Origin of the sequence: Antricoccus suffuscus (assembly GCF_003003235.1) — a bacterium.
GTDB lineage: Bacteria > Actinomycetota > Actinomycetes > Mycobacteriales > Antricoccaceae > Antricoccus > Antricoccus suffuscus.
The window spans coordinates 57,672-146,794 of record NZ_PVUE01000012.1; the positions used below are offsets into that span (position 1 = coordinate 57,672).

At 64.4% G+C, this 89,123-nt stretch carries 87 protein-coding genes (1 of these 87 only partly in view); 55 read left to right on the forward strand and 32 right to left on the reverse strand.

From position 1 onward, the window contains the following. The 8 genes from CLV47_RS14030 to CLV47_RS14065 all read left to right on the forward strand — a co-directional run. On the forward strand, positions 1-800 hold the 3' portion of the coding sequence (locus CLV47_RS14030; protein ID WP_106349678.1) for an ABC transporter permease. It extends 148 nt beyond the left edge of the window; only the last 800 of its 948 coding nucleotides appear in the window; the start codon falls outside the window, past its left edge; its stop codon occupies positions 798-800. Further along, positions 797-1,939, forward strand: coding sequence for an ABC transporter ATP-binding protein (locus CLV47_RS14035; RefSeq protein WP_106349679.1), 1,143 nt, complete (start codon positions 797-799; stop codon positions 1,937-1,939). Before CLV47_RS14030 ends, CLV47_RS14035 begins: the two co-directional genes overlap by 4 nt. Continuing rightward, positions 1,936-3,039, forward strand: a complete 1,104-nt coding sequence (locus CLV47_RS14040; protein WP_272946798.1) for an ABC transporter ATP-binding protein — start codon at positions 1,936-1,938, stop codon at positions 3,037-3,039. Before CLV47_RS14035 ends, CLV47_RS14040 begins: the two co-directional genes overlap by 4 nt. Positions 3,040-3,178: 139 nt before the next feature. Next, positions 3,179-3,595 carry a hypothetical protein gene (locus CLV47_RS14045; protein WP_106349680.1) on the forward strand — a complete coding sequence of 139 codons (417 nt, stop codon included), beginning with the start codon at positions 3,179-3,181 and terminating at the stop codon, positions 3,593-3,595. Positions 3,596-3,612: 17 nt separating this feature from the next. Then, positions 3,613-4,581, forward strand: coding sequence for an LLM class F420-dependent oxidoreductase (locus CLV47_RS14050; RefSeq protein ID WP_106349681.1), 969 nt, complete (start codon positions 3,613-3,615; stop codon positions 4,579-4,581). 231 nt (positions 4,582-4,812) lie between these two features. Then, complete coding sequence (gene fdxA / locus CLV47_RS14055) at positions 4,813-5,139, forward strand: ferredoxin (RefSeq protein ID WP_106349682.1); 327 nt, start codon at positions 4,813-4,815, stop codon at positions 5,137-5,139. Between the two features lie 12 nt (positions 5,140-5,151). Then, positions 5,152-6,246 (forward strand): succinyldiaminopimelate transaminase, encoded by a 1,095-nt coding sequence (dapC, locus tag CLV47_RS14060; protein ID WP_106349683.1) that lies wholly within the window; start codon positions 5,152-5,154, stop codon positions 6,244-6,246. Positions 6,247-6,334: 88 nt separating this feature from the next. Continuing rightward, on the forward strand, positions 6,335-7,195 hold the full coding sequence (locus CLV47_RS14065) for an enoyl-CoA hydratase-related protein (protein ID WP_106349684.1): 861 nt from the start codon (positions 6,335-6,337) through the stop codon (positions 7,193-7,195). A gap of 71 nt (positions 7,196-7,266) precedes the next feature. Here CLV47_RS14065 and dapD read toward each other — a convergent pair whose 3' ends face one another. Then, on the reverse strand, positions 7,267-8,232 hold the full coding sequence (dapD, locus tag CLV47_RS14070; protein WP_106349760.1) for a 2,3,4,5-tetrahydropyridine-2,6-dicarboxylate N-succinyltransferase: 966 nt from the start codon (positions 8,230-8,232) through the stop codon (positions 7,267-7,269). 111 nt (positions 8,233-8,343) lie between these two features. On the opposite strand from dapD, the gene dapE reads away from it, so the two are divergent. After that, entirely contained in the window at positions 8,344-9,459 is a 1,116-nt protein-coding gene (gene dapE / locus CLV47_RS14075; RefSeq protein ID WP_238145448.1) for a succinyl-diaminopimelate desuccinylase, read from the forward strand. 5 nt (positions 9,460-9,464) lie between these two features. Here the strand turns inward: dapE and CLV47_RS14080 are convergent, their stop codons facing one another. Next, positions 9,465-10,160: a TetR/AcrR family transcriptional regulator gene (locus tag CLV47_RS14080; RefSeq protein WP_106349685.1), complete on the reverse strand. Its 696-nt coding sequence runs from the start codon at positions 10,158-10,160 to the stop codon at positions 9,465-9,467. Between the two features lie 136 nt (positions 10,161-10,296). Between CLV47_RS14080 and CLV47_RS14085 the strand changes: the two genes are divergently transcribed. Beyond that, on the forward strand, positions 10,297-11,214 hold the full coding sequence (locus CLV47_RS14085) for an NAD-dependent epimerase/dehydratase family protein (RefSeq protein ID WP_106349686.1): 918 nt from the start codon (positions 10,297-10,299) through the stop codon (positions 11,212-11,214). Here the strand turns inward: CLV47_RS14085 and CLV47_RS14090 are convergent. The 4 genes from CLV47_RS14090 to CLV47_RS14110 all read right to left on the reverse strand — a co-directional run bounded on the left by CLV47_RS14090 (position 11,211) and on the right by CLV47_RS14110 (position 14,265). After that, on the reverse strand, positions 11,211-12,209 hold the full coding sequence (locus CLV47_RS14090) for a pirin family protein (RefSeq protein WP_106349687.1): 999 nt from the start codon (positions 12,207-12,209) through the stop codon (positions 11,211-11,213). The genes CLV47_RS14085 and CLV47_RS14090 overlap by 4 nt on opposite strands. A 39-nt stretch (positions 12,210-12,248) precedes the next feature. Beyond that, complete coding sequence (locus tag CLV47_RS21845; protein ID WP_146135390.1) at positions 12,249-12,926, reverse strand: hypothetical protein; 678 nt, start codon at positions 12,924-12,926, stop codon at positions 12,249-12,251. Positions 12,927-13,012: 86 nt separating this feature from the next. Continuing rightward, a complete protein-coding gene (gene wrbA / locus CLV47_RS14105; protein ID WP_202862587.1) occupies positions 13,013-13,771 on the reverse strand; it encodes an NAD(P)H:quinone oxidoreductase in 759 nt (252 codons plus the stop codon). Between the two features lie 77 nt (positions 13,772-13,848). Then, positions 13,849-14,265: a VOC family protein gene (locus tag CLV47_RS14110; RefSeq protein WP_106349690.1), complete on the reverse strand. Its 417-nt coding sequence runs from the start codon at positions 14,263-14,265 to the stop codon at positions 13,849-13,851. Positions 14,266-14,418: 153 nt separating this feature from the next. On the opposite strand from CLV47_RS14110, the gene CLV47_RS14115 reads away from it, so the two are divergent. Together CLV47_RS14115 and CLV47_RS14120 are read left to right on the forward strand one after the other, a co-directional pair. Beyond that, on the forward strand, positions 14,419-15,195 hold the full coding sequence (locus tag CLV47_RS14115; RefSeq protein ID WP_106349763.1) for an LOG family protein: 777 nt from the start codon (positions 14,419-14,421) through the stop codon (positions 15,193-15,195). After that, positions 15,192-15,749 carry an LOG family protein gene (locus tag CLV47_RS14120; RefSeq protein WP_106349691.1) on the forward strand — a complete coding sequence of 186 codons (558 nt, stop codon included), beginning with the start codon at positions 15,192-15,194 and terminating at the stop codon, positions 15,747-15,749. Before CLV47_RS14115 ends, CLV47_RS14120 begins: the two co-directional genes overlap by 4 nt. 75 nt (positions 15,750-15,824) lie before the next feature. On the opposite strand, the gene folP is transcribed toward CLV47_RS14120, so the two are convergent. Then, entirely contained in the window at positions 15,825-16,685 is an 861-nt protein-coding gene (gene folP / locus CLV47_RS14125) for a dihydropteroate synthase (protein ID WP_106349692.1), read from the reverse strand. A 116-nt stretch (positions 16,686-16,801) separates the two neighbouring features. On the opposite strand from folP, the gene CLV47_RS14130 reads away from it, so the two are divergent. After that, positions 16,802-17,131 carry a DivIVA domain-containing protein gene (locus CLV47_RS14130; RefSeq protein WP_202862589.1) on the forward strand — a complete coding sequence of 110 codons (330 nt, stop codon included), beginning with the start codon at positions 16,802-16,804 and terminating at the stop codon, positions 17,129-17,131. Positions 17,132-17,199: 68 nt separating this feature from the next. Here the strand turns inward: CLV47_RS14130 and CLV47_RS14135 are convergent, their stop codons facing one another. Beyond that, the gene (locus CLV47_RS14135) at positions 17,200-17,985 is read right to left on the reverse strand and encodes an enoyl-CoA hydratase-related protein (RefSeq protein WP_106349693.1); all 786 of its coding nucleotides are present in this window, start codon (positions 17,983-17,985) and stop codon (positions 17,200-17,202) included. Between the two features lie 265 nt (positions 17,986-18,250). On the opposite strand from CLV47_RS14135, the gene CLV47_RS14140 reads away from it, so the two are divergent. Then, positions 18,251-18,418, forward strand: coding sequence for a DUF3117 domain-containing protein (locus CLV47_RS14140; protein WP_106349694.1), 168 nt, complete (start codon positions 18,251-18,253; stop codon positions 18,416-18,418). A gap of 67 nt (positions 18,419-18,485) precedes the next feature. Here CLV47_RS14140 and glgA read toward each other — a convergent pair whose 3' ends face one another. Beyond that, positions 18,486-19,658 (reverse strand): glycogen synthase, encoded by a 1,173-nt coding sequence (glgA, locus tag CLV47_RS14145; RefSeq protein WP_106349695.1) that lies wholly within the window; start codon positions 19,656-19,658, stop codon positions 18,486-18,488. A gap of 45 nt (positions 19,659-19,703) precedes the next feature. Between glgA and glgC the strand changes: the two genes are divergently transcribed. Beyond that, positions 19,704-20,927, forward strand: a complete 1,224-nt coding sequence (gene glgC, locus CLV47_RS14150; RefSeq protein WP_106349765.1) for a glucose-1-phosphate adenylyltransferase — start codon at positions 19,704-19,706, stop codon at positions 20,925-20,927. A 15-nt stretch (positions 20,928-20,942) separates the two neighbouring features. Here glgC and CLV47_RS14155 read toward each other — a convergent pair whose 3' ends face one another. Further along, positions 20,943-21,575 carry an O-methyltransferase gene (locus CLV47_RS14155; RefSeq protein ID WP_106349766.1) on the reverse strand — a complete coding sequence of 211 codons (633 nt, stop codon included), beginning with the start codon at positions 21,573-21,575 and terminating at the stop codon, positions 20,943-20,945. 262 nt (positions 21,576-21,837) lie between these two features. Between CLV47_RS14155 and sigE the strand changes: the two genes are divergently transcribed. The 4 genes from sigE (at position 21,838) to CLV47_RS14175 (ending at position 25,537) form a co-directional block, all read left to right on the forward strand. After that, the gene (sigE, locus tag CLV47_RS14160; protein ID WP_106349767.1) at positions 21,838-22,470 is read left to right on the forward strand and encodes an RNA polymerase sigma factor SigE; all 633 of its coding nucleotides are present in this window, start codon (positions 21,838-21,840) and stop codon (positions 22,468-22,470) included. Continuing rightward, the gene (locus tag CLV47_RS14165; protein WP_106349696.1) at positions 22,467-23,033 is read left to right on the forward strand and encodes a zf-HC2 domain-containing protein; all 567 of its coding nucleotides are present in this window, start codon (positions 22,467-22,469) and stop codon (positions 23,031-23,033) included. The genes sigE and CLV47_RS14165 overlap by 4 nt, the downstream gene beginning before the upstream one ends. Before the next feature lie 739 nt (positions 23,034-23,772). Then, on the forward strand, positions 23,773-25,080 hold the full coding sequence (locus CLV47_RS14170; RefSeq protein ID WP_170111080.1) for a S1C family serine protease: 1,308 nt from the start codon (positions 23,773-23,775) through the stop codon (positions 25,078-25,080). Between the two features lie 73 nt (positions 25,081-25,153). Continuing rightward, positions 25,154-25,537: a twin-arginine translocase TatA/TatE family subunit gene (locus tag CLV47_RS14175; RefSeq protein ID WP_106349698.1), complete on the forward strand. Its 384-nt coding sequence runs from the start codon at positions 25,154-25,156 to the stop codon at positions 25,535-25,537. 41 nt (positions 25,538-25,578) lie between these two features. Here CLV47_RS14175 and CLV47_RS14180 read toward each other — a convergent pair whose 3' ends face one another. From CLV47_RS14180 to CLV47_RS14190, 3 genes are all read right to left on the reverse strand, one after another. Continuing rightward, positions 25,579-26,730 carry an Mrp/NBP35 family ATP-binding protein gene (locus tag CLV47_RS14180; RefSeq protein ID WP_106349699.1) on the reverse strand — a complete coding sequence of 384 codons (1,152 nt, stop codon included), beginning with the start codon at positions 26,728-26,730 and terminating at the stop codon, positions 25,579-25,581. Between the two features lie 120 nt (positions 26,731-26,850). Next, positions 26,851-27,420 (reverse strand): DUF1003 domain-containing protein, encoded by a 570-nt coding sequence (locus CLV47_RS14185; RefSeq protein ID WP_106349700.1) that lies wholly within the window; start codon positions 27,418-27,420, stop codon positions 26,851-26,853. Next, positions 27,413-28,660: a magnesium transporter MgtE N-terminal domain-containing protein gene (locus CLV47_RS14190; protein ID WP_106349701.1), complete on the reverse strand. Its 1,248-nt coding sequence runs from the start codon at positions 28,658-28,660 to the stop codon at positions 27,413-27,415. Before CLV47_RS14190 ends, CLV47_RS14185 begins: the two co-directional genes overlap by 8 nt. Positions 28,661-28,747: 87 nt before the next feature. On the opposite strand from CLV47_RS14190, the gene CLV47_RS14195 reads away from it, so the two are divergent. The 3 genes from CLV47_RS14195 to CLV47_RS14205 all read left to right on the forward strand — a co-directional run bounded on the left by CLV47_RS14195 (position 28,748) and on the right by CLV47_RS14205 (position 33,341). Then, positions 28,748-30,628: a serine/threonine-protein kinase gene (locus CLV47_RS14195; protein ID WP_170111081.1), complete on the forward strand. Its 1,881-nt coding sequence runs from the start codon at positions 28,748-28,750 to the stop codon at positions 30,626-30,628. Between the two features lie 149 nt (positions 30,629-30,777). Beyond that, positions 30,778-32,406, forward strand: a complete 1,629-nt coding sequence (locus CLV47_RS14200) for a flavin-containing monooxygenase (RefSeq protein WP_106349703.1) — start codon at positions 30,778-30,780, stop codon at positions 32,404-32,406. Positions 32,407-32,471: 65 nt separating this feature from the next. Continuing rightward, a complete protein-coding gene (locus tag CLV47_RS14205) occupies positions 32,472-33,341 on the forward strand; it encodes an SDR family oxidoreductase (protein ID WP_106349704.1) in 870 nt (289 codons plus the stop codon). Between the two features lie 51 nt (positions 33,342-33,392). On the opposite strand, the gene CLV47_RS14210 is transcribed toward CLV47_RS14205, so the two are convergent. Further along, the gene (locus CLV47_RS14210) at positions 33,393-33,995 is read right to left on the reverse strand and encodes a TetR/AcrR family transcriptional regulator (RefSeq protein WP_106349705.1); all 603 of its coding nucleotides are present in this window, start codon (positions 33,993-33,995) and stop codon (positions 33,393-33,395) included. Between the two features lie 65 nt (positions 33,996-34,060). Here CLV47_RS14210 and CLV47_RS14215 point away from each other — a divergent pair, with 65 nt between their 5' ends. The 5 genes from CLV47_RS14215 (at position 34,061) to CLV47_RS14235 (ending at position 38,368) form a co-directional block, all read left to right on the forward strand. Continuing rightward, positions 34,061-34,558, forward strand: a complete 498-nt coding sequence (locus tag CLV47_RS14215; protein WP_106349706.1) for a DUF4188 domain-containing protein — start codon at positions 34,061-34,063, stop codon at positions 34,556-34,558. A 78-nt stretch (positions 34,559-34,636) separates the two neighbouring features. Further along, positions 34,637-36,364 carry a class I adenylate-forming enzyme family protein gene (locus CLV47_RS14220; RefSeq protein ID WP_106349707.1) on the forward strand — a complete coding sequence of 576 codons (1,728 nt, stop codon included), beginning with the start codon at positions 34,637-34,639 and terminating at the stop codon, positions 36,362-36,364. Further along, a complete protein-coding gene (locus tag CLV47_RS14225) occupies positions 36,361-37,632 on the forward strand; it encodes an aromatic ring-hydroxylating oxygenase subunit alpha (RefSeq protein ID WP_106349708.1) in 1,272 nt (423 codons plus the stop codon). Before CLV47_RS14220 ends, CLV47_RS14225 begins: the two co-directional genes overlap by 4 nt. Next, positions 37,629-38,126 (forward strand): aromatic-ring-hydroxylating dioxygenase subunit beta, encoded by a 498-nt coding sequence (locus tag CLV47_RS14230; protein WP_106349709.1) that lies wholly within the window; start codon positions 37,629-37,631, stop codon positions 38,124-38,126. Before CLV47_RS14225 ends, CLV47_RS14230 begins: the two co-directional genes overlap by 4 nt. 2 nt (positions 38,127-38,128) lie before the next feature. Then, positions 38,129-38,368, forward strand: a complete 240-nt coding sequence (locus tag CLV47_RS14235; protein WP_106349710.1) for a hypothetical protein — start codon at positions 38,129-38,131, stop codon at positions 38,366-38,368. An 8-nt stretch (positions 38,369-38,376) separates the two neighbouring features. Here the strand turns inward: CLV47_RS14235 and CLV47_RS14240 are convergent, their stop codons facing one another. Continuing rightward, positions 38,377-39,057 carry a TetR/AcrR family transcriptional regulator gene (locus CLV47_RS14240; protein WP_106349711.1) on the reverse strand — a complete coding sequence of 227 codons (681 nt, stop codon included), beginning with the start codon at positions 39,055-39,057 and terminating at the stop codon, positions 38,377-38,379. Positions 39,058-39,178: 121 nt separating this feature from the next. Here CLV47_RS14240 and CLV47_RS14245 point away from each other — a divergent pair, with 121 nt between their 5' ends. Together CLV47_RS14245 and CLV47_RS14250 are read left to right on the forward strand one after the other, a co-directional pair. Then, on the forward strand, positions 39,179-39,964 hold the full coding sequence (locus CLV47_RS14245) for an enoyl-CoA hydratase/isomerase family protein (RefSeq protein ID WP_106349712.1): 786 nt from the start codon (positions 39,179-39,181) through the stop codon (positions 39,962-39,964). Position 39,965: 1 nt separating this feature from the next. After that, positions 39,966-40,703 (forward strand): SDR family NAD(P)-dependent oxidoreductase, encoded by a 738-nt coding sequence (locus CLV47_RS14250; protein WP_106349713.1) that lies wholly within the window; start codon positions 39,966-39,968, stop codon positions 40,701-40,703. 50 nt (positions 40,704-40,753) lie between these two features. Here the strand turns inward: CLV47_RS14250 and CLV47_RS14255 are convergent, their stop codons facing one another. From CLV47_RS14255 to CLV47_RS14265, 3 genes are read right to left on the reverse strand one after another with little or no spacing between them, the layout of a single operon-like run. Further along, the gene (locus CLV47_RS14255) at positions 40,754-41,545 is read right to left on the reverse strand and encodes an FAD:protein FMN transferase (RefSeq protein WP_106349714.1); all 792 of its coding nucleotides are present in this window, start codon (positions 41,543-41,545) and stop codon (positions 40,754-40,756) included. Positions 41,546-41,552: 7 nt separating this feature from the next. Next, on the reverse strand, positions 41,553-42,032 hold the full coding sequence (locus CLV47_RS14260; protein ID WP_106349715.1) for an FMN-binding protein: 480 nt from the start codon (positions 42,030-42,032) through the stop codon (positions 41,553-41,555). Positions 42,033-42,063: 31 nt separating this feature from the next. Beyond that, positions 42,064-43,530: a ferredoxin reductase family protein gene (locus CLV47_RS14265; protein ID WP_202862591.1), complete on the reverse strand. Its 1,467-nt coding sequence runs from the start codon at positions 43,528-43,530 to the stop codon at positions 42,064-42,066. Positions 43,531-43,630: 100 nt separating this feature from the next. Here CLV47_RS14265 and CLV47_RS14270 point away from each other — a divergent pair, with 100 nt between their 5' ends. Further along, positions 43,631-44,326: a response regulator transcription factor gene (locus CLV47_RS14270; protein WP_106349716.1), complete on the forward strand. Its 696-nt coding sequence runs from the start codon at positions 43,631-43,633 to the stop codon at positions 44,324-44,326. After that, entirely contained in the window at positions 44,323-45,336 is a 1,014-nt protein-coding gene (locus tag CLV47_RS14275) for a sensor histidine kinase (protein WP_106349717.1), read from the forward strand. The genes CLV47_RS14270 and CLV47_RS14275 overlap by 4 nt, the downstream gene beginning before the upstream one ends. A gap of 34 nt (positions 45,337-45,370) precedes the next feature. Here the strand turns inward: CLV47_RS14275 and CLV47_RS14280 are convergent, their stop codons facing one another. The 3 genes from CLV47_RS14280 to CLV47_RS14290 all read right to left on the reverse strand — a co-directional run bounded on the left by CLV47_RS14280 (position 45,371) and on the right by CLV47_RS14290 (position 51,209). Further along, entirely contained in the window at positions 45,371-46,789 is a 1,419-nt protein-coding gene (locus tag CLV47_RS14280) for an FAD-binding oxidoreductase (protein ID WP_106349769.1), read from the reverse strand. An 89-nt stretch (positions 46,790-46,878) separates the two neighbouring features. Next, positions 46,879-49,989 carry an ATP-binding protein gene (locus tag CLV47_RS14285; RefSeq protein WP_106349718.1) on the reverse strand — a complete coding sequence of 1,037 codons (3,111 nt, stop codon included), beginning with the start codon at positions 49,987-49,989 and terminating at the stop codon, positions 46,879-46,881. Between the two features lie 35 nt (positions 49,990-50,024). Continuing rightward, positions 50,025-51,209, reverse strand: a complete 1,185-nt coding sequence (locus tag CLV47_RS14290) for an acyl-CoA dehydrogenase family protein (RefSeq protein WP_106349719.1) — start codon at positions 51,207-51,209, stop codon at positions 50,025-50,027. A 123-nt stretch (positions 51,210-51,332) separates the two neighbouring features. Between CLV47_RS14290 and CLV47_RS14295 the strand changes: the two genes are divergently transcribed. Then, positions 51,333-52,646, forward strand: a complete 1,314-nt coding sequence (locus tag CLV47_RS14295) for a phytoene desaturase family protein (RefSeq protein WP_106349720.1) — start codon at positions 51,333-51,335, stop codon at positions 52,644-52,646. Between the two features lie 37 nt (positions 52,647-52,683). Continuing rightward, positions 52,684-54,306, forward strand: coding sequence for a class I adenylate-forming enzyme family protein (locus CLV47_RS14300; RefSeq protein ID WP_202862592.1), 1,623 nt, complete (start codon positions 52,684-52,686; stop codon positions 54,304-54,306). On the opposite strand, the gene CLV47_RS14305 is transcribed toward CLV47_RS14300, so the two are convergent. From CLV47_RS14305 to CLV47_RS14320, 4 genes are all read right to left on the reverse strand, one after another. Beyond that, positions 54,292-54,705 carry a globin domain-containing protein gene (locus CLV47_RS14305; protein ID WP_106349721.1) on the reverse strand — a complete coding sequence of 138 codons (414 nt, stop codon included), beginning with the start codon at positions 54,703-54,705 and terminating at the stop codon, positions 54,292-54,294. The genes CLV47_RS14300 and CLV47_RS14305 overlap by 15 nt on opposite strands. A 116-nt stretch (positions 54,706-54,821) precedes the next feature. After that, positions 54,822-55,727, reverse strand: a complete 906-nt coding sequence (locus tag CLV47_RS14310) for an LLM class flavin-dependent oxidoreductase (RefSeq protein WP_106349722.1) — start codon at positions 55,725-55,727, stop codon at positions 54,822-54,824. Between the two features lie 5 nt (positions 55,728-55,732). Then, positions 55,733-58,378 carry a pyruvate, phosphate dikinase gene (gene ppdK / locus CLV47_RS14315; protein WP_106349723.1) on the reverse strand — a complete coding sequence of 882 codons (2,646 nt, stop codon included), beginning with the start codon at positions 58,376-58,378 and terminating at the stop codon, positions 55,733-55,735. A 303-nt stretch (positions 58,379-58,681) separates the two neighbouring features. Then, the gene (locus CLV47_RS14320; protein WP_106349724.1) at positions 58,682-59,560 is read right to left on the reverse strand and encodes a pyruvate, water dikinase regulatory protein; all 879 of its coding nucleotides are present in this window, start codon (positions 59,558-59,560) and stop codon (positions 58,682-58,684) included. 99 nt (positions 59,561-59,659) lie between these two features. Here CLV47_RS14320 and CLV47_RS14325 point away from each other — a divergent pair, with 99 nt between their 5' ends. Genes CLV47_RS14325 through CLV47_RS14340 form a run of 4 tightly spaced genes read left to right on the forward strand, consistent with a single transcriptional unit; the run spans position 59,660 to position 62,709 of the window. Continuing rightward, on the forward strand, positions 59,660-60,367 hold the full coding sequence (locus CLV47_RS14325) for a M50 family metallopeptidase (RefSeq protein ID WP_106349725.1): 708 nt from the start codon (positions 59,660-59,662) through the stop codon (positions 60,365-60,367). A gap of 43 nt (positions 60,368-60,410) precedes the next feature. Then, a complete protein-coding gene (locus CLV47_RS14330) occupies positions 60,411-61,460 on the forward strand; it encodes a lipoate-protein ligase LplAB (protein WP_106349771.1) in 1,050 nt (349 codons plus the stop codon). Beyond that, the gene (gene trhO / locus CLV47_RS14335) at positions 61,457-62,398 is read left to right on the forward strand and encodes an oxygen-dependent tRNA uridine(34) hydroxylase TrhO (protein WP_202862593.1); all 942 of its coding nucleotides are present in this window, start codon (positions 61,457-61,459) and stop codon (positions 62,396-62,398) included. The genes CLV47_RS14330 and trhO overlap by 4 nt, the downstream gene beginning before the upstream one ends. Then, positions 62,395-62,709 (forward strand): TFIIB-type zinc ribbon-containing protein, encoded by a 315-nt coding sequence (locus CLV47_RS14340; protein ID WP_202862594.1) that lies wholly within the window; start codon positions 62,395-62,397, stop codon positions 62,707-62,709. The genes trhO and CLV47_RS14340 overlap by 4 nt, the downstream gene beginning before the upstream one ends. A gap of 247 nt (positions 62,710-62,956) precedes the next feature. Here the strand turns inward: CLV47_RS14340 and CLV47_RS21850 are convergent, their stop codons facing one another. Continuing rightward, on the reverse strand, positions 62,957-63,178 hold the full coding sequence (locus CLV47_RS21850; protein ID WP_146135391.1) for a hypothetical protein: 222 nt from the start codon (positions 63,176-63,178) through the stop codon (positions 62,957-62,959). Positions 63,179-63,381: 203 nt separating this feature from the next. Between CLV47_RS21850 and CLV47_RS14345 the strand changes: the two genes are divergently transcribed. The 3 genes from CLV47_RS14345 to CLV47_RS14355 are packed head-to-tail and all read left to right on the forward strand — an operon-like array spanning position 63,382 to position 66,979. Further along, positions 63,382-64,197 (forward strand): MBL fold metallo-hydrolase, encoded by an 816-nt coding sequence (locus CLV47_RS14345; RefSeq protein ID WP_202862595.1) that lies wholly within the window; start codon positions 63,382-63,384, stop codon positions 64,195-64,197. A gap of 2 nt (positions 64,198-64,199) precedes the next feature. Next, complete coding sequence (locus CLV47_RS14350; RefSeq protein ID WP_106349727.1) at positions 64,200-64,832, forward strand: DedA family protein; 633 nt, start codon at positions 64,200-64,202, stop codon at positions 64,830-64,832. Continuing rightward, a complete protein-coding gene (locus tag CLV47_RS14355) occupies positions 64,829-66,979 on the forward strand; it encodes a phage holin family protein (RefSeq protein WP_106349728.1) in 2,151 nt (716 codons plus the stop codon). The genes CLV47_RS14350 and CLV47_RS14355 overlap by 4 nt, the downstream gene beginning before the upstream one ends. On the opposite strand, the gene CLV47_RS14360 is transcribed toward CLV47_RS14355, so the two are convergent. Then, on the reverse strand, positions 66,945-67,580 hold the full coding sequence (locus tag CLV47_RS14360; protein WP_337589579.1) for a VC0807 family protein: 636 nt from the start codon (positions 67,578-67,580) through the stop codon (positions 66,945-66,947). The genes CLV47_RS14355 and CLV47_RS14360 overlap by 35 nt on opposite strands. 304 nt (positions 67,581-67,884) lie before the next feature. Between CLV47_RS14360 and dxs the strand changes: the two genes are divergently transcribed. From dxs to hpnH, 8 genes are read left to right on the forward strand one after another with little or no spacing between them, the layout of a single operon-like run. After that, positions 67,885-69,774: a 1-deoxy-D-xylulose-5-phosphate synthase gene (dxs, locus tag CLV47_RS14365; protein WP_106349730.1), complete on the forward strand. Its 1,890-nt coding sequence runs from the start codon at positions 67,885-67,887 to the stop codon at positions 69,772-69,774. Continuing rightward, complete coding sequence (gene hpnC, locus CLV47_RS14370) at positions 69,771-70,610, forward strand: squalene synthase HpnC (RefSeq protein ID WP_106349731.1); 840 nt, start codon at positions 69,771-69,773, stop codon at positions 70,608-70,610. Before dxs ends, hpnC begins: the two co-directional genes overlap by 4 nt. After that, on the forward strand, positions 70,577-71,464 hold the full coding sequence (gene hpnD, locus CLV47_RS14375; RefSeq protein ID WP_202862596.1) for a presqualene diphosphate synthase HpnD: 888 nt from the start codon (positions 70,577-70,579) through the stop codon (positions 71,462-71,464). The genes hpnC and hpnD overlap by 34 nt, the downstream gene beginning before the upstream one ends. Next, entirely contained in the window at positions 71,461-72,840 is a 1,380-nt protein-coding gene (gene hpnE, locus CLV47_RS14380) for a hydroxysqualene dehydroxylase HpnE (protein WP_106349733.1), read from the forward strand. The genes hpnD and hpnE overlap by 4 nt, the downstream gene beginning before the upstream one ends. After that, positions 72,837-73,865 (forward strand): polyprenyl synthetase family protein, encoded by a 1,029-nt coding sequence (locus CLV47_RS14385; protein WP_106349734.1) that lies wholly within the window; start codon positions 72,837-72,839, stop codon positions 73,863-73,865. The genes hpnE and CLV47_RS14385 overlap by 4 nt, the downstream gene beginning before the upstream one ends. A gap of 7 nt (positions 73,866-73,872) precedes the next feature. Continuing rightward, a complete protein-coding gene (gene shc, locus CLV47_RS14390; protein WP_106349735.1) occupies positions 73,873-75,780 on the forward strand; it encodes a squalene--hopene cyclase in 1,908 nt (635 codons plus the stop codon). Next, positions 75,780-77,294, forward strand: coding sequence for a 4-hydroxy-3-methylbut-2-enyl diphosphate reductase (gene ispH / locus CLV47_RS14395; RefSeq protein WP_106349736.1), 1,515 nt, complete (start codon positions 75,780-75,782; stop codon positions 77,292-77,294). The genes shc and ispH overlap by 1 nt, the downstream gene beginning before the upstream one ends. Next, entirely contained in the window at positions 77,291-78,298 is a 1,008-nt protein-coding gene (gene hpnH / locus CLV47_RS14400; protein WP_106349737.1) for an adenosyl-hopene transferase HpnH, read from the forward strand. The genes ispH and hpnH overlap by 4 nt, the downstream gene beginning before the upstream one ends. Here the strand turns inward: hpnH and CLV47_RS14405 are convergent. From CLV47_RS14405 to cysK, 4 genes are read right to left on the reverse strand one after another with little or no spacing between them, the layout of a single operon-like run. Continuing rightward, positions 78,275-79,039: an SDR family NAD(P)-dependent oxidoreductase gene (locus CLV47_RS14405; protein WP_106349738.1), complete on the reverse strand. Its 765-nt coding sequence runs from the start codon at positions 79,037-79,039 to the stop codon at positions 78,275-78,277. The two genes, hpnH and CLV47_RS14405, sit on opposite strands and share 24 nt — an antisense overlap. Next, positions 79,030-79,947 carry a DMT family transporter gene (locus CLV47_RS14410; protein ID WP_106349739.1) on the reverse strand — a complete coding sequence of 306 codons (918 nt, stop codon included), beginning with the start codon at positions 79,945-79,947 and terminating at the stop codon, positions 79,030-79,032. The genes CLV47_RS14405 and CLV47_RS14410 overlap by 10 nt, the downstream gene beginning before the upstream one ends. 2 nt (positions 79,948-79,949) lie before the next feature. After that, on the reverse strand, positions 79,950-82,475 hold the full coding sequence (locus CLV47_RS14415) for a wax ester/triacylglycerol synthase domain-containing protein (protein WP_170111083.1): 2,526 nt from the start codon (positions 82,473-82,475) through the stop codon (positions 79,950-79,952). Positions 82,476-82,519: 44 nt separating this feature from the next. Then, entirely contained in the window at positions 82,520-83,455 is a 936-nt protein-coding gene (gene cysK / locus CLV47_RS14420) for a cysteine synthase A (protein WP_106349741.1), read from the reverse strand. A gap of 253 nt (positions 83,456-83,708) precedes the next feature. Here cysK and CLV47_RS14425 point away from each other — a divergent pair, with 253 nt between their 5' ends. The 7 genes from CLV47_RS14425 to CLV47_RS14455 are packed head-to-tail and all read left to right on the forward strand — an operon-like array spanning position 83,709 to position 88,381. After that, positions 83,709-85,004: a TadA family conjugal transfer-associated ATPase gene (locus tag CLV47_RS14425; protein WP_106349742.1), complete on the forward strand. Its 1,296-nt coding sequence runs from the start codon at positions 83,709-83,711 to the stop codon at positions 85,002-85,004. Then, entirely contained in the window at positions 84,997-85,857 is an 861-nt protein-coding gene (locus CLV47_RS14430; protein ID WP_106349743.1) for a type II secretion system F family protein, read from the forward strand. The genes CLV47_RS14425 and CLV47_RS14430 overlap by 8 nt, the downstream gene beginning before the upstream one ends. After that, positions 85,854-86,792 carry a type II secretion system F family protein gene (locus CLV47_RS14435; protein WP_106349744.1) on the forward strand — a complete coding sequence of 313 codons (939 nt, stop codon included), beginning with the start codon at positions 85,854-85,856 and terminating at the stop codon, positions 86,790-86,792. Before CLV47_RS14430 ends, CLV47_RS14435 begins: the two co-directional genes overlap by 4 nt. A 33-nt stretch (positions 86,793-86,825) precedes the next feature. Then, a complete protein-coding gene (locus tag CLV47_RS14440; RefSeq protein WP_238145449.1) occupies positions 86,826-87,041 on the forward strand; it encodes a hypothetical protein in 216 nt (71 codons plus the stop codon). 31 nt (positions 87,042-87,072) lie between these two features. Then, the gene (locus CLV47_RS14445; protein ID WP_106349745.1) at positions 87,073-87,468 is read left to right on the forward strand and encodes a TadE/TadG family type IV pilus assembly protein; all 396 of its coding nucleotides are present in this window, start codon (positions 87,073-87,075) and stop codon (positions 87,466-87,468) included. Between the two features lie 41 nt (positions 87,469-87,509). Next, positions 87,510-87,959, forward strand: a complete 450-nt coding sequence (locus CLV47_RS14450) for a hypothetical protein (RefSeq protein ID WP_106349775.1) — start codon at positions 87,510-87,512, stop codon at positions 87,957-87,959. Next, on the forward strand, positions 87,956-88,381 hold the full coding sequence (locus CLV47_RS14455; RefSeq protein ID WP_106349746.1) for a pilus assembly protein TadG-related protein: 426 nt from the start codon (positions 87,956-87,958) through the stop codon (positions 88,379-88,381). The genes CLV47_RS14450 and CLV47_RS14455 overlap by 4 nt, the downstream gene beginning before the upstream one ends. On the opposite strand, the gene CLV47_RS14460 is transcribed toward CLV47_RS14455, so the two are convergent. Continuing rightward, positions 88,378-88,746 carry a hypothetical protein gene (locus CLV47_RS14460; protein WP_146135393.1) on the reverse strand — a complete coding sequence of 123 codons (369 nt, stop codon included), beginning with the start codon at positions 88,744-88,746 and terminating at the stop codon, positions 88,378-88,380. The two genes, CLV47_RS14455 and CLV47_RS14460, sit on opposite strands and share 4 nt — an antisense overlap. Positions 88,747-89,123 lie beyond the last annotated feature (377 nt).

Below are 89,123 nucleotides of genomic sequence, written 5' to 3' on the forward strand. Positions count from 1 at the left end.
TTGTTTTCGCACTGCTGGTCCTGATCGCTTATATAGGGCCGATGTTCTATAAGTACAACGAGAGTTATCTTCCGAAGAACTACGACTCGGCCAACTCGGGACCGGGGGTCGACGGACATATCCTCGGTCAGGGAAACCTTGGGCGCGATCTGTTGGCACAGATGATGGGCGGCATCCAGCGTTCGCTCTATATCGCGATCATCGTGATGGTTGTCGCGGGCGCGATCGGCGTCATTTACGGCGCGATCTCCGGCTACTTCGGCGGTCACACCGACAACATCCTGATGCGCGTGCTGGACTTCTTCCTCGTCATTCCTTCCCTGATCGTGCTGATGGTCGTCTCGCAGAACTTCCCAGGACTGCGCGCGTTTTGGGCGATCGGACTGTTCCTTGCTCTGTTCGGCTGGTTCGACCTGGCCCGCCTCGTACGAGGCTCGTTCCTTTCACTCAGGGAGCGGGAGTTCATCGAAGCGGCGCATTCGATCGGCACCAGTAGCCGACGGATCATCTTCAAACACCTCGTGCCCAACGCCGCGGGCACGATCATCGTGTGGCTGACGCTCGCCGGGGCCACCGCGGTCCTCGGAGAAGCCACGCTGTCCTACCTCGGGTACGGCGTGCAGGGCAGCGGCTACTCGCTCGGTCGCCTCGTCTCCGATGGTGTCGAAGCCGCGGACCAACGCCCATGGATGTTCTACTTCCCAGGCATCGCGCTGATCTTGATCGTGTTGTCGATCAACCTTATCGGGGACGGTATCCGGGACGCCGTCGATCCGTCTAACTCGCAGGTGCGCGCATGACGACCAACTCGACAAAAAAGGGCGACCTGCTGCTGTCCGTGAGTGATCTGAACGTCCGTTTCCCCACCGCAGATGGGATAGTGCACGCCGTACGCGGCGTCTCTTATGACCTGCACAGGGGAGAGACCATCGGCATCGTCGGCGAGTCGGGTTCAGGCAAGTCGGTCACCTCGTTGGCGATCATGGGCCTACTCCCGGCGTCGGCCAAGATTGAGGGCTCGGTCAACTTCGACGGCACAGAACTACTCGGCCAGAGCGACAAGATGATGTCCAACATCCGCGGCAAGCGGATCGCAATGGTCTTCCAAGACCCGATGACCTCGCTCGACCCGGTCTACAGTGTCGGCTACCAAATCACCGAGTCGCTGCGGCAGCACGACAAGAAGCTGTCTGCGAAGGCAGCCGATGCGCGTGCCGTCGAGCTACTGGAAGTCGTCGGCATCCCCAACGCGAAGGATCGCGCTTCCGCGTACCCGCACGAGTTTTCCGGTGGCATGCGGCAGCGAGTCGTGATCGCGATCGCGATGGCCAACGAACCGGATGTAATCATTGCCGACGAGCCGACGACCGCGCTCGACGTCACCGTGCAGGCTCAGGTACTTGAGGTGCTCCACACCGCGCAGGCAGAGACCGGAGCGGCCACCGTGCTGATCACTCACGATCTCGGTGTTGTCGCAGGCTTCGCCGACCGGGTCCTCGTCATGTACGCCGGCCGCCCGGTCGAGCTCGGCTCTGCAGAAGACATCTACTACACGCCGCGGATGCCCTACGCCGTCGGCCTTCTGGGTTCCTTGCCGCGGCTGGACAGCAGCACCCGCGAACGGTTGGTGCCGATCCCGGGCAATCCGCCATCCATGGTCAATGCGCCACCCGGATGCCCGTTCGCACCACGCTGCCCGATGCGTATCGAAATTTGCGACGAGGTCGAACCGGAGCTGCTGAAGGTTGACGGAGCGAATCACTTCGCGGCCTGCCATCGCAGCGACGAGGTCGGTCGCGACGGGTTTGAGGCGCGAGATGTATTCGACGTCGACGCGACGGGGGACGCCGAACTACCGGCGGAGTTGGCTGGTGCGACGGAACATGCCGATCACGGCTCGACAGACGCCGAGGCGGCACGGAAGGAAGATGAGTCGTGACGACACCCGACATCACCAACACGCCGGAGAAGGACCCGATCTCCGTCAGCGGCCCAGGAGCGCGCCAGCGATGGAAAGGCTCCAGCCTTGAACCACTTGTCCGGGTGGTCGATCTGGTCAAGCATTTCCCGATCAAGGGCGGGGGATTGATTCGCCGTACGGTCGGCAGCGTGAAGGCGGTCGACGGCGTCAGCCTCGAGCTGTACGCCGGAGAAACCCTTGGCCTTGTGGGGGAGTCAGGTTGCGGCAAGTCGACCACCGGTCGTTCGATTCTTAACCTTCAGACACCGACCAGCGGTCACGTCTATTACGAGGGCAAGGACATTGCTGGGCTCAACCGAAAGAAGATGCGCCCGTACCGTCGCGATCTCCAGATTGTCTTTCAGGACCCGTACGCGTCGCTGAACCCGCGGCTGCCGGTCTTCGACATCGTCGCCGAGCCGCTGATTGTGCATGAGGTGGCCAAGGGCGCCGCGCTGCGGACCACAGTCCGGGAGCTATTGGAGAAGGTCGGGCTCAACCCCGAACACGCCAATCGGTACCCGGCGGAGTTCTCCGGTGGGCAACGGCAACGAGTCGGCATCGCGCGGGCGCTCGCGCTGCAACCGAAAATGCTCATCCTTGACGAGCCGGTCTCGGCGCTGGACGTGTCGATCCAGGCTGGCGTGGTGAATCTGCTGGAAGACCTGCGCGACGAGCTTGGCCTGTCGTTCCTTTTCATCGCGCACGACCTGTCAGTCGTACGGCACACCTCGGATCGGATCGCGGTGATGTACCTCGGCAAGATCATTGAGATTGCCGAAACCGACGAGTTATTCGACAAGCCGAGCCACCCCTATACACAGGCGTTGCTCTCTGCGATCCCGATTCCCGACCCACGCCTCGAGAAAGCGCGTCAACGGATTATTCTCAAGGGCGACATACCCTCGCCGGCGAACCCGCCGAGTGGCTGTCGGTTCAGGACGCGGTGTCAGAAGTTCGCCAACGACCTCACTGACTCGCAGCGCGAAAAGTGCTCGAGCGACATCCCAGAACTCGTCGATCGAGGCACTGGGCATCCGGCCGCCTGCCACTTCGCCGAGGTCACCAAGATCATCTAGTCAGCGTGCTCGCTAGTGTGGACGCGTCAGCGACTAACAGGACGCGCCAACAAAAGGACAACGTGTTTGGGATGGAAGATGTCGACTCGGCCGCTGGACGCGTAGCGCACTCCTTCGCCGCTGCTACGGGCTTCGACTCGTGAAGTCGCTCGAACAGTGGCTCGGTGTCCTAATTTGGTGCGTCGTGACGCTGGCCATCGCCGTCCTCGGGGTGTTCTTCGTGCCGCTCGCGACCAGTGGCGGCGTACACATCCCGATCAGTCTGCTCGTCGTCGTCGTTGCGAACGTGCTGTTGCCGAGCGTCTTCACCAGGGGGCTGGAACTGGCGTGGGCGTGGTTCGTGCCCCCGCTGATCTGGGTGATCGTCGTGATTCCCTCGGCGTCGTTGACCGGTGACGGTGACATCCTGTTGCCCGGTTCGCCGGCGTACAGTTCGACGCTCAATCTGATCTATCTCGGCCTAGGCGTCGTCGCGGCGATCGTGGGTGCTTACGTCGCGCGCATGGATTTCAACCTCATCCGCCAGCTACGCCGTACTGGCGAACGCCAGAAGTAACGACACAGGAGGATCAGATGAACCCTCGTTTTGGAGTATTCGTTCCGCAGGGCTGGCGGATGGATCTGACCGAGATCGCCGATCCGGCCGAGCAGTTTGACGCCATGATCGGCGTCGCGAAGCAGGCTGATCAGGGTGCATTCGACTCGATCTGGGTCTACGACCATTTCCACACCGTTCCCGAGCCGACGCACAACACGGTTTTCGAGGCCTGGACGACGAGCGCGGCACTCGCGCGTGAGACGTCGCGGATTCACATCGGCCAAATGGTCGGCTGCAACGGATACCGTCAGCCGTCGCTGTACGCGAAGACGGCATCGACGGTCGATGCGATGAGCAAAGGGCGTCTGTACGCGGGGCTCGGTGCCGGCTGGTATGAGCAAGAGTGGAAGGCCTACGGCTACGAGTGGACGGATATCCCCACCCGGATGGGGCGGTTCCGTGAAGCGGTGCAGATCGTGCACAAGATGTGGACCGAGGACGAGCCGACGTTCTCCGGGAAGCGTTACAGCATCGACAAGCCGATCAACAAGCCGATGAGCGGCGTTCCGGGACGGAAGATCCCGCTGTGGGTTGGCGGTGGCGGTGAGAAGGTGACACTCAAGTTGGTCGCACAGTATGCCGACGCTTGCAATATCGGCGCCGGCAAGCCGGAAGTCATCACCGAGAAGCTCGGCATCCTGCGGCAGCATTGCGAGACCGTCGGCCGGGACTTCGACGCAATCACCAAGTCGACCTCCATCAACGTGATCCCGGTCGAAAACCCGAGCGACACCTACATCGAGCGGGCCACTGCGCAACGCGGTGGGCAGGTGCAAGTGGACCAGATCCGTACCGGATACGGAATTGGCGAGGCGGCGATCCGGGAGAAGATCGATAAGGCCCTCGCGGCTGGTGTCGATTACATCATCAGCTACGTTCCTGGTGTCGCGTACGACGATCAGCTGATTCCGGCGTTTTCCGAGATCATTTCGTCCTACCTCTAAACCCAGATCCACCCTCTCCGCGTCTGACCATCTCGAAGGGGAATACTAGTGCGCAGCGACCGCCGCTCGCGGGGCCGACAAATTGTCACCCGGCGGGCGGTGTTGCCAGGTAAATTGCAATGCTAAAGCCATAGAATCGTTCAGATTAATATTGCCGAGCGGTCGCCGGGCAGAGCCGGGCACCGTCAGGTACGTCGTACAACAGCGACATTGCGCGTGAGAGGAAGCACCGTGACTTATGTGATCGCCGAGCCTTGTGTCGATCTACTCGACAAGGCGTGCGTCGAGGAATGCCCAGTCGATTGCATCTATGAGGGCGAGCGCATGCTCTACATCCACCCCGACGAATGTGTCGACTGCGGTGCGTGCGAGCCGGTATGCCCGGTCGAGGCCATCTACTACGAAGATGACGTGCCGGATGAGTGGAAAGAGTATTACAACGCGAACGTCGACTTCTTCGTCGAGCTCGGCTCTCCTGGCGGTGCATCAAAGGTCGGCAAGCAACACTTCGATCACCCACTGGTGGCCGCGCTTCCTCCTCAGTCGCACGACGAGTAGAGCGCCGGGCACATGCGCCAGTTCGTACTGCCTGACTTTCCCTGGGACCAGCTAGCACCGTATGGCGACAAGGCCGCCAAGCACCCCGACGGGATCGTCGATCTCTCGATCGGCACGCCCGTTGACGACACGCCTCAGGTCGTCCAAGATGCTCTGACGGCGGGCGCAAATGCCCCCGGCTATCCGCAGACCATCGGTACTCCGGAGTTGCGCGACGCGATCGTTGGCTGGTTGCAACGCGTGCACGGGATTACCGGGCTGACGACCGAGATGGTCCTTCCGGTGATTGGCTCCAAGGAGTTTGTGGGCGGCTTACCGACGCTGCTCGGCCTCGGCCCGGGCGACGCGATCGTAATTCCGGAGTTGGCCTACCCGACGTACGCCGTTTCGGCCGCCTACTGCGGCGCGGAGGTCCTTGCCCGCGACGGTCTCGCGGCGATCGGACCGCAGCGGGTCTCACTGATCTGGATCAACTCACCGTCCAACCCGACCGGCAAGGTTCTGCCGGAGACTCACTTGCGCAAGGTGGTCGACGAGGCACGGTCGCGTGGCGCGATCGTGGCCAGCGACGAGTGCTATCTCGACCTGTCGTACGACGGTCCCAAGCCGCAGTCCGTGCTGCACCCGGACGTGTGCGGTGGGTCGTTCGAAGGGCTGCTTGCCGTGCACTCGCTGTCGAAGCGGTCTAACTTCGCCGGCTACCGCGGCGGCTTCGTCGCCGGCGACCCGGCGCTGATCAAGCGGCTGACCGAGGTGCGCAAGCATCTGGGCTACCTCGTCCCGCGGCCGGTCCAGGACGCGATGGTGGCGGCGTACACCGACGACGCACACGTCGAGGCGCAGCGGCAGCGCTATGCCGCCCGCCGTACGGTCCTCAAAGGCGCACTCGAGTCCGCCGGGTTCACGATCGACGAGTCCGAGGCTGGCCTCTACCTGTGGGCAACTCGCGGGCTCAACTGCTGGGACACCGTGGACCTACTGGCGGATAAGGGAATTCTCGTCGCGCCGGGCGCCTTCTACGGGCCAAAGGGCGCCCAGCACGTGCGGATAGCACTCACCGCGAGCGACGAGGCAATCAATCAGGCCGCTGCCCGGCTCCTCGACTGAGGGTTCGACCTGGTTGTCCGCCGCGGAGCGGACAGAAGTAACGTCGGACACAGTTCGTGCCCACCTACGTCGTACCCCGGAGGAACCCATGCCCGATAACGCCGCATCCACATCCACACGCAAGGTTGACCGCACCATCGACACCGGCAGCGACGACATCCTCGCCGACGTCGGCGGCTCGATCGCCACGATCACACTTAACCGGCCGGACCGGCGCAACGCGCTTTCCGATGCGATGTTCAGCGGGATGAAGACGCTGCTCGCAGACTTCGAGCAGGACGACGACGTCGCGGTCGTCGTACTCACCGGTGCGGGCGGCGCATTCTGCTCCGGCGGCGACGTCAAGGGATTCAACGAACGTGGCGGCGAAGGCGGCGGCACCGGCAAGGTCGATCCGGCGCGCGTCGATAGGCAGCGGACGTCGCAGCGCGACACCGTGGGCAAGATCTACAACTACACGAAGCCAGTCATCGCGGCGCTGCCCGGTGCCGCGGCCGGCGCGGGCCTCGGACTCGCGCTATCGGCCGATGTCCGTATCGGCAGCACTCGCGCCGTCATGGCGACCGCGTTTGGCGGGGTCGGGCTCTCGGGTGACTACGGCACGACGTGGTTCCTGGACAAGCTCGTCGGACCGGCCAAGGCACGCGAGCTGCTGTGGTGGAACGAAAAACTGCGCGCCGACGACTGCCTGAAGCTCGGCTTGCTGAACTGGGTCGTCGAAGAAGACGAGCTTGAGGCCAAAACTTATGAGCTGGCAGCGAAGCTCGCGGACGGGCCCCGGCAGTGCTTCAACAACATGAAGCAAAACCTCATTAAGGCCCAGAACGCCGATCTCTTCGACGCGATGGACCTCGAAGTGCAGCTGCACCTTGAATGCGGGATCACCGATGACCACCGCGAAGCGGTCGCCGCGTTCGTCGAGAAGCGTCCGGCGGTATTCAAGCACTAGCCTTCAGGCGCTAGACAGTACGACGATCCGCGGGCATACGCTCGCGGATCGTCGCGTTTCAGGTCGTCGCGCTAGTTGGCGTGCAGTGCCTCGTTGAGCTCGATGCCGGTGCCCTTGCGGGGGCGGGCCTCGATCGCGCCAGTTTCGCTGTTCTGTAGGAAAAGCAGTCCGTTATTGCCAGACAACTCCGAACCCTTCACGACCGAACCGTCGGAGAGCGTGACCTTTGTACCGGCGGTCACATAGCAGCCGGCCGCCACGACGCAGTCGTCGCCGAGCGAGATCCCGATCCCCGAGTTGGCGCCCAGCAGGCAGCGCTCGCCGACCGAAATCACCTGCGTGCCGCCACCAGACAGGGTGCCCATGATCGAGGCGCTGCCGCCGATGTCGGATTCCGCGCCGACCACGACGCCCGCGCTGACGCGGCCTTCGATCATCGACGGGCCGAGCGTGCCGGCGTTGTAGTTAACGAAGCCTTCGTGCATGACCGTCGTACCCTCGGCCAAATGCGCGCCAAGCCGCACGCGGTCGGCGTCGGCGATGCGCACGCCAGACGGCACGACATAGTCCACCATCCGCGGAAACTTGTCGACGCCGTACACCGTGACCGGTCCACGCCGGCGAAGCTTCGCCCGTACGACGCCAAAGCCGTCGACCGCGCACGGTCCGTAGTTGGTCCATACGACATTGGCCAGTTTGCCGAAGATCCCGTCCAAGTTTGCCTCGTGCGGCGCGATGAGCCGGTGCGAGAGCAGATGCAGCCGCAGGTAGACGTCGTAGGCGTCGGCGGGCGCATCGGCGAGCGATCCGATCTCGGTTTTGACCAGGACCGTGCGGGTTCGGCGATCGGCGTCCGCAGTTACCAACTCGGCTAGATCCGCGAAGTCGGTCGGGAGGTCCTGCGCGGACGGCCTCGTCGTAATCGACTGCGCCGAGGCGACAAGCTCAGGGCTGGAATACCAGACATCGAGTACAACGTCGTCGTTGGTCAGGGTGGCGAGGCCGTAGCCGATCGCCGCGGACGTGGAGTGCGACAACTTGAATGCTCCTTGGTGGGCCACGGCCGACGTGCACGACCTGACCACAGGTTATGGATGGTGTTTCGACACTTATCTTAATCGGCGCGGGCGCCGACTACCCTCAGACGGGTGACTTCATCATCTGCGACAGACGCCCACCCCGCACCTGGTTCAATCCCCGAGCTCGATTTGACGACCGACGTCATTACGCTCACGGAGTCGCTGGTCAACATCCCCTCGGTATCCGGCTCGGAGAAGATACTCGCCGATGCTGTGCAGCAGGCGCTGGCCAAGATCTCGGGGCTCGAGGTGCTGCGTTGCGGCAACGCGGTGCTGGCGCGCACGCAGGCGGGTAAAGACCGCCGGATCGTCTTGGCCGGGCATCTGGACACAGTTCCGATCGCCGACAATCTTCCGGCGGCTCGTGACGGTGACCGCCTCGTCGGCTGTGGCACGACGGACATGAAGGCGGGGGACGCGATCATCCTCAGAATCGCCGCGACGCTTGAGAATCCGGCGTACGACATGACCTTCATCTTCTACGACAACGAGGAGGTGGCCGCGTCGCTCAACGGGCTCGGTCGGGTCGCGCGCGAATACCGGCATTGGCTGTACGGCGACCTCGCGGTCATCATGGAGCCGACGAACGGACTACTCGAGGCCGGATGCCAGGGTACGGCCCGCGCGATTGTCCGGGCCACCGGCAAGCGTGCGCACAGTGCACGGTCCTGGCTCGGGGTCAATGCCATCCACAAGGCATCGGAGATACTCCGCCGACTCGAACAGTACGAACCGCAGACGCACATCGTCGACGGGCTCGAATACCCCGAAGGCCTGAATGCCGTCAAGATCGAGGGCGGCGTCGCCGGAAACGTTATCCCGGACGAGTGTGCCGTCACGGTCAACTTCCGTTACGCGCCAGACCGTAGCGCCGCCGATGCGGAGAAGTTCATGGTCGACTTCTTCGAAGGCTACGACCTAGAGTTCACCGACAACGCGCAGTCCGCAGCGCCGGGCTTGAGCCACGAGATCATGCAGGAGTTCGTCGGGTTTATCGGCGCCGAGGTCGTTGCAAAAGTGGCCTGGACCGACGTCGCGAGGTTTGCCGCGTTCAAGATTCCGGCGATCAACTTCGGTCCGGGCGATCCAGGGCTCGCGCACACCCGAGAGGAATGGGTCTCGATGGACCTCGTGCGCGAAGGCGAACGCAAGCTTCGCGACTTCCTCAGCCAGGCGACGTCGTAGCCGAGCTAACGCGGCGGAGCGCCGAGGCGCCGAGCCATGTCATCTGCCACGAAGTCGTAGTAGGTCTCTGCATCGCCCACGACATTGATGTATTGGCCGAACAGCTCAAATGACACGATGCCGTACATCCGAGTCCAAATCTCGACCACGAGCGCGACATGGCTGGGCGGAATCGACGTACCCGCGTTTCGGGCGAGGTCGGCGAATCCGGGTGCGGCGGTCTTGAGCGCGTGCGTGATCTGCGGCTTGTGCCCGGCGGCGTACAGATCGGCCGCGACCGCGAGCACGATCTCGGCAACCAGGGCAGCAGGTCCAATAGTGTCCTCAGGTGCGCGATAGCCAGGCACAGGCGTGCCGTAGATCAATGCATATCTATTGGGGTATCTCAGGGCCCAGCCGCGAATGGCGCCGATTGTGGCGCGCAGCCGACCGCGGTAGTCATTGCGCGCGATTGCGCCCTCGGCTTCGGTGACGGCCGCGCCCAGTGACCGGTAGGCGTCGATGACCAGCATCGTGATAAGCGCTTCACGACTGGCGCAGTAACGATAGATCGCGGAGGACACGATGCCGAGCTCGCGGGCGATCGCCCGCAGTGACAATGCCTCGACGCCGCCTCCATCGAGTTGTGCGTGCGCCAGTTGCAGAATGCTGTCCTCGGTGCGGGCGCGTGCTAGAGCGCGCGGCGTAGGAGTGGTCGTCATAGGTTCATGATGCCACAGTAGAGAGCGACTGTCGTTTAAGTGAGCAATGCTCTTGTTTTATGGACAGAAATGTCCTACCGTCGACGATAGAGAGCGATGCTCTCGCTTTGCTGGAACGAGCTGAAGGAGACGAGTGATGGCTACGCAACTAGTAATCGGTGCAGGACGGATAGGGTCAATGCTGGCGAAGAAGTTGTCCGCTCGGGGGGACAGCGTCATAGTCGTCACAAGGTCGGGTACCAAGGTCGACGGCGCGACGGCGCGACGGGCGGACGCGGGGTCGGCCGCCGACCTGACACGGGCGGCCGACAAGGCGGCGACGATATTTCTGTGCACCAACCCGAGCTATCCGAGGTGGGCACAGGATTGGCCCCCGGTATTCAGCGCCACGATCGCTGCGGCAGAGCATAGTGGCGCTCGCCTCGTCGTGATGGGCAACCTTTACGCCTACGGCGTACCGGACGGCGCGATGCGCGAGTCGGATCCGCTCAACGGTGACGAAGCCAAGGGCATTGTGCGCAGGAACGGCTGGCGACAGGTGATGGCGGCGCACGATGCCGGCAAGATCCAGGCCGTGGAGGTGCGCGCGAGTGACTACTTCGGGGCGGGTGCCGGAGTCGATGCGCACCTCGGTGTCAACTTCATGGAGAAGCTGCGAGCGTCCAAGACGGCCTACGTGGTGGGTGATCCCGATCTGCCTCACAGCTGGACCTACCTTCCGGACATTGTCGAGACGTTGATTGCGGCCGCTGACTTTGAAGGTGAGTGGGGACGAGCGTGGCACGCACCCAATGCTGAACCGCTCACGCGGACTGAAATTGCGCGCCGCGTCAACGCGGCGGCAGGCAGCCATGGAAAAATTGTGCGGATGCCGCAATGGATGTTGCGCGCCGCGGGCGCTGTGGCGCCGAGAATGCGTGAGATATACGCGTCCAGCTATCAGTTCACGCATCCGTTTGTGGTGGACTCGACCGAAACTGAAAACCTCCTCGGAGTCCGCGCGACTCCATGGGACGAGGCACTAGCGGCGACCTTGGGGCTCGCCGCCGTCTAGTTCGGTGGATTCTTGCGTGGGCGTAGTTGAACCGCCGGCATCGGGGGAGCGTGCAACGCCGCTCCCGGGTAACCGACGACCAGACCGAACTGCTCCGGTTCGCGGCCGCCGCTGATCTCCGCCTCGTACTGTTCACGATAGGCGACGATCTCGTGGTGGGACCGGCCGACGAAGTTCCACCACATCAGGATCTCCTCACCGAACGGCGTACCGCCCAGCAGCATCACCCGAGCCGACTCCTGGCCGCGGTTCGTCAACTGCAGGGTGCTTACGCCGAGCCCGACGTACCCGAGCTGACCCATGTGGAGCGTCGTGTCCTGCAAGAGGACCGGTCCGCGGTCGACCAGCACGCCGTACTCGAACGACGGGTCCGCCTCAAGCGGCACGACGGCCCCCGGCTCCAGCACGAGTTCGGCGCCGAGCAGTGGTGTGTGGGTCCGTACTGGCGAGGTCTCGCCGGCCAGCGTGCCCATAAACACCCGTGCACTCGCGTTGCCGAGCGATGTCGTGGGTGGCGCGTAGTGCTCGAACGTGGCGGGCATATGGCGTGCGTCGTCGGGCAAGGCGACCCATAACTGGACGCCATGCAGGACGCTGGTCGCCGAGGTGGTGACTTCGGAATGCGCGATACCGCTGCCAGCAGTCATGAGATTGAGCTCGCCCGGACGTACTAGTGCTTGTACCCCGGTGGAGTCGCGATGCTCGATCTCGCCGCTGAACAACCAGCTCACTGTCTGCAGCCCGGTGTGGGGGTGCGGGGCGACGTCCATTCCACCCGTTGCGGCGACGTCATCAGGGCCGTAGTGGTCGACGAAACACCAAGCGCCGATGAGTGTTCGCTGTCGTTGCGGGAGGGTACGCCGCACCGTCATGGCGCGGATCCCGCCGAGTGGGACCTCGCGCGCATCGAGAAGCTCTACGGCGCAGCGCGGGTCGGGCTCGGCCGTGTCGGCGGCGGCGATTACTTCATCCGGGTCGACTTCCAAGTTGCTCATGCCTACAGAGTAGGACGCGAGACGCCGAGGAGCGTGCCGCTACTTCTGTCCGCCGTCGGCCCATTTGTAGTGGACGTCGCCGCTGACGTTGTCGTAGGACATCGTGATCGGTGACGTGGTCTGCGGGATGGGGAAGTACAACTTGCCGGAGACGGCGTTGTCGGTCGCTTCAGGGTGGTTGCCGATGGGGCTCCGGACAGGGAGCCATAAGTACGGGGCCTCGGCCGCGTTAGGGTACGGCGACGCCTTGTATTGCTGACCGTCGATCGTGAGCGTCCACTCGCTCGCGAGGATGATGTCGTACCCGGAGTAGGCGACAAAACTAGTCTCGACCGTGTATCCACCGGCTTCTGCGTCGTACTTCGGAGCGTCTGCCACGAGTTGAAGAGTGCCGGGATAACTGTTGGTGTAGAGCAGAATGCGGCTGTATGCCCAGACGACGGACTGGTCGGCCATGCCACTGCCGTACGGGTCTGACGCGCCGTCGGGCAGTTGCGATCGAGTAGCGGCCGTAGGCCCAGAGCCGGCGCTATCGTCCGATGGGCTGGGGGTCTCTCCGGAGGACTTGGCGTCGGGGCTGGCTGAGTCGGTTGACTTCGCGACGGACGTCGACTTCGCGGCTGGCTTGTCAGCCGGCTTGTCGTTGGAGCTGCTGCAGCCGGTTATGACGACTAGTGCGGCCGCGAATATGGCAGCCGCAATCCTTTTCGATGACATGGATAGGTCCCTGAGGCAATTAGTGGTGCCGAAAAATGAGTCTTGATCGTCTGCTGCCACGCACGGCATTGGACGTGCCGGTGAGACTAGCGATTAAGGATCTCGGTTCCGAGACGTAGCGCACGTGCCACTCGGGTCGCTCGGTTACCGGTGACCCATGCACTCTGCAGGGCATCCGCGTCCGGAGGAATTTGTCCATTGTTGGATGTATGAGATGCGCCGTACGGGTTTCCGGTAATGAACTGGCTCGGCTCGGTATAACCAGGCGGTACGACGATGCCGCCGAGGTGGCACACCATCCGGTAGATCGCCTGGATGGTGCCTTCCTGCCCGCCATGGTGAGTTGCCGATGATGTGAAAGCCGCGAACACCTTGTCCTCGATAGCGCCATCACCCCACATCTGACCCCAGGTATCGATGAAAGCCTGCAGTTGCGAGGAAACGTTGCCGAATCGGGTCGGCGTACCGAGCAGGACGACGTCGGCGTACTGAACGTCGTCGGTCGTCGCGATTGGCACGGAGGCGGTTTCCCGAACGTGTGCGTCCCAGAGTGGGTTGGCGCCGATGATGTCGCGCGACACGGTTTCGCGCACTCGTACGACGCGTACGCTGCCGCCCGCGTCCCGCGCGCCTTGCGCGACAGATTGCGCGAGTTGGTGCACGATTCCGGTCGCGCTGTAATAGATCACCGCTACCCGCAACGGGTTGTCGTCGGCGTCGAAACCCTTGGGAGTCACCGTTTTGCGAGGAGGTCGCGTTGGGGTGACGGACGTTGTCAGGTCATCTCGCCGCCCGCGCTCGGCGCCGCCGAGGTAGGTCGTCTGGAAGGAGTCTTCCTCTGTCACCGCACTACTTCCGTCGAGGTGGTCTTGCGCAGCATCTTTTCATGTGTGCGCAAGACGACCTCGAACGGGCAGGTGAGTTAGGCCTTGGCGCCGGCGATGTTGACCAGCCAGCTCACGCCGTACTTGTCGATACACATGCCGAAACTGTCGCCCCACGGCGCCTGCGCCAGCTGCTCGAGCACCGTGCCGTCGGCGGAGATCTTCTCCCAGTAGCCTCGCAGCTCGGCATCGTCCTCACCGCTCAGCGAAACGGACATGGCGCTACCCGGCGTGAATTCCATATGCGCCGGTACGTCGGCGCCCATCAAGGTGAGGCCGTTATCGGTGCTGAGCATGGAGTGCATGATCTGGTCCTTCTCCGCAGGGTCTTCGCTTGCTCCCAAGTCGGCGAAGGTGCTGATGTCAAGCTGCCCGCCAAAGACAGATTGGTAGAACTCCATTGCCTGACGGGCGGTGCCACGGAAATTCAGGTACGGGTTGAGGATGGTGCCCATGTCTATCGCTCCTTGCGTAGCGCGGGATGATCGCTTAATTGTCGGCCCATCTGCGAGGATTCACTAGGGAACAGTGCGACAGGTAGACGGAATCTCAATGAACTTTTCCGCCGCACTCAAAACGGTCGTCCGCGTGCTCAGTACGGTATGGGCATGACATCTGTAGATCCAGATCGCATTCGAGACAATCCACAAGAACGCCAGCGTGGACCGGTCCTGCTGCGAGGTGACCAAGTCTCGCCGGGTACGACGGACCAGCGGTTGCTCGACCAACGCGGCCCGAGCGACTGGGTGCATGCCGATCCATGGCGCGTTTTGCGGATCCAGTCCGAATTCGTTGAGGGATTTGGCTTGCTGTCCGAAGTGCCGACTGCCGTGTCTGTCTTCGGGTCGGCGCGCACGAAGCCAGATGACCCGACGTACAAGGCAACCGAGCGGCTTGGCGCGGCGTTGGCGAAGGCGGGCTATGCAGTCATCACCGGCGGCGGACCCGGTGCGATGGAGGCAGCCAACAAAGGTGCCCAGCAGGCGGGGGGTCTTAGTATCGGACTCGGCATCGAGTTGCCCTTCGAGCAGCAGTTGAACGACTGGGTCGACCTGGGCATCAACTTCCGCTACTTCTTCGTGCGCAAGACGATGTTTGTGAAGTACGCGCAGGCGTTCGTGATCATGCCCGGTGGGTTCGGCACGCTGGACGAGTTGTTTGAGGCCGTCACCCTCGTGCAGACCGGCAAGATCACCCGATTCCCGATCGTGCTGTACGGCACCGAATATTGGGGAGGTCTCGTCGATTGGATTCGCAGCACGCTGATGGCGGAGGGCAAGATTAGTCCTGGCGACGACGAACTGCTCCATTTGACCGATGACATCGACGAGGCCGTGCAGTTGATCGTCGATTCGCAACGCAAGAGCGCCGGCAACGAGGCATGACGGACGAACGATTCGCGGTCTGTGTCTACTGCTCGTCGTCGAAGGGCATCGATCCGGCGATCGTCGACCTTGCGGCTGAGGTGGGTACGGCGCTCGCTCGTGAACGCATGATCGTCGTGAGCGGTGGCGGTGGAGTGTCCTGCATGGGCGCGCTCGTACGAGCGGCCCGCGCGGCAGGCGGCCGCACCGAAGGCATCATCACCGAGTTCCTAGTCGATCTCGAGGTTGCCGATCGAGAGAGCGACGAGCTGGTCGTCACCTCTTCGATGCGCGAGCGCAAGGCCGAGATGGACCGCAGGTCCGATGCGTTTGTCATCTTGCCCGGCGGCCTAGGGACGCTGGAAGAGCTGTTCGAGATTTGGACAACGCGCGGACTGGGTGAGCACAATCGACCGTTGTATGTCGTAGACCCCCAGGGGATTTTCGATCCGCTGTTCGCGGCGTTGCAGGGCTTGTGCGAGCGCGGTCTCATCAAGCCGGAGGCATTCTCGGCGCTTCAGGTAGTGCGCGATGTGCCGACGCTCATCGAACTGCTCCGGTCTGCGCGCGCCTGATTACTGTCGACTCCGCTGCGCTTCGTTCGATCGACGAAAATGGATGACGGGTGCGGAGTCGGACGGACGGTGGGGTTAGAGAGCGCGGCGAGCATTCTTCGGCGGACGATCGCCACGTATGACCGAGACCATGTCGAGCGCTTGTCGCGTCTCTACAACATTATGCGCACGGAAAACCTGAGCGCCCTTCATCGCGGAGTAGACCGTGGCCGCGAGGGTTCCCGGTAACCGGTCATAGAGCCCGACATCGAGGGACTCGCCGACGAAGTCCTTATTGGACAAAGCGACCAGGACCGGCCATCCGGTGGCGACCAGCTCGTCGAGTCGGCGGGTGATTTCCAGTGAGTGGAAGGTGTTCTTGCCGAAGTCGTGGCACGGGTCGATCAGGATGCCGTCACGGCGCACGCCGGCCGCAACCGCTTTGTCGGCCAGTGATGTGCACGTGTTGATCACGTCGGCGACGACATCGTCGTACTGCGGCCGGTCCGGATCGGTGCGCGGGGGCAGCCCGCCGGCGTGCGAGCAGACCAACGCAGCCCCTGTCTCGGCGACGACCGATGCGATCTGCGGATCCGCGCCGCCCCAAGCCTCGTTCACCAGGTCGCAGCCCAGCGCGATCACTTCGCGCGCGACATCCGCCCGGTAGGTGTCGACACTGATGACAATCGCCGGGTGCCGTTCGCGGAGCGCGACCACGACGGGACCGACTCGATCGATCTCCATCTGCACGGTGACCTCCTCGCCTGGCCCGGCCTTGACGCCGCCGATATCGACGATGTCCGCGCCCTCGTCGACCGCACGGGTCGCCTTGTCAATCGCCGCCTGCAGCCCGAAGGTCTCGCCGCCGTCATAGAACGAGTCCGGAGTTCGGTTGACGATGGCCATCACCAACAGGTCGGTGTCGGCGACGGTTCGCGCTCCGAGGCGAAGTCCCATGTAATCAGTCCTTGGCGTACGTCGATGGCTGGTTGCGGCAGGCTCTCCAAACCGCAACCACGATGCTAGCGACGGACGTACGACGTCCGCAGCGGCCCACATGACAGTATTGGAGGGTGGGCGAGTTTCTCTGGGTTTTCTTCGGGCTGATTGTGGTGTCTGGCCTGCTCTACTTCGTCATCACCGTTGTGTTCGGCCCTGGCGAGGAGCGGGTGGACAGTTCGCCAGACTCGTCGCCGGTGGTGCTGCCGCACGGCCGGGTGCTGGCGCCCGAGGACCTCGATAAGGTCCGGTTGCCGGTGGCGTTTCGTGGCTATCGGATGGCCGAGGTCGACGCTTTGCTCGATCGTCTTAGCGAAGAGTTGGCGATCCGGGACGCGCTCGCGCGCTCGCCGCAGCCTCTCGGGCACGACGACTCACCGGAGGACCCGCCGCCAGTTCCATAGATCGGCCACGGCCGGCACTGAGCGAGCGAAGCGAGGCGACGTGTTCGCTGCGCTTTTCGAGTGGAATTCTAGCGGCCGCGGAACGTCGGCTTTTCCTTCTTCACGAACGCGTCTACGGCATTCGCGTGGTCCTCGGTGCCGCCGGCGACTGCCATATTGGCCGCCTCGTTGTCGAGGGCCTCGTCCAGAGCATGCGTCGCGGAGTACTGCACAGCCTGTTTGATCAGTCCGTACGCCGCCGTGGCCCCCGAAGCCAGGCGCGACGCTATGGCCGCCGCGTGGTCGGCGAGGTCAGCATCGGGAACGACTTCGTTGACCATCCCGATCCGCAGCGATTCCTCCGAGCCGACCGGGCTCGCGAGGAGCATCATCTCCAAGGCTTTGGCCTGTCCCACGAGCCGCGGCAAGTGGTACGACGCGCCGCTGTCCACCGATAGCCCGATATTGGCGAACGCGAGCAGAAACTTCGCGCTTTGCGCTGCCACGCGGAAGTCGCAGGCATACGCGAACGACGCGCCGGCGCCGGCCGCCATGCCGTTGACCGCCGCAATCGTCGGTTTCGGCATCTGCGCGAGGGAGCGCACTATCGGGTTGTAATGCTCGGCGACCGTTGCGAGCGGCGGGTTGCCGCTGCCAAGCTTCTCGAGATGTTCTTTAAGGTCCTGGCCAGCGCAGAAGGCGCGACCGCTGCCGGTGAGGACTACGGCTCGCACGGAGTCATCGGCGGCGAGATCGGCAAGGCCGTCACGCAGCGCCGTTTTCATTTCATCGGTGAGCGAGTTGAGCGCGTCCGGACGATTCATCGTCACGGTGGCAACCGGGCTGGCACGATCGATCAGGACTGTTTCGGTCATCGTTGGACTCCAGGTTCGGGCGCAGGTCTGCGGCGTGTGAATGCAGTCACGGTAGCGCGATTGAGTCTAGTAGACATCAGACGTCGGGACCCGGTTCGTCGATGCAGGTCAGCGTGGGGGAGAATTGACCGGGCTCACACTCGGCCGCTCTGAGAATCTACGGGAGTTCGAGCGTGAGGGAATGAAGCGAGCTTTATCCGAGCGCGCATGGACATATTGCAGCGCTGCGCTGAGCGATCAGTCAGCGGCGTGAAGGAGGAGAACAATGGCGGCCATGAAACCGCGGACCGGTGAAGGCCCGCTTGAGGTCACCAAAGAAGGCCGAGGGATAGTCATGCGAGTTCCGCTCGAAGGCGGCGGCAGACTGGTTGTTGAAATGACTCCAGATGAAGCCCAGGCGCTTTCTGATGCTCTCGAGGGTGTTGTCAAGTAGCTCGCTTTTCACTAAACACCGCACGATGTGAAGATCCCGGCCAGTTGGCCGGGATCTTTGCTATCTGTCAGCGCAGTGATTCGTAGAGAGCCTTCGTCTGTACGGCGATTGCGTCCCAACCGAAATCCTCGCGAGCCCGCTCTCGGCCTGCTGTCCCGTACCGCGCACACGTCGACGGATCGGCGACCAGCTCGTTGACGGCGGCCGCTATGTCGGACTCGAAACGGCCGGTATCCGCCGCGTCGTAGTGCACGATCGTGCCGGTCAGACCGTCGACGACGACCTCAGGAATCCCGCCCACGTCACTCGCCACGACCGCGGTCTCGCAGGCCATTGCCTCAAGGTTGACGATCCCGAGAGGTTCATAGACCGACGGGCAGACAAACACTGCCGCGTGCGTGAGGACCTGCGCGACCTTATCGCGGGGGAGCATCTCGCTCACGACGTACACCCCGCTGCGTTCGGCGTGCAGCGTCGCGAGTAGCGCATCAGTTTCTGCCTTCAGCTCTGGCGTGTCAGCGGCGCCCGCGAGTAGCACCAACTGCACCTCGGGCGCGAACTGCCGGGCCGCCGCTAGCAGGTGTGGCACGCCCTTCTGGCGGGTGATGCGCCCGACGAACGTCACGTAAGGCCGAGCCAGGTCCACGCCGATCTCGTCCAGCACGTCGGTGTCGTGGTCGGGTCGGTAGAGCTCGGTGTCGATCCCGTTGTAGATCGTGTGCACTTTGGCCGGGTCGATCTGTGGGTACGCCGCCAGGACGTCTGCGCGCATCCCGTTACTGACCGCGATGATCGCGTCGGCGGCCTCGTACGCCGTTTTTTCCGCCCATGACGACAGTCGGTAGCCGCCGCCGAGCTGTTCGGCTTTCCACGGACGAAGTGGTTCGAGGGAATGCGCTGATACGACGTGCGGTACGCCGTACAACAGCTTGCCCAGATGACCCGCGAAGTTGGCGTACCACGTGTGCGAGTGCAGTACGTCGCAATCGCCGAGCGCGGCGGTCATCGCGACGTCGGCGGCGATCACCTTGAGCGCCGGGTTGGCGTCCGGACCGCCCGGCACCTCCTCGGCGAATGCCTGCGCGCCGGGTCGTTCCGGGCCGGCGCAGAAAACCGACACGTCGAGAATCTTGCTCAGCTCGCGGACCAAGAAGTCGACGTGCACGCCGGCTCCGCCATACACATACGGCGGAAACTCGCGCGTCAACACACCTATTTTCAGCTGTTTCCCTGATCGCATGGTGAAACAGTAGCCGGAACGTGCTGCTCACGTTAATCTCCGGTGGTGGCTGGATCTCCGAAAGTTCTCGCGATTGTCCTTGCTGGGGGCGAAGGTAAGCGCCTGATGCCGCTCACTGTCGACCGGGCGAAGCCCGCCGTGCCGTTCGGTGGGTCGTATCGGCTCATCGATTTTGTGCTGTCCAACCTGGTCAATGCCGGGTTCATGCGGATCTGTGTGTTGACGCAGTACAAGTCTCACTCGCTCGATCTGCATATCTCGATGACGTGGCGGATGTCGGCAATGACCGGCAACTATGTGACTCCGGTGCCGGCTCAGCAACGACGCGGACCGCATTGGTACACCGGTAGTGCGGACGCGATCTACCAGAGCATGAACCTCATCAACGACGAAAAGCCTGACTATATTGCCGTTTTCGGCGCGGACCACGTCTATCGCATGGACCCGTCACAGATGTTGCAGCAGCACATCGAGACCGGCGCGGAGGTCACGGTCGCGGGGATCCGCGTACCGCGTGATCAGGCCTCGGCGTTCGGCGTGATTGATACCGACGAGACCGGCATGATGATCACTCAGTTCTTGGAGAAGCCCGCCGATCCGCCGGGCCTGCCGGACGATCCGGACTCGACGTTCGCCTCGATGGGCAACTACATCTTCACTCGGGACGCCCTCGTGCACACGCTGGAGGAGGACTCCGACAACACCGCCAGCGCGCACGACATGGGTGGCGACATCATCCCGGCCATGGTTGAGCGCAACTCCGCCTACGTCTATGACTTTGCCGACAACGAGGTGCCGGGCGCGACGGCCCGCGACCGCGGTTACTGGCGCGACGTCGGCACCCTCGACTCCATCTATGAAGCCAACATGGACCTGGTGTCGGTGCATCCGATCTTCAACCTTTACAACAGGGACTGGCCGATCTTCACCAACAATGCGCCGCAGATGCCGCCGGCGAAGTTCGTCGAAGCCGGTCGCGCGGAGGAGTCCATCGTGTCGACCGGGTCGATCGTCGCCGGCGGCCAGGTGCGCAACTCGGTACTCGGCCCGAGTTGTCGCATCAACCGGGGCGCGATCGTCGACGGTGCCGTGCTGATGAACAACGTCACGATCGGTGAAGGCGCCGTCGTACGCCGCACCATTCTGGACAAGAACGTCGTAGTACCAGCGGGCGCGCTCATCGGCGTGGACCTGGCAGCCGACCGGGAGAAGTACCACGTCACCGACTCGGGCATCGTCGTCCTGGGCAAGGACATGACCGCGACGTAGCACGTCGCGGACGGTCTACTCGGGCCGATGAATTGCGGCGATCAGGCCCTCGCCTATGGGAAGTACGACGGACAGCAGGTCCTCGCGCTCCCGGATCGCCTTACCCAGATCGCGCAGTGCCACCGACTCCGCATCGCGCGCGGACGGATCGGCGACCCGGTCCTTGTGGAGCGCGTCGTCGTAGACCAGCACGCCGCCCGGCCGCAGCAGCCGTAGACCCTCTTCGAGTAGGTCGATGTAGTCGGTGGCATCAGCGTCGATGAAGACGAGGTCGTAGGCGCCGTCGGTGAGCCGGGGGAGTACGTCGCGTGCGGCTCCGCCGATGACCCGGGTCCGGGAGTGCGGAATGCCGGCCTCGGCGAAGGACTGCTTGGCCGCGCGCTGGTGTTCGATCTCGGTGTCGACCGTCGTGAGTACGCCGTCCGGTCGCATGCCCTCAAGCAGCCATAGACCGGACACGCCGGTCCCGGTGCCGACCTCGACCACGGCTTTTGCGTCGATCGCGGCCGCGAGGAAGCGCAGTGTCGCGCCGGCTCCGTTGGTGATCGGCTCGACGCCGAGTTCCGAGGCCCGCGAGCGCGCTGCGGCGGGTACGGGATTTTCGGCGGCAAAGGACTCGGCGTACGACAGACTGGCGGCATTGGTCATGGCCTTGAGCCTATCGGCACACCGACGCATCGCCGGGTAATGACGCGGGTATCGGCACGATCAATGGGCGCGCCGCGGGTCACACTGCGGACACCGCATTCCTGTGTTGGCGCTGTGCGAGCAGGGCCACTCTGTGACAACCCTGTGAATCGATGCGACGGGGTAGGAACGGAACAACAACTAAGGCAGAATCGTTGTTACCGAACGCAGCATTTGAGATCGTCAGATGAGCGACCGACAAACCTACGGAGCGCCGCACCGCATGAGCTCAGCCCAGTTGAAAAACCAGGCCCACCACACGCCTGCGTCCTTCGACGAGACCGCCGACAGCGCCGACTCCGCGCCAGCTTGGGTACCACCCACGTGGGACGAAGTTGTCCGCGAGCACTCGGCCCGTGTTTACCGCCTTGCCTACCGGCTATCGGGCAACCAGCAGGACGCCGAGGACCTGACTCAGGAGACTTTTATCCGGGTCTTCCGGTCGCTCGCCAACTTCCAGCCTGGCACGTTCGAGGGGTGGATGCATCGCATCACTACCAACCTCTTTCTGGACATGGCTCGCCGCAAGCAGCGCATCCGGTTCGATCACCTCGCTGACGAGGCGGAACGCTTGCCGAGCGCCGAGATCGGCCCGGAGGGTATCTTCGATGCGAGCCACATGGATGCCGACATCCAAGACGCGCTCGACGATCTACCGCCGGACTTCCGGGCAGCCGTCGTACTCTGTGACATAGAAGGTTTGAGTTACGAGGAGATCGCCAGCACCCTGGGGATCAAGCTCGGCACAGTGCGCAGTCGCATCCACCGTGGCCGCGTGCAGTTGCGTGAAGCGTTAGCGCACCGAGCGCCGCGCCGGATGCGCCAAGCGGCCGATGTAGAGGAGGGCGCCGAATGAACCGGGCGGATACGCACCTCTCCACCGAAGCCCTCGCCGCATACGTCGACGGGGAGCTTGCACCGGGCCCGAAGGCCCGTGCAGCCGAGCACATCGCCGGTTGTCTCGAGTGCGGTTTTGCCGTCGGTGTCCAGGCCCAGACCAAAGAGTCACTGAGTTCGTCATCCGGCACGTTCGCCGTGCCGTCTGGATTACTGGCTAAGTTGGGCAAGATCCCGTACGACGTTGAACTACCGCACGATCGGCCCACGGCGTCCGGGATGTCGATGAGCGGTGGCGGCGTCTTCGAATTTTCGGTGGCCGCGCCTGCCGTGGCGCGTGAATCTATGCCGCGCCCAGAACACCCGTCCGAGCCGGCGAAGAGATCCCGGCTCGGTGAGATGCGTCGCGCTCGCCACTTCAACCGTGGTGCGGCGCTTATTGCTTTGGGTGTGGGTCTCACTCTGAGCCCGACGATGCTCGGAGGCAATGGTCACATCGTCTCCACTCACGATGAGCCGCTTCCGAGTTCTGTCGTCGGGATAGTGTCCGGTCAGTCCGGGGCGCCCGCGACCCACGGCTGACAGAATCCAAGCCAACGCAGATCCAAGCCAAGCAGATCCACGCGAAGGCAAATTCCGGCCGAAGGCAACCGCTCGCCCAGCTGCTGCGTCAGAGCGGGCGGGACGGCACGTCCCCTCGACAGTGATGCATGATTGAGGCGCACTCGATCCGGGAGGACACTTTTCTATGTCGAACGACGATCAGTCACAGTCTGATCGCGCCGCAGAGCCCGTCACACCAAGCGATGCCGCCGATGGTTCCACCGACTCCGGTGGTGCGAGCCCTGGACATCTCGGGACGCCGCGGGCCCAGGGTGGGGCAGTGAACTCAGACTCTCGATCGTCGCAGACCGTTTCCGCGCAGAGCCTGCCACCACTCGCGCAAGACTCTTCTTCCCCGCCCCAATCTTCGCAATCTTCACAGCCTTCCCAGTCCCAGGCGTCCCAGTCGCAGTCCTATCCGGCTACTCCGGGCGATCCGCAGCCGCGCTGGCAGTCCGGTCCGCCGCGGCCGTCCTCTCCGCAGCCGCTGCCGGCGCCCGCGCCACCCCAGTCGGCCCCGGGTCCGACGATCGACTTTGGGCGCCCCCAGGGTGTCGCGGGCAGTTTCGTGCAGCGCCCGCCGCAGCGACCGCGCGGCCACCGTCAAGCACCGCCACCACCCGCGGTTGCGCAAGCGTTCGGTCGCCCGCCTTCGGCAAGTGGATCGTTCGCTCCCGGAAACCGTCCAGCCCCGCGTCCATCGGCCCCGGTGCCGCCCGTGCCGCCGGCGTACCGGGCCGCCTTCGGCCGTCCGCAGGATGCCGCCGACTTGCAGCGCCCGCCTGGTGAGAAGCCCTATGGCCTACAGATCCGCGAGTCTCCCTGGTGGAAACCTGATGCGCCACGCGATCCCTGGCGCGACCCGCGGTCCGCTGCCAGCCTCACCGCGCCAACCAGCGAGTCCGCGGAGCCGGTCGACGAGGGCATCCTCGACACGGACAAGAAGCGCCGCCGGCGGATTCGGGTACGCGACCTGCCAATCCGGCTGGGCGTCGTACTCGGCATCTGTGCATTGATTCTCGGGTTGGCCGGAGGCGCCACAGGATTCTTCTTGGCAAAGAAGGCCGCCGAGTCCCCGTTGACCAAGGCCGAGCCGCAGTACCAGAAGGCCGCCGATGCGCCGCCACCGTCGGACATCGCAGGGGTCGCGGACAAGGTGCAGCCATCGGTCGTGTCGATCGACGTCATCGCCGGCAACACCGGTGCGACCGGCTCTGGAGTCGTCATCGAGGCAGATGGCTACATCCTCACCAACAACCACGTCGTTTCGATGGCCGCGACGAGCGATCAAGCCAAGATCAGCGTGCATTTCGTTGACGGCAGTATCAGTCCGGGAAAGATCGTGGGACGTGACCAGAAGTCCGACCTCGCGGTCATCAAGGTCGACAAGCCCGGATTGGTCCCGATCGAAATCGGTAAGTCCGCCAAGTTGCATGTCGGCGACGAGGTCGTCGCATTTGGGTCGCCGCTCGGTTTGGCCGGCACCGTCACCTCGGGCATTGTCTCGGCACTCAACCGGCCGATGCACCTGAGCGGTGAGGGAAGCGACTCTGATGCCTATATCCTCGCCGTACAGACCGACGCCGCGATCAACCACGGCAACTCCGGCGGCGCGCTGGTCGACGCCAACGGCTCGTTGATCGGCATCAACAGCGCGATCGCCAGTTCGGATGCGCAAGGCGGCAGCATCGGTCTCGGGTTCGCAATTCCGGTCGACTACGCAATTCAGGTAGCCGACAGCATCATCAAGACTGGGAAGGTCGAGCACGGCGACCTACAGCTTGCCGCGCAGTCCGTGACTGACGGCAGCCAGAACGGCGCGTTGATCGTTCGGGTCGACGCTGGCGGCGCGGCGGACAAGGCTGGGTTAAAGGCCAAGGACGTCATCGTCCAAGCGGGGGATACCAAGGTCACGGCCGTGGCGGACCTGATGGCCGTTGCCTATCTGCATAAGCCCGGCGATAAGCTGATGCTCAAGGTCATCTCGGGCGGCACCGCAAAAGACGTCGAAGTCACTCTTGGGTAATGACGCGCCGCTGATTTCGGGGGATACTGTTGCCGTGGGATTGTCTGCTGGCGACGGTAAGTAGCGAGGGAACATGTTCAGTTCGGTGGGTTGGGGTGAGATCCTCACGCTTTTGGTCGCTGCGCTGTTCATCTTCGGTCCGGATAAGTTGCCCGGCGCCGCCAAGCAGGCGAAGGACGCGCTTAAAGGCGTGCGCAAGCAGCTCACGGGAGCTCGCAAACAGATCCAGGACGAGTTTGCCGACGTCGCGCCCAACTTCGACCCGACGATGCTCAACCCGAAAGAGTTCATCCGCCGCAACCTGTTCGACGACGATGACGATGAACCGGTTACCAGCAACGTGATGCAAGATGCGACACCGACTCCGGCTCGCGTGCCAGACGCTGCGCACACGCCCACCGCGATTCAGGCCGTGCTCCCCAACAAGCCGGTCCTGTACGACGAAGAGACTACCTAGAGCGGTCGACGTTCGGTGCGTCCCGGCGAGTGGCGGCGCGACTAGAGTTTGCTGACCGGCGTAATCCCGAGCGACATCCCGGCCAGGCCACGTTCGCGCTGACCGAGTTTGGCGGCGATGTCGTGCAAGGCTGCGCCCGCGCCGGACTGCGGGTCGTCGAGTACGAGCGGCTTGCCCGAGTCTCCGCCTTCCCGAAGGCGTACGTCGATCGGCACCTGACCGAGCAACTGCACCCGAGTGCCTGTGGTCTCAGTGAGCGAGTCGGCGACCGCCTGGCCGCCGCCGCTGCCGAACAGCTCGATCGCCTTACCGTTTGCGTCGTACACCGGACCGGACATATTTTCGATGACGCCCGCGATTTGCTGGTGCGTCTGCAGCGCGACGGCGCCGGCGCGCTCGGCCACCTCTCGGGCAGCCATCTGCGGGGTGGTCACGATGAGGAGCTCGGCGCTGGGCAGCAACTGAGCGATCGAGATCGCGACGTCACCGGTGCCCGGCGGCAGGTCGAGTAGCAGCACGTCCAGGTCGCCCCAGTAGACGTCCGCGAGGAACTGCTGCAGCGCCCGGTGAAGCATCGGGCCGCGCCATACGACGGGCGCGTTGCCGGGGGTGAACATGCCGATCGAGATGACGGCCATGCCGTGCGCGCGCGGCGGCATGATCATGCCCTCAACCTGTGTCGGACGGGCCGTGACGCCGAGCATGCGGGGGACCGAGAAGCCGTAGATGTCGGCGTCGACCACACCCACGGACAGGCCTTGGGCCGCCATCGCAGCGGCCAGGTTGACCGTGACGCTGGACTTGCCGACACCACCCTTGCCGGACGCGACGGCGTACACGCGGGTCAGAGAGCCGGGCTGGGCAAACGGAATCACCGGCTCGGCGGAGTCGCCACGCAACTGCTTACGCAGTTCGGTGCGTTGTTCGTCAGACATCACGTCGAAGTCGACCCGCACATCGGTGACGCCCGGGACGGTCGCGACCGCGTTGCTCACGTCACGCACCAGCGTGTCGCGCATCGGACACCCGCTCACGGTCAGCAGCACCGTCACGGCGACCGAACCGGAAGGATCGATATCGACGTTCTTGATCATCCCGATTTCGGTGAGCGGACGTCGGATCTCCGGGTCGTTGACGGTCGCTAGAGCGGCGTTGATCTTGTCAGGGTCGACTGTGGTAGCACCGGATTGCATGAGCGTCCTTGAATTACGACAACGGGAACAACCCATGCTACGTCCGGGCGGATCGCCGTGCTCGCGCGACCGTCGGTGTTGCCCTTGTCTGCTGGGTCTTGCCGACTTGAGGGCCGGCCGCTAACCCTTTGTCTTCTTCGAGTCCTTGCTCGGCTTCCGCTCTCGATCTCGGTCGCCATCAGTCTCGGGCACCGCCAGCCGCGCGAGCTCAGAGCGCACGAAGTCGCGGGTAGCCAGCTCGCCGATCGCCAGTCGCAGGGCCGCGAGCTCACGAGCGAGAAACTCGGTGTCGGCCTTCGAGGCCACCGCCCGTGAGCGGTCCTCCTCGAGGGCTACCCGGTCCCGTGCCTCCTGGCGGTTCTGAGCCAGCAAGATGAGGGGCGCGGCGTACGCCGCCTGGGTCGAAAATGCCAGGTTGAGCAGGATAAACGGATAGACATCAAACTTCGCGCTGCCCACCGCGACGACGTTGTAGAGAATCCACGACACGACGATGACCGTCTGGATGAGCAGGAACCGCCCGGTTCCCATGAACCGCGCGATGGACTCGGAGACCTGACCTATCAGCTCGTTATCGATACCGATTCTGATCCGACGCTTCGCGCCCTTAGGACTGTCAAGCCGGTCGACTCGAGCCTGCCCGCGGGCACGCCCACGCCTCGTCCGCGGCTCGTCGTTACCCTCAGCCATCCTCGTCCTCCCGCCAGTCCTTCGGGAGCAGGTGATCGAGCAGGTCGTCGACGGTCACCGCGCCGAGTAGCCGGCCGATTTCGTCGATAACCGGCGCACCCACCAGGTTGTACGTTGCGAAATAGCGGGTGATCTCCGGCAGCGTCGCGCTCGGGCGCAACGGTTCGAGCGCGGTATCGGTGACGCTGCCGATGAGCTCCGAGGGCGGCTCGCGAAGGAGCCGCTGAATGTGTACGACGCCGAGGAACTTGCCGGTCGGCGTCGCGGACGGCGGCCGGGCGACGTACACCTGGCTGGCCAGTGCCGGACTGAACTCCTCGCGGCGAACGATGGCCAGCGCCTCGGCGATCGTCGTGTCCGGGGGCAAGATCACCGGTTGGCTGGTCATGATTCCGCCCGCGGTGTCGTTGCTGTAGCCGAGGAGCTGTTCGACGGCCTGCGCCTCGTCCGGCTCCATCAGGCTCAGCAGCCGATCTCGATCCACGATCGTCATCTGACCGAGCAGGTCCGCGGCGTCGTCCGGATCCATCTCGCTGAGTACGTCGGCGGCGCGGTCCTCATCGAGGTTGGCGATGATTTCGCGCTGGTCGTCCTCCGGCAGTTCTTCGAGAATGTCCGCGAGTCGGTCGTCATCGAGGGCTTCGGCGATCTCCTGCCGTCGGCGGTCGGGAAGGTCGCGGATCCGGGCCGCGACGTCCGCAGCCTTCTGTTCCTCGAACTCCTCCAGCAGCGCGTGCGCTCCTTGCGGGTCCCGTTGGACAGCGATGCCGGAGATATCGTGCCAGTCGAGCTGGATGATGTGCCCGCGTCGCGGTGCGAGACGGCTGGCGCCGCGTTCGCGTACGGCGACTCGCATCAGCAGCCAGTCGCGTGCCCTGTTTTGTTCCATCGCCACATCGACCAGCAGCGCTTGCTTTCCGCTGGACTTCACCGTGACGGTGCGATCCAGCAGCTGTGCCATCACCAGTAGCTCCTGGGGGCGTTGCTCGAACCGTCGTACGCTGACCGTCCCCGACGACAACACGAGTGCGTGGGTATCAACCGAGGTCATCCGGGAGATGGGTACGAAGGATTGTCGGCCGCGACTGATCTCGACGACCAGACCGACGACGCGAGCCGGGGTAGCGTCCGTGCGCAGCGTGACGACGATGTCCCGGATCTTGCCCACTCGATCGCTGAGCGGCCCATATACCGGTAGCCCGGCGAGCCGGGTCAGATAGACGCGTGAAGTGGAAGTCACGTTGGAAGGTTACCGACCGCAAGATGTGGCGCGCCTTCCATCGGCGTAATTCGGTGTGAATCGTGTCGCCACCCTATGCTGGACCCCATGTCTTCATTGCCCGAGATCGCCGGATTGTCCGACCTTTCGGTGATCGGACAAGGCGGCAGTGGTGTGGTCTACCGGGGGATCCAGGACCAGCTGCGCCGAGTGGTGGCGGTCAAGCTCTTGGCAACTCGGCTCGATGCGACGACCGCCGAACGATTCGCCCGTGAGGGACACGCGCTCGGCATGGTCTCCGGTCACCCCAACATTGTGCCGGTCTACCTCGCCGATACGACGTCTGCGGGCGAGCCCTACCTCGTCATGCAGCTGTGCGAGGGCGGTGCACTGTCGGATCGAGTCGAGTACGGCGGGCCGATGCCGTACGCCGAAGTCCTCGATCTCGGCGTACGGATGTGCGGTGCGCTGCAGACCGCACACGACGCGGGCATCTTGCACCGAGACATCAAGCCGGCGAACGTGCTCTTCGACGGGTACGGCGTACCGCGGCTCGCTGATTTCGGGCAGGCCCAGCACGCGGACGTGCGGTTGACGCGCACGGGTGAGGTCGTCGCGACGCCCGGCTTCGCCGCCCCCGAGGTGCTGCGTGGTGCGCCGGCGACCGCGCGCTCGGACGTCTACTCGCTCGCGACGACACTGCTGGCGGCACTGTTGGGACACGCGCCGTTCACCAAGGACACCGACGAAAACATCGCCGCGACGCTGCTGCGAGTCGTGCAAGACCCACCGCCGGATGCTCGAGTGCTCGGCGTACCGGATCAGGTGGCATGGCTGCTTGAGCACGCCATGGACAAGGAACCGCAGGGTCGCCCGTCCAGCGCCGGGGAGTTCGGTCAGGCACTGCAAGGAGTCCAGATGGCGTTGGGGCTGGCGCAGACGCCGCTGATCATCGCCGCCCGCCCCGCGACCGGCGTCCTACCGCACCGCGACGGAAGGCAGCCGACGCGCGAGTTTCCGTCGAACGGTACGACGCAGGCGCGGCCGGGCCCGCAACAGACCATGGTCGCGCCGCAGTACTCCTCCGCCCCGCGCTCGGGCACGGCACCGCTGCATGCCCCCATCAATCCCGGTCCGCCCGGGATCTCCCCGAAGCCGAGAAGATCAGGTGCGACGAAGTGGATTATCAGCGGCGTCGCGCTACTCGTGGTCCTTGCGCTCGGAGTCTGGCTGACCGTGCTCGTCAACTCGCAGGCCGAGGTCAAGGCCGTCAGCAACCCCGGCGCGATCTTGGTCGGTGGCGCGGATTTCGGACCGGACTGGTCGGCAACCGACGGCGACAGCCTGGTCAGTAGCGTGCTCGGCTCCTTGCCCGAAGGGACGTGGGATAAGGACAACACGCCCAGCCCCAGCTCGCTGATGGACTGCATCGATGTCACATTCGACGGCGTGAAGAGCGCGAAGGCCTCCGCGATGTACGTGAAGAAAGGTCTCGAGCCCCCGGCCAACAAGGATGCGGCCAAAAAGGGTGCACATTATCTGATGGGCCGCTCCGAGGCGCTGCTAACCGACAGCGACAAGTCCGCGTCTGACATCGTCGAAGCATTCTCGAGTCCTGGGTTCGACACCTGCCTGGACGAGGCACGCAACATCGGTGTCACTGTCGCCAACGAGTCCACGATGTACAACGCCACGCCGAAGCTCGACGTGCCGTATACAGCCGAGAATGCAAACGCCGATATCCCGGACGTAGTCACGATGCAGTCGAGGTCCGTCGCGATCGTGCTGTCGCAACGGGCCGGCGACAGCGAAGTGTCGACGGACAACAACGGCGACCCGAAGGCGGCCGGTTACCGCTACGTGACGATTCTGGCGATGAGCGCCGGCAAGTCGCTCGTCATATCGATCTTCCAGGGCGACCAGCAGGACCTGCCCGATGGGCTGCTCGACAACGTCGCCACCGCCTTCATCGGGAAGAGCACGAAGTAGATCCTCTGTGGAGTCACCGGCCCGCGCCCTATTGCCGGTCGAGGTTTTGTGTTACTAACTAACGATATGACTTTGACCGCTATCGGGCGCCAGGATCGCGCGTTGGTGCAGAAGCCCAACTCCGAACCGTGAGCGTATAGGAGACACCGATGACCCAAGCTGCCACCAAAAGCGACACTCGCCAGGACGCCAACCTCGACTACGACGTGGTCATCATCGGGGCTGGATTTGCTGGCATGTACCAGCTCCACACGTTGCGCTCCAAAGGATTTCGCTGCCATGTCTACGAAACCGGCGACGGTGTCGGTGGCACCTGGTACTGGAACCGTTATCCCGGTGCTCGGTGCGATGTCGAGTCCGTTTATTACTCGTACTCCTTCGACAAGGATCTCGAGCAAGAGTGGACCTGGCCGGAACGCTACTCCGCGCAACCGGACATCCTCAAGTACGCCGATCACGTCGCCGATCGTTTTGACTTGCGCAAGGACATCACGTTCGAGACGCGCGTCGACAGTCTCGAGTTCGACCAGGCCGCCAATATCTGGTCGGTCCACACCGACAAGGACGAGATCGTGCAAGCGCGATACGTCGTGGCCGCAATCGGCTGCTTGTCTTCGTCGCAGATCCCGCAGTTCGACGGCATGGACGACTTCCGGGGCAAGATTTACCACACCGGTCGCTGGCCGCATGAGGACGTCGACCTCGACGGCAAGCGGGTGGGTGTAGTCGGTACGGGCTCGTCCGCGATCCAGACCATCACCAAGATCGCGCCGTCCGTGGGCGACTTGACTGTCTTCCAGCGCACGCCCAACTTCTCTATACCGGCGAACAACCGCCCACTTACCGAGGACGAGATAGCCGCGGTCAAGAGCCGCTATCCGCAGATCCGGGAGACCCTTCGTCGTTCGCGCGCCGGGATCGTTCCGAAGGCCACGGGCAAGACCGTCGGCGAGCTCACGCCCGAGGATGCGCGTAAGGCGTTGCAGATGCGATGGGAGGACGGTGGTCTGCAGATCACTGCGGCGTTCGAGGACACCCTCGTCAACCCCGCCGCCAACGACGTTGTCGCCGAGTTTGTCCGCTCGCAGATCCGCGAGATTGTCGACGACCCGCACACCGCCGAGCTGCTCAGCCCCAAGACCTACCCCATCGGGACCAAGCGCTGCTGTGTTGATACCGGTTACTTCGAGTCCTATAACCGCGACAACGTGCACCTTGTGGATCTCAACGCCGGCCCGATCGAACGGTTTACGGCTCAGGGGCTTCGCGCAGGCGGCAAGGACTACGAGTTCGATGTCATCATTCTTGCGACCGGCTTTGATGCGATGACCGGTCCGCTCAACAACATCGACATCCGGGGCGGTGCCGGGTCCTTGAAGGAAAAGTGGGAGCACGGACCACGGACGTATCTGGGAATTATGTCTGAGGGATTCCCCAACCTATTCATGATCACCGGCCCCGGCAGCCCCTCGGTGCTCTCCAACATGATTGTATCGATTGAGCAGCACGTCGACTGGGTCACCGATACGATCGGGCACCTTGACGAAAGCGGAATGTCTCGGATCGAGCCAGTCAAGGAGGCCGAGGACAAGTGGGTCGATAGAGTCAATGAGGCGGCCAGCATGACGCTGATGCCACAGGCCAACTCGTGGTACATGGGAGCTAATATCCCCGGTAAGACGCGCATCTTCATGCCGTTCGTCGGCGGCGTTAATGTCTATCGGGATATCTGCGACAAGGTTGTCGCCGATGGGTACGACGGTTTCGCCCTCGCGTAGCGTCGTTCTTAACGAAGTGTTCGAAATCGTTCAACGAAGTATCGAAAACCAAAGGGAGAAAAAGTATGTCAGGAGTCGAAGACCGCGTTGTTGTAGTGACCGGTTCGGGAGGCGGCCTCGGCCGTGAATACGCGCTCGCGCTTGCGCGCGAAGGCGCGAAGGTCGTCGTCAACGACCTCGGGGGCGCGCGTGACGGGTCCGGTGCCGGGCACAACATGGCCGACTCTGTCGTCGACGAGATCAAGGCGGCCGGCGGCATCGCGGTTGCCAACTATGACAGCGTCGCGACCGAAGAGGGCGGCAAGGCGATCGTCGAGACCGCGGTCTCAGAGTTCGGCGCCATCCACGGTGTCATCAACAACGCCGGCATCCTTCGCGACGTGTCGTTCGGCAAGATGACCTCCGATGAGTGGGACGCCGTACTCAAGGTGCACCTGTACGGCGCATACAACGTCAGCCGCGCCGCATGGCCGCACTTCCGCGAGCAGAAGTATGGCCGTATCGCGATGGCAACCTCGACCAGTGGCATCTATGGCAACTTCGGTCAGGCCAACTACGGCGCGGCCAAGCTCGGCCTCGTCGGTCTGAGCAACGTGTTGGCCATCGAGGGACGCAAGTACAACATCGGCGTCAATGCGCTCGCGCCGATCGCGGCGACCCGCATGACCGAGGACATCATGGACGAAGAGCGACTCAGCGCGCTGGCACCGGCGCTGGTCGCGCCGGTCATGGTGCAGTTGATGAGTGAGGACTGCACGGATACGGCCAACGTGTTCGTCGTCGGCGGCGGCATGGTGCAGCGTGTGGCCTACTTCCAGGCCAACGCGGTCAACTTCGCAGAGCAGCCGTCATTCGGCGATATCGTCGCGAAGTGGGACGAGATCACCAACCTCGAGGGCGCCGTACCGGCCGGTCACCCGATTCGCCAGCAGTAGCACCCGAACCACCGAGTTGGGCCGCACCCGAGGTTGGGTGCGGCCCATTTCTTATCGCGGGGGAGCGAGCCAGCCGCGGTAAATCGCCAGCAGGTGCGGGCGGAGGATCTTCTCCCAGTCCTTGCGGCTCATCTGGTCCGGGCCGAGCTGCGCTAGGCCGACAAGCCCATGCACGCTGGCCCACAACGACATCGTGATCGTTTCCTCGGTGCCGCGCCGCCAGAGCTTCTGCACCTTGCCGCGATGTACGGCGCCGGCCAACGGCTCGATGGTGGCGGCGCATGATTGCTCGGTCTGCGGGTCGAGTTCGAAGCCGCTGAGCAGCCCGCCGAACATGACGGCGTAATGCGTGGGATTGTCCAGCGCCCAGTTCCAGTACGCCGTCCCCAGAGCAAGGATGTCTGCGGCCACATCGGTGCCATCAACCACGGCGCACTGAGCGGCGTAGAAGCTGGCCGATGCGCGTGCGACGACGGCGTTGACGATGCCCGACTTGCCCCCGAACAGCGAGTAGACGGCGTTCGTCGAGGTCCCCTCGGCAGCCGACAGCGCGCGGACCGACAGCGCTTCGACCCCGCCCTCGGTCAGAAGCTGGTCGGCCCGGCTGATCAGCTGGTCGCGGAGGGAGTCATCGTAGATCTTTGGTCTAGCCACTTGACAACTATAACATAACGCTGTTTTATAACAGTGTTACTTAGACTCGTTCAAGGAGCTCGACCATGTCGAAAGTCTATGCCGGCCGCTATACCGCCCAGCCTGATCAAGACGTCACGGTGTTCCTCATCGGGATGCGGATCAACAAAGTTCACCGACCCGACAAGTGGGTCCCGGTCGTCAATGCGATGCCGCGGATGCTCAAGCACCTGGTCACCCATCCCGATGCCGGGCTGCTGGGATTTCACAACTGGTTCGGTCGTACGACGTTGCTGCTGTCCTATTGGCAGAGTTCGCAGCATCTTCGCCGGTTCGCCTCCGACAACGAGGCACCGCACGCGGAGGCGTGGCGTGCCTTCCGGCGCAACGTCGGTGACGACGGGATCGTCGGCATCTGGCACGAGACGTACGACGTGCCTGCGCAGAACCTAGAGGTCGTGTACGGCAACATGCCGCGCTTCGGCTTGGGCAAGGCGACCGCGCAAGTGCCGGTCGGGCGGGGCTCGCACACCGCCAAGCAGCGCATCAACAGGTTGCGTGACACGACGTCGGCGGTCGGCTGACGATCCGGCCCCGTACTTCGAACGGGCTTGCGGTTCGCCGACTCTCCGTTATTCTAATCTGTATTAGATTATGGAGAGATGGGTGGCTCAGTCATGACTAATGCCGGACAAGACATTGAGAGTCGGCGTGCACAACTGCGGGCTCGGTTTGCCGAGTGGACGCCGTACACGTTCGACGGCTGGCTAGATCGATGCGCGCAGGAGTACGCCGACCGACCGCTGGTGATCACCGACGATCGCACGCTGAGCTACGCGCAGACGGCGGAGTGGTCACGACGGCTTGCCGACGGACTGGCCGCGCTTGGTGTCAAGCCAGGCGACCGGGTGGGCATGGTCATGGCCAACTACCTTGAGTTCGTGCCGCTGAAGTTCGCGATCGCGCGGGTCGGTGCCGTCGCCGTCCCGTTCAACTTCCTCTACCGTCGCGATGAGCTTGCCTACGTCCTCGCGCAGTCCGAGTGCCGGGTGCTCATCACCATGACCGGGTTCGGCGACCTGGACTACCTGCAGATGCTCGATGAGATCGCCCCAGGCTGGGACAGTGGCGACCAAAGTGCTCTGACCGAGCTTGCGGCCGTCGTACAGCTGTCGACCGACGGGCGCGAGCGGGACGGCGTCCTCACCGTCGAGCAGCTCGGGTCGAAAGGCGAGCCTGGCGCATCGGACGGCATGAGCAGCCGCCCCGATGACCCTGGCGACATCCTCTACACCTCGGGCTCGACCGGATCGCCCAAGGGCGTCCTGGTCACCCATGACGCGGTGCTGCGTACGTCGTACGCGAGCGCCCTTACCCGTGCCTACGACGACGGCTGGCGGATCCTCTTTTCGCTGCCGTGCTATCACATGTTCGGGTACGTCGAGGGCCTGCTGTCCGCGACATTCGTCGGCGGCGCGATCATCCCACTCACGTCGTTCAGCCCGGTCGGCTACTTCGAGGGCATCGAGCGGCACAAGGCCACCGATATCCTCTGTGTGCCGACGATGACCGTCGCACTGCTCGAGCACCCGGACCGCGGCAACTACGATTTTTCCAGCCTGACCGGGATGCTCTCGGGCGCCGCGCCCGCTCCGGTATGGCTGTGGCAGCAGGTCGAGCAGGCGTTCGGGATCTCCGAAATCGTGACCGGTTACGGGATGACCGAGTGCGGTGGCGCGATGACGCTGACCCTCCCCGAAGACCCGCTGGAGCTCACCGCGACGACCGCGGGACGGCCGAAGTACGGCGGTGTCGCGGGACTTCCGCTGCCCGGGGACGGCGCCCTGGTGGCCTACAAGGCGGTCGATCCGATTACCGGTGACGACATGCCGGCAGGTGAGGTCGGGGAGCTGGTGTCACAGGGGCCGACGACGATGCTCGGCTATTGGAACAAGCCGCAGGAGACCTCGGAGGCGCTGCGTGATGGCTGGTTGCACTCCGGTGACCTCGGCGTCGTACGACCCGACGGCTACCTCGAGGTCACCGGCCGCACCAAGGAGCTCTACAAGAGCGGCGGCGAGCTGGTGATGCCCCGCGAGATCGAGGAGCTGCTCAGCGCGCAGGAAGGAATCAGCCAGGTCTACCTAGTCGGCATTCGTGACGACAGGTGGGGCGAGACCGGCTGCGCGTGCATCGTGCGGTCACCTGGATCGACGATAACCGAGGATCAGATATTCCAGATATGTAAGGAGAATCTGGCACGCTTTAAGGTGCCTAAGAAGGTGATCTTCTTTGAGTCCGACCAGCTGCCGACGACCCCGACCGGCAAGATTCAGAAGTACCTGCTCGTTGAACGGGCCGAAGAGATCGCCCGGACGGTGGCACCGTGACGGCGACAGTCTCGGGTAAGGCATCGAAGTACGACCAACTGATCGAGCCCACGCGGGTCCACGGGTCGCTATATACCGACGACGAGATCTTCCGCGAGGAGCTGGAGAAGATCTGGTACCGGACGTGGGTGTTCGTCGGTCACGAGAGCGAAGTGCCAGAACCTAACGACTACGTTCGCACAGCGATCGGACCTCAAGACCTGGTGCTCAGCCGCGATCGTGAGGGCGTGCTGCATGTGCTGGTCAACCGTTGCGCGCACCGCGGCAACCTGGTGTGCGACGACCAGCGCGGCAACTCCAGCTCGTTTCGCTGCCCGTACCACGGCTGGACATACAAGAACAACGGTGACCTGCTCGGCTACCCGTTCAACCGCGGCTACGGCGGAAAGGGCAACATCGAGGGGGAGCTCGGCCTCGGCGTACTGCCACGGGTCGACAGCTACCAAGGGTTCGTGTTCGCGAGCTTCGCTTCGGAGGGGCCGTCGCTTGTCGAGCATCTCGGCGCCGCGGCGAGGGAGCTCGACCGGCTGGCCGGGCTCTCCCCGGAGGGCAAGGCAGAACTAACAGCCGGGTGGCTCAAGCACCAGACCGGCGCCAACTGGAAGCTGCTGGTCGAAAACGAGACCGACGGTTACCACCCGCAGTTTGTGCACGGCGCGATCTTCGGCGTGACGGGGAGCCCGATCGGCGCGCTCTACAGCGACAAGTCGACGGCGGTCACCCGTGACCTCGGCGGTGGGCACAGCGAGAACGACCTGCGCCCGGAGTTCCGGAAGTTTGGCGAACCGATGCGGTGGTTCGGCACGACCGAGGAGCGTGTCTTCGAATACGCCTCGCGCATGCGCGAGGCGTATGGAGACGAGGACGCCGAGCGCGTCATGATCGAGGGTGCGCCGCACGTGATGATCTTCCCCAACCTATTTATCGCGGAGATCCAGGTGTTCGCGATTCAACCGCTCTCGGCGCACGAGTGCGTGCAGCGCAGCACCGCGGTACAACTGCGCGGAGCTGGCGACATCAACAAGCGGCTCGTATCCCAGTGCATGGGTTCGGTCGGCCCTGCGGGCATGCTGCTCGCCGACGACACCGAGATGTATGAGCGCAATCAATACGGCGTCGGGATGCGCAAGCCCGAATGGCTGGACATCCGTCGTGGCGTGGACCGCGAGCGCGTTGACGAGAACGGCTTCAAGATAGGGACGGCGACCGACGAGACGGGCATGCGTGGGTTCTGGGGCCACTACAAGTCGCTGATGGAGGCGGAATGACAGTCACTCCTATGGACCCGCAGATCGCTGATATACGGCAGATCGAGCAGTTCCTCTACCAGGAGGCGCGGTACGCCGACGAGCACGACTACGACGCGTGGGAGTCGCTCTGGACCGACGACGCGATCTACTGGGTGCCGGCCAACGGCGCCGACAACGATCCGACGACTCAGATGTCAATTCTGTATGACAACCGTGGCAGGATCTCGACCCGGCTCAAACAGCTACGCACAGGCAAACGCTACGCGCAGGCGCCGCCGTCCAACCTGCGCCGGATGATCTCCAACATCGAGGTGCTGGACAGCGCCGCGCAGGAATGCGAGGTGGGCGCGAACTTTATGCTGCTCGAGTCGCGCGAGCGCCGCACCGAGGTCTGGGCCGGCCGTACGACGTACCGGATCAGGCTCATCGACGGTGCGCTGAGGCTGGCATACAAAAAGGTCGTCCTGATCAACAATGAGGTCGCCGTGCCCACTCTCGGATTCCTGATCTAGCGATGGCACCGTATCGGCCGCCCTCGGACCAGTCCCGCGAGATCGGCATCGTGGAGAGCGAGTTCGCGTCGGTGCGAATTAGCATCAACGACGATGGCAATGGTCCGCGGTTGCGCCTAGAGGACTTGCGCGGCGACAAGGTTCGCTATCTGGACGCGCTGGAGTTGGAGACGCTCGTCTGGTTGCGCGATGAGCATCTGAGCGCGTTGCTCGACCCATCCGCGGACCGGTGGCGCGAGTAGCGAGGCCCTCAGCGCTTCGTCGCGGGCCTGCTCCTGCGGCGCCTCTTGGCGATCCCCGAATGCGCCATGGCCTGTGCCGTTTCGATGACGGCCTCGAGTGAGCCGCGCGCCGGGCTCCACCACTCCGTGGCCCAGTTGAGTGCCCCGATAATCAGCAGTCGCGCCAGCTGCGGATCGATATTGTCACGCAGGCTGCCCTCGGAGTGCGCCTCTTCGAACAGGTTGCGCCACGTGGCGGCGTACTTGCGCTCCTCGACGAGTTGTCGGCTGCGCATGTCGGGCGGCAGCTGACTCTGGTTGCGAATGACCGAGTGAGCGAACCCGGTGCCCGACATCAGGCCGGTCAAATGTGCCTCGATCGCGACGTCGATCCGGTCGATCGCCGGCGTACCGTCCGGACACGCGGCCAATCGCTGCTCGACATGATCTCGGAGGCGGATGGTCCCTTCGACCAGGACTTCCTGGATCAGGTCCTCGCGGGAGGCGAAGTGGTAGTAGATGGCCGGCGCTTGCATCTGCGCTTCTGCGGCGATATCGGACAGCCGGGTGCCGGCGTACCCCTTGGTGCTCAGGATGGCCGCGGCGGCCGTGATGAGCCGCTCGCGGGTGCGGTCGGCCTTCGTCGCCCTGCTGTCGGTCGGCTCAGTGTCTGAGCGAGGGCGTCTTTTGGGCGCCGTACTCGATGTCACGTGCTGATGCTCCCGATAGCTCGAAATGACCTGTTCGCCGGGCTGGCGCCCCGCACCGCTGTCATTTTAATATAGATTAGATTTTTCGTTTGATACGTCTGTGATGTGAGGTGCTTAGGCAATGGGACTTGTACTCTTGGACATCGATAACGGGATCGGCCGGCTACGGCTGAACCGTCCGGACCAGTCCAACGGGATGACGGTGCCGTTGCTGCGGGCGTTGTATGACGCGCTGATGGAATGCCATGGCCGCGCGGATTTGCGGGTTTTGATCCTATCGGGCGAGGGCCCCAACTTCTGCGCCGGTGGGGATATCAAGGATTTCGCCAGCAAGGGTGAGGGGCTGCCGGACTATCTGCGGCAGGCGACCTCCTGGCTGCAGATCTCGACCACTGCCTTGATGCGGTTGCAGGCGCCGGTTATCGCGGCTGTGCACGGGTTTGCGGCAGGCGGTGGTGGATTCGGCCTCGCGTGCGCGGCCGATCTTGTGGTGGCGGGGGAGTCCGCGAAGTTCCTTCCCGGCGCGACCCGTGCGGGGATGGCCCCGGATGCGGGAGTGTCGGTAACCCTCAGCAGGCTTGTGGGGCTGCGTCGCGCGATGGAGCTCGTACTTCTCAACCCGATCTTGAGCGCTGCCGAGGCGAAGGAGTTCGGAATCGTCAACCGCGTCGTACCGGACGACGAGCTCATGGATGCCGCCCTCGACCTTGCTCGCGAGCTGGCGGCCGGTGCACCGCGAGCGCTCGCCGAGTCCAAGCGGCTGCTGTGGGACGGCGTGGGCCGCTCGGTCGAGACCGCGTTGCCGGATGAGTCCGCAACGGTGTCCGCGTTGTCGGGTACCGCCGATGCCCGCGAGGGGCTTGCTGCGGTCATTGAGAAGCGCGCACCGAAGTTCACCGGACGCTGATATGGCAAGTCTGCGTGGGCGCACCGCGATCGTGACCGGAGGTGGTCGCGGTATAGGAGCTGCGATCTGCCGACGACTGGCTCGCGATGGCGCGCAGGTCATCGTCGTGGACCGCGACCTCGAGCCCGCCGTCTCGATAGCCGGCGAGGTCGGAGGCGAGGCCCTGCAGCTGGACGTCAGCGAACCGGCGGCCGTCGCGGCGTCACTGTCCGGCCGTGACGTCGACATCCTGGTCAATAACGCCGGCTACGACTCGTTCGCGTGGTTCACCGACGTGACGCCCGCGCAGTGGCGACAGCTACTCGCTGTCAACCTCGAAGGCGTCTTCGCGTGCACGCAAGCGGTTTTGCCGCATATGCAGAGCCAGCGGTTCGGTCGCATCATCAACGTCTCGTCGGAGGCCGGCCGGATCGGCTCCTCGGGCAACGCCGTCTACGCCGCCGCGAAAGGTGGTGTCATCGCGTTCACCAAGTCGATTGCCCGCGAGAATGCCAGGTTTGCCATTACCGCGAACGTCGTATTACCCGGGCCTGTGGACACCCCGCTGCTGGACGAGATCAGGGCGACCGGTGAGCCTGGGGAACGCATGATTGCCGCGATGAGAGCGGGCACCCAGCTCGGCCGGCTCGGCACTCCCGACGAGATTGCCCCGGCGATAGCGTTTCTGGCCTCAGACGACGCGGCATACGTCACGGCCGAAGCTTGGGGCGTTTCAGGCGGGATGGGGATCAGCGGCTAGTCGGTCGCAGGCGCACCGGCTTTCGAAGGCCGCGCCCGATGCCGTGCTGATCACAGATCGAAGGTCTGGTGTGCCAGCTCGGTGACGAGCTTGTCGGACATGCCTCGGGTGGCGACGGCCCGAGAGTCACGGGTAACGGCGAGAATTTCGTACCCCTCGAGCCAGGTGGACATTCGTGAGTTGACCGACCCGGTCACCATGAGGGCGGTGGCCGCGATATCGGCGGTGACCAACGACGGCCCGACGACCGTTACTTGCGCAAATCCGGTCGCCGGCGCGCCAGTGTGCGGGTCGATAATGTGGTTGCCCCGGTGAGCGGAGCCAGAGGTGGCGACCGCGCCGCCCGGGAGCTCGAGTATTGCCAGCAAACCGCTGGGGTCAAGCGGATGCTCGATTCCGATCCGCCACGCGGGCTGGTCACAGGACGCGTGAAGGACGATGTCGCCACCGGCATTGAGGTAGTACCCGACCCCCAACGGCCGCAGAAACTCGGCGGCGCGCGCGGCGGCCCAGCCCTTGACGATTCCCGCAGGATCCACGATCCCGGAATGGCGTACGTCGAATGCGCCGTCGGTGATGACGCGGATCTCTTCGGCGAGGTCGAGTACCCCGTCGACATCGTTACGTTCGTCCGGTTCCAAGGGTTCATCGCGGTTCAGGCGGGAGATTGCGCTGTCGGACTTGTACGTACTGAAGGTGGCATCGGCAGTACGCAGAGATTCCCATACCTGTTCGACCGCCGAATCGAGGCGTTCCCGGTCCGCTGGGCCCCGGACGTGCAAGCTGAAAGGGAGGCCCATGATCATCTCGTTGAACACCGACAGCGGGGCCTCATCGGTCACTGGATGCTCATTTCAGACCGGCGAGATCGAGCGCGGACTGCAAGGAACTGAGATAACCGTCGGTCGTGTGCGTCGCGCCGCTGACACCGTCGATCTTTGTTCCTTGCGCCTTGAGGACTTCGGTCCGCAGTATCGGTAACGCGTTCGAGTTGATCGACTCGGTCCGGCCGCCGGCGGTTGGATAGGTGATGGCCTGGACATCTGTGATCTTGTTGCCGGTCACAACGATCTGCACGACCATCGGCCCGTAGCCGGTCTGCACAAGCTTGCCGTCGACCTTCTTCGACGTGCCGGCAGCCGAACCGCCGCTTGCCTGAGGTGTTGCGGCCCCCGCCCCCGCGCTTTGGCTCGGGCTCGTTGTCTCGACGTGCGCGGTCTGCGATGCGGAGCTTGTCACGGCCGCCGGGCCGAGGGAGCTGGTGCGGTAACTGAACAACAGGAACAACAACGTAAGCGTGGTCCCAATAGCGAAGGCTATTCGTCTCATCGGGGAGTCCCTCCTCTAGTTATATTCGGCATCAGGTAGCGAACCTCTCGCAGTGAATCTGCGCGGGTTTTACACCGGCTTCGGCAAGCGACTTGCGGACTGCGCTCATCCAGTCGTCGTTGCCGCATACGTAGACCGCGCGTTCGTCGATGTCCGGCGCGAGGTCGCGCAGGACCGCGAGCGCCGGCCGCGACGTGCTCGGTAACCAACCACCGGCTCGGCCCCGGCGACCCACGAGCTGTATCAATCGACAGCGGCCGGACCGCGCGAGATCGGCGAAGTCGTCCACAAAAAGCGCGTCTCGATGACTGCGAATCCGATGCGCGACCACCACGGACGGACGCAGGAGCCCGCCAGGTCCTCCGGCTGGCGGCTCGGCGCAGATTGACTGTGCAAGTCCGCGCATCGGCGTGATACCCGCACCGGCCGCGATGAGCAGGACGTCGCGCTTCGTGCGCCGGTCGGCCGTCATGGTGCCGTACGGTCCTTCGAACAGGACCGGCACCCCCGGACGGAGCGACCCGATTGCGTGGCTGCCGTCGCCGGCCTGCTCGACGGTGATCCGCAGACTGTCGGGGTACGGGCGGGCCGAGATGGTGTAGGGATGCGCGCGCGACCACCCGCGGCCGGATAGGAAACGCCATTGACAGAACTGGCCCGCCTGCAAGCCCATGCGATCAAGACCGCGACCGGACATCACTACCGAATAGACCCCGGGCGCCTCGGCAATCACCCCGGAGACTCGTAGCTTGTGCCGGACCGACCGCCACAATGGAAGGACTATCCGAAAGGCGATGATGGCCCCGGCTGCCAGCCCCCAGAGCCCCCACCAGAAAATTGAAACCGTCGTCGACGAGGTGAAGTCCTGACCGGTCCACAGCTGGTGAGGGAGGGCGAGGCCCGCACCCACGTAGGCATACAGATGCAGCAGGTGCCATGACTCGTAACGCATCCGCCGACGTGCCGCCCTCAGCGACGTCGCCACGACCATCACTAGCGCGAGGGTTCCCGCTACCGCCAGCAGAACGCCTGGATAGTTGACGACGAAGTCCCACGATTGAGCCAACACGTTTGTGGCGCTCGACTGCGCGTAGCCGACCGTGACCAGGATGATGTGAGCAATCATCAGGTTGAACGACGAGAAGCCGGCCCAGCGGTGCCAGCGTGTGAGTCTGTCCCGCCCGATTGCGCGCTCCAGCCAGGGGACACGCGCCATCGTGAGCACCTGGATGAGTAGAAGATCCGATGCCAGCAGTCCGGTGACCCGGCCCAACGCGGTCGTCGTGGAACCCGGTAGCGACGTGCTTGGCAGCCCGCTGTTGGTCAGCCACAGGACGACCACGCCGATCAAACTCGCAACGGTCAGAGACCACGCGACGGTGCGGACCCGCCGTTCTCTGCGTACGCGGTCGGCGGGTCGGTACTCGTAGGCGTACGCCGAAATGGGCGGTGTGCGTCGCAGGTCCGAGTGCGCCCGGGTCCCGAGTGTTCCAGTCATCTGTCCTCTGCCATCTCAAATATTGAAATCGCTGGTGTTCTGTTCAAGCCTGCCCGCGCGTTCTTAGAGAATTCTCAAAATCTGAGAGCAAACTGATGAAATGAGTAACTCGACGGCGGCGGAGTCGAACTGGACTCCGTCCGCCCGCCTGCTGCTGGTGGAGGATGACCGCGAACTTGGACCGCTCCTGGTCGAGGTGCTGTCCGAGACCTACCAGGTCGAGCATGCGCGGGACGGGCAGGCCGCCCTGCACCTAGCGCTGACCCGGGACTTCGACGTCATGATCATCGACCGAGGCCTCCCGGCAATCGAAGGACTGGAGCTGGTCGCGCGGATCCGGTCGAAAGGTCTACACACCCCCATCCTGGTCCTGACGGCACGGGGCACCCTGGAGGACAAGGTCGACGGGCTGGATGCCGGCGCCCACGACTACATGGTCAAACCGTTCGAGATCGCCGAGTTGCTCGCCAGACTGAGAGCGCTGAACCGGCGAAACCATGAATACGCCGCAGACGAACTTCGGGTCGGTAGCCGGCGGTTCGCCGTAACTGAGCGACGGGTGGTGACGGGCGACGATGATGAGGTACAGCTGTCTGGTCGAGAAAGTGCGCTGCTGCACGCGCTCGCGCGCCATCCTGGACGAGTGTTTACCCGCACCGAACTGATCGGGCTTGCCTTTGACCAAGACGATCGCGAAGGCATCGTCGATACCTATGTGTACTACTTGCGGCGCAAGCTTGGCCGCGGCGTCATCGATACGGTCCACGGACTGGGCTATCGGCTCGGTGACTCGTGAACGGCGCTAGCGCGACGACCGTGACGGGCGCGGACCGGCCCTTGGTGCGCTCAGTAGCCAGGCGGGTCGCCGTCCAGGTGGCCGTCTCATGCGCCATCGCGGTCATTTTCGTGGCCGCGGTTGTATTTCTCCTGACCGGATTCCATCACCACCGCCCTGGCGAACCCCCAGGGGACGACAACTTTGTTTTTGATGCGGTGTTGATCGCGGGGGCGGTCGGCATCGTCATCGCCGGAATCATTGGGTGGGTTGCCGCGTTGCGGGCCGTGCGGCCACTGTCGGACGCGTTGGCGCTTCAACGGCGCTTCGTGGCGGATGCGAGCCACGAGTTGCGTACCCCGCTGACCATTCTTCACACCCGAGCTCAAGTTCTTGACTACAAGGTTGCAGTCGACGATCCAGCGAAGCCCCTTATTCGGCAATTGCTGAACGACAGTCGGGTGCTTGGCGAGGTTATCGACCAGCTGCTCCTCAGCGCGCAGATCGGTAACGATCCCTCGCGTGCGGAGCCCGTCGATGTCGGTGCGCTTGTCGACGACGTAGTGAGCTCGATGTCCATGCTGGCCGAGCAGTCACGGCTGAGCATGGTCCGACAGGTCGACGCCCGGCCCGTGGTTGCGGGCTCGCCGGTCTCGTTACGGCGGGCCCTGCTGGCCCTTGTCGACAATGCGATCTCACACACCCCGGCGGGCGGCACCATCTGGGTCAGCGTCACGCCGGAACGGGGCAGCCAGGTCCGGCTTAGGGTTGCCGACAACGGGCCGGGCGCCGATCCGCGAGACCTGCCGAGGCTGACCGAACGGTTCGCTCAGGGACGGCCGGTAGGTTCCGAACCTGGGGATACCGATCGGACGGCAAAGCGCAGGTTCGGGCTTGGCCTTTCGCTGGTCAGAGAAATCGCACACTCTCATGGCGGGGTTCTGGAGATCGGTGACCGTCCGGGCGGCGGCTTCGCTGCCTCAATCCTGCTCCCGGGTAGCGGTCGGAAGCTTCAGGCCATTCCGCACTGACATCTCATCTGCCAAATAGCGCATGACAACCCACTCAGCCTGTGCCGGCCGTAAGTGGCGGGATGTTCTGGTTTATATGCAACAGATTTTGTGGGTCGTAGCGACCCTTGATGTCGGTGAGCCGGTCGTAGTTGGCGCCGTACGACGCTTTGACTCGGTCGGCGCCTTCGTCCATCAGGAAGTTGATGTAGCCGCCGCCGGCAGAGGTCGGGTGTAGCGCCTCCCAATAGTCACGTGCCCACTGTGTGATCGGGCCCGCATTCGCGGGGTCAGGATCAACGCCGACGATGACACCCGCCCAACCGCCATCTCGATAGGCAAACGCCGTGGCCTCGCGGTCGACACGAGCGGCAGCCCCGTCGATGGGGTAGAGGTGCATTGTGGAATGGCCGGTCGGAAGCATGGCGCCATACTTGCAGTGCGCCTCGATTGCCTCGTCTGAGATGTCGCGGAAGAAGTCTGAGCGCCAGTACCACTGCAGGCCCGCTGGATATAGTCCGTCGAATGCGCTCTGCAGCGTGTTGAACGGCATCTCGTGGATACCGATTACCAACGGTGAACCGTAGCTCTTGATCGGCTCCAGAACTGTGTCGGCACGATCGTGTGAACCGGTGTAGCACCAGACGATTCCGCAGGCCTTGCGCCCCCAGAACTGCTCGGGGAACGGTGCGGCCGGCGGAATCGTGAGTAGTCCGATCCAGCCACTAAGCTCTTCGGGCAACGACGGTAGCAACTTGCGGTACCAACGCATAACCGAAGCCGTGTCGGCGATGTCGTAGAGCACTGGTCCGCCAATGATTGCCCCGTGATTGCCAATGTCATGGCAGCGGAAGGTAAACGACGTGACGACACCGAAGTTGCCGCCCCCACCACGTAGTGCCCAGAACAGATCCTGATGTGAAGCGTCGCTGGCAGTGACCAAGGATCCGTCCGCGAGTACGACTTCAGCGGCGAGGAGGTTGTCGACAGTCAGGCCGAAACGTCGGGTGAGATAGCCGACGCCGCCACCGAGGGTCAGGCCGCCCACGCCGGTGGAAGCCAGGAAACCCGAGGGAGTCGCCATCCCGAACGGCACGGTGGCGTGGTCCACGTCGCCCCATGTGCATCCGCCGTCGACGCGCACGATGTGATGTGCTGGATCGACCGTGGTACTGCGCATTAATGACAGGTCGATGACTAGCGCGTCGTCCCAGACGCCGAGCCCGCCTGCATTGTGGCCCCCTCCACGAACCGCGAGATCGACTGCGTGTTCGCGTCCGAAACGCATGCACGAGACCACGTCTGCGGTATCACGACAGAAGGCAATCGCCGCTGGATGCTTATCAATCATGGCGTTGTACACCGCGCGCGCCGAGTCGTACTCGACATCGCCGGGGGTGATGACAGGTCCACGCATAACGGATGCGAGATCCGTGAATGGCGCTGACGTGGGCTTAGTGTCGGTAGTGGTCATGACCGTCTCCTTTGTGCGTGGCTTGCGTGACTTGCGCATGCCCACATTAGGAATCGTGCGTTCCCAAAACGTTCGCGAAACGGCGTCGATCACGCAATTGGCGGAACGCTTGATGCCGGTCGCGTGCGCCGCTCGGCGAGGTCCCGTTCGCAGCGTCGGAGCAGAGCGACGCTGCCTTGAAGGCGTGCCATCTGGGCCGCTGTTCGAAGCCGCGCGATCGCGGCGGTCTGATCGTCGTAACGCGAGCGCATTCGCAGGACTTCGGGCAGCCACCACTGATCGGTGCGCGCGTACCCGTCGATGATGGCTGCATCGAGGACGGCGCTGGCGGCGTCCGGGTTGCCGTCGCGCTCATATAAGTCGGCGAGAAGAGAGAGCCAGTACGGCATCCTCGCGAATGACCCTTCCGCTTTGAGACGCGCAATTCCGAGTTGGGTTGTCGTGAAGCCTGAACTGCCCTCCTGCGACCATCCGTTGAGGACGCGACCCCACTCGCGGTAGTAGGCGAAGTCGTACCGCTTGCACAGGTCGCGAAGCTCACTCACCGCAGCACGGAGCTCAGAGATGTTGCCGCTCATCTGATGTGTTATTGCTCCGTAGGCCAGGGCGACCGCGAGACTATATGGATGCTTAATCGAGCGTGCGTCGGCGATCGCTTCACGCGCGCTGGTGATGGCGGCGTCTTGATGGCCGAGCAGCCAGTGCGCGTGAGCCGACCATGCCTTGCCGTGCACGTCCGGCCGAGTGCCGACACTCAGTGACGCGGCGCCGCGGGTGAGTTGAGCGGCGAGCTCAAAATGGACGAGTGCCTCAGCCGGTTTGCCCAGACTCATAATCGATCCGCCGAAGGCAAAGTGCGCCGGACCGCTCAACTCGGACGTGGATTCGACCAAGCCCAGCACCCGCGTCACCGTACGGTGCCCGCCGCTGATGTCTCCCTGAACGAACTGCGATGTCCACAGGCCGATGAGCCCGGTCAACTCCGAGCCCTCGTCATGGAGCCGCTCGGCGAGTTCGATCGTGCGTAAGAGAGTTTGTTGCAGGCTCGCGGAGGCATAGCCGAACCTAGCGTTGAGAGGGGCTGCCATTCCCTCGAGAATCGCCAGCTCTCGCCGGTCTCGCAGGTTGCCTTCGGGCATCGTAAGCACAGCCGATAACGCCGATCGGTGCATCCGAATCGCCTCGGTATGCGCAAACCTGGCCGCTGCGATGCCGGCGGCGCGTGTGAAGTATGACGCCGCCTTCTCTGGGTGGCCGCTCCGCGAATACTGCTCCGCAAGCTGGGCGCAGACCGAGTCAGGTTCATCGGCGTACATCGACTCCAGCGCCTGCGCGACCCGCCGATGCAGAAGCCAGCGTTTCGGAGGACTGACCTGGAGGTAGGCACACTCGCGCAGCAGGTCATGGGAGAAGTCGTACCCGTCGCGCAACTCGTATAGGATTCGTCGCTGCCACAGCTCATCAACGGCCCCCACAACGGTGTCCGCGTCGAGGTCACTCGCTTCGGTGAGCAGTGCCAGTGTGAAGTTCCGGCCGATCGCTGCGGCAAGGCCGGCGACGTCCCGACCAACCGGCGAGACTTGTTCAAGGCGGCCGCGTAGAACGGAGGTGAAGTCGCCAGCGGGGAGCGGCGCGCCGTTGAGATCGGCCGTTGTCCGGGCCGCTTCCACGACGTACAGGGGGAAGCCTCCCGTCATTTGCTGCAGCAGATCAGCGTCGTGCGCCGGTATAGACCTTCCGGATATTGCTGTCGCCAGTTGCGCGGTGTCCGAGGCCTCCAAGGGACCGAGCGAAAGTTCGGTGAGCAGGCCAGCGGCCCGAATACCGGCGATCCACTTGGTGAGCTCGTGCTGACCGTCGAGACCGGAACGGACCGTGGCCGCCACCATGAGCGGCGCGTTGTGGACTAGCCCTAAGCAGAATGTCACGAGTGCCAGTGTCGTCATATCGCACCAATGCAGATTGTCCAGGACCAAAAGGGTCGGGCGTCCGGCGCCGAGCAGTGCGCGCGCCATCCCTTCGAAGAAGCGGTGCCGCTGCCAGGCGTCCACCATGGCGCGCGCCGCGACCGCGGGCTCAACACGATCACCCGTGGACGGCACGAGGCGATCGACCTCGGCTCGCCACACTGGATCCAAGTTGGCAGTCGCCGTTCGGAGGTCCGGGGTCCGCAACCAGTCGGCTACAGGGGCGAGTGCGAGTCGTCCTGACGTTCCGAAGCACTGAGTCGTTGCTACCACGGCGCCTTGGTTACGTGCTTCCCGGCAGAGTTCCGCGACGAGGCGCGTTTTACCAACGCCCGCGTCTCCGCGAACGAGCGCGAGACCGGGACGGCCGGCGGCCGCTGCACGCCACGCCGACTGCAGCACCGTAATTTCGCGATGGCGGCCGACGAGCTGTGCGACTGCCATACCAGAGCGGCCGACAGCCGACGTGATCGGAGCGCGTGTTGTCCTTGGTGGTTGACCACCGGACAGCAGGTCGTGCAGCGTACGACGAGTGGCCTCGTCGGGCTCGACTCCTAGGTCGCGTTCGAGCACGGAGCAACAGCGGTGAAACGTGCTCACGGCCCCGGCGCGATCACCCAGCTCGGCCTGCAGTTGCATCAACGTCCGGTAACCGGTCTCTTCCAACGGGGCCAACGTTATTCGTCTGCGGGCGGCCTTCACTGCTGCGGTCAGGTCCCCTGAGTCGGCCCGGACCTCACACACGAGGTCGCACAAATCAATGCAGCTGCGTTCGAGATCGGCCCTTGCTTCGAGGAGCCAGTCGTCGTACAGGCCCGGCAACATGTCACCGCGATACGCTTCGATGGCAGCGGTCGCGTGGGTCAAAAGCCCCATCGGGTCGGCGGCTTCGGCCGCGCCCAACGCTTGCGCACGCTCGATGATGAACCTACGGATGTCGACGACACACGTCTCAGTGTCGTGCCAGCAGAGGTCAGTTGGCGTGGTTGCAAGCGCGCTGTCGACGCCGAGGACATTTCGAAGCTTGTGAAGCTCCCGCCGTAGGTTGGTTAATGCCTGAGCATTAGACGATTCTGGCCAGAACAAGCCTGCGATGTGCTGACGGCTCTGCGGCGTATCGGCGTGATAGGCGAGAAACGCCAGGAGCGCAATGGTTCGCGACGAACGCGTCCGGGCTGTCCCGGTAACGTCGTCGACGACGGTCTGTTCCCCCAACAGCGATACTTTGAGCATCCTGCACTGGCCTTCCCATCCTCAAGGGTAGACCGCTAGAAGCCGTACGACTTCCCGATGACGTCGAGCATGATTTCGTCGGCGCCGGCGCCGATCCGATAGAGGCGGATGTCGCGAAATACGCGTGAGACGTCGTACTCGTCCATGTACCCGTTGCCGCCGTGGATCTGCATGCACTGGTCGGCAACGTCCCACGCGGTCTGGGTCGCCAGCAACTTGCACATCGAAATCTCGCGGACCGGGTAGTCGCCGCGGGCGTAGCTGCGCGCGGTCTGATAGATCAGTGCGCGGGCCGCCTCGATCTTCGTCGCCATATCGGCGAACTTGTGCCGGATCGCCTGATGCTGACCGAGCGGCCGGCCAAACGTGTGGCGGTCCGTCGCGTACTGAACGGTCCGGTCGAAGGCATACTGCCCATAGGCGAGGCAGCCGGCGGCGCCGATCAGCCGCTCGGCCTGCAGCTCCCACATGATCTGGGTGAATCCCTGTCCGACCTCGCCGAGCACGGCGTCGTCGCCGACGAAGACATTGTCAAAGGACAGCAGGGCGGTGTCCGAGGCGTGCATGCCGACCTTTTTAAGCTTTGCCTGGCGTACGACGCCGGGGGTGTCCATCGGTACTAAGAAGAGGGTGAATCCCTTGTGACCGGCGGAGGGGTCGGTCTTCGTCACAAGCAGGATCATCGAGTTGCGGTGCCCGTTGGTGATGAAGGTCTTGGAGCCATTGATTCGCCACCCGCCGTCTTCACGCACGGCGCGTGTGCGGATCCCGGCGACGTCGGAACCCGCGTCAGGTTCGGTGATGCCGAGGCTGAACACCATGTCGCCGGCGACGCCGGGCCGAACCCAACGCTGCTTCTGCTCCTCGGTGCCGAACTCGAGTATCGGCGGCATCACCATGTCGGTATGCACCGAGAGCCCCATAAGCAGACCACCGCTGCCGCCGCGCGCGACCTCCTCGGCCAGTACCAGGTTGCTGAAGTAGTCGCCGCCTTGCCCACCGTACTGTTCGGGCACGGACAGGCCGAGGAAACCGTTGTCGCCCAGGGACTTCACGATTGAGTTAGGGAAGGTGTCCTGCTCCCATGCGGTCACGTTCGGCGCTATCTCGCGGTCAACGAACGAGCGGATCGAAGCACGCAGCGCGTCATGCTCCGCGTTGAAGATGACATGCGCGCCGGGCGCGGAATGCGTCGCCTGCACGTCGTGGGTCGATGTCACTGTGTCGCCCTCCCGAGGACTGTTAACGGTTCTGGTCAATTTAGTACAACCAGTTTCCAAAGGTTCCAAATTTTTGAATCTGTGTTAAATTTTCCCGAATACCAGAGTACGACGGGAGCGCCCATGCAGTCGTCAGGGGAGTCGTTTGACGCGTTGGTCATCGGGGCCGGCGCGGGTGGCCTGTTTGCCGCTGCTCGCCTCCAGCACCTCGGCTATCGCACGCTAGTTGTCGAGCGGCTAGATAAGGTGGGCGGCCGTGCGTCGACGAACGACATCGACGGTTTCAAGGTCAACAACGGCGCGATCGTCATCGAGACCGGCGGCATCACCGAGGAGACGTTCCGCGAGGTCGGGGCCGACTTCGACGTACGTTCACCGCACCCACCGCTGCTGTATCGCATAGGCGGCAAGGAAGTAGACGTCACAGGTGGCGGTTGGGGACTACTGCTGTCGAAGATGACCCGTAGCGGAGCGAAGCTGCTCAAGGTGCTCGGCGCCGCGCGCAGCGACAGCGGCTTGCCGGAGGATGAGCTCACTACCGCCCAATGGGTCGCGAAGTTTACAAAGAACGAGTCGGTTCATGGAATCTTCCGCAACATGTGCGGGTCGGTCTTTGCCGTGGGATCTGACGAGCTCCCCGCGCGCGTGTTTCTGACCTACTTCACCCGCAAGAGTGCGTTCAAGACGTTCGGATTCTGCCCAGAAGGCACCATCGGCATCTGGAAGTCGCTGGTTCGTGCTATCGAGCGAGACGGCGGCCAAGTGTGGCTGTCCGCAGAGGTCGAGTCGCTGTCGGTTCAGGACGGCAAGGTCATCGGCGCGACGATTCGGCGCGACGGCGAGACCGTGCAGGTTCGCTGTGCTTTTGCAGTCAGCGATGCCGGCCCGGCGGCGACGGTCAGCCTCGTCGGTCCGGACAATCTGCCCGAGGACTACCGAGCAGAAGTGCGCCGTACGGACCGGCCGACGGCAATGATCACCGTCAACTTCGCCAGCGAGCGGCGGCTCATCGAGGCGCCGGGAATGGTCAGCTTCGCCAAGACCGATCGGCTCTGCTATCTGGCGAACTTCACCGACATCTGCCCAGAGATGGCGCCGTACCCGTGGAATCTGTATGTCGGCACGTCGGTCCCCAAGCCATCGGTGGGGCAGTTCGACGAGGAAGCCGAGACGCAGATCCTGATGGAGGAGCTACGACGCGAGGTGCCGGGCTTCGACGAAGCGCGCATTCTGTCCGTTGCGGTGACCAGGGACGGCTGGCCGCCACAACGCGCGGTCGCCGGCTTCGACCTCCCACACACAACACCGATCGACAACTTGTGGAACGTGGGAGACGGGGTCAAGGAATACGCGAACGGCGGCACCACGGCCTGTGCCGAGACCGCGCAGCTCGTGGTTGGCGAGATCCAGCAGCAGTTCGCAGTGCCGGTGCACTAACCCGACTGACCATCCGACCTACCAACGGGGGGCATTGATGACGATGCAGACACTCACCGAGTCCTACTGGCCAGCCGACACGTCGGCTCCGCTTCTTGAGCTCACCGTTGGTGGACTGCTCACCGCGCAGGCTGCCAAAACCCCTGATGCAGTGGCGATCATCGGTACGGCGTACGGCACGAGTGAGGCTCGTAGGCTGACCTACGCCGAGCTGCTTGGCGAAGCTCGTGCGATCGCATCGACGATCCTCGGGTACGCCGCACCGGGGGACTTCGTCGCCATGTGGGCGCCGAACGTCATTGAGTGGCCGATCGTGGAATACGCCGCGGGCCTCGCGGGAGTCACCCTCGTGGCCCTCAACCCGGTCCTGCGTGAGCGCGAGCTGGCTTACGCGCTGGACGACTCCAAGGCGAGACTGCTGATATATGCCGAAACGTCGCGCGCCTACGACATGAAGAGCGTGCTGGAGAGCGCGCGTCCCGATCGCGCCTACCTTGAGCATGTCATCAGCCTGGCCGATCTTGCCGGTCTGCCTGCGGACTCCGAATTGCCCGATCTGAGGTCGATCAGCCCCGACGCGCCCGCCATGTTGCAATACACGTCCGGCACCACTGGTGACCCGAAAGGTGTCCTGCTGCGGCACCGCTCGCTGGTCAACAATGCCAAGATGACCATGGACGTCACCGAGGCCGAACCCGGCGCGATGTGCCTCAACCCGTTGCCGATGTTCCACACCGCCTCCTGCATTATCAGCACTCTTGGGCCGGTGTGCTTGGGCGGCGGCGTCGTACTCGTGGAGCAGTTCATCCCCGACGTCGTTTTGGACCTGATGCGGGACGAGAAAGTGAGTGTCCTGTTCTTCGTCCCGACGGTGCTCGGCGCGCTCATTGAAGCCCAGCGGGCGTCGGACAAGCCCGCTCCGAGGCTGCGCACGATCATGGGTGGCGCGGCCACGGTGCCGAGCGTCATGATTGAGGCGGCCAATGAGCTGTTCGGCGCGACCGTGCACAACCTGTTCGGCCAGACCGAGCTGGCGCCGGTGTTGACCGCGATCCGGCGTACCGACTCGTTGCAGGACCAGCTGACGACCGTCGGACGGCCGATCCCGCAGGTCGAGTGCAAGATCACCGACCCCGCGACGGGGGAGACCATGCCGCTTGGCGACGTGGGCGAGATCTGTGCACGCGGCCCGCAGCAGATGCTCGAGTACTACGGCAAACCAGACGCCACGGCCGCAGCCATCGACGCCGACGGCTGGCTGCATATGGGTGACCTTGGCACTATGGGTGAGCGTGGTTTCGTGACCGTGACGGGGCGGTTGAAAGACATGATCATCCGTGGTGGCGAGAACATCGCACCGGCCGAAGTCGAGTCGATCCTGGTCCGTCACCCGGAGGTGTTGGAGGCCGTCGTGCTCGGCCTGCCGGACGAGAAGTGGGGCGAGACCGTGGCCGCGGTCATCAGGCCGCGCGGCGAACCGCGGGCCGATCTTCGGGCTTCGCTGGAAGCGCACTGTCGTGCCAGCTTGTCGCCGTACAAGGTGCCGTCGACCTGGTACGTCAGCGACGAGCTGCCGATGACGCCGACCGGTAAGGTGCAGAAGTTCCGGCTGCGTGAAGTGATCGACGGCGGCACGCTCGTCGCTCTAGACCGCGACTGACTCCTCGGTGGCACCGGCCATCATCAGCGACGCGACCGCGCCCAGTGCTTCCAACCAGGCCGAGGTCATCGCCGATGTCCACTGAGCGCCGCCGATCTCTTCCATGGCGGCGATCATGCACTCTGCGACGGCGTCGTACATTGGCGCCGTGACGCCGAACGACGCGTGCTTCGCGCCGAGAGCACCTAGCGTGTTACTCAGCCACGCGGAGTCGTCGAGATGATCGAGCACCGCGATGATCGCTTCGCGCAGCATCTTCGCTTGTGGCGCTGTGTCGGTGCTAAACATCGGGCGGACCGATGGGTAGCGCTCGAACAGGATCTCGTAAAAGCGAGTCGTGAGCCCGTCTTCTGCCTCGTCAACCAGCCCGAGGCTGGTCTCTAAAAGTTCTTTATCCATGGGCCAAACTCTGCCGGTCGCGTGTTTCGTTCGAGACTTCCCCAGGTCGCCGGTAGGTAAACTCCTGCGCACCGCGTGACCGCGGCGTCCGTGAGAACCGCGCCAGTCGCGCAGCGTCAGGACGCGGTGACGTGAGGTAAGACGCTCTCACTGAGCGCGACCATCTGGTCGTAGTCGTCGAGGACGGGGCTGAGCACGAGATGCTGTACGCCGAGGCCCAGCAGGTGCGTCAGCGCGTCGATGACCTCGCCCGGTTCGGCGCACAATGCGACCTTCTCGGCGAGGTTCGGATTGCCGTAGTGCGAGCCAAACCAGTCGCGGATGGCCGACCAGGTGGCGTTGGTCTTCGCCCCTACGTGCAGATAAACCCGTTTCGCGATCGGGAAGTCCGGTCGCTCCTCGATGTGCGGGCGCAGCAGGTCCAGCGCCGTCTCGAAGTCTCTGGTCGACATCGACCCGGCCCCGATGAAGCCGTCGCCCAGTCGCGCGGTCCGCTCCAAGGCCGGCGGCGTACGGGCGCCGAACCAGATCGGCGGACCGGGGCGTTGCACCGGCTCGAGCGGGCGCCGCTCCTGGTCGAGGTTCCACGGCCCATCCGACGAGGCGGTCTGCTGCTCGAGAAGTTCGCGCAACAGGACGATCCCGCGCTCGAACTCGGTCACTCGGCGGTTGACCGTGAGGCCGTGCCGGGCAGGCGCGGCACGGTCGTTGCCGATTCCCACACCGGCGATCAGCCGGCCGTCGCTGAGCCGGTCGACCGTCGCGAGTTCACGCGCGAGGTGGATCGGGGATCGCAACGGCGTGATGAGTACGGCGACTCCCAGTGACGCCGAGGAGGTCGACACAGCGGCCACCGACAGCGTCTCGAGCGGGCTGAGCGCGCCGGGCGCCTGCGGGTCGGTGACCCACAGGCTGGTGAATCCGCGGCGTTCAGCCTCGGAGGTGAACCGCACGAGCTGCTGGCCGGCGCCGGGCGTCGTACCTCCCTGCGGGATGTCGATTCCGAAACGACCGGTCAGCATGACCGCTACTTGTCGCCGAGTACGGCGCGGGCTGCGGCGAACCGAGCGATCGGCACGCGGTATGGCGAGCAGGAGACGTAGTCCAGGCCGATGCTCTCGAACAGCGCGATAGAGGCGGGATCGCCGCCGTGCTCGCCGCAGACACCGGTCTTGAGCTCTGGTTTAACGCTGCGTCCCTTCTCGACGCCCATGCGGACCAGCTCGCCGACGCCGTCGACATCGATCGAGGCAAACGGGTTGGCGGGCACGAGCTGCTCGTCGACGTACGCGGCGAGGAACTTGCCTTCGGCGTCGTCGCGGGAGATACCCAGCGAGGTCTGCGTCAGGTCGTTGGTGCCGAAGCTGAAGAAATCGGCGTGCTCGGCAATGTGGTCGGCGCGGACGGCGGCGCGCGGCAGCTCGATCATCGTGCCGACGGTGTAGGGGAGCGACTTGCCGGCCCGGTTGAACTCGTCGGTCATTGTCTCGTCGACGATGTCGCGGGTGCGTTCGAGTTCGGTGGAGAACGCGACGAGCGGAATCATGATCTCGACCTTGGGGTCACCACCCTCCTCGGCGACCTTCAGCGCCGCCCGCGCGATTGCGCGGACCTGCATCTCGGGGATTTCCGGGTAGAGCAGTGCCAGCCGAACCCCGCGGGTGCCGAGCATCGGGTTGGTCTCGGTCAGTTTCTTGACGCGGCTGAGCAGGCCGTCGGCCTTGGCGACCTCTTCCTCGCTCGCGCCGGTGAGCTCCAGCCGCTGGACGGTGAGGGCCTGGTCGAGCAGCGGCGGCAGGAACTCGTGCAGCGGCGGGTCGAGCAGCCGGATCGTGACCGGCAGGCCGCTCATCGCGCGGAAGATCTCCTCGAAATCTGCTTGCTGCATCGGCAGAATCTCGGCGAGTGCAAGCTCGCGGGCGTCTTCGTCGTCGGCCAGGATCATCTTGCGCACGGCGGGCAGCCGGGAGCTGTCCATGAACATGTGCTCGGTGCGGCACAGGCCGATACCTTCGGCGCCGAACTCGCGAGCCTTGCGGGCGTCCTCGCCGGTGTCGGCGTTGGCGCGTACGCCGAGCCGCCGTACCTCGTCGGCCCACTCGACGATCTTCTCGAAGTCCGCGTTGACCTGCGGCGGTACGAGCGGGAGCGCGCCGTCGAAGACCTCGCCGGTGGAACCGTCCAGCGTGATGATGTCGCCTTCTTGTAGGACCTTGTCGCCGATCGTGAGCGACTTCGCATGCGGGTCGAGCCGGATCCCGGACGCGCCGGCGACACAAGGCTTGCCCATGCCGCGCGCGACGACGGCCGCGTGCGAGGTCATACCGCCGTGCGCGGTCAGCACACCCTGCGAAGCGATAACGCCCGCAATGTCATCGGGGGTCGTCTCCCACCGCACGAGTACGACGTCCTCGCCGGCCTTTCCTTTGGCCTCAGCGGTATCGGCGTCGAACACGATCGCGCCAACGGCCGCGCCAGGGGAGGCATTGAGGCCAACCGTGAGCGGCTTGCCCTTCGCGGATGCGTCGATCGCGGGGTGCAGCAGCTGGTCGAGCTGGGCGGGTTCGATCCGCCGCAACGCCTCGGACTTGTCGATCTTGCCCTCGTCGACGAGGTCGGTCGCGACGCGCATTGCGGCGGCCGCGGTGCGCTTGCCGTTTCGGGTCTGGAGGAGATAGAGCTTCTTCTCCTCAATCGTGAACTCGATGTCCTGCATATCGCTGTAGTGATCTTCAAGCCGAGTCATGGTGGCGAGCAGCTCGTGATAAGCGTCCGGCAGGACCGCTTCCATCTCCTCAAGGCGCTTCGGCGTACGGATGCCGGCCACGACGTCCTCACCCTGAGCGTTGACCAGAAACTCGCCGTACAGCTCCTTTTCGCCGGTCGACGGGTTGCGGGTGAAACACACGCCGGTGCCCGAGGTGTCGCCGCGGTTACCGAACACCATCTGCATCACGTTGACCGCGGTGCCGAGGTCGTCGGGGATGTTGTTGGCGCGCCGGTAGACGCCGGCGCGAGGGTTGAGCCACGAACGGAACACCGCGTCAACGCTGCGGCGCAACTGCTCGACGGGGTCGGTCGGCAGCTCCTGACCGATCTGCTCGCTGGAGAGCCGCTTAAACGTCACAACGAGCTCTTTGAGGTCTTCGGTGGTCAGCTCGGTGTCCTGGCTGACGCCGCGCGAGGACTTCATCTGAGTCAGCGCGTCTTCATAGACATGGCCGGGAACCGACTCGACGACCTCGCCGTACATCTGGATGAACCGGCGGTAGGAGTCCCAGGCGAAGCGCGGGTTGCCCGCTTCGGCACCGAGCGCTTCAACGGACTGGTCGCTGATGCCGAGGTTGAGGATCGTGTCCATCATCCCGGGCATCGAGACGACGGCACCGGAGCGCACGGACACCAGGAGCGGTCGATCAGCGGCGCCGAGTTTGCGCCCGGTGCGCTCTTCGAGGCGAGCGAGACCCTCTTGAATCTGCCCCCACAATGCCTCCGGCCAGTTGCCGTCCCGGTTGGTCGTCTCGATGCACGCCTCAGTCGTCACGGTGAAACCATCGGGGACCGGTACGCCGATTCTTAACATCTCGGCGACGTTTGCGCCCTTGCCACCGAGTAACGCCTTCATAGAGGCGTCGCCTTCGGACATGTCGTACACAAACTTGTTGTCGTTCACTGGTGCTCCTTGTGGTGGCCGGTTCAGGTGCAACGGTCAGGCGTCGTCACGGAATGGGTGACGATTAGTCGTGGCGGTACTCAGATTTCTGTGCTGGCTTGCAGCCTACCTATGCCTCTGTTCGCCAATTACGGCTCATACGACGATCCGTGACTTCGTATCGCCGCCGCGGCTTCGATCAAACCGGCCATTCGTACATTTGTGCTGTTTCGCAGCGCGCTCGCCCGGTTTCGAGCTGCACAACGGTACAAATGTTGGCGATCGCAGCGAACCCCGGTGACGGGAAGAGTCGGATGGCGGGGGTTACGGCTTTTGTTCGCCCAGCGCGGCTCGTGCGCGATCGTTCATCAGGTCGATCACCCGGCCGGCGGACTCTTCGAGCGCGAGCGAGGTCGTGTCGACGACCGGACAGCCCAGCCGGCGGTGGATCGTGCCGATCGCCTCGAGCTCGTCGTAGATCCGGTTGAGCTCGGCGTACCCATCGATTCCGCGGGTGGTGCCGAGCGTGCGTACCCGGCGTCCGCGGATTGTGGCGAGCCGCGACGGGTCGATGGTGAGACCGACGATCTTCCAGCGGTCGACTGCGTAGAGCTGGCCCGGTGGTGCGATTCCCGGCACGAGCGGGACGTTCGCGGTGCGGTAGCCGAGATAGCCCAGATACATAGACAGTGGAGTCTTGCCCGTACGGGACGCGCCAACGAGCACGATGTCCGCCTCGGTGAGCCCGTCCGGCATCTGGCCGTCATCGTGCTTGACGGCGAACTCCATGGCGGAGATGCGCTTGAAATAGTCCGCGTCAATCCCGACCGGCCGATTGGGCACCCGCGCCGCCAAGTCCCCACTGGCCTGTTCGAGCGCAATCAGGGCCGGGCCGATCAAGTCGCAAAACGGCACGTCCATCTCATCGCACAGTTCGCCGACCAAGGCACGCAGATCGTTGTCGACGAGTGTCACAAACGCGACGACGCCGTGCCCTTTGCCATTTTTGATGTGCTCCATCGCCATGTGCAGGCCCGCGGTCGTGGTGATGCGCGGGTGGCGGATGATTCGCACCGGATGCGTGGCAAACTGTGCGACCGCCGCGCGGGCGACTCGCGCTCCGGTATCACCGGTCGAGTCCGCGATGACATGGACTTCGATGGGCTCCGCGGGCGGCCCTTCTGGTAGCTCCGGAATCGGCATTCACCAACCTTAGAGCCCGCGGAGCGGCAACCGCACGCGGTACGACGCGGAGCGGGTACCGTGCCAACGTGATCGACGACGAAATGATGGGCCCGCCCCGTGTGGCATGAGATCTGGACGCGGCTACAGCCCGCGGACGTATCTAGAGTCGGTACGACGCCGGTCCTGGTGGCGCTGGGTGTCGCCGTACTCGTCGTGGCGATCACCCCAATCTGGCGGGTGGTGCGGATCGCGGTCACCGTCGTACACGAGCTAGGGCACGCCGCCGTCGGCGTCATCCTGGGGCGCCGGTTCACCGGGTTCGTCCTCCGGCCGGACATGTCCGGCGAAACCGTCACGGTCGGCAAGAGCCACGGGCCCGCGTTGGTGTGTTCAACATGGGCCGGTTACCCGGCGCCGGCGGTCGTCGGTACGGCGCTGGTCTTTGCGGCCGAACGCGGCTGGGCGGCCCCCGTGCTGGGCGCGATCGGTGTGGTCCTCGTCTGCACGCTGGTCATGGTTCGTTCGGTGTATACCGCGGTCGTGATTGTGCTGGCCGCGGTCGCCGCCGGCGCATTGTGGTGGTGGGGTAGCGCCCAGTTGCAGTTGGTGGTGACGTTCGCATTGGGCGTGATACTGCTGTTGGGTGCATGGCGGCACGTCGGTGCCGTGGCCGGTCGGCGTACCCGTGGCGGTACGTCGGACTCCGGTGTTTTGGCCCGCCTGACCCCGCTGCCGGCGCTGGCCTGGATCGGCACGTTCTATCTGGTGGCCGCAGCGGGCACGGCGCTCGTTGGTCTTCAACTGTGGTCTCTACTCGCTCATTGATTGGCGCGGGCGGTACGACGACGCGGGCAGTATTGTGTACGACGTGAGACGAGGCGAATACAAGGTCAGGGGCGGCAAGCTGGTAGCCGCGGAGGTCGATGTAGTCGACGGCGTGATCAGCGGCGTCAACATCAGCGGAGACTTCTTCCTCGAGCCCGACGAAGCCCTCGACAGGATCAACGCCGCACTCGTCGGTACGCCGGAAACAGCCTCCGTCGTGCATATGAGCGAGCTCATCGCGGCCGCCATCGGGACGGCCGACATGATCGGGTTCGGCCCGGAGTCCGTGGCGATCGCCGTACGCCGCGCGCTCGGATTTGCCACCGGCTGGGCGGATCACAACTTCGAGATCGTGCATCCGGGACCGGTGTCCCCGGTGCTCAACGTCGCGCTCGATCAGGTCCTCGTTGAGGCGATCGCCGCCGGCACCCGAGGCCCGACACTGCGGTTTTGGGAGTGGAGCGGCAACACCATCGTCATCGGCTCGTTCCAGTCACTGCGCAACGAGGTCGACGTGGCCGCTGCCGAAGAGATGGACATCAGCGTCGTACGCCGAATCTCCGGTGGTGGTGCGATGTTTATGGAGCCGGGTAACTGCATCACCTACTCCTTGTATGTGCCCGCATCGCTCGTCGAAGGGCTCAGCTTCGAGCAGTCCTACGCTTTTCTCGACGACTGGGTGCTGGGCGGGCTGCGGGAACTGGGTATCGAGGCGACGTACAAGCCGCTCAACGACATCACCTCGCCGATGGGCAAGATCGGCGGCGCGGCGCAGAAGCGGATCGTGGGTGGCGGGGTGCTCCACCACGTCACGATGTCCTACGACATTGACGCCGACAAGATGCTCAAGGTGCTGCGCATTGGCCGCGAGAAGCTCTCCGACAAAGGCACGAAATCGGCTAACAAACGTGTCGATCCGTTGCGCAGCCAGACCGGCATGACCCGTGCGGACATCATCGAGTCGCTCAAGGACCACTTCCGGGCGCGCTATGACACGACCGACGGCCAGATCACGCCGGAGGAGTGGGCGCGAGCCGACGAGCTCGTCGCGAGCAAGTTCAGCACCCCCGAATGGATCGGCCGCGTTCCGTGACCGAACGTCGCACCAAGGACGGCAAGGTCATCATGCCGAAGATCGTCCTCTACTACTGCTTTACGCCGATCGCCGATCCAGACGCGGTCCGGCTGTGGCAGAAGGAGCTGTGCGAGCGGTTCGAGCTGACCGGCCGGATCCTCATCTCCGCGCACGGCATCAACGGCACGGTTGGTGGCGCGATGGCCGATGTCAAGCAATATGTACGTCGTACCAAGGAGTTCGCGCCGTTTCGCGACATCGACTTCAAGTGGAGCACGGGCACCGGGCGCGACTTTCCTCGGCTCAGCGTCAAGGTGCGCGATGAGATCGTCACCTTCGGCGTACCGGGAGAGATCAAGGTTGACGCGAACGGCGTCGTCGGGGGCGGTACTCATCTGAGTCCTACCGAGGTGCACCAATTGGTGCAGGCTCGTGGTGACGATGTCGTGTTCTTTGACGGTCGCAACGCACTCGAAGCCGAGATCGGCCGGTTCAAGGGCGCCGTCGTACCGGATGCGGCGACAACGAAGGACTTCATCGGCGAGCTCGAGAGCGGCAAGTACGACCACCTCAAAGGCAAACCGGTCGTTACCTACTGCACCGGTGGCATCCGTTGCGAGGTCCTCAGCACGCTGATGGTCAACAGGGGCTTCGGCGAGGTCTATCAAATCGACGGCGGCATCGTGCGGTACGGCGAGAAGTACGGCGATGACGGCCTCTGGGAGGGCTCGCTGTTCGTTTTCGACAAGAGGATGAGTGTCGACTTCTCCGATCACACAGCGATTGTCGGCCACTGCGCGAACTGCGGGGCGAGCACGAAAGACTTCCTCGACTGCGAGGCGCTCGGCTGCAAAGCGCTTGAAGTGATGTGCGCCAAGTGCGTCGATGCGGCGCCATATTGCACGACGCACCGCGTGGGAACTATAGAAAGTGACCAGCGCGTTAAGTCTCTGTGACTCTTCTATGCCCTAAATGCACCAACGTGATGCAGCAGTACGAACGAAACGACGTCATCGTCGACCAATGCACCGAGTGCGGTGGGCTATTCCTCGACCGCGGCGAGCTCGAGCGGCTCACCGTCGCCGAAGCCAATTTCTACAGTGAAGGCCCGCCGCAGCCATTACCTCCGCATCCCGCCCGCTACGAGGAACGACAGCGTGACGACCGTCGATACGATGAGCGCCGTGACGATGGCCGTGGCAGGTACGGCAAGAAGCGGAAGCGAGAGTCGTTCTTCGGCGAGGTCTTCGAGATGTTCGGCGACTAGTCGCGGATCGCGCTAATAATTCGTCGGGGTCGTCGCGCTCGCGCCGTGCCGGGCCCGGGGTGGGATTTCACGCAGGCAAAATACGGGCAGCAGCACTTCCGGCCGGTTTGATCCTCCCAGGAATCGTACATTTGTGCTACTTCGCAGCAGATCCTTGCGAATCAGGATGCGCATCTCCACATTTGTGCCGGAATGCCCATGATCTATTAGCGACACAGCTGCAGAGGACGCCCTAGCTGCGTGTCGCCTAAAGGAAGATCAGCAGTCCACCGATGATCATTGCCATCGTCGTCACGCCGGCGACGATGAGCGATGCGAATCGATGACGCTCGAGAAACCCGACGGACTGGACCCCCCGGGCCATGCTCAGGAACTCCGGTACGCGCTCGGTGGACTGAAAGTCGTTCAGCGCATAGGGAGCGTGACTAGGCTGCGTTGCTGGTCTTGGGGCACGAAAGTCGTCGGACATGGCTTCTTCTTCCAGGTACGCCGAGACCGCGCCTCGTCCTAAAGGTGCGATATGCCGCGGGATGGATAGGGAAGTCACGGCAACTCGACGATCAAATCGTAGCGACGGCGTTGGCCCAATCGCGTGAGGTCGCGGCGTGTTTCATCGCGATCTGGTCACAATCGCCCGCGAGTGCAATCGCATACGCTGAGACCGTGGATGCGATGACGATGCAGTTTCTTGGGCACTCGACTGTCCGGATTGATCTACCAGGCCGAGTGATACTTACCGATCCGGTCCTTACGGCGCGGGTCGGTCCGCTGCGGCGGGTCTGCGCGCCGTTGCGTCGAGTCGACTGGGCCGGGGTCGATACGGTGCTGATCTCGCATCTGCACGGCGATCATCTTCATCTGCCGTCGCTACGACAACTGGGCACCGACGTGCGGATCGTCGTACCGCGTGGCGCCGGACCGTGGCTGACCGGGCACGGCTTCACTAACGTTGAAGAGATTTCTCCCGGGGAGTCGATCACCGATGCGGGCCTTGAGTTGACTGCTATCCGGGCAGATCACGCGGCGCATCGTTGGGGTCCGCGGCTGCACGTTGGCCCGTCGGCGCCGCCGATTGGTTATCTGATCAAAGCCAATGGCACGCGGACGTACTACGCCGGCGACACCGACCTGGTCCACGAGATGACCGAGATCGGAGAGCAGGCGGCCCGTCTTGACGTCGCACTGCTGCCGGTGTGGGGTTGGGGCCCCAACATCGGTCCAGGCCATCTCGACCCGCAACGCGCCGCGACCGCCGCCCGCCTGCTCGCGCCGCGATTCGCCGTGCCTGTGCATTGGGGCACGCTCGCGGTGCCGGGCTTGTGCCGGGTTCCCGGCGGCGTCGGATCGCACATGAGAGCGCTTCTAGCCGAGCCACCACGGCAGTTCGCTGCTGCCGTGTCCAGGCTGGGACTGGACACGACGGTGGCGATCGCCGAACCAGGCGCCCGAGTCGCGTTGGCGCCCGCCGGCCCGCGCAGCGACCGGTGAGTATGACGTACGCAGCGGCCGCGGCAGTAGACTCTGGCGCGATCGGCTATCCGGCGCTGGTGGGCGGCGTACTGCTTGGCTCGCTGATCCCACTTGTCCCGACCGGCGCGTTGTGCGGCGCCGCTGCGGCCGTAGCGATGACGACGCCGCGACTGTCGATCGTGCTGGTCATCGTGCTCGCGGCGGTTGCCGCGTTTGCCGGCGATGTGATCGTCTATGCCCTTGCCAGGCTCGGTAGCGACCCGATCAAACGGTGGGTCGCACGCGGTCACCACATCGACCGGCTCAGCAGGATCGAGCACCAGTTTGATACCCATGGCTGGCAGATCATCGTCATCGGTCGGCTTCTACCGGCGGGCCGCATACCGGCACTTATCGGCGCCGCGGCCCTCGAATATCCCTGGCGGCGACTACTGCCGGCTGTCGGTGTCGCTTGCCTGATGTGGTCCGGTTTGTACAGCGCGCTTGGAGTGGTCAGTGGGGGTATTTTCGACTCGCCCTGGGAAGCCGTTGCGCTCGTCATCGTTCTCACACTCCTCGTGACTGGGATTATGCAACTGATCGAGAAGCGCAGGGCCAAACGGGATAAGGCTAGTAAAGGTACGAACGAACCAGGGAGTGTTGTCAAGTCGTGAGCGATAACGGACCTCGCGGAAAGGCGCGCGTGCTCAGAACCGGCAGGACCCTTGCGCGGGTCGTATTTATCTGGGCCGCGAATGCGGCAACCCTCGTGCTGCTCGATGCGATGCTGACTGGCTTCTCGATGTCGCAATGGTGGCAGCCGCTGGTCTGTGCGCTGCTGTTCGGCCTGCTCGTGGCGTTTGTGTGGCCGGGTCTGATGCGGGTCGCACTTCCGATCGCATTCTTCACGCTCGGACTGGCGAGCATCCTGCTGCTTGGTGCCGGTGTGGTCGCGATCTTTGTGCTGGTCCCCGGTGTCAAGATTCACGGCTTCGGTACGGCGGTGATAGTCGCGGTGGCGATGGCCGCGATCGGCGCGCTGATCCATGGGCTGCTGTCGGTGGACGAGGATGAGCTCTTCTTCCGGCGGGCAGCGCGCAGAGCCTCGCGGCGAGACTCAACGGACGGTGTGCGCTCGTCGGGCGTGCTTTTCCTGCAGATCGACGGGCTGGGCTACGACACGGTGCGCCGTGCCGTGCGCGATGGCGACATGCCGACGCTGGCCAGATGGATCCGCGCGGACAGCCACAGCCTGGAGCTTTGGCACACCGACTGGAGCTCGCAAACCGGTGCCTCCGTCTGCGCCATCATGCACGGCTCCAATGAGGACATCCTCGGATTCCGTTGGTACGAGAAGGATCGTGACCACGTGATGGCGTGCGCACATCCAGGCGACGCCGCCGAGATCGAACGCCGTCATAGTAATGGTCGCGGACTTCTGGCGGCCGACGGCGCCGCGCATGGCAATCTCTTCACCGGCGACGCGGAGCACGTCAGCCTGACGATGAGCGCGGTGCCGGTCATCGTGCCTAAATCGCGCCGCCGCGAACGCCAGCAGAAGCGTCGTGTCGGCGCCGGCTATTACGCATATTTCGCCAACCCGCTCAACGTCGTACGTACGACATGTGTTGCGTTCGCCGACGTCGCACGTGAGATCTGGGCCTCTTCGCAACAGAAGCGCGCCGACGTGCGGCCGCGGATCAATCGCGGCGGACTGTATCCATTCGCACGCGTCGGGACGACCGTGATCGCGCGCGACATCATGGTCTCGGCCGTGGTCGAGGACATGCTCGCCGGGCGTTCTGTTGTCTATGCAGATTTCCTTGGGTACGACGAAGTGGCTCACCATTCCGGTATCGAACGATTCGATGCGCTCGCCGTTCTGCGCAGCATCGACCAACAGATCGGCCGGATCCACCGGGCGACTGAGCTCGCGCCGCGACACTACGAGATCGTCATCCTGTCCGATCATGGGCAGACGCAGGGCGAGGCCTTCTCGGCACGTTTCGGGGAGCCCATTGAGGCGTTGGTCGGCCGCCTGTGCGGCGGCGATCAAGCGCAGGCCGGCTCGCGGCGTCGTTCCACGGTTGAAGGCTGGCAGATGGGGGCGAGCCTCGCCGATGCAACGGCCGGCGGCGGTCCGATTGGGCGTCGTTTACGCGCCCGCGTCGAAGATGCCGACCCGGTTAAGAAGGACGCCCGGGCGGCGCAGACGCGCGATGTGAACGTCGTACGGGCCGCGCCCGGAGTCGTCGTCGTACCGTCCGGGCACCTGGCGATGGTGTCATTCACCGACCACGTCGGGCGAGTCGATCTTGAGACTATTGAGCGCGAGTTTCCGGAGCTGCTGCCGACACTCGTCGACCACGATGGCGTGGGATTCATGCTGGTGCGAAGCTCCGAGTTCGGTCCGGTCGTCCTCGGTGGGAACGGGATTCACCGTCTGGCGACCGGGGTGGTCATCGGCGAGGACCCACTCAAAAACTATGGTCCGCACGCGGCCGACCTGATCCGCCGGGTGGACACCTTCGAGCACTGCGCCGACATCATGATCAACAGCAACTACGATCCGGCCACCGATGCGGCGTCGTCCTTCGAGACGCACGTTGGTTCCCACGGCGGGCTTGGCGGTCCGCAGGCGCGCGGGTTCGTCCTGCGGCCTCGGAGCCTTCCTGACCTGGGTGAGGTCGTCGGAGCGGAGGCGCTTCACGAAGGCTTCGCTGGCTGGCTCGATTTTCTGCGCTGCCGCCCGTCCGGCGCAACGCACACGGCCGACGGTGATCGGGTTACGCAGGTTGGTGCGCTGGGCTACCCCACTTGAGGATGAAACCGCCCGCGTGCAGTGACTTTTGGAACCACCGCCACGATGCGAACAGGCCGATGATGAACAGCGGCGCTGAGCCGACTCCGGCGATCGGTACGGACAGCGAGGTCGGCATCGTGAGCAGCATCCCGAGTGTCATGCTCGCGTTCGCGACCAGCACTCCAGCCCACAACAGCGACAGTCGTTGGAAGAGTCGGCGGATGTGCGGAGAACTCACCACATCCACAGGCAGTGGACAGAAGTCGTCGGCGAGCCGCTGGAGAAGAGGACGTTTGAACGCGACGGTCGCGAGGATCGCTAATCCGGTCAGGTACGTCGTGATCGTCGGCTGCAGGAAGTAGGTCACCGCGCTATCCGCGGCGGCGGTGATGCCCACCCGAAGGGTGGCGAGTGCCGTGGCAACGACCAACATCATAGGCGGGCGGCCGCCACGAACAATACGAACACCTATTGCGAAATACGCCCAGGCCAGAGCGACAATAAGCGCCCAATGGAGACTGGCCATCATCATTACCAGATAAAACAACCCAAGCGGAATAACGACCGCCTCGCCGACCTGGAAGGCTATTCGCCTCGCCATGCTGGGCAGGTGTGGCATCGGGATTGTGCGTGGAGTGCCGGTAAAATGCACGTACTTCTCCTGCGGGGCAGCAACTTTTTCGACAAGTGCCGCGTAAGTAATCTGGTCAGACTACCGTCTCAACGGTCCAATTTCGGTAAGTCGCGGGCGGCATCACATTGCTGAACCAAAAGGGACTAACGGCCAAGCAAGAAAAACGTTGCGCTATACAAGGATTCGGCGTAGATGTGGAAAGGAGATCTAGACTAAGTAAGCAGGTAGTTGAAGGCTTTGCCACCGGCCGCCGTACACGGGAGTCGGTGCAAGTCGATGGGGGTGCCCCATGGGCGTGCTTGAAACCATCGCCGGACCGCAGGATCTGCGTTGCCTGGACGACGAGCAGTTGACGACTCTCGCGCATGAGATACGAGAGTTCGTCATTGATGCGGTGGCTAAAACGGGCGGTCACCTGGGGTCAAATCTCGGCGTCGTCGAGTTGACGATGGCGCTGCACAGGTCCTTTGACTCGCCAGCTACGCCGATCATCTTCGACACCGGCCATCAGGCCTACATCCACAAGCTGCTCACGGGGCGGGCGGGGTTGTTCGGTTCGCTGCGGGCCGCCGGCGGGCTGTCCGGATATCCAAATCGGGCGGAGTCGGTGCATGACTTCGTCGAGAATTCGCATGCGTCCACGGCGCTCTCTTACGCCGACGGCCTGGCAAAGGCGTTCGCACTCGACGATCCGTCGCAGTTGGTGGTCGCCGTGGTCGGTGACGGTGCGCTCACTGGCGGGCTGGCGTGGGAGGCACTCAACAACCTCGGGGCCGCCGGCCGCCGGGTGATCGTCGTACTCAACGACAACGGGCGGTCGTACGCGCCAACGATCGGCGGGTTACCGCGGCACCTCGAACGGATCTGTGACCGGGACAAATACGTCGAGGTCATCGCGCGGCTCGCAGGTGACGACGTGGAAACCGTGCGCCGGGGCCGCTCGGCAACCCTGTTCGGAATGCTCGGGTTCGACTACCTCGGACCGGTTGACGGGCACGACATCGGTGCGCTCGAGCGGGCGTTCGCCGAGGCCAGAGAGGCCGGCGGACCGGTCTTGGTGCACTGCCGTACCCAGAAGGGCCGTGGCTTCCAACCTGCCGAGACCGATGTTGCCGACCGCTTGCACTCCGTCGGCAAAGTCGATGCGCGGACCGGCGCGCCGCTCACGCCCGCCAAACCGACGTGGACGGACAAGTTTGGTGAAGAACTCGCGATACTGGGCGAACAGCGTCCGGAACTGGTCGCGATCAGCGCGGCGATGATACGTCCGACGGGCCTGTGGAGCTTCAGTCAACGCTTTCCGGACCGGTGCTTCGACGTCGGCATCGCCGAGCAGCAAGCGGTGACCTCCGCGGCCGGACTAGCGATGGGCGGCGCGCACCCTGTCGTCGCGCTCTACGCGACATTTGCCAACCGCGCCTTCGACCAGACGCTGCTCGACGTGGGGCTGCACAGGCTCCCCGTGACATTCGCACTCGACCGCGCTGGGATCACCGGACCGGATGGGCCGAGCCATCATGGCGTGTGGGACCTATCGCTGCTCGCGGGTGTGCCCGGATTGCGAGTTGCCGCGCCCCGCGATGCGGTCACACTGTCAGAAGAGCTGCGTGAGGCGGTCGCCGACGACGCCGGACCTACTGCGCTGCGCTACCCCAAAAGCGCAATCGGCCCGGCGATTCCGGCGCTCGACCGTTGGCGTGGAATTGATCTACTGCGCGCCGCGCCGCTCGCCGAGGTGCTGCTGGTCGCGGTCGGCTCGATGGTCGCGCCAGCCACCGAGGCCGCTGATGCGCTGGCCGGTGCCGGTGTCGACTGCACCGTCGTCGACCCACGGTGGGTGCTCCCGGTCAACCCGGCGATCGTCGAGCTGGCTGCGCGGCACAAGCTCGTTGTCTCGGTCGAGGAAGGGATGCGCGCAGGAGGTGTCGGGGCGCGCGTCGCGCAGGCCCTCGCCGATGCAGCGATGGCCACTCCGGTGACGGTGCTGGGGTTACCGGCCGAGTTCATCCCGCACGGTGAACGCGCACAGCTGTTGCGTCGCTATGGCCTCGACTCCGGTGGACTTGTGCGGGCGGTGTTGTCGACGTACGCCGACCGGATTGCGGCCGGACCCCTGTCGAAGGCACGACTGCTCGGACGTACGACGGTGCGTCGCGTGCGCGAAGGCGCCAACCGATGACGGGCCGCAGGTCTGATCCGGTTGGTGTGGACGCCGTACATAGCGAGAATTTCCCCGTCGCCCTGCGGATCCTGCCTGCTCGGCTGCGCGCGGACCTGCTTGCGGCGTACCGCTATGCCAGGTATGTCGATGACGTCGGCGATGCCGCCAGCGGCGATCGCGCAGAGCAACTGGCAGAAGTGGCTGACGACGTGCGCCGTCTCTACAACGGGCAGCAGCCGGTTCGCGACGAAGTCGCCGGGCTGGCCCCGGTCATCGATCGTTGCGCGCTTCCGATCGACCCGCTGCTGCGGCTGGTGGATGCGAATATGAAAGACCAGGAAGTCAGTCGCTACGAGACGTTCGACGATCTGCTCGGCTACTGCCGGCTGTCTGCGAATCCAGTCGGCCAGATCGTCTTACAGATCTTTGATGCCGCTTCCCCCGATCGGATCGAGCTGTCCGATCGGATCTGCACTGGGCTGCAGTTGGTTGAACACTGGCAAGACGTCGCGGAGGACTACCGGGCCGGTCGGATTTACCTGCCGGCCCGGGACCGCGAACAGTTTGACGTCGCAGAGCAGGACCTTGAGGCAGACCACGCGTCGCCGGCGTTGCGCACTCTTGTGGAGTTCGAGACCGACCGGGCACTCGCGTGGATCAACGCCGGCGCGCCGTTAGTCAGCACCCTGCGCGGTTGGGGGCGGATTGCGGTGTCCGGCTACGTGGCCGGCGGACGCGCCGCGGCGATGTCCTTGCGACGTGCCGGCTATGACCCGCTGACCAGCACCCCGAAACCCACGCCGCGTCAGATGGCGACCGAGTGGCTGACGGGAATAGCACGGAGGCCCGGATGAACCTGGACGCGGCGTACGCCGAATGCATCCGGATCACCCGGACCGAGGCACGCAACTTCGCCTACGGGATAAGGCTATTGCCCCCCGACAAGCGACGGGCCATGTCGGCGGTCTATGCGATGGCCCGGCGGATCGACGACATCGGCGACGGGACACTGCCGGCGCTACAGAAATCCCGCGAGCTCGCTCAAATCGGCGCGGACCTGCACGACCTGCACTCCACCGCCGACGACCCCGTGCTCGTCGCGCTGGCCGATTCCGCGGACCGACTGCCGCTGCCACTCGAGGCGTTCGATGACCTGATTGCCGGCTGCCAGATGGACGTGGTGGGACGCGAGTACGGCAACTTCGATGACCTGGTCGAGTATTGCCGGTGCGTGGCCGGGTCGGTCGGTCGGATGTCGCTGGGCATCTACAACGCACCGGACATGGACAAGGCGCGCCCACTGGCCGACGCACTCGGCGTCGCGCTACAGCTGACGAACATCCTGCGAGACCTGCGCGAGGATCGGCTGATCGGCCGCGTCTACCTGCCTAAAGAAGATCTCGACGCATTTGACTGCACGCTGGATCTCGACGACGACGATGTGCTGAGCGATCCGCCGGATCGGTTCGCCGCGCTCGTCCGGTTCGAAGCAGAGCGCGCCGAGAGGTGGTACACCGAAGGGCTTGCACTCTTGCCGATGCTGGATCGGCGCAGTGCCGCCTGCACCGCGGCTATGGCCGGCATTTACCACCGGTTGCTGAACAGGATCGCGGCCGCACCGGAGAAGGTGCGCGGCGCGCGGCTGTCGCTCCCGGCCGGCGAGAAGCTCGCGGTAGCGGCTCGCGCGCTCGTCAAGGGGGCGGCATGACTAGCAAGCCGGTGGTGGTCATCGGCGGCGGACTTGCCGGCATTACCGCGTCCGTCGATCTCGCCGACCGGGGTCACGAGGTCGTCTTGTTGGAGTCGCGGTCGCGGCTCGGCGGTGCGGCCGGTTCGTTCGAGCGTGGCGGGGTACGCGCCGATACCGGTCAGCATGTGCTGCTCCGCTGCTATACCGAGTATCGCGGTCTCATCGAGAGGATGGGTGCCTCCTCGCTAGTGTCGATTCAGGACTCGATGGACATCCCGGTGATCATCGAGGGGCGACCTATCGCGCGGTTGCACAGGGGCCAGTTCGGGCCAGCGCCGATGCATCTGATTCCTGCGGTCGCGCGCTACGGCGCACTCACGCCACGCGAACGGGCGAGCGCGATCCGTGCCGCGCGGGCGATCCGGTCGATTGATCCGGATGATTGCATGACCGACGAGCGCACGTTCGGCGAATGGCTGCGCAGTCACGGCCAAAACGATCGCGTGATCCGGCGACTGTGGGGATTGCTGTGCGTCGCCGCGCTCAATCTCACGCCCGACGCTGCATCCCTTGCCCTGGCGGCAAAGGTGATCCAAACCGGACTGCTGGCCGAGGTGTCCGGCGGCGACATCGGCCTCATTCAGGCCCCGTTGTCGCAGGTCCATGATGACGCCGCCGCACGACTACTCGCGCACCTCGGTGTCACCGTGCGCCGGGGATCCCGGGTCACTGCCGTCGACCAGAGTGACAACGGTTTCGTGGTGCGCACCCGCTCCGACGAAGTCGCTGCGCGCGGCGCCGTACTGGCGATACCGCATCAGTACGCGGCCCGCATCGTGCCCCCTTCGGCGATTGCCGACCCCGATTCGTGGGGCGGGCTTGGCGCGTCGCCGATCATCAACACGCATCTGCGTTTCGACCGCACCGTCACCCATCTGCCTTTCGCGGCGGCCCCGGAGTCTCCGGTGCAGTGGCTCTTCGACCGCACCTCCGCACTCGGTATCAAGACGGGGCAGTATCTCGTCACGTCGACTTCCGCCGCCGACTCGCTTAGCTCGGCGACCGCTCAACAGATTTGCACCAGTCAGTACGACGCGCTGGCCGTGCTGCTTCCCGGCGTACGACAGGCGAAAGTACTGGACACATTTGTCACCCGTGAGCCACGGGCGACCTTCCGCCAGGCCGCCGGCACAGCACGCCTGCGGCCGCAAGCGCAGACGGCGTTGCCGGGCCTGGTCCTCGCCGGGGCGTGGACCGCGACGGGATGGCCCGACACTATGGAAGGCGCGGTGCGCAGCGGCCATGTGGCCGCCGAAGTGCTGTGTCGCAGTGCATCTGGCTCGTTACCGACTAACGACCCGACAGGATCCTCACGACGGGAGGCTATCGCATGACGATCCGCACAGACAGCATCTCCACGGAGGACGGCCTGGCCCGTGCACGCGATCTGGTCCGGCCGGCATTACGCGATGCATTGCAGCGGCTCGACACCGCGACGCGCGAGGTCTGTGGCTACCACCTCGGTTTCTGGGACGCCGACGGTACGCCGAGGGCCGGTGCGGGCAAAGGGGTCAGGCCCGCTCTCGCAATACTGTCGGCGCGGGCGGCCGGAAGCGACGCTGCAGTCGGCGTGCCTGCGGCGGTTGCGTGCGAGCTGGTCCACAATTTCTCGCTGCTCCATGACGACATCATGGACCGTGACACCGAGCGGCGGCACCGGCGTACGGCGTGGGCGCTCTATGGCGAGTCCCGGGCGATTCTGGCCGGCGACGCGCTGCAGTCGCTGGCCTCGGAGCTGCTTGCGGAAGCGCCGTCGCCGACCAGCGCCTGGGCCGTGCGATGTCTCAACGCGGCGACCCGGCGCCTGATTGCCGGTCAGGCGGCGGATCTGGCCTTCGAGACGCGCGATGACGTGAGCCTCGACGAATGCCTCGCGATGGCCGCGGCTAAGACCGGAGCGCTCATGGCTTGCTCGGCGTCGCTCGGCGCCGTACTCGCCGACGCGCCGTCCGAGCTCGCGATGGGGCTCACCGACTACGGGACCCACATCGGATTGGCGTTTCAGCTCGTCGACGATCTCCTTGGCATCTGGGGTACCCCCGAGCGAACCGGCAAACCGGTACTTTCAGACCTTCGTTCCCGTAAAAAGTCGGTGCCGGTGGTCGCGGCTTTCGATGCCGGGGGACCGGCCGCAGAGGCATTGCGCTCGCTGTATGCACTCGACCGCGAGATGACCGCGGCGGAACTGATCGAGGCCGCCGAACTCGTCACGGACGCCGGGGGACGTGCTTGGACTGAAAAGGCGGCCGATCGTGAGCTCGCGGCGGCACTGGAGTGCCTAGAACCGCTCGACATGCCGCCCGACGTACGCGAGCAGTTCGTCGTGCTTGCGCGCCAGCTAAGCGGACGGGACGAGTGAACAGTCGATGACCGTCGAATCCCAGAACAGCGTAGGCGCGCACGACGTGGAATGCTCCAAGGACGCCACCGCGTCCGCGCTCAGGCGCGCGGTGGATTACCTGCTGAGCCAGCAAAACCCCGCAGGCTGGTGGCGCGGCATGCTTGAGACCAACGTGACGATGGACGCCGAAGACCTGATGATGCGGCAGTTCCTCGGCGTACGGACCGACGAACAGACGGTTCGCTCGGCACGATGGATCCGTAGCCATCAGCGCGATGACGGTTCGTGGGCCAACTTCTTCGACGGGCCGGCCGATCCCTCGACAACGGCCGAGGCGTACGTCGCTCTGCGACTGGCCGGCGACGATCCTGAGGCGCCGCACATGCGCGCCGCGCGTGATGTTGTGCTGGCGCACGGCGGCATCGAGGCCACACGGGTCTTTACGAAGATCTGGCTCGCGCTGTTTGGGCTGTGGCGATGGGAAGACGTTCCGGTACTCCCTCCGGAGATCATGTTCTTGCCGCGATGGATCCCGCTGAACATTTACGACTTCGGGTGCTGGGCGCGGCAGACGATAGTGCCGCTGGCGATCTTGTCAGCGCTGCGCCCTCGGCGGGACCTCGGTGTCACCGTCGACGAACTGCGCAGCGGTCACGCTCCCAAACCCGAGACCCAGCGCGGATGGGCACGCTTCTTCAACGGCCTCGACCGGGTGTTACACCGCTACGAGCGGCTGCCCCGCAAGCCGCTGCGAGCGACCGCTATCCATCGCGCTGCCGCGTGGATCGAGACGCGGCAGGAGGCCGACGGGTCATGGGGCGGAATTCAGCCGCCGTGGGTGTACTCGCTCATGGCACTGCACGCCCTCGGCTATCCGGTCGACCACCCGGTCATCGCCAAAGGACTGCGCGGATGGGAGGGGTTCACCGTCACCGAGCAGACACCCTCGGGTCCGGCACGATGGATCGAGGCCTGCCAGTCCCCAGTGTGGGACACCGCGCTCGCCGTCGTCGCGCTCGGCGACGCTGGGATCGCCGACGACCATCCGGCCATCCGGCGCGCCGGCGACTGGCTTCTCGAGGAAGAAGTGCGGCAACGCGGCGACTGGGCGGTACGCCGCCGGGACACGCCGCCGGGTGGCTGGGCCTTCGAGTTCGCCAACGACACCTACCCCGACATCGACGACACTGCCGAGGTCGTGTTGGCCCTGCGGCGTACCGCCTCAACCGGACCGAACCGATCGGCGCGGGCCCGTGCGCACCGCTGGCTGCTTGGCATGCAGTCGCGCGGCGGTGGCTGGGCTGCGTTTGACGCCGATAACACCCGCGAAATTGCTTACCGGCTGCCATTCTGCGATTTCGGCGCCGTCATCGACCCTCCGAGTGCGGACGTCACTGCGCATGTGATCGAGGCGCTGGCGCTCGAAGGTTTCGCCGACTCGACCGAGGTGAGCGACGGGGTTCGCTGGCTGTTGAAGGAGCAGGAGCCCGACGGCTCTTGGTTTGGCCGGTGGGGCGCCAACTATGTCTACGGCACCGGTGCCGTCGTTCCGGCGCTTGTCGCGGCCGGCGTATCCGTGCAAGATAAGCCGATTCGCGATGCGGTGCGCTGGCTTGAATCCCACCAGAACGCCGATGGCGGATGGGGTGAAGATCTGCGCTCGTACGACAACCCCGCCTCGGCAGGCAGCGCTGCGTCGACCCCGTCGCAGACGGCGTGGTCGCTACTTGCGTTGCACGCCGCTGGCGAGGTTGACAGGCCCGCGGCGCGACGCGGGACCGCTTGGCTAGTGGATCATCAGCGTCCTGACGGTGGCTGGGACGAACCACACTTCACCGGCACCGGATTTCCTGGCGACTTCTACATCAACTACCACCTCTACCGCTTGGTCTTTCCTATCACCGCTCTCGCGCGGATTCTGAGGAGAAACTAATGACTGACCAGTTTGTTTGTTTTGCGCCGTCCCGACTCGAAGCTGCCGCGCTAGGGCGTGGACTGGCAGACGGCATCGTGCGGCACACCGGCATGGGTCGCGCGGCGGCTCGCCGGGTAGACAACTCGGTATTGAGCGACCTGCTAGACAGTGCTGAGGTAGTCGCGGTCGCTGGCATCGCAGGCGGTCTTAACCCTCTCGTGAAAACCGGCGACGTGGTCGTGGCAACGGAAGTGCGCGGACCGGACGGAGTCGTCGGCTGCCCGTCGGCACCAATGCTGGCCGCGGAATTCCGACGGTCCGGACTGACTGTCCACCTGGGCCCGGTCGACAGTGACCACCACGTCGTGACCGGTCGTGAACGCGCGATCCGCGCTGACCTTGGCGCGCTGTGCGTCGACATGGAGTCGGCGGCCCTGGTACGCCGGACCGACGAGCAACGTCCGCATGCCGTCGTACGGGTCGTCGCTGATGTGGCCGGCGCCCGACTCCTGCAGCCGGCGACGGTCGGTCGACTACGTGCGGCCCTGCAGGTCCTGCCGCGACTTGGACCCGGACTGCAGGCGTGGGCTGATGCCACCGGCGCTCGTCAGGTGCTGTACGCCGCGCCACGATCGTTCTGTGCCGGCGTCATTCGGGCCATCGACATTGTCAACCGCGCCCTCGAGACCAGGGGAGCGCCGGTCTACGTACGCAAGCAGATCGTGCACAACCGGCACGTCGTGCAGGAGCTGGAGTCGCGGGGTGCGGTGTTCGTCGATGAGCTGGACGCGGTGCCAAACGGCGCCCTGGTCGTGTTCTCCGCACATGGTGTCTCGCCCGCAGTGCACGCGGAGGCAGCTACTCGGGACTTACAGGTCATCGATGCCACCTGCCCGCTTGTGAGCAAGGTGCATTCGGAGGTACGGCGCTTCGTCGACCGTCAGCACACCGTGCTGTTCATCGGGCACGCCGGCCACGAAGAGACCGTCGGGACGATGGGTGAGCGCCCGAACGGCACACTGCTCGTGGAGAACCCCACCGACGCCGCGACGGTCGAGGTGCCCGACCCGGCTCGAGTGTCCTATCTCGTGCAGACCACCCTTGCCATGGATGAGGTGGCGGAGGTGGTCGACGTACTCCGCCAGCGGTTCCCACTTCTGCAGGCCCCGGCATCGGACGACATTTGTTACGCGACGACGAATCGCCAACAGGCTGTGCAGACCGTCGCGCGTGAGTCCGAGCTCGTGCTCGTCGTGGGGTCGACAAATTCGTCGAATTCCAACCGGCTCGTTGAAACCGCCGAGCGGGCCGGGGTCCCGGCGTACCTGATCGACGACGCCGAGGACATCCGGCTGGACTGGCTGGCCGGCGTCCGCACCGTGGGAATCACCGCTGGTGCATCGGCTCCGGCGGCGTTGGTCGACGAGGTCGTCGCCGCGCTGCGTGGTCTGGGCCCGGTAGAGATCACCGAGCGAGCGGTGACCAGCGAGCACGTGTTTTTCGCCCTACCAAAGGAGGTTCGAAAGTCATGAACATGCCATTAAGGCAAAGCGTCCGCATCGGCTCATACATCGCCAAGCAGCGGATCAGGCACCGGGAGAAGTATCCCTTGATTGTCGAGCTGGAGCCGTTGTTTGCTTGCAACCTTGGCTGCGCCGGCTGCGGCAAGATCCAGCATCCGGCAGATCAATTGCGGCGTCGAATGCCCGTGCAGCAGGCACTCGACGCGATTGAGGAATGCGGTGCACCGATGGTCTCGATCGCTGGTGGTGAGCCGTTGATGCACCCGCAGATCGACGAGATAGTCAACAAGCTGGTCGCGCGCAAGAAATACGTCTACCTCTGTACCAATGCGTTGCTGGTGCGCAAGTGGTGGGACAAGTTCGACTTCAAACCGTCGCGCTACTTCGCGTTCACAGTCCACGTCGACGGGTTGCAGGAGAAACATGACCACTCGGTGCGGCAGGAAGGCGTCTTCGACGAGGCGATGGAGGCGATCAAGTGGCTTAAAGACCGCGGCTTCCGCGTCACCACCAACAGCACCTTCTTCAACACCGATACGGCGCAGAACGTCATCGAGGTCCTGGACTACCTCAATGACGACGTGAAGGTGGACCAGATGATGATCTCACCGGCGTACGCCTACGAGAAGGCGCCGGATCAGGACCACTTCCTCGGCGTCGAACAGACCCGTGAGATGTTCAAGAAAGCATTCGCCGGCGGCAACCGCAAGCGTTGGCGACTCAACCACTCACCGCTGTTCCTCGACTTTCTCGAAGGCAAGGTCGACTTCCAGTGCACCGCTTGGGGAATTCCGAGCTATTCGCTGTTTGGCTGGCAACGTCCCTGCTATTTGATGAGCGACGGTTACGTATCGACGTACAAGGAACTGGTCGAAGAGACCGAGTGGGAGAAGTACGGCCGCGGCAACGACCCGCGCTGCAACAACTGCATGGCGCACTGCGGCTATGAGCCGACGGCGGTGGTGGCGACGCTCGGCTCGTTGAAGGAGTCACTGCGGGCGTTGACCGGATAGCCGATTTGCGAGGCGGTCATACGTGGTGGGTGCGAGCGCCCGCACGACGATCGGGCCGCGCAACCAGCGCGGCGTGACGACCTGGCCGCGCTCGCGTTCCACGGCACGCACAGTGGCCTTGGCGACCCGCATGGGAGGGATCGGGCGCGGCACGCGCCGCTGGTAGGGCACGCCTCGGTTCCGGAAGAACTCCGTGTCGACCACCCCGGGCAGTACGGTCGTGACACCGACGCCACTTCCGGCGATCTCGCCGCGGAGACTGTCGGCGAAGAGCGTGAGCCCGCCCTTGCTCGCGGAATACGCCGACTCCATAGGCACGCCAAGAGCACCGGCAATCGAGCTGACGAAGACGAGGTGCCCGTGACGTCGCCGGATCATCGTAGGCAACAACATTCGCGTCAGCCGCATCGGCGCGAGGAGGTTGACCGCGAGCAGACGCTCGACCGCATCGTCGGCATGTGCGCTCGCGTGCGCGGCCATCCCGATGCCAGCTGCAAAGACAATCAGATCGGGCACTTCGCCAGCCAGCAAGCGGTTCCCGAGCGTGCAGAGCTCTTCGGCCGACGCGAGGTCTGCGACGACGTACTGGCCATTGACCCGGGCGGACAACGCTTCCAGGCGATGCTCGTCGCGACCTGTCAGCACCAGGTCACATCCGCGACGTGCCAGCAACCGGGCCGTCGCGTAGCCGATGCCAGACGACGCACCGGTGATGACGACGCGGCTTCCTGTCACCCGCATGACTCTGCCTCCTTTGGCGGAGCGGCGACCTCCGCACGCTCGCGTATCTGGTCCGCGATGTGCTGCGACCGTCGGGTCAGTACGGCGACGCCGACAGCCATGAGCATGAGCGCGAATATCTCTATGACGGTGCTAGCCGGGCCGCCCCCGAGTGACTCGCCAAGCCAGGCGACGCCGGCGCCGATGGCCACGATCGGATCGCCAACGGTGATCGTGGCGACCGCCACGGCGCCGAGAGATCCGACCTGAAATGCGTTTTGATTGAGCAGAAAGCCCGCCGGCGCGACGACGATGACGGCGTATAACTGCCAGTGCGTAAACAAAGTAGACCAGCTGACCGTAGCCAACAGGCTCCGAATGAGCGCCGCTGTGACGCCGTAGAACACCGCGGTTGCCACTGCGAACGGCAACGCTCGGACCTCGTCTGATAGCCGGGACGCGATCGCAAGGCAGACGAGTACGACGACGACAAGCGCCAGCCCGAGAGGGAGGGCTGCCGAGCCGTGGAACTGCGCGGTACCTTCGGATGGTCGGGCGACGAGCAGAAAAACACTCAGCCCTACCAGCGCCATGAGTGCGCCGAGTACTAGTCCGTTGTCGATGCGATGGTGCCGTGCCAGCGCCGCGAACCCTAGGTAGAAAAGGACGCCGGTCACCAACAGCGGCTGGACGACTGACAGTGGCGCGAACCGGAGAGCGAGCACTTGTAGGCCAAAGCCGGCACCGCTGAGCACAATGCTCCACTGGAACTGCTTGAACCGCAGTAGGTCGAGCAACAGTCCCGGCCGCAGCGCGCGCCGATCGGTCGTCTTCCGTGCGGCCCCGTGTTGCAGGTAGCCGGCCAACCCAAACGCCGCCGCAGCCGCGATTGCGGCCGGTACGCCGATGGCGAGATCGGTGATCTCCACCGTCAGCCAGCCGATCTCTGCGCGTCGGCGATCGCTGCCTCAAGAGCGCGCTTCGCCGAGTCAGGCGCTATTTCAAGCGTGCGGTCTAGCAGCAGTGCCACCCCGGTCACCTGATCCGCGACGATGGCGCCGATCGTGACCGGCACACCGTCCGTCAGAGGCACGACCGGGTAGGTGGCCGCGACTCGCGCTCCGGCACACCACCTAGGCCCGGGCCAAGCGGGCATGAACGACACGATCGTGCTCAGGAACCGGCGGTTGTAGACGGTCCTGGCAAACAACCGATGCACTGGTTGGCCGAGGTGACCGGCGACGCGCATCACCGCTTCGGCACCCTGCGGTTCGCCGCGCCGGATGCGGTCACGCAACTGCGCCTGGACCGCCGCGATCCGTTGCCCGGTAGGCATCGCGTCGATCGGCAGGTCGATCGTCACCGTCCCGGTCCAGTTGCCGAAAAGGCGGTCGAGCTTGGGCAGCCGCATGGCGATCGGCACCATCGCGCGCAGCGGCTTCGTATCGTCTACCAGCTCCCGCTCGCGCAGCACACGACCAAGTGCATCGGCCGCGATGCCGACGATCGCCTCTTGCGAGCTCGCTCCGTGCGCGCGTGCCACGCGACGCAGATCCGCAGCCGGGAACGCAACGCGCACGAGAGTCCGACCTGCGCCGGTCGGCAGCGCGTTGAGCGGGTGTCGCGGCGGTCGGCCTCGGGTCGCAAGGCTCCAGATGCCGCGCACGAGCAGCCGGGCACCACCCTGGCCGGACTTGCCCGCCGCACGTGCCGGCCGGCGTTCGCGTAGCGGATCGTCGGGATCGGCATCGAGCAGCCTGTCCAGGAGTCCGAGTGCCGAGATCCCGTCACCCTGACAGTGATGCTCCTGGACCGCCAGGACGCTGCGGCCGTCGGACTGTCCGTGGAACAGGCGCATCCGCCACGCCGGGCGGTCATCGGGCAGTGGTGTGGACCAAAACTCTCCGATAGCGTCGGCCATCTCGGCATCACTGACCGCAGCGGACATGACGAGTTCGTCGATATGCTGCGCGACGTCGACGCGATCGGCGCGCCGCCATCCCGGTCGCGGATCGCGCACCAGCAACCGGCGTAGCGGCGGGAGACTGACCCGGGCAGCCATCGCGCGCCGTACCTCCTCCAGCGTCGGCGACTGTCCCGTGGGGAGCGGGTCGAGTTCGAGTACGGCGCCGAGCACCTGATCGGTGCCGCTGTTCCCGGCGTACGCGAAGAACGCGTCCGACGGTCGCATGGGCCAAGGTCGACGCGACGTCGGTTGTTGGGTGGCGGCTTGGTGGGCAGCGGGTGCGGCGATCGCGTCGAGCGTTTCGTCGAGTGAGTGGGTCTCGACGTGCACGCTTGCCTTGAGGCGCAGGTCATCGAGCCGGTAGGGGTGGCTGAGAACGGATCGCACGTACGCCGTCAGTTGTTGCTGAGTGATGACCAGGTCGGCCAGGCCTGCGACCACCATGAGCTCGGCGTTGGCGATGCCGTGCGCCGCGATGGGGGAATACATCAGGACTGGTACGCCGGTCGCGAGTGCTTCGAGGGCGGTCGCGCCGCCGGCGTTGGTGATGACGAGGTCGGCGGCCTGATAGACCGGTGGCATGTCCTCGACCCAGCCAAGGGCGAGGAGGCGCTCGGCGGGAAGAGCGAGGTCTTGCAGCACGGCGAGGGTCGGCTCGTTGCGCCCGCAGAGCGCGATCACCTGTACCTCAAGCGAAGCGTCGAGGACTGCTCGGACCGTCTCGGTGGTGTCGCCGAACGCGAGGCTGCCGCACGCGACAACCACGACGAATGCGTCCGGCCGCGCACCAATCGCGGCCCGGGCAGTCGTCGCCTCTCCCGGGTGAAACGCGGCGGTAACCGGTGGCGCACAGACGGCTGCGGAGGATCCGGGCTCGGCGGCACGTGCCACCGCCTCGGCGCCCTCATGCATCACGAAGTTGGCGTCCAGCTCGTGGTAGGCCCAGAACGGGTGTGGGGCGAAGTCGGAGACGTACGCCGCGGCCGGGACGGTCAGCGCGCGATGCCGTCGCAGCCAGGCGACTCCGGCGCTGCCAAAGGGATAGGTCGAGATGATCAGGTCCGGGTCGAACTCGTTGATCGGGCCGATCAGCCGGCGCCCGGCCCAGCTGCCGGTGAACCGCTTCGACGCGTGCGCAAACCAGCGATGCCGCCACAGCGAAGCGTAGAAGAACTCGTAGAGCCACGGCGTTGTCTCGACATTGGATACGTAGATCCTGCGAAACAGTCGGCCGATGCCACGGCCCATCACATCGAGAGTGTCGAGCCGCTTGATCTCGCTGCCGCGCCACCGCCGTCGTACGGCTTCTTCGATCGCATCGGCGGTTGCATTGTGTCCACCGCCGATATCGGCGGACAGGACCAGGACACGGCGTGGGTTATGAGGTGGTGATGCGGTTGGGTCGGCGTACGACGTACGTGATTGGCGGGCCCCCTGGTTGGATGTGGCGGCTCGATCCGCTGTTGACGCGTCGTGCGGTGCATCGACCAATCCGCGGGCTCCCATTTCTTACGCGGGAACGTCTTTACTTCATATTACGACCGGACGTGGTCGAAGAGCTCCGTGGACAGATACCGTTCGCCGGTGTCCGCGAGGATGCCGACGATCGTCTTGCTCTTCAACTCGGGACGCTGACCGAGTCGACGCATGGCTTCCAATACGGCCCCGGACGAGATACCTACCATCAAGCCCTCGACTCGCATCGCCTCACGCGCGACCTCGATTGCCGTGTCCTCGGGGATCCGGACAACTTCGTCGATCAGTTCCATGTCCGTGGTCGGCGGTACGCCGTTGCCGCCGGTGATGCCCTGGATTTTGTGCGGCTGCCATTCGCCACCGTTGAGCACGGGCGCCTCGTCGGGTTCGACGCCGATGACCTTTACGTCAGGGTTCTTGGTGCGCAGGAAACGGCCCGTTCCCGATAGGCTGCCGCCGGTGCCGGTAGCGGCGACGATGACGTCGACCTTGCCGTCGGTGTCGGCCCAGATTTCCGGCCCGGTCGTTGCCTCGTGGATCGCCGGATTGGCGGGGTTGCCGCCCTGGCCCGAGAGGAACGCGGTCGGATCGGCTTCGATGATCTCGCCCGCTCGTTGGTTGGCGCCGGCCATACCGTCGGCGCCCGGCGTGAATTCGACCTCGGCGCCTAGCGCGCGCAGCAGGAGAAGCCGCTCGTTCGACATATCGTCCGGCAGGACCAGCACGACGCGATAGCCGAGGGCGGCGCCGATCCAGGCGAGTGCGATGCCGGTGTTGCCAGAGGTCGCCTCGACGATCGTGCCGCCCGGCTTAAGCCGCCCGTCGGCCTCGGCCGCGCGCACGATCGACAGACCGGTTCGGTCTTTGATACTCGACAGCGGGTTGTAGAACTCGAGCTTGGCCAGCAGTCGCGCCGGGTTCTCTGGTGCGAGCCGATTGAGCGCGAGTAGGGGAGTACGACCGACGACCTCGGTCAGGCTTTCGTATACAGGCATGGGCAACCCCCGGGTCAGATAGTTGATACTGCAACTGTATCGCCGAGTATTAGCTAGTGCGTGACGTGGCTGCGGCCGGGTCTCTGTCGCTGCTTGAGCGGCGCGGAATTTGCGGTTACCTGTGGAAACTCTCGATTTTTCGCTCGAAGTCGCATAGTTTGGTTTGTGTTAAGCGGCGAGGGTGTGGATAGCGACTTTTGGAAATCTTGGTTTACGCCTATCGTGCTGCCAACTCATCTGGCGAGGCGGTCGCATGGCATTTCAGACAGTCGACGAGCTGGTCGACTCAGAGGTACGTGAGCTCATCCGGCGGCGGGGCGTCGACCCGCTGACCGAGCCGGTGCGCGTGCGCGAGCTCATCGATGAGGTCCTGAGCGACTATGCCGACCGCGCCTTGAGCTCGCCGTTGCCGCCGCTTGCAGATCCACTGTCGCTCGCCAAGCGGGTGCACGACGGAGTCGCCGGATTCGGTCCATTGCAGGTGCTGCTGGATGACCCCGAAGTAGAAGAGGTTTGGATCAACCAGCCCAACCGAGTGTTCGCTGCGCGTCGGGGCGTCAGTGAGCTGACCACCGTCGTGCTCACACAGCCGCAGCTTGAGCAACTGGTCGAACGGATGCTGCGCACCTCCGGACGCAGGCTCGATCTTTCCGCGCCGTTCGTAGATGCGCTGATGCCGGACGGCAGCCGGTTGCATGTCGTCATCCCAGACGTGACGCGGCGCCATATGGCAGTCAACATACGCAAGTTCGTGGTCAGGGCGCATCACCTGAGGGAACTCGTTGCTCTTGGCACGATGACCCGGCAGGCGGCAGCGTTTCTCGAGGCGGCCATGGTCGCGGGACTCAACGTGATAGTCGCCGGCGGAACTCAAGCCGGAAAAACGACACTCTTGAACTGTCTTTGTGCGTCGATTCCAGCCCGCGAGCGGGTAATCACCGTCGAGGAAGTGTTCGAACTGCGCATCCCGCTGCCGGACGTCATCTCGATGCAAACCCGTCAGGCAAGCCTCGAGGGCACCGGTGAGATCTCCTTACGCCGGCTCGTAAAGGAGGCGCTCCGGATGCGGCCATCACGCATCATCGTGGGCGAGGTGCGTCAGGATGAAGCGCTCGACATGCTCATCGCTTTAAATAGCGGCGTTCCAGGCGCCGGATCGGTGCATGCCAACTCGGCGCGCGAAGCCGTGCAAAAGCTCTGTACGCTTCCTTTGCTAGCAGGGGAGAACATTTCGTCGGCGTTTGTCGTGCCGACCGTCGCGACCGCTATCGACGTGGTCGTGCATCTGCGCAATGAGGCCTCCGGCCAGCGACGAGTGCGCGAGATCGTCGCGCTCAGCGGTCGCACCGAGGCGTCGATGGTTGAGATGACGGACATCTTCCATACCCGCGATGGTCAGCTGGTACGCGCCGACGGGTACCCGCCACATCTAGACCGATTCGAACGCGCCGGGATCGACGTACAGGCGCTGCTTTCTGACAGTTATCCGCGCTCGACCGACGGGCTTTTGCTCAGCAGCAGCGAATCGGGGCGTAAGGCACATGGGTGAGTTTCTGGGCTTGCTCGGTGGCGTGGGCCTCCTGCTTGTCATGTACAGCGCCACTCGGCGACCGGCTCGGGCCGTCCGCCGCCAGAGCGGCCTGACCGTTCGACGCAACCAGCTGCTTACGGACGCGGGTCTGGCAGGTGTGAGCAGTGCTCAGCTGTGGTTGATTCAAGGGGTGTGCGCGCTGTTCGCAGGGATCGTGATCCTGTTGCTGACGGCCGCCGTCGCGATAAGTGCGATCTTCGCTGTATTCGGGTTTTTCGTTCCGGACATGCTGGTAAGACGTCTGCATGAGAAGCGGCGCGCGGATCTACGCGAGGTGTGGCCCGAAGCCGCGGACCATCTGGCGTCTGCCGTCCGCGCCGGGTTGTCCATCCCCGAGGCGTTGTCGGCGCTGTCGACGCGTGGACCCGAACCATTGCGCGCGGCGTTCGCTCAGTTCGGTGCCGACTACCGGGCCAGCGGACGGTTCGTTGACTGCCTCGACATGCTCAAGGCGCGGCTGGCCGACCCGGTTGGCGATCGCATCTGCGAGACGTTGCGGGTGACTCGTGAGGTCGGCGGCACGGAGTTGGGCACTGTGCTGCGCACGCTCAGTCAGTTTCTGCGTGAAGATGCGCGCGTGCGCGCGGAACTCGATAGCCGAAAGCAGACGACTGTCAACGGTGCGCGGCTGGCAGTTGCCGCGCCGTGGTTAGTGCTGTTGTTGCTTGGTACCCAGTCGACCACACTCCAGGCGTACGACACGCCGCTCGGTCTTGCTGTACTCATCGGCGGCGCGGTCGTCTGCGTCCTCGCGTACCGGTTGATGGTCCGGATCGGAAGACTGCCCTCAGAGCAGCGAGTTCTGCGATGAGTCCGCTATTGATCGGCGCGATTATTGGCGCGCTGTTTGCGATTGGCCTTCTGATCATCGTATTCAGTTCCCCACCGGCGCGACCGGTCAAACTTGAGGACCGCATCGCGCCGTACCTGCGTGAGGCGCCTAAGCCATCGGCGTTGTTGGCCGGCACTCCAGCGAGTCTGCCCGGCGCCGCGCGGAGAATTCTCCTACCACGCGCACGTTCTTTGTCGAAGGTGATCGACCGGTGGGTCGGCGGTTCGGGCTCGGTCAGACGGCGACTTCGCGCGTTGGACAGCGCGCAGACAATCGAGGATTTCAGGCTCGAGCAAACTGTCTGGGCGAGCCTTGGGCTCGTGGCCGGAGCGGTCGCCGGCGTAGCGATGACATTTGTGAGCCCGAAGTTCGAACTCGTATCGGTGGTGCTGTTCGCCATTGGCGGTGCGATTGGCGGACTGTTCGGTCGAGATTGGTGGCTCAGCCGGCAGGTACGGAGTCGCGAAGAGCGGATATTGGCCGAATTCCCTGTCGTCGCAGACCTTCTGGCGTTGTCGGTGACGGCCGGGGAAGGTCCGGCGGGCGCGATAGATCGAGTGTCGAGGCTAGTCGGTGGTGAGCTGGGTCAGTCCCTGCAAGGCGCGCTCGCAAAGGTCCGCACCGGGATGCCTTTGACCGAGGCACTTGAGGAGTTCGCGAAGTTCAGCAGTCTCGAACCGCTGACCCGCTTTATCGATGGGATCGTCATCGCGCTCGAACGAGGCACGCCTCTGGCCGATGTGCTGCGGGCGCAGGCAGTCGACGTACGCGAGAACGGCAAACGGCGACTGCTCGAGTCGGGCGGACGCAAGGAGCTCGCGATGATGGTGCCGGTCGTATTTCTGCTACTTCCAACGACGGTCATTTTTGCTTTGTTTCCAGGCCTTTTCGCGATTGTCGAGCTGTCGCAATGAGATGTGACGCAATGGAATGTGGATGGTGATGTGATGATGAGAATGTATGCGGCACTCCTTGCGGCCGTCTCGGCGGTGTTCGCATGGACAAGGCAGCGGTACGGCGCCGAAACAGAGCGTGGTGACGTGCCCGCCTGGGTGATGATCGTTGTCATGACGGCCGCGCTGGTCATCGCGATCTTGATCCCGTTCCGGGAGGCGATCGTTAACGCGGTCCAAAACGCACTCGACAGTGTTACTGGCACATAAGGATTCCCGCTCGAGCTCGGCGACCAGACGCGTGTGCCGACCGCGCGGGGACTCTGGCAACGTCGCGGAGTTCAGCCTCGTCGCGGTACTGCTTGTCGCGATCTTTCTCGTCGTGCTTCAGGTCGGTATCTATATCCACGAACGCAACGTCATGGCCGCAAGTGTGCAGGCGGCCGCACGGTACGCCGCCAACGCCAACGTGACGTCACTCGCGGGCGGACAGCGCGCGACGAAGCTGATTTCTGAGGCCCTCTCCGAACAGGCAGCTAGTGGCTTGACGTGCACCGTCGACGAAGAAGTTGGTGACGGGGGATTGATCGTGGTGGTGGTGCGCTGCGTCGGGAGCATTCCCACTGTCGTCACGGCGGTTGGCAATGTGCTGCCGATTGACGTGACAGGGCGCGCGGTCAAGGAAGGCGCGCAATGACGGGCATGCGACGCCGACCGGCACGCTCCGTACGGCGCCGAATGTCAGATCTTCATCGCGGGAAGGACAGCGGCGCGGCAATCGTCGAGTTCGTGCTGTTGGTTGTCATCATCTTTGTTCCGCTGACGTACGGCGTGGCGGCGTTCTCGGCGATCCAGCGCGCGGTCTTCGCCTCGAGCGAGGCCGCCCGGCAAGCGGGGCGCGCGATCGCAACGGCGCCAGATCAAATGACGGGACTGACGCGGGCGACGTACGCCGCCTCGATGGCGCTCAACGACCAGGGTATCGACCCGACCGACTTCACGGTCTGGACGGCGCCTCGCGGGGCGTCGTGTCGCGACACGACGCAGCGCTACCAGCCGACACTTGGGCGAAGCGAGGTGTTCGTGGTGTGTGTGCGAGTGACGATCCGAGTGCCACTGGTGCCGGAGTTCATTGATACCAATACTTCGACGGGCAAATTCATCGTCGCGATGGACAGCTTCCGATGACGCCCTTCGCAACCCCGACCGGTGACCGGGGCTCGACCATTCCGCTGATGCTCGGGTTCTTCATGGTCGCCGGGCTGCTATTGACCGGTGGTATCACTGCGTCGGCGGCGTTCCTCGCGCAGCGTGACCTGCAGTCGGCATGCGATGGCGCGGCGATCGCGGGCGCCAGCGGATTTGTTCGGACGACAGGCGAGTCCACCGCGGATATCGCATTCGACGAGACGCTAGCCGGAAACGCGATTGCCCAGTACGCCGTCGACGCATGGGGGACCGATGCCGTCGACATCCAGGTAGATGTCGACGGCACGAGAGTCATCGTGACCTGCGCCCGCGTCGTACACGTGCCGTTCGAGGCGCTGTTCGCGCCGGGCGGCATTAACCGTACGGCGACCTCGTCCGCGGACGCGCCGATTATCGGCTAGTCCTTGATCGCGACGCCGCGCTGAGTCGGAGCGTCGTACGACGGTTGCTCGACGTTCGAGACGTTCGCGCCGTACGCGGATGCCAGGTGCAGCAGACAGATTGGCATGACCTGGGTCTGGTGGTCGAGCATGCTCTGCGCGACCTGCGCGTAGAGCGCCTTGCGCTCGCCGGGATCGACCGGACTCGCGGCTTTCAGCGCCAGATCGATCGTCTCCTGCGATGCGGCCTGCCCGATGTTGTACGGGTGCCCGGGCATGAAGTAGGTCATGGCCCCGTGTGGGTCGGGCGTGCCGACGTACGGCAGCGAGGCAGCCTCGACCGTCTGGTCGATGGAAAACTCCTGCGAGAGCTGGGCAGATGGCACCGACTTGACGGTGTGGAAAGTGTCAAGATTTCCGAAGAGTACGCAAGTTGTACACAATTTACAACCATTCGAGGGTCAGCGGTACTCGATTACCCCGAACGTTGAGTGGGCTTTATACGATGTTGTACACAATTTGCGGATGTGCGCGTTGGCTTCAGGACATTCTGGTGACCGGCAGGATCGCGTCCAGCGCTGTGCCTGGACGGTCGCGCTCCGTCACCGCTGAATCCCCGCACACATGTGCCCTTCCGCAGCGCCCGACGGCGAAATCCTGCTGTCAAACCCTACGTGTCAGTCTGGTTGTGAGTCAGTCACCCATTCCCATGGAGTTGATTGTCTTGCCCTTAGAAGGTTTCTATACCGCAGAAGAACAACGT

What these genes read in the sequence shown, in the direction of transcription:
- CLV47_RS14035 (WP_106349679.1), top strand. Translation starts at nt 797, where the DNA reads ATGACGACCAACTCGACAAAAAAGGGCGACCTGCTGCTGTCCGTGAGT.
- CLV47_RS14050 (WP_106349681.1), top strand. Translation starts at nt 3,613, where the DNA reads ATGAACCCTCGTTTTGGAGTATTCGTTCCGCAGGGCTGGCGGATGGAT.
- dapC (WP_106349683.1), top strand. Translation starts at nt 5,152, where the DNA reads ATGCGCCAGTTCGTACTGCCTGACTTTCCCTGGGACCAGCTAGCACCG.
- CLV47_RS14065 (WP_106349684.1), top strand. Translation starts at nt 6,335, where the DNA reads ATGCCCGATAACGCCGCATCCACATCCACACGCAAGGTTGACCGCACC.
- CLV47_RS14080 (WP_106349685.1), bottom strand. Translation starts at nt 10,160, where the DNA reads ATGACGACCACTCCTACGCCGCGCGCTCTAGCACGCGCCCGCACCGAG.
- CLV47_RS14085 (WP_106349686.1), top strand. Translation starts at nt 10,297, where the DNA reads ATGGCTACGCAACTAGTAATCGGTGCAGGACGGATAGGGTCAATGCTG.
- CLV47_RS14090 (WP_106349687.1), bottom strand. Translation starts at nt 12,209, where the DNA reads ATGAGCAACTTGGAAGTCGACCCGGATGAAGTAATCGCCGCCGCCGAC.
- CLV47_RS21845 (WP_146135390.1), bottom strand. Translation starts at nt 12,926, where the DNA reads ATGTCATCGAAAAGGATTGCGGCTGCCATATTCGCGGCCGCACTAGTC.
- CLV47_RS14110 (WP_106349690.1), bottom strand. Translation starts at nt 14,265, where the DNA reads ATGGGCACCATCCTCAACCCGTACCTGAATTTCCGTGGCACCGCCCGT.
- CLV47_RS14115 (WP_106349763.1), top strand. Translation starts at nt 14,419, where the DNA reads ATGACATCTGTAGATCCAGATCGCATTCGAGACAATCCACAAGAACGC.
- CLV47_RS14120 (WP_106349691.1), top strand. Translation starts at nt 15,192, where the DNA reads ATGACGGACGAACGATTCGCGGTCTGTGTCTACTGCTCGTCGTCGAAG.
- folP (WP_106349692.1), bottom strand. Translation starts at nt 16,685, where the DNA reads ATGGGACTTCGCCTCGGAGCGCGAACCGTCGCCGACACCGACCTGTTG.
- CLV47_RS14135 (WP_106349693.1), bottom strand. Translation starts at nt 17,985, where the DNA reads ATGACCGAAACAGTCCTGATCGATCGTGCCAGCCCGGTTGCCACCGTG.
- CLV47_RS14140 (WP_106349694.1), top strand. Translation starts at nt 18,251, where the DNA reads ATGGCGGCCATGAAACCGCGGACCGGTGAAGGCCCGCTTGAGGTCACC.
- glgA (WP_106349695.1), bottom strand. Translation starts at nt 19,658, where the DNA reads ATGCGATCAGGGAAACAGCTGAAAATAGGTGTGTTGACGCGCGAGTTT.
- CLV47_RS14155 (WP_106349766.1), bottom strand. Translation starts at nt 21,575, where the DNA reads ATGACCAATGCCGCCAGTCTGTCGTACGCCGAGTCCTTTGCCGCCGAA.
- sigE (WP_106349767.1), top strand. Translation starts at nt 21,838, where the DNA reads ATGAGCTCAGCCCAGTTGAAAAACCAGGCCCACCACACGCCTGCGTCC.
- CLV47_RS14165 (WP_106349696.1), top strand. Translation starts at nt 22,467, where the DNA reads ATGAACCGGGCGGATACGCACCTCTCCACCGAAGCCCTCGCCGCATAC.
- CLV47_RS14175 (WP_106349698.1), top strand. Translation starts at nt 25,154, where the DNA reads ATGTTCAGTTCGGTGGGTTGGGGTGAGATCCTCACGCTTTTGGTCGCT.
- CLV47_RS14180 (WP_106349699.1), bottom strand. Translation starts at nt 26,730, where the DNA reads ATGCAATCCGGTGCTACCACAGTCGACCCTGACAAGATCAACGCCGCT.
- CLV47_RS14185 (WP_106349700.1), bottom strand. Translation starts at nt 27,420, where the DNA reads ATGGCTGAGGGTAACGACGAGCCGCGGACGAGGCGTGGGCGTGCCCGC.
- CLV47_RS14195 (WP_170111081.1), top strand. Translation starts at nt 28,748, where the DNA reads ATGTCTTCATTGCCCGAGATCGCCGGATTGTCCGACCTTTCGGTGATC.
- CLV47_RS14200 (WP_106349703.1), top strand. Translation starts at nt 30,778, where the DNA reads ATGACCCAAGCTGCCACCAAAAGCGACACTCGCCAGGACGCCAACCTC.
- CLV47_RS14205 (WP_106349704.1), top strand. Translation starts at nt 32,472, where the DNA reads ATGTCAGGAGTCGAAGACCGCGTTGTTGTAGTGACCGGTTCGGGAGGC.
- CLV47_RS14215 (WP_106349706.1), top strand. Translation starts at nt 34,061, where the DNA reads ATGTCGAAAGTCTATGCCGGCCGCTATACCGCCCAGCCTGATCAAGAC.
- CLV47_RS14220 (WP_106349707.1), top strand. Translation starts at nt 34,637, where the DNA reads ATGGGTGGCTCAGTCATGACTAATGCCGGACAAGACATTGAGAGTCGG.
- CLV47_RS14230 (WP_106349709.1), top strand. Translation starts at nt 37,629, where the DNA reads ATGACAGTCACTCCTATGGACCCGCAGATCGCTGATATACGGCAGATC.
- CLV47_RS14235 (WP_106349710.1), top strand. Translation starts at nt 38,129, where the DNA reads ATGGCACCGTATCGGCCGCCCTCGGACCAGTCCCGCGAGATCGGCATC.
- CLV47_RS14245 (WP_106349712.1), top strand. Translation starts at nt 39,179, where the DNA reads ATGGGACTTGTACTCTTGGACATCGATAACGGGATCGGCCGGCTACGG.
- CLV47_RS14250 (WP_106349713.1), top strand. Translation starts at nt 39,966, where the DNA reads ATGGCAAGTCTGCGTGGGCGCACCGCGATCGTGACCGGAGGTGGTCGC.
- CLV47_RS14260 (WP_106349715.1), bottom strand. Translation starts at nt 42,032, where the DNA reads ATGAGACGAATAGCCTTCGCTATTGGGACCACGCTTACGTTGTTGTTC.
- CLV47_RS14265 (WP_202862591.1), bottom strand. Translation starts at nt 43,530, where the DNA reads ATGACTGGAACACTCGGGACCCGGGCGCACTCGGACCTGCGACGCACA.
- CLV47_RS14270 (WP_106349716.1), top strand. Translation starts at nt 43,631, where the DNA reads ATGAGTAACTCGACGGCGGCGGAGTCGAACTGGACTCCGTCCGCCCGC.
- CLV47_RS14280 (WP_106349769.1), bottom strand. Translation starts at nt 46,789, where the DNA reads ATGACCACTACCGACACTAAGCCCACGTCAGCGCCATTCACGGATCTC.
- CLV47_RS14285 (WP_106349718.1), bottom strand. Translation starts at nt 49,989, where the DNA reads ATGCTCAAAGTATCGCTGTTGGGGGAACAGACCGTCGTCGACGACGTT.
- CLV47_RS14295 (WP_106349720.1), top strand. Translation starts at nt 51,333, where the DNA reads ATGCAGTCGTCAGGGGAGTCGTTTGACGCGTTGGTCATCGGGGCCGGC.
- CLV47_RS14300 (WP_202862592.1), top strand. Translation starts at nt 52,684, where the DNA reads ATGACGATGCAGACACTCACCGAGTCCTACTGGCCAGCCGACACGTCG.
- CLV47_RS14305 (WP_106349721.1), bottom strand. Translation starts at nt 54,705, where the DNA reads ATGGATAAAGAACTTTTAGAGACCAGCCTCGGGCTGGTTGACGAGGCA.
- CLV47_RS14310 (WP_106349722.1), bottom strand. Translation starts at nt 55,727, where the DNA reads ATGCTGACCGGTCGTTTCGGAATCGACATCCCGCAGGGAGGTACGACG.
- CLV47_RS14320 (WP_106349724.1), bottom strand. Translation starts at nt 59,560, where the DNA reads ATGCCGATTCCGGAGCTACCAGAAGGGCCGCCCGCGGAGCCCATCGAA.
- CLV47_RS21850 (WP_146135391.1), bottom strand. Translation starts at nt 63,178, where the DNA reads ATGTCCGACGACTTTCGTGCCCCAAGACCAGCAACGCAGCCTAGTCAC.
- CLV47_RS14345 (WP_202862595.1), top strand. Translation starts at nt 63,382, where the DNA reads ATGACGATGCAGTTTCTTGGGCACTCGACTGTCCGGATTGATCTACCA.
- CLV47_RS14350 (WP_106349727.1), top strand. Translation starts at nt 64,200, where the DNA reads ATGACGTACGCAGCGGCCGCGGCAGTAGACTCTGGCGCGATCGGCTAT.
- CLV47_RS14360 (WP_337589579.1), bottom strand. Translation starts at nt 67,580, where the DNA reads ATGCCACACCTGCCCAGCATGGCGAGGCGAATAGCCTTCCAGGTCGGC.
- dxs (WP_106349730.1), top strand. Translation starts at nt 67,885, where the DNA reads ATGGGCGTGCTTGAAACCATCGCCGGACCGCAGGATCTGCGTTGCCTG.
- hpnC (WP_106349731.1), top strand. Translation starts at nt 69,771, where the DNA reads ATGACGGGCCGCAGGTCTGATCCGGTTGGTGTGGACGCCGTACATAGC.
- hpnE (WP_106349733.1), top strand. Translation starts at nt 71,461, where the DNA reads ATGACTAGCAAGCCGGTGGTGGTCATCGGCGGCGGACTTGCCGGCATT.
- CLV47_RS14385 (WP_106349734.1), top strand. Translation starts at nt 72,837, where the DNA reads ATGACGATCCGCACAGACAGCATCTCCACGGAGGACGGCCTGGCCCGT.
- shc (WP_106349735.1), top strand. Translation starts at nt 73,873, where the DNA reads ATGACCGTCGAATCCCAGAACAGCGTAGGCGCGCACGACGTGGAATGC.
- ispH (WP_106349736.1), top strand. Translation starts at nt 75,780, where the DNA reads ATGACTGACCAGTTTGTTTGTTTTGCGCCGTCCCGACTCGAAGCTGCC.
- hpnH (WP_106349737.1), top strand. Translation starts at nt 77,291, where the DNA reads ATGAACATGCCATTAAGGCAAAGCGTCCGCATCGGCTCATACATCGCC.
- CLV47_RS14405 (WP_106349738.1), bottom strand. Translation starts at nt 79,039, where the DNA reads ATGCGGGTGACAGGAAGCCGCGTCGTCATCACCGGTGCGTCGTCTGGC.
- cysK (WP_106349741.1), bottom strand. Translation starts at nt 83,455, where the DNA reads ATGCCTGTATACGAAAGCCTGACCGAGGTCGTCGGTCGTACTCCCCTA.
- CLV47_RS14425 (WP_106349742.1), top strand. Translation starts at nt 83,709, where the DNA reads ATGGCATTTCAGACAGTCGACGAGCTGGTCGACTCAGAGGTACGTGAG.
- CLV47_RS14430 (WP_106349743.1), top strand. Translation starts at nt 84,997, where the DNA reads ATGGGTGAGTTTCTGGGCTTGCTCGGTGGCGTGGGCCTCCTGCTTGTC.
- CLV47_RS14435 (WP_106349744.1), top strand. Translation starts at nt 85,854, where the DNA reads ATGAGTCCGCTATTGATCGGCGCGATTATTGGCGCGCTGTTTGCGATT.
- CLV47_RS14440 (WP_238145449.1), top strand. Translation starts at nt 86,826, where the DNA reads ATGATGAGAATGTATGCGGCACTCCTTGCGGCCGTCTCGGCGGTGTTC.
- CLV47_RS14450 (WP_106349775.1), top strand. Translation starts at nt 87,510, where the DNA reads ATGTCAGATCTTCATCGCGGGAAGGACAGCGGCGCGGCAATCGTCGAG.
- CLV47_RS14455 (WP_106349746.1), top strand. Translation starts at nt 87,956, where the DNA reads ATGACGCCCTTCGCAACCCCGACCGGTGACCGGGGCTCGACCATTCCG.